Genomic DNA, 115,343 nt, shown 5'->3' with positions numbered 1-115,343 from the left:
TAGGAGCAATCTTATGCCCAGGCTCTTTGGCAGTACTCTTGATCGATGTTCGGTGAACCAAACTCTACATACGGCTGCAAGCTTCGGAATCATCAACTTTGACCTGCTTTGAGCGATTTGTCAGAATGACTTCAGAGTTGGTCAGCCGTGGCGAAGATTATACTTTCCGGGACAGACCCTCCAGGGTACGAGCTCGTACCTCTGCGGGAAGGTGTGGAATTCACCCTTTACCGTGGCCGGCAGGAAGGCAACCAATCTCCCGTACTCGTAATGGCTCTGGCGGCAGAGTATCCGTCGCCTCAGAGTCTCCGGCGGCTGGAACACGAATACTCGTTCGCAGCCGAAGTCGATCCCGCATGGGCAGCCAAGCCTCTGGCGCTCACTCGTCACGAAGGGCGAGCGATCCTCGTACTCAAAGATCCTGGCGGTGATCCTCTGGATCTGATTCTTGAGCGAGGCCAGGGACAACCGCTCGATCTGACCCGCGCCCTGCGAATCGCGATCGGCTTGACGACGGCGCTCTGCCAAGTCCATCGGCACGGACTCATACATAAGGACATCAAGCCTGAAAACGTGCTCGTCGACGACGCCGACTGCGTATGGCTTACTGGCTTCGGAGTTGCATCGCGGTTGCCCCGCGAGCTCCAGCCGCCCGCACCGCCGGAGATTATTTCCGGCACGCTGGCCTACATGGCACCCGAGCAGACCGGCCGCATGAACCGTTCGGTCGATGCCCGCAGCGATTTTTACTCCCTGGGCGTCACCTTGTATCTGATGCTTACCGGCGCACTGCCATTTGACGCAGCCGACCCCTGGAATGGGTCCACTGCCACATTGCACGCCGGCCGACACCGCCTCGGGATCGCGCTGCAGTGCCCGAGCCATTGTCTGCGATCGTTATGAAGCTCCTGGCCAAGAACGCCGAGGACCGTTATCAGACCGCTTTAGGCGTTGAGGCCGATCTTCAAAAGTGCTTCGGGGAATGGGAATCAAGAGGGTGCATTGAACCGTTCCAGCTGGGGACACACGATGTCCCAAACCAGTTGCTGATACCCGAGAAGCTTTACGGGAGGGAGCGCGAGGTCGATGCTCTGCTTGCGGCGTTCGAGCGTGTTGTTGCCGGCGGAAGGCCGGAATTGGTTCTTGTCTCCGGATACTCTGGCATTGGCAAATCCGCTGTTGTCAATGAACTTCGCAAATCCCTTGTTCTGCCGCGTGGCTTATTTGCGTCGGGCAAGTTCGACCAGTACAAGCGCGATATTCCTTACGCAATTGTGGCGCAAGCTTTCCAGAGCCTTTTGCGCCCACTGATGAGTAAGCCTGAAGGCCAGCTGAGCAAATGGCGGGATGACCTTCTATTGGCGTTAAGTCCGAATGGATCGCTCCTTATCGATCTCGTCCCTGAATTGAAGCTAATCATCGGAGAGCAGTCGCCTGTTGCCGCTTTACCGCCTCAAGACGCGAAAACTCGCTCCTATCTTGCATTTCGGCGGTTTATCAGCGTTTTCGCGCGCCCTGAACATCCGCTGGCCCTGTTTCTCGACGATTTGCAATGGCTTGACGTGGCAACACTCGACTTTCTAGAGGATTTGCTGGTCCAGCAGGATCTGGCACACCTTCTCGTGGTCGGCGCTTATCGAGACAACGAGGTCGACTCGGCGCATCCGCTGATGCGGAAGCTGTCGGCAATCCGTCAAGCCGGAGCCGCTGAGCAGGAGATCCGTCTGACGCCGCTGAGCTCCGACGATTTGGCACACTTGATTGCAGATACCCTCCATTGTGAATCGCAGCCTGCGCTGTCGCTGGCGCAACTCTTGCACGAGAAGACTTCCGGCAACCCGTTTTTTGTCCGTCAGTTTATCCATGCCCTGGTTGAAGAGGGGCTCATCACTTTCGACCATAGAGATGCCCGATGGCGCTGGGATCTGGATGCCATTCGGGCTAAGGGTTATACCGACAACGTTGTAGACCTTATGGTTGCAAAACTGAACCGGCTTCCAGTTGCAATTCAAAAGGCCCTGCAGCAATTTGCCTGCATTGGAAACAGCGCCGAAGCCGCCACACTTTCTGCTGTTCTTGAGGCGTCCGAACAAGAGACCGAAGCGGAACTATGGGAGGCTCTCCACCAGGAGCTGATTGTCCGCTCGGAGAACTCTTACCGGTTTGCGCACGACCGCATACAGGAAGCGGCCTATTCCCTCATCACAGCAGAAACGCGCGCCGAGGCTCATCTACGAATAGGGAGACTGCTCAATGCGCACACTCCCCTGAAAAGCATGAGGAGGCCATATTCGAGATCGTCAATCAGCTTAACCGTGGAGCCTCACTCGTCACATTAGAAGATGAGCGCTTCGAGGTGGCCGAACTCAACCTCGCCGCCGGCAAGCGGGCCGAAGCTTCCACAGCCTACTCTTCAGCTTTTCAGTATGCCATCGCTGGCCTTGCACTCTTGACGAATGAGTGTTGGGAACGCCGTCACGATCTTGTCTTCCAACTGGAACTGCTTCGGGCCGACTGCGAGTTCCTGACTGGCGAGCTGGCCATCGCGGCCGAGCGCGTGGAAATGCTTCGATCGTGTGCCTCAAATACCGTCGAACTAGCGATGGCCACGTGCCTGGGTATCGATGTTTATATGGCGATCTCTCAGATGAACCGTGCAATCGCCATCGGCCTCGACTACCTGCACCATCTCGGTATCGACTGGCCGCTCCAGCCAACGGAGGAACAGGTACGAAGCGAATACGAACGGATCTGGTCACGGCTCGGAAGTCGCGAGATCGAGGAAGTTATGGACTTCCCCCTGATGAGCGACCCCACGTCTATCGCGACTCTGGATGTTCTGACCAAGGTATTGAGCTCTGCAGTGTTTACGGATACGAATCTTTTTGCCCTGGTCGTCTGTGGGGCGGTTAGTCTCAGCATCGAGCACGGCAACAACGACGGTTCGTGCGTCCACTATGTTTGGCTTAGCTTCGTAGCGGGTCATAGGTTCGGCGACTACAAGAATGCACTTCGATTCGGTCAGCTCGGCTATGATCTGGTCGAAAAGCGTGGTTTGAAGCGCTTCCAGGCTGCGACCTATGCCGCTTTCGCAAATTGCATCATGCCATGGATGAAGCATCTCTTGGCTTGCTGTAATGTGACGCGTCAAGCCTTCGAGATTGCAAAGACAATCGGCGACCTCACCTACGCAGCGTACAGCCGTATCTGCCTGAACACACTGCTTATCGGGACGGGAGATCCGCTCGCTGAAGTGCAAAGGGAAGTCGAGAATGGCCTTAGCTTTGCACAGAAGGCGAAGATCGGTTTCGCCGCTGACATGGCCAATCTGCAGCTCTGTCTTATCCGAACGCTCAGGGGCCTGACGACAAAATTCGGTTCCTTTGACCATGCAGAGTTCGACGAAATAGGGTTCGAGCGTCGTCTGGAGAGCTACGCGCCGACGGCCCATTGCTGGTACTGGGTCCGAAAGCTACAAGCGCACTTCTTTGCCGGTGACTTTGCTTCTGCCATCGAGGCTTCATTGAAGGCCCGGCCGCTGCTTGCGACATTACCGAATTTTGCGCCGGCAGAATATGAATTTTACAGCGCGCTCGCCCGTGCAGCGTTCTGCGATTCTGCAACGGCGGGCCAAAGCCGGGAGCATTACGATGCTCTCGAAGCTCACTACAAACAGCTCCAAATATGGGCGGAAAACTGCCCGGAGAATTTCGAAAACCGCGCCGCTCTGGTGGGGGCGGAAATTGCGCGCATCGAAGGCCGCACGCTCGACGCCGAAAAACTTTACGAAGATGCCATCCGCTCCGCACAAGCGAATGGTTTTGTTCACAACGAAGCGCTCGCCAACGAATTGGCAGCGGGTTTCTATCGAGCCCGGGGATTGGAGAAGGTCGCAAAGGCGTATTTGAAGGAGGCTCGGTCTCTCTATGCGCGTTGGGGAGCCGACGGAAAAGTAAAGCAACTCGACGAACTCTACCCGCGCCTTCGCGACGAACGGACTCCCACCTCCTCGACCGCGATTGCGCCACCGGTACGGCAGCTCGACGTCGAGACTGTGGTTAAAGCTTCGCAGGCACTTTCGAGTGAGATGGTCCTCCCCAGTCTCATCGAGAAGCTCGTGCGAATCGCGGTGGAGCATGCCGGGGCCGAGCGGGGTTTGTTGATCCTGATTCGGGACCTCGAACCGCGGATAGAAGCCGAAGCCACTACTGGTCCGGGCAGGATCGAGCTGGTCGTTCGCCAGGAGCAGGTTACACCGTCTGATCTCCCTCAATCCGCGCTGCATTACGTGATCCGGACGCAGGAGAGCGTGCTTCTGGATGATGCTTCGGCCGACGACGTGTATTCAAAAGACGAATATGTGCGGCAGAAGCGCTCCAGGTCCATCCTCTGCCTGCCCATCGTCGAGCGGGCGCAGCTTGTCGGCGCACTCTATCTGGAGAACAATCTGACTGCGTGCGCCTTCACGCCGGACCGGGTTGCCGTGCTGCAGTTCCTGGCTTCGCAAGCCGCAATTTCGCTGGAGAACGCCAGCCTCTATTCAGATCTGCAACGCAGCGAAGCTTTCCTCACTGAAGGGCAGAGCATAAGCCACACTGGCAGCTTCGGCTGGAGTGTGGCCAGCGGAGAAATCTACTGGTCGGCGGAAACCTACAATATCTTTGAACTCGATCGAGCGGTAAAGCCTACGCTGGAGATGATACTGCCGCGACTTCATCCCGACGACAGAGATCTCGTGCAGCAAACCCTCGATCGGGTAATTGAGACAAAAGCCGATTTTGATCTTGAGCACCGTTTGCTGATGCCGGACGGTTCAGTCAAACATCTTCACGTTTTAGCTCGCGCGTTAACGACGTCTTCTGGGAACCTTGAATTCGTAGGGGCCGTGACGGACGTCACAGTAGCAAAGCAGGCGGAAGAGAAAATTCGGGAACAGGAATTGGAACTCCGTCAGATTATGGACGCCGCACCCCAATTCTTGTTTGTGCTAGGGAGCGACGGAAGCCGTCTGTATGCCAACCAATCCGTCCTCGAGTTCCGCGGTCAAACGGTTGAAGAGTGGCAGAAGCTCGATTTTCGTGAGCGCTTTCATCCAGACGATGCGGAGCGTATGGCTCGCGAAAGGGAGCAAGCACTTTCAAGCCGATCTCCGTTTGAGACCGAAGCACGAATGCTTAGACATGACGGCAAGTATCGTTGGTTCCTCTTCCGTTACAAGCCGCTGAAAGATCAGTTGGGACGCGTTACGCGTTGGGTTGTCCCGGCGATTGACATTGATGATCGCAAACGATCGGAAGAGAGACTGCAGCAGGAGAACATTGCGCTGCGCGAGGAAATTGATAAAGCGTCGATGTTCGAGGAAATTGTTGGAACTTCTCCGGCTCTCCAAACGGTGCTTTCCCGCGTGTCCAAAGTCGCTGCCACGGATTCCACCGTTCTGATCACCGGCGAGACAGGAACAGGCAAGGAACTGGTTGCCCGTGCAATACACCGACGCTCCCGGCGCGCCTCTAACGCGTTTGTGAGTGCGAATTGTGCAGCCATCCCACGCGACTTGATCGCCTCGGAATTGTTCGGCCATGAGAAAGGCTCCTTCACTGGGGCAACTCAACGGCGTCTGGGACGCTTTGAACTGGCAGAAAGGGGCACAATCTTCCTTGACGAAGTTGGAGAGCTTCCGGCCGAAACCCAGATCGCTCTGTTGCGCGTTCTGCAGGAACACGAATTTGAGCGTGTCGGCGGAACTGGCCACATCCGAACTGATGTTCGGGTTATTGCGGCAACTAACCGCGACTTGGAGGCCGCCATCGCGGCAGGCATGTTCCGGAGCGACTTATTTTACCGCCTTAACGTTTTTCCAATTGAGGTACCCCCTCTTCGAATACGAAGAGAAGACATTCCCCTGCTGGTGGAGTACTTCATTGATCGCTACGCAAGGAAGGCAGGAAAGAGTTTTCAGTCGGTAAGCAAAAAGAGCCTCGATCTGCTCCAGTCGTACCCTTGGCCGGGTAACATTCGTGAATTGCAGAACGTAATTGAGCGATCCGTCATCGTATGCGAGACGGAGACTTTCTCAGTTGACGAGAGTTGGCTTTCTCGACAGCCTCCTGTAATTGAGCCGGATGGCCGATCAGACCTATTCAAGAGGCTTCCCTCCCAAGAGAAAGCGATCATCGAGACTGCGTTGAGCGAATGCGGAGGCCGAGTGTACGGGCCCTCCGGTGCCGCAGCCAGACTCGGCATACCACGTTCCACTTTGGAGTCAAAGATCAGGTCGCTGAAGATCAACAAGACTCGCTTCAAAATTACAGATTCCTCGAAGACCGTCTAGCCCTCCTTCGTGCGTCATTCCCGGTTGCTTGGCGAGTGGACTTTTGTGCCGCATTCGCCAATTGGCGAAACTCGCCAATTTTATGGTTCGTCAATTGCCGTATTTTCAGCGTGTTACAGTTGGCAACTGGTTTGCATTCCTAACCGCGAGCGAAGACGCCCCGATGATCAAGAGAGGAAAGATGCTGAGAATTCGAAGGTCGGCGAACGCGCAAGTGGTCTTTAGGCTGAGCGGCCGAATGGGCCTGGAAGAGACAGTCGAATTGGAAACACTAATTAAGTCGGAAGAAAACGGCCGCCCAATTGTCTTGGACCTAAAGGATGTAACTCTGGTAGGTCAAGACGCCATTGCCTTTCTCGAGCGATGTGAAGCAGACAATATCACACTGAAAAATTGCGCGGCATACGTCCGCGAGTGGATCACGAGAAAGAGAGAAAGTAGTTAGCAATTGACTGGTGGGGTAATGACAATGTTCTCTTCTGTTTCTGCAATTAAGCCGGACAAGGAATATGCGCCCGTCAGGTCGTTTGAGGATAGTCCGGATATCAATCAGGGCGAGCTGATTGGATCTAGCGCTAGCTTTCAAGCGTTGCTGAGGAGAGTGAGGATTGTGGCGCCCACGGATTCTGTCGTCCTGATCCAGGGGGAAACCGGGACGGGAAAAGAATTGATTGCTAAGGCAATTCACAATCAGAGTTCTCGACGGGACGCCCTGCTTTTAAAAATGAATTGCGCTGCGATCCCTGCAGATCTGTTGGAGAGCGAACTCTTCGGGCATGAAAAAGGAGCATTCACTGGTGCGGTTGCACAGACCATGGGCCGATTTCAGCTGGCTCACAGGGGCACGCTGTTCTTGGACGAGATCGGCGATCTTCCCGTTCAACTCCAGCCCAAACTGCTGCGTGTTCTCCAAGAGCAGGAATTTGAGAGATTGGGTAGCGGACGCCCCATTAAGGTGGATGTCCGCGTAGTGACCGCGACGAACCAGGAGCTTTTAACATTGGTTCAAGGTGGTCAATTTCGGGCGGATCTTTACTATCGGCTGAATGTCTTTCCGATCTGCCTGCCTCCGTTGAGGGACCGGTCAGGCGATATCCCTCCCTGGTTCGGCACTTCGTCCGCAAGTATTCGCAGCGATTGCAGCGAAACATCGAGTACATTCCCGATGAGGTGATGGATGCGCTAGAGCGCTACGACTGGCCGGGCAATATCCGTGAATTGCAGAACATCGTGGAACGGGCGGTCATTTTAAGTGAAACGGACACCTTCTTCGTTGATGAGAGTTGGCTAAAACGTGAATCGGCAGAGTCTCGGCAGCCGCGCGAGGGGCTTTCGACGCTGGCCGATCGTGAAGTAGAGATGATCGAAGCTGCACTGGCTGACTGTCATGGACGCATTTCCGGACCTTCAGGCGCGGCTGCCAAACTGGGGATTCCGCGACAAACGCTTGAATCGAAAATCAGACGCTTGGGAATCAGCAAGTACGGTCTGAAACTTCAATCCTCCTAATTGGGGCGGCCGTCGCTTCGGATACATTTGCGCAGACTTATCTTCTCGCTTCTAGCTTTTTCCTTGCAGCCGGACGGCGGACCATACATATACGTCCACATGGATCACGTCCGAATATCCAATCATCCGCACAGACCTCTAAGCCCAAAACCTCTCCGCAGGCGGCGCGTTGAGAGTGTTGCGACTTGGTACCAAGTGAAAATGCGGCGTGTTTTCCTCTTTATGTATTGCGATCTACTTCGGAAGGCAGTTGGCCTGTCTACTCTGCAACCATTACCTCATTCTCATGCCAGAACAAAATCAGGCATATGCTGCATATTGTCTCAAGCAGTTTGGCGAACAAGAACCATGAACACACTATCCGATTTTGAGTGAGCTTCGGATGAATTTCTTTTTGCTGCGCATGAAATCAAGAAAAGATTTGTGCGTTTCTCCTTCGCGATTCGGAGACCACGCCATGACCAAATCGATGCCGCCCCCGGATCGATGAGCGGGCAGAAGGAGAGATCGTGGAACCGGCTATGTTGAAGACCGGAAGGCAGCAGCGTTATGCCTTCGCCTGCCTCCACCAAGGTAAGCACGCTGGAAACGAGATTCGACGTTTGAACAATGTTCGGCGAAAAACCCGCCTGTGCACAGAGTGAAGTGATCTTATCGAAGAAGGTGGACGCGATGTTTCTGTCGCATACCACGAAGCGTTCGTTGGCCAGATCATGAAGCCGGAGCGGTCCGCCCGCCAACCGGTGATCTGCGGGAAGTACGGCCACCACCGGGTCCGTATACAACAGTTCGGAGCGGAGCTGGGAATCGTAAGGAGGCTCAAGCGGCCGCGTGAAGCCGATGTCAATCGAACCGTTGAGCAAAGCCTCCGGCTGCGCTCGCGAGAGCATTTCCATCAGCGAGAGCTGCACACCCGGGTGGAGTTGACGAAAGCCGCGGATGATTCCCGGAAAGAATGCGCCGGTTCCCCAAATCAGAAAGCCAATCGTGAGCGATCCGATCTCGCCTCGTGCCGTCCGTTGCGCGATGTCGACCGCGCGATCCGCAGCTGCGACCACCTTGCGCGATTCCTCCAGAAACCTCTCACCCGCGCTCGTCAGAGATACTTGCGACTGCGTGCGATTGAGCAGCTTCACGCCGATCTCTTGCTCCAGATCACGAATCTGCGCACTGATAGAGGATTGTGAAGTATGGAGCGGGCGGGCGGCGCGATTAAATCCATTCCAGTCTGCTACGGCACAGAAGTAGCGGAGATGCCGCAGTTCCATATCCTGACTCCTATCGAGAAAAGCGAACGCTGCGTTCGAAACAAAGCGTGCTTCGAATGGACAAAATCCTACTCTATCTATTTGTAAGCTCCGCTTGAGGCTGCCGCAACGGATTCGGGTCGCAAGCGAAAATCCCAAAACCAAGGAGAAACTTAGGTGGCAATTACACAGATGGCAATTACACACGAAAGCGTTCGCGAACTCTTCAAAGGACTGGAGAACGGCGATGGCTCTGCTTTCTTCCAACATGTCGCCGACAACGTCGACTGGACGGTCATGGGAACGCACCCCTGGCCGGTCACTACCTCAGCAAGAAGGCTTTCATCGAAGGCACCTTCGCAAAGCTGGGACAGGTTCTTCCCAATGGCGCTCAGCTGCATACCGAGAATGTGATCGTCGAAGGCGATCAGGCTGTGGTCGAGCTTCATTCGCTGGCGACAGCCAGGAATGGCATGCGATTCGATAACCGCTACTGCTGGGTGGTCTATTTTCAGGATGGATTGATCGTTCGCGTGCGCGCCTACCTCGATTCGACCATGGTTGCCCGGCTGTTCGAGGAGAATCCGATTGCATAAGCGGCGAGAGTTTTCGCTCTACGGCGTTCCGGTACCACTGTGTACGACGTTGTGTTGACCGGATCGTCACCTGTTTTCAAGCGCAGCTTGCGATCAAACAATCTGAAAGGAACAGAGATGGCAACAGCATTTATTGGTCGAGATTTCATCAATGACATCGTTCATCCGGAGGGCAAGATCTCGCACACTGCTGACCTTGCCGCAGAGCGTGGCGTCATCGAGAAGGTGAATCACGCTCTGGCAACTGCGCGTGAAAAGGGATGGTTAACAATTCTGGTGAAAGTTGGCTTTGCCAAAGGCTATACAGATCAGCCAAAGCAATCGCCGTTCTTTGGACGTCTCCACGAGATTGGAGCGCTCGAGGCGGAATCTTCAGGTATGGACTTTCACCCGGAGCTCAAGGCAGAGCTTGCGGATCTGGTGATTGTCAAACCGCGCATCAGCGCCTTTTACGGCACACAACTGGATGCAGCTCTACGGGCGCGCAAGGTTAACCGGCTGATTATCGCGGGAGTGAGCACGGCATGGGCGGTGCAGAGCACGGTGCGCGACGCGCACGACCGCGATTACGAGGTATATGTGTTGGAAGACGCCTGCGCCGCTGCGACGGAACCGGTGCATCAATCCTCCATGGAGTTGCTGGGCTCGATCGCCAGGGTGATCCGGGTGGAGGATCTGGTGGGGATTTCGTGATCTCTGCCTGGGATGACGCGATCGATCTCGATCACGTCGCAGCGACACGTGCCGTGATTGTACTCATGCCACTCGTTCTGCTGGCCATGATCTCGGGGGATGGCATCTGGTTGCGCGCGGCTCTGGTCACCATCTCGACCTTTATCGCCATGGAGCGCTCCGGGCTGGCGCCGCTCGGAACGCTGCTGCATGGAGCAGCGATCATCGTCTCCTATCTGGCGCTGCTGGCAACGCAGACCGCCGAGCCCTTGTTCGTCGCGGGCTGCGCTATGCTTGCGGCGGCCTCCATCCTCTTTAGCGGATGGGATGCGAGGTTGCGATCGCTTGGCAATTTCACCTTTATTCCGGCTCTCTACCTTGCGTGCGAGACTGAAGAGTGGCGAGGGCCGGGCAATCAACTGCATCGCGGCATTCACTTTCTTCCCGTCATGGTGTTGGCCATCCTTCCGGTTCTGGTGATGTCAGCATTGGAGCACCGGAACACTCGTCCGTTGCATGTCAGCCGGCTTCGACATTTCAGAGCGGTGTTGTGCTGGGCTGAGCGGAATGAGTCCATACCGTATATCGAGGCGCTGGTGGCGACGGCGCTGGCGGTTGGCCTGGTCGCGCACACGGTGATGGTGTGGCGGCTGGATCAAGGGCAATGGATGATCTGGTCAACCGCGAGTGTGATTACCGGCGACCTCACCAGCGGACGCCAAAAGCTGCGGGACCGGACGGTCGGTGCGCTCGTGGGTGTTCCGGCCGGAATTGGGACAGGGATTTTCCTTCCGCACAGCACCTTTGCATACGACCTCGCCTTGTTGGTCGCCGTGCTGACATTGGTCGCGGTGCGCCCGTATGTGCTCGCCTTCGGTCTGCGTTGTACGTGCGTCGCGCTTGCCCTGATGTTTGCAGGCCACTCCTCCGGGATGGCCGCAGAGCGGGCTTCGCACGTCATCCTCGGGGGACTGGTCGGATTTACTGTCATGTACGCAGTGCGGGTTGTGGCAGTGCAAATAAGGCGAGCGGCACGGGGTTTTGAGGTGTAAGCGCGTGCGTCGCGGCAACCCTTGAAGAAAGCAAATCAGGTCATTACCTAGAGGCGATCGCTGCGCTGGAGAATATTAGGAACCTTGGCGAAAATCGCGGCTACTTTTTCGAATGGCGCGAAATCGTCGAGTCATTTTCCGACCAATGGCTGCGAATTCACCTGTCAGTATAGTCGCCACTCGGGACAGGTGGCGCAGACGAACAATTTACTCTGGGTACCGCCGCGGACGCGCATCGGCGCTTACAGTCTGGGCAGGCCCGAGGGAAAGTAGTGGTTGACATAATATGACGGAGCCATCGGCTCTGGTGCAAATATTTTCGGTGGGCAGAAAGAGTCTTGGAGAAGGATTGATCTATGCAGCGAGGACAGCGTTCCAGATAGCGGGCGCAGCTTGGTCTTTGAGGCGTAAGGATCCGAGGGCGAATTGGCCTTTGTGAATACGACGTAGTAGTTCGATTCCGGCAATGGTGATGGCGCATAATCGAAACGCTTGAATCCGAGCATAGGTCCGGTTCTGGACTTGATCCCGCGATGATCCTGCTCAATTAGATTGTTCAGGTATTTCGATGATCGCAGCTTGGTGTGCTTCCATACCTCGTTTTCGCTCGGCATCTCACGCACTGCGCGATGCGATGCGGCATAGCCATCCAGGGTGATGCGGAGGGGAGCACGCCCTTGGGTGCGGAGCGCTTTGCGGAAGAATGCCTTGGCCGCTGCAACGTCTCTCTTTGGACACAGCCGGAAGTCGACTGTATTGCCCTCCTTGTCCACGGCAGGGTAGAGATAGACCCATCGGCCGCGCACCTTCAGGTACGTTTCGTCTACGCGCCAGGAACGGCCAACTTTGCGTGCATAGCGAGCCCAGCTCTTTTCGAACTCCGGAACATATCGCTGCACCCAACGCATGATCGTGGTATGCGCAAGCTCCAGTCCGCGTTCTGCCATCATCTCGACCAGATCCCGCAAACTGAGCTTGTAGCGAAGGTACCAACGTACGCACAACAGGATCACCTCACGATCAAAGTGTCGACCCGCAAACAATGCCTTCGTTCCATTCCGTCTACTCATCCCCTACTCAGCTCCCCCAAATAACACTGTACCCGATGGGGAAACTCGTTATTTGCACCAGAGCCCGCAAGGTCATGTCGGCTATTATCTTCCGTTCCGTAGTCCGAAGTGCGTGAAGGTTCCCGACATCGGACCTGTCAATTTTGGACCTCCCACGGGATGTACCGCAGTCGCTCAAACGGCAACGTCCACACAAGGGGTTGGAATTCATAAAATTTATGCCGTAAGTAAGGGCCAACCAACTGAGGCAGACGCAATCGCTAGTGCGAAGGCGAAGCTTAGCGGTGGGATTAATATGATTGACGTGCTCGTGAGTGGTTGCGAATATGCGCACGGTGCAGTCGCTGGTTCCCTAAAAAACCTATATAACAACAACACTCGTCAGCAGTACGTTGTCGCGCAGGGAGTCTACGAAGCCTTTGGTGCTGCGATCGCTGCATCTAAGGAAAGCGCAGAACAATCTGCTTTGGGACAATGCCATGCAACACCAAAGTATCGGGAAAACCCAGAGTCGGATTTCTGTCGAGTCGTTGAATCATGGTAATAGTTAGCTGCTAAGGAACCTCTGCGTAGGCGTCTGACTTTCTGGGGTCAGGGAGTGGGCATGGAAGATGCGCGGGTTTTGGTTGGTTTGATGCTGTTGGAGGGCTAATTGGAACGCGCATCCGCCCGTTTTCCGGGGCTTCCAGGCGCACTACTGCCCAAGGACTGCCAGACGTTTGCGGTGCAGGTACAGGTTCACCAGCGCGAAGTTCGCGCACAGGCGGTGATGGTTCTTCGCGATGCCTCTGTATCTCACTTTGTCGAAGCCGAAGATGCGCTTCAGGATCCGGAACGGATGTTCTACCTTGGCCCGCACCCTCGACTTACTCCGGTTCTTCTTTTTCTGTAACTCGTCGACATAGTTTTTGAACTTCGTCCGCTTGCAGGTCATGTCCTGTGCCTTCGGAGCGGCCTCTTGGATGGCGTCGGTCTGGCCCTGATAGCCGCCGTCGCCCCACACCTTACGCTCTTGGCCGTGCAGCAGTTCCGGTAACATGTGGCAGTCCGCCACGCTGGCTGCGCTCGTCGCCACAGAGTGGACGATGCCCTCCCTCGCGTCCACGCCGATATGCGCCTTCAGGCCGAAGTACCACTGGTTGCCCTTCCTGGTCTGGTGCATCGCCGGGTCGCGCTCGCCACTCGCGTTCTGGGTCGACGAAGGCGCATGCAGGATGGTCGCATCGACAATCGTGCCCGTCGCGATCCGGATGCCCCTGGCATCCAGATGCACGTTCACCGCATCCAGCATCAACCCGCCCAGCTCGTGCCTCTCCAGCAGATGACGGAACCGCAGGATGGTCGTCTCATCCGGCGCAGGCGCAATCCCAAGGTCCACGCCAACGAACCGCCGCAGCGCCGCAGACTCGTACAACGCCTCTTCCACCCCAGGGTCCGACAGATTGAACCACTGCTGCACAAAGTAAGTCCGCAGCATGATCGCCAACCCTACCGGCTGCCGTCCCTTGCCCGCCTTCGCATAGTGCGGTCGTACCAGGGCTTCCAGCGCAGACCATGGAACCACCTGCTCCATCTCGTCCAGAAACAACTCCCGCCGACTCTTCCGCCCGTACTTCTCAAACACACCCTGACTCGACAGACTCTGCTGCTTCATCGCAATCTCCTCGCAGCTATCAGATTAATCAATCAGGCAAGCGATGCAGAACTTGTGCAGACTCTCCCTAACAGGAGAATATCGCCTTCAGTAGTAATCGCTCATCATGTCATTCCACGTTTCAATTAAATGCCCGTAATACAAATCGATACCTTCTAGGTAGTTGCATAGGCGCTCCATGTATTCAGCAAACTGTCCAAGGTTAATTCGTTCGATGTCACCAACCGACACTTCACCGTCTTTAGTTAGCGGATAGCGAAAGCTGAACGAGCCTTTATCAACTGCATGTAGTTGTTCAATATATGCTTCGATTCCTTCCACTTCATCGGGTGGCAGGGTGCCGCCACTTATTTGAGACACCTCATCTTGAACGACCTTAAATGCCGTCCATAGAGCACGGAGGCTATGCGAATTGTTTTGAAGGCTGAACTCTGCGGCTGTCATCTCCCGATGGACCGCGTTACATCCTTCACGAATCAATCGCTTGAGTGTCAGCTCAACGAAGTGACGATATGCATGGCAAATTGGAAAGACTAGAAAGTCGGCATCGCCGCGTTCGGCGACCGATTGCGTAAGAAGTCTCCCTGCCCTTCGATAGCCTTGGCGGTAGGTGTAGTCATTACCAGGTCGATAGTCGAGCATCGCATCCATTTGCCAGCGTGCTCTGTCACTCCCGAATAAGATGTCTGATTTATGCGGTACTACAGGTGGGACGGAGTTGTCATCATCCATGCATTACTCCTCTACCTATTATGTGTGCGGCTGTCATTCCGCCGCTCACCGCGACACAGCTAACAGCCTGCACTTCACGAGCAAGTCTTTCTACCTTTGCGTATCTGATACGTAAACCCGACACACTGTTTAGACTCTGCTGCTGTCCTCACTCCTACCTTCTAACTCCTCAATGCCAACGCCGATCATTAGCGCACGATAGCGTTCTTCGTAAAACTCCCGTGGCTCAAACGCCACGATCAACGCCCTCCACACTTCGCGCAACCTCTCATCAACTTTTGCAGTCTTCTCCTGATCGTATCGGAAGCGAACCTGTATTTCCGTGAGGATGCAGACCAAGATGGCAGCGGCTCTGCATAGGTGCATGGTAATGTACGGTAAGAATTGAACACGGAGTTTTGGCCTCGACTCATGCGGCAGCGCGTCCGTCACGAAGTGCGCCATGTTTGGCAGAAGCCCCTCGAACGAAGCGTGCATGAGAGCCGAGTAGTCAGACCATGATCCTAACGTCAGCGAACGGAAGAACGATTGGAGAGGCGTGTCGTTTCCGTAGCAATCGCTCAAGTATCTCCCAAAGGTGGGCCAGTTCTTGGCAGTCCGAGCGTCTGCTTCAACAACCCCAGTCTGTGCAAGCATGGCGGCCAGTAGTCTACGCCGATCTTGAAAGTGCTGTTGCCATTCGGGACGGCTACCATATCGCGCCTCCTCTTCTTCGAGATTGAGGAGAAACTTCTTCATCCCACCCAGTCTGCGAGACGCAGTGCACGCGTTGTATTGGCAGACCATCTCTCGTTTTGAGGAGCGTCGCATGTGGGCCACGACACGTTCGCGAACGCCGCGTGAGTACGTGGCGCTGCTTGAGCCGGGGTCAGAGCGCCGCAGGTTGCTACGGGAGCAAACGGCTTTGCTAGAGACGATCTGGTATGGCCATCTAGAGGCCAACGAAGAGCACTATCGACGCGCGGAAGACCTAACGAAGGAGCTTGGACAGGCGTGAAGGGCGAAAAACAAATAGTGCTCTGGGCAATTGCGGCGGCCGTCGTGATCACGGTTGCAACCGCGGTGTTTGCGCCAGAGAATAATCGCGACGACCCGCGCCCCTCCATTGACAATGCGGGGCCAAACGGCGCGAAGGCGGCCTATGTTTTGTTGCAGCGGCTGGGTTACACGGTCGTAAGATCTGAAAAGCCGTTGACTGATTTGTATTCACTCGACGCAGCACATACGACGCTGGTGCTGGCGAATTCGTTTGGCTCTTCGTCGAAGGAAGAACAAAAGACGGTGGCCGAATACCTGACGCGGGGCGGCCGCGTGGTCGCTGATGGCGAACTCGGCGTCGATGTACTGCCGGGCTTTTATTGGAAGGAAGACAGGCAGGTTCCGGCGGTTTGTTACACGAAGCCGCAGGGAGTGTCCGCGCTGGCGCAGGCGGGTGAATTAGTATTTCACCCTTCAATTCTTGCGAAGGATGACTTGGTCGAGACAGTGGTTGCGCAGAGCTGCGAACATGGCGGCGCGGTCATCACGTATCCGTATGGGGCGGGGACGGCGGTCTGGTGGGCGAGCCCGGAACCGCTGACGAATCGTGGATTGCATGAAGACGCGAACCTCCGGCTACTGCTGGCCAGCCTTGGTGGGACGGAGAGGACTGTGATCTTCAACGAAGCGGAGATCGATGTGCAGCCGGTTTCTCCGTGGGACAAGACGAAGGGAATTCCGTTGACTGCGATGCTGTTGCAACTACTGTTGGTCCTGGGGTTGCTTGTGTTTGCGTATGGCCGCCGCCATGGGCCGCTGCGCACGCTGGCGACGACGCCGCGAACGTCGCCGCTCGAATTTGCGTATTCGATGGGCAACCTATATCACAAGGCAGCTGCTGGGGAAGCCGCGACGCGTGATGCGCGCGAACGATTGATACATGTTCTGGAGCAGCAGTGCGGCGTCTCGCACGATACAGTGCTAGAGGGGCCGGAGGCAGTTGCCTCGACGCTGCTCGCGCGATTCGATTATAGGAATTCCGGGCTCGTACCGCTGTTGGGAGAGACGCAGAGGCCGACGCGCATTGCGCCGGGCGAAGCGCTTGAACGTGTGAAAGAGTTGAACATTGTGGCGGATGAGCTTCGCCGGCGAGTTTCGATGAAACCTATACCTTCTGAGGAGAGACTTCTTGTCTGAATACGATGAACCGCCAGCTCGCGGGGCCAATTCCGTGCAGGAGCTGTTTCAACATGGCACACAGGAGCTGAGCAAGATTTTGGCTGGCCAGCGCGAACTCATCGAGCAGGCGCTGGTTGCTCTACTGGCAGGCGGCCATGCCCTGATCGAAGGCGTGCCAGGGGTGGCGAAGACCCTCGCAGTAAAGTCTCTGGCGAAGTGGCTTGCGCTGGACTACAGGCGCATCCAGGGAACTGCGGACATGATGCCCGCGGACATTACTGGCACGAACGTGTTTTTGCCAGCGAGGAATGAGTTTTCGTTTCATAAGGGTCCGGCGTTCACACAGTTTCTGCTGGCGGATGAGGTGAACCGCATGCCACCGCGCACGCAGGCAGCACTGCTGGAGTGCATGGAAGAGCGACAGATAACAGCGGACGGCGTGCGGCATACGCTTGATCCGTATTTCACGGTCTTTGCGACGCAGAACCCGGTCGAGTTCGAGGGCACTTATCCGCTGCCTGAGGCACAGCTCGATCGTTTTCTTCTGAAGATACGCATTGGTTATCCGAGCGAGAGGGAGGAGCTGACGGTGCTGGAGCGTCATCATACGGCAGCGGGCCCGCTGGATCAGATTGCGATCTCGTCGATAGACCCAGCGTGGGTAGCTGCTGGGAGGGCCGAGGTGCGTGCGGTGAAGGCGGAGGAGCAGGTGCTGCAGTATCTGCTGTCGGTCGTGCGGCGGACGCGCTCGTGGCCTGCAATCTCGCTAGGCGCCTCGCCACGCGCTGCGGTGGCGCTGTTGATTACAGCGAAGGCGTATGCCGCGAAGGATGGACGGGACTACCTGCTCCCGGACGATGTGAAGAGCGCGGCGATGCCTTGCCTGCGGCACAGACTGCAATTGAAGCCCGAGGCGGAGCTTGAGGGACTGGATGCGGACCGCGTGCTCGCCGATGTGCTAACGGCTTCGCCGGTGCCAAAGTAGAAGATGCAGACTCTGATTCCATCGCGGATTTCAGCCACCGCAATACCGCGAGGCCGTCGCAGCATCTTTGGGCTTGCATTGACGCCACGTGCGCTGTGGCTCCTGACGGCTGGAGTTCTGTTCGCAATTCCTTCATTCTTCGTCCCGCGTACTCTGTGGATGATGCCCGCGTGGGACGCGGCGGTGCTGATGCTGGCGGTGTGGGATGCGTTGCGTCTTCCCGCGCCTGCGGTGATCACAATCGAGCGGCGCTTTATGAGTGCTCCTTCTCTTGGGAACCGCACGGATGTAGTGCTGACGATAACGCAGAGTGGAGAGACGGCAATGCGGGTGGCGGTGATGGATGGGCTGCACCCGGCGCTCTCTGTTCTGCCGAGGCTCGATGCGGTGACGGTGTATCCGAATCAAGCTGCGGAGATTCGCATCAAGACATTTCCGGCGAAGCGCGGTGAGCTGCACCTCGACAAGATATATCTTCGCTATCGGTCTGCGGTGGGACTGTCGGAGCGGTGGGCGGCTGCTCCGGTGGAGCAAACCATTGTTGTAATTCCACATGCGGTTGGCGCAACGGATGATGCCATGTACCTGATTCGCGCTCGTCAGATCGAGATGGAGAGACGGCGGCTTGCTCGTATCGGACTAGGGCGCGAGTTTGAATCTCTACGTGACTACAGGAATGGAGACGGGCTGCGCAACATCTCTTGGACGGCGACGGCGCGGCATGGAAGGCCGATTACACGCACATTCCGCTCTGAGCGATCTCAGCAGGTTTGGACGGTGTTGGATGTAGGGCGGCTGTCGCGCACGTCGTTCGAGCGACAAGTTCATTCGAGTAGGGAGACTACACCCAACGCGATCGGCTATCAGGACATGACATTGGACCATCGGCTCCACCTGCAGCAGCTTGACCAGGCCGCTTCCGCAGCGATGCGTCTCGCGCAGGTGGTCGATCGTGCAGGTGATTACAGCGGGCTGCTGGCGTACGGCCGGGGGATTCAGCGGCAGATTCGCCCCGCCAAAGGCGCTTTGCACCTGCGGCGTGTAATGGATGCGCTGGCGGTGATCAAGACGGAGGTCGCAGAGGCCGACCATAGACTGGCTGCGGCTCGGTTGCGGCAGTCGCAAAACAGGCGCTCACTGATCTTCTGGATTACGGAGATCGCTGAGAGTGCGTCGGCCCCGGATATTTCGCTTGCGGTGGCGGACCTGGCGAGAAATCATCTGGTGGTGCTGGTGCTGCTGGAGCACCCTGAGCTGGGTGTGTTTGCCCGCATTCAGCCGCGCAGTGTCGCGGAGATGTTTGCCATTACAGCGGCAAACGAGATGCTGGCGCGCCGGCGCATGGTAGTCGCTCAGCTCCGGAGGCGAGGGGTCCTGGTAGTAGAGACTTCGCCGGAAAATGCCGGCATCGCTGCGATCAATCGTTATCTGGAGATCAAGTCGCGCGGAACTCTCTAGGCGGTTGTCTGTTGCACTGAAGCATCGAGATAGTCTTCGGTGACCGTACTACGCTTCCAGCCGAGCCATGCCCAGAGCAGAGCGAGGAGAGTGGCGCACACTCCGAACTTGATCCCAACAGGAGTTTTAGTGGGAGAAAGAAAGCCTTCGAGCGCGCCAGCGGCGATAAGCATGGGAATTGTGCCTGCAAGAAGACGAACGGCGTCGCTTCCGGCGACTACGAGCGATTCGCGACGTGAGAGCAGTCCTGGGAAAAGCAGCCCCCAGCCGACGCGCAGGCCTGCGCCGCCGGCAATGAAGATGGCGGGCAGTTCGAGTGCGCCGTGTGAGGCGACGAAGCTCCAGAGGCTGAGAGACATGTGGTGCTGCGCGCAAGCGGTGCTGATGACTCCCATCAATAATCCGTTGTTGAAGAGAAGGAGCACGGTGCCGATGCCGCCGACGATACCGCCAGCGAAGGTCATGAAAGTGACGCTCAGGTTGTTAGTGGTGATCTGGGCCGACGCCTGCGGTTTCATGGCGACGACCGAGTCAGTCCACATCTGGTGCCGCTCGATAGTGCGCACCATGGTGGGACCGAGAAACTGGCGCATGAAATCAGGACGCGCGAGTGTGAGAAGACTGCCGAGGAGCATGCCCGCGAGAAATATGAGCAGGGCAGCAGATGTGAAGCGAATCATCGCCCGAAATATAGCGGGATAATCACGCGTAAAGAAGTGCAAAGCGCTGTGAAGGCTGCTCTTTTTCCGGCATAAACGAGGCGATGGGCGCGTGCTACGAGGCGGTTGAGGTAGTCTGCAGCGATTTTGGCAGAGCGATCGCTGCGGACTGCGGAGAGGTCGGCTGCAGCTTGCCGATAGAGCAGGCCCAAATCACTTAGCTCAGCCGCTGTGAGGCTGTGCAGCCGAAACTTTTCGGCCTGATGGATTAGGGATTCCAATTTGGCCCAAGACGGCCTACGCTGATCTAACCAGGCATTTGAGATCATGGATACCTATCAATATAAAGACCAGCTTAGCATCGACACTCCGGAGCAAGTTTCCCTTAGTTTCCCTATCGCTGGGCTCGGCTCTCGCATTCTTGCTCATCTTGCCGACCTTGCTTTGCAAGGCGTGGCGTATGTCATCTTGGTCCTCCTGGCCATTCTCGCGTTCTCCAGGCAGATTGGATCGCTTAACCAGTTATCCGATCGGCAAGGTAAGTGGCTCGTCGCGGGTTTGTTGTTTGCCAACTTCCTTTTTTCTGGGGGTACTACACGTTCTTTGAGGCCTTGTGGAACGGCCAGACTCCCGGTAAGCGTTGGACCAATCTCCGCGTGATCAAGGATTCCGGTAGGCAAATTACGTTCTTCGAGTCGATGTCGCGCAATCTGATTCGCATCGTGGATTACCTGCCGAGTATGTATATCGTCGGAATCATCACAATCCTAATCAGCAAGGAGAACAAGCGTCTAGGTGATCTTTTGGCAGGTACCATCGTCGTCCGGCAGGAACTGACTAACGTTGCAGACGCGGGGTATTCAAGCCGGACTTTCACGGCCCCTCTCATTTCGACGCCCGCGTCAGCGGCCGTCGTAGATCCTGGGATCGAATTCGATCCGCTCGCGATCGCACGACTCTCCACCGAAGACCTCATGATGATCGAGGCCTTCACGGCGCGGATTCCAGAGCTCGATTCTGATACGACGGACCGCATTGCAAAGCAGATGCTCGTGTCACTGTGCCAGAAGATGCAGATAGAGGTTCCCGTCTCACCTAGTAACCGCCGTTGTCTAGACGCGATCTCGCACTCTTTGCGAGATACAGGCATCTATCGCGACTAGGTGGAGATTAGGATCTCACCAGTAATTGGTGGGGCGTACCAATCCGCCTGACCTCTCATCTCTTCAACTCTCGCGGATCCGGTCGTAGGTGGCTGTGATATATTGCGACAGCTATATATATATTGTCGCTGCAAAATGGTCGCTGTGGAGGATTGGCATAGCGGCTGCCGCGTGCGGGTATATATGCGGGTATTTCTAATGGGATATTCTTTTTGAGCCTGATTCCAAAGGGTTTATTCCTGAAGGCGAATCCTCCTCTCCCATTTTGTCTGTCAGGTCTTGGAGTTGTGATTAGCTTCGGCAGAAACTAGGGAAATCGCCCTAAAATTGAGTTTTTCTTCGCCGAGTTCGATCTCCAGAGAGCGCTGTGGGTGAAACCTCTGGCCTGCGTGGCCGAATATCTCCGAGTCAAGTCGGGTGGAGAGAATCCCCCATTCCCGCCACCTATCTATTCTAGGAAGTTCCAAGACATCCAAATACTCTTATTGCTTCTGTCGGGGGTTCATGGGGGTAAAGAAGCCGGCGGAACTTGCAGACCGCTTAGACCATGTCAGAGCTGAAGGAAGACTTCCTCCCGCATGAGAAGGGCCGCTAGGGAAGCTCAAGGACGAAATCTAGGTCGAATTGGCCATTCTCCAACCTCTTGTGAGTTCCCTCGGGATTGTCATCGTGACGGTGATCAGGTGTCCGAGTCGATGCCAGTAAAAGACCAGGTTGGCAGAAACCTTCGATAGAGGTGGCGAGGGTTACGGTAGGTATACTAAACTCAAAGTCCTTCACGGCTGTCTTTGCTCGAGATTCACCTTGTGCTCATTGTTGGGCCCGGTCGGCACGCTGGCCTCTTCCGAATGTGTCGAGCCGTCTGCCACAGTGATAGGTCTGAACTGAAATTTTTGCAACTCTGTTTAGGAGCCCGATGCTCAAAGTAGCTGCATCTCTTAACTCGCTTTTCGCTTCGTCACTTTTTACTCCGCGCCGCGGCACTTTGATCGGCGCGCGACGATCAAGCCGCTTGGTGATGTTCCGGTCGGGATGCATCCAGCTTCTCACCGCCACCCTGGTGCTGCTGGTGATGACAGCCTGCAGCGGAGGAGGAGGGAGTAGCAACTCTGCTCAAAGCCCCACCATCACGAAGCAGCCCGTGAATCAGGCTGTGACTGTGGGACAAACTGCTACGTTCAGCGTTGCCGCCACAGGAACAGCGCCGCTCACTTATCAGTGGTTCGACAACGGAACAGCGATTGCGGGAGCCACTTCGAGCACCTACACCACTGCTGCGACGGTGATCGGAGACAATAATTCGCAGTTCACGGTGACGGTATCCAATGCTGCTGGATCAATCAACAGCAATCCTGCCACGCTTACGGCGATGATTGGCTTGCCAGTGATTACGACGCAGCCGAAAAGCGTGAATGTTTGCAACAGCGCCTCGATAACGCTATCCGTAGCAGCACTCAACGCAAGTACCTACCAGTGGTCTTTCAACGGATCGCCGATTGCCGGCGCCACCAGCTCGAGCTACTTCATCGCTAGCGCCACCGCAACCAATGCCGGAAGCTACACCGTCACGGTTACAAATGCTGCGGGCAGCGTCACCTCCCAAGCGGCCACGGTCCTGGTGGGAACGTCTATTACGTCGAATCCTGTAAGCCTTTCGATCGCACAAGGCCAGACCGCCACATTCTCCATTGCGGCTGCTGGAGACGCTCCCTTTAGCTACCAGTGGTACGTCATCGCTCCCGGCGGTTCGACTGGAGTTGCGATCGCTGGTGCCACCTCGAGCACCTATACGACCCCGGTAGAGGTACTTAGTTCCAGCGGCTTGCAATACTACGTCACGGTGACGGACACCTGCGCGACCGTTCTGACCAGCACCTCCGCTACCCTCACAGTCACTCCGGGTAATGTGCCCCCCACAATCACCACGCCACCTGTCAGCCAAACCGTAGCCATTAGCAGCACCCCAACATTGACCGTGACCGCTGTCGGCCCCCCCACTTACCTACCAGTGGTATCGCATCCCAGCGGGGAGCACCGGGGGCACCGCGATCTCGGGCGCAACCGCTGCCACCTACACTGTTCCGGCGGCAAATACTATCGCCAGTAACGACCAGGATGGCTACTATGTCATCGTATCGAACAGTTACGGGCAGGCCACATCTCAAACCGCCATTCTTGCGGTTGGTACTGGAATCCAGATCACGAAGCAGCCGGTAACCGTATACGCCAGCGCGGGAGGATCGGCTACGTTCTCGGTAACGGCTACTTCTTCCCTCCCACTGACGTATCAGTGGTTTGAGGCTGCGCCCGGAACCTCCAAGTTCTCCGCAATTTCAGGGGCAACAGGTGCGACCTATACGCAGGCTTCGACGGCGACCACCGATTCCGGCTCGGTCTTTCATGTGGTCGTCAGTAACGGATCTTCTGCTTCTGTAACCAGCAGTTCAGCTTCACTTTTCGTTGGAGCTCTAACAAGTATCGGCAATCTCTGCTCTGGTTGGCTCCCGCGTGGCAGTGCGCTAGCCCCTTCAGCTTCCTGCACCGTTCAACTTACCCCAGCTACGGCCTTTCAAAGCGGCGAGATCGTCTGGCCCAACCTCATCTCTACCGGCAACCTTCAACTCAGTTTCACTTTCACGACCAGTGATTCGAGCACTCCTCCAGCAGACGGCTACGCCATGACCTTGGGCGACCCTCTCTCGGAGCAACGACCAACAGCATCGGATTGAACGGAGGCGGGCTGGGAGCTCAGGGAATTCCCGGAGTTGTGGTCGCCTTCGATGATTACCATGATCTCAACGATCCACCTGTTCCTTACGTCGCTGTGGGTAGAGGAGAGACCAATCTATGGGAAAACCCGTACTTCATCGTCAATACAAATGTCCCTGCACTCGCCACCGCAGGAGCCACGGTATCGCATGATTATGTCGTCTCAATCGTGCAGGGAATGATGACGGTCACGATGGATGGCCTGCAGCTTTTTTCTGGCAGCGTCACCGTTCCTCCTGTCGCCTACCTCTACTTCAACGCATCTACCGGCGATTCCGCTGAACAGGCAGTCATCAGCAACTTCTCAGCCGCAGTTACCGCACCGTCAAACTAGCGGACGAGGAGAATCTGAAGATGGCTGGTGGGCGATCCATTAGCGAAACCAATATCTCGTGTGCCTCATTTTGTGCCACACCTTGCGTGTTTACAACGATTCAGAAGGCGGGAGTCGGCGACTCCGAAGGTGTAAGCGCGAAGATTGCCAAGGCGTTCGTCGATCATCCGAACTGGCGCAGAACGAAGCCGCGCTTCGAGAAGTGCGCAAGGCGGTGACGTTTGCCGTGTATGCGCAAAGCATGACCTGGACGAAGTGGCAGCGATTGTTGAAAAGCTGCTGGATAAGTTGCTGAGGAGTACTGTGTGAACAGGACGAAACGTGACGGTGCGCGAGAGACGCTCGCTCAGCGCGTTCGCGACTGGGCAGCACGGCTGGATGTACGCGTCCAGGCAGTCACCGTCCGAAAGATGCGGAGGAAGTGGGCGAGTTGTTCGACCGCCGGAAGACTCACGTTTGATGAGTCGCTGCTATCCAAGTCTCGGGAGTTGCAACATTACGTGATTGTCCCCTAATTGCTCCACGTCAGCGTCCCAAATCACGGCAAGCTCTGGAAGAGCTTAATGCGAGCGCACTTAAGCGACTACGAGAGATACGAAGAGGAATTGAGATCGAAGTCGTAAACCAAGGTGCCCGGCGACATTACCGACGCCGACCTACTGAGGTAGATCTTACCGACGCCAACCTTACTGGCGCCGACCTCGCTGGAGCAGACCTTACCCGTGCAATCCTAACCGGCGCAGTCCTAACCGGCGCAGTCCCAACGGACACACACTTTGCTGAGGTAGACCCTCCCGCGAACTTGCATTCGCGATGCTGACAGGTGCGCGCAGCTGCGTGCGAAGCGCTTTGCGGAAAAAGGCCTCGGCCGCTGCTACATCTCGCTTCGGGCTCAGTCGGAAGTCGACGGTGTTGCCATCCCGGTCGACGGCGCGATACAGGTAGACCCAACGGCCACGGACCTAGGTCTCGTCAACACGCCACGAGCGACCGCCCTTGCGTGCATAGCCATTCCAGGGCTTCTCGAACTCCGGAAGATGTCTTTGTACCCAGCGCATGATCGTAGTATGCGCAATATCCAAACCGAGTTCGGCCATCATCTCGACTAAATCGCGGAGGCTGAGTTTGTAGCGCAGATACCAGCGCGCGCACAGGACGAGGATCTTGCGATCAAAATGTCGCCCCGCAAACAGCTCCTTCATCCCCCTTCAGCTCGCCCATCTACCGGGTCTCATTGCTTCAATCCACTACTCCAATCGGTTCCAGAATGCTGTCTGCATCAGAGCCCAAAATCCGATGTGCAGTCCGACGAAAAGGCAACCCTGCCGGTCGGAAGACTTCCTCTACGTGCAATTTCTGAAGCGGCATGACCATCCCGAGTTGAGGGCACGACCTGACGGGGAAGTGACCGGTACGCCTCGAAAGAGGCCTTTGACCATTCCGGTCCAACTCACTCAGCCACAAGTGTTAGCAGCCACATGGACGTGTAGTCGGCTGTCGGACAGTTGACCTAGAGAGCTTTACTTCCGGATCACGGGCTACACGGAAGTTGGCAGGAGCAGACTACTCGCGAAGTAGGTCGATATCGGACCTAAGCTGTCCTGTGTGTATTTGAAATGTTTCAAGTGCTCGTCGTCCGCACATCGTAAGTGGAGTTCAGTGCAGCTTTACCGGAATTGTTCATCCAAGCTTGTATGAGAATCCTTGTGATCGGCGGGAACGGTTTCATCGGCTCACCATTGGTGAGTGAACTGGTCGGTTCCGGACATGAGGTCGCAGTTTTTCACCGTCGCTCCGATGTTGGTCTTGCCGACTCTGGGGTTGTACAAATCCAGGGGGACAGGAATCGGCTTTCCGACTACGAAGGTACTGCCGAGAGGCCAGACGCCAAAGCACCTATTGCAACCCGGCAATGCGGCTCAGCATGTGGTTGTCAGTTCCGAGCGCATCCGGACGGAGTTGGGCTACGAGGACCTGGTTGAAATTGAGGAAGCGATACGACGAACGATTGCATGGGAGCAACGAAACCTGCCCAGCATTGTCGATCCCCAACAGTTTGATTACAGTGCTGAAGACGCGGCTATCGCCAACCTGCCGTGAGTTCAATTGGCGAGTGGATCCGGTCAACATAGAAGGTGGCTATAGCAAAGCCAACACACAATACACCGCAGCGCATCGGTGCTGAAATGAATCGGTTGCCTTGATTAGCTGTGCGGGTGGATAATCGCCATCTATTTTGCATCCAGGAGGATGCTTTGGCTCAGCGCCTTGATGCCCTCGACTGCGTTCGCAGACGCATGGATTCAGGTCGATCGAACCGAAAACCCACGCTTCTTTGTGAACCTTCTGGATGCTATCCTTGCGTACCTAAGTAGCATTATTGTGTGTGTGCTGAGATCTCCGGAAAACAGAACATTCAATCATAATGTTGCGTTTTCAGAGTGAGTAAGGGAATTGATTGCACTAGCAGCCGGCCGCGCCGCATAATCTTGCCATCTAATTCGAAGTCTCGGTCGCTAAATCCAGCGGTCCGCTGTGACATGGCAACTCCGGCCGGAGCAACAGGCAGTAAGGTGCGGTTTGTCCGTCACCCGGGAAGATCTGTTCCATTTTCCCATATGCCGACTAATGAGATGGTCCGCCGCGTGATTCCTGAGCGCAAGCAGGGGATTTTAGAGGCAGCTTCTTAGAAGGAGGATCATCGACATGCAGATACGCGCATCAAGCGAGAAGAGATATTCGCGCACGATGGAGCCGAGAGCGGGAGAATGTCGGAAGAGCTTGCTTGCGGCCGCTTGGCTGAGGATGCAGGTGCCGGCGTCCGCATCACGATTCACAAAATCTCGACCGGCGAGCATGGCAATGCTAAGGGTCGAAAAGAAGCTTGAACCAATCTCGTTGAACTGCAGCACCTGTTTGGCCGATTCCGACGACGTTTGCTCGCCCGACTGGTCGTCCGCAGCCGTCCCCCACGGGACGAACGCCGAGAACGTCGAAGGTGTTGCCGTTGGCGATGGCTCCGGGATAAGTGTGGCGGGAGCCACCCTCCTCGAGATCGGTTCCATATTCGCACCAGCCGAAAATTCCGGAGAACGAATGCGAATGATGCTCGAAACAATTCGATGATGGATAAATTCAGCGACTCGTTCTGTGCATTGACGGGAGAGCCGTTGAGTGAGACGCCAATGATCACCAAGCGATCGGGATCGGCCACAGGAAGACTTTGAAGCCACAGGGAGTTCATCAGCGTGAAGATAGCCGTGTTTGCACCGATCCCGAGCGCGAGCGTGAGGACCGAGATGAGCAGAAACCCTTGGGGACTGCCAAAGCAGGCGCGCGGCGTAATGGGTGTCCTGTAAGGATTCTCGACCATGTCCACGACCAATCTTCGGTGATCTGCCCGCGCAGCACGGTGGAATTTCCGAAGGCGCGCATGGCTGCACGCGTGGCCTCTTCGCGGTTCATGCAGGGGCAAAATTCTCGGCGATCTGCTGCTCAAGGTGAAACTCGAGCTCAGCGTTCAGTTGCGAATCCGCTGGTTCGCGCAACTCAAAATATCTGGCGGCCGAAATCGCCTATTCTCTGGTGCTGGATCAGTCTGGGGCACATACGACGACTGCTCGGTTGAAAGACGCTGCCGAGCAGGCGGTCAAGAAGCTGGATCGTGGGGCGTGTTCAGGCTGTTCGATCAGCGGCCTAGCTCTCCATTGACCAGCGAAGAAGGCCGCTGTGAAATCGGTTCCTAGTAAGAAGGCAAGCACCCACCAATCTATACTGGCGAAGACATCCGAAACTAAAGCGTAATTAACAAACGCCCCCATCCAATGTGTAGTGTGCAATGGATGAGCAATCCCACATGGAGCAGTCAGGCTACCCTCCATGATATGCAGGCGCAGGCATTAGCCAATGGGTTCATTGTAGATTCCGAATTCGGTGACGCTCGGCGGTCTACCCGAGACACCTTTGGTTACAAGGCGGACTCTAGATGCTTCGATCATCGGAAACTGAAGGGCTTGAGCGATCTTGGCGGTCTCAGTTTTTGCCAACTCTCTCCACTTCCCCCGACCCAGTATTCTGCTCGGTAGCTGCTAATAGACAGAATTTCCTTGCCGTCCTGCTGGCCCGACGCGATGATTGTCATCGTGTTGAGGCGGATCGGCTGTTTGAAATTGATCTCGACCCATCCGTCGGTTTGTCCCTCGTCGGCCGTCCACGCGGGCGAAAGCTATTGTCATTCGCAAGATCCGGCCCGGACGTATCAGCAATACTGCTCGCATAACTAGGCGCCGCGAATGCGAGATTCGGCGTCGTGATTTGGATGGATTGTTCAACCTGCCGAGTTGAGCCGGGGTTCTTCCAAAGTCTGCCGACTTCTGCGAGACGAGCTACGGCATTCTCGTCGAACCGACCATCTGTGTTCGGCGCAACATTTAGAATCAAATTGCAATGCCGTTCATTAAGTGGGAGGAGCCATTCCTCCACGATCTGCTTCGCTGGACGTAGAGCTTGGTTGGGATAATCCTTCTTCCAAAACCAATCGCTTTGCAGCGTTGTTCCTGACTGAGAAGGGATCACGCTGTCTTGCGGGATCAGTTGCCCTGCATGCTGTTCATATTCCTTAATGTCTGTGTAGTACATCAAAGCTACAGGATAGGTGCCAAAGTTATGGTCTGCGACGAGGCAGTTCGGTTGCAGGCTCTTAATGTGGTCATAAATTGTTCGGAATGGGAGTTGATCGTAATAGATGCGGGACCATGCCGCACTCCACCCATCGATGATCAGAGCCGTAATCTCGCCATAGTGTGTCAGCAGCTCGGTGAGTTGCGCCTTCATAAGATCAATCTTTTCCGCATCAATGTGGTACGGCCGGATATTAGCTCGCAAATCGAGAATCGAATAATAGAGACAGACTTTCAGTCCCTTTTGACGGAAAGAGTCTACGTAGGATCGGACGACGTCGTGCGGATAAGACGAGTCCTTCACGCTAGGGCTTTTTGTGGCGGTTGGCCAGAGACAAAAACCGTCGTGATGTTTTGTGGACAGACATCCGTAGCCCATATTGGCTGATAGTGCAGCTTCGGCCCACTGGTTCGTATGGAGATGGGCGGGATTGAAGATTTTTGGTGAAATCTTCGGATCACCCCATTCGCGCTGCTCGAAGGTCGCCATGTTCAGGTGAATGAACATGCCAAACCGAAGATCAAGAAATTCTTGTTGCAATTGGAGGAGAAGTTTTTGTCCGCTTCCGCAAGCTTCGCTCGCCAATAGAGATTTTCCACTCAAAGCAGTGGCGGCCAGTCCATAGTTAAATCCGCGTCGACTTATCTTCATTCATTTCTCCTTGGGAGTTGAAGCCACCGTTGATCGTGACAAGCTAGCCAGCTGCTGTTGTCGCAAAAACGGAGCAACGACAGTTAATAACTGCAAATCGACTGATCCCTCTATTTGGACTGTTTTCATTGGCAGGATAGGTGCCGCAGGAACGATAAGAGACGATTTTGAGACCGTTGCCTAGGGCCGAATAGCCTACCTGTAATTTGGCTAAGTGACTGTTTTGAAGCTGTGTTAACGCGATGAGCGCCTTAAGAGGCAGTTGAGGTTCCATATCGGTATTTCTACTTCAAAATATCTTTAGCTCCTTTACTTGGAGACAGCGGCAATCGATATAGGTCGGCGTCATTCACCAAGCTGGAGAACCTCTCCTCTTTGCGCGCTGGAGCGGTAGAGCGCTTCCACGAGCGCCATGGTTTGGAAGGCGTCTTCGTAGTGGGTCGGCAGGTTGGAGGTTGAGCCTTCCACGAAGGCCTGGAGAGCTCCCATCGTCCCGATAAAGCCGTCGGGAATGTTAGCTCCTGCAACTGGAAGTGACTGCCAGCAGTCCTCGGTGCATCCCCGCTCGGCAAATTCGGCTGTGTCGGGAATCCCTATGGGGTAGTCCAGATTCAAGCCCATGCTGATGCGAGCCGCACCACGAGTACCTTCCCACTGCACGAAGCTGTGCTGATACTTCTGGCCAAAGTTGTGGTGATGATTACTTGCAACGAAGACCCGCATGTTGCCGCCGTAGTCCAGGATTGCGATGGTCTTGGTCGCGGCCAAGGTAGCCGTGTGAGGGTTTTTACGGTCTTAGCGTAGACACTGTTTGGATTTCCGAGCCAGGAGCGAATCAAGTCGAAGTAGTGAATGCTGTGATACATAATCTCAACTCTCGGGGCGGTGGCGAGGAAGGTCCAGAGGTCCCAGGGCGTATAGGTAGTGGTTTGAACCTGGAGATCATGGAGATCTCCTAGCAAACCTGCCCTTGCCAAGGCTGAGATAGCCAGATTGTTAGGGGAATAACGTAGGGAGAAGTTGACTGAGGCCGTGAGGTTTTTGGTCCGGCAGAGATCGCGAATAATACGCGCCTCTTCAATTGTCTCTCCCATAGGCTTCTGCATCAAGACGGCGGACCCATCAGGAATGTGAGGAAGGATATGCGAGAGTTGCGAGGCAGGTACGGCGATATCGTAGACGACATCGTTGGGAGCGAACTGGACGACGCTGTCGATATTGTCAAAGGTGCGAGCGATGGCGTGACTCTTAGCCAATAAGTCTGCTCGTTCAAGACTCTGATCCATCAAACCGATGACCGAAAACTTGCCCTTTTCGTACGCAGGCAGATGTGCGGACCGAACGATGCCTCCCGCTCCGATGATAACGATAGGGCGCCTTTGTTTGGGCATTGGCGGCAAAGCGTGTGCCTTAATCGCGGAGAGGACTGAGTCCCGGATCATGCGGTAGTCTCCGCGGTGGGGGCCTGTGCTGAGAACGCCGCAATTACGAGGTAGCAGGCGGCGGGGACAAGATATGCAGCAGCCATGCTGTGAGAATATTCGGAGATGAGTCCCATCAGGGGGTCAAGATCGCGCCGCCGAGGATGGCCATGACGATCAGCGATCCGGCGAGATTTGTCTCTTCTCCCATATCGCGAATGCCAATGGCAAAGATGGTGGGATACATGATCGACATAAAGAAGCTTGTCATAAGGATCGCGAATAGGCCATACCAGCCGGAGGCGAAGATTCCAATAGCGAGTAGCAAAACGTTCAGGATGGCATAGGCCCTCATAAGCTTTGCTGGAGCTAGCCATTGCATGATATAGGCCGAGCCGAACCTGCCGATGCCGAAGGCTACAAGAGTTCCAGTCAACAGAAGTCCGGCGGTGCGCTCTGAGACGTGGGTGTACTCCTGGGCGTATGGAATGAAGTAGCTCCATGTACCAACTTGCGCGCCCACGTAGAAAAACTGCGCGGCGATGGCGTAGAGCAGCAGGCGATGACGAAACAATCGTTTCCACGAACCCGATGACGGAGCGGCGGCTTGAATTACTCGCGGGATGCCCGGAAAATGGGTGACAGCAATCAGAGTTGCCCAAGCCAGAGCGGTGACACCAAGCACTAAGTATGGAGTGACGACTCGCTGGGTTTCGTGACGGAGATATGTAACGTACGTGCCGCTACTGAGCATGGATGCTTTTTGCGCTGGTGTCAGCTCGATCCCGGAAAAGATGAAACGTGTCCCGATAAGGACGCCGCTGATTGCACCAATGGGATTGAAAGCCTGTGAGAAATTCAGTCGGCGCTCTGCGCTGGCAGCTGGACCTAGCTGCGCGATGAAGGGATTCGCTGCTGTCTCGAGAAAAGCTAAGCCACTTGCCACGATGAAGAGTGCGCTGAGAAAAAGACATAGCTGCTGGTCATGGCCGCGGGCCAGAAGAGTATACAACCCAGACCGAAACATAGGAGGCCGGTGACAAAGCCTGATTTGTAGCCGTGCCGTTTGATGAGCAATCCAGCAGGCAGGGCTAGAAGAAAGTAGCCGAGATAGAAGGCGGATTGCACCAACCCAGCCTGAAATCGGCTTATGGCGAACGACTTCATGAACTGGCGGATGAGTACGTCGTTCAGATTGTTGGGGACACCCCAGAGAAAGAAGAGGCCCGTCACCAAAATAAAGGGGCGCATGAGACCTTTTGGAAGAAGGGACGTGGTCTCTGCGGCGTGTACGGGGAGAGAAAGAGGCATCAGGTGCTTGCTCCGGAAAGTCCATAGACGCGAGTTGCTGTTCCGCCGAGAATGGCGGCCTGCTCGGAAGGGGAGAGCGACGCTGTCCAGCCTTCGACGATATGCCACCATTGTGAGTAGCTGCTGCCGATGGTGCAGACAGGCCAGTCTGTTCCAATCATCAGACGCTCTGGGCCGAAGCTTTCAAGCACCACATCAAAATACGGCCGTAGCAGCTCCGGTGTCCATGTCGCGGGGTTCGCCTCGGTGACGAGGCCGGATACCTTGCAGGTAACGTTTGGCCTTTGGGCCAGTTCGCGGACATTGCGACTCCAGAGATCGATTTCATGCTGCGCAATGGCCGGTTTGCCCATGTGGTCGAGAACAAAGCTCTGAGCTGGAAACTGATCGACGAACGCAATGCCCTCCGGGAGCTGATCAGCATAGACAAGAAGATCGTAGACAAGGCCGGTCCCTGCGAGATGATGAATTCCTCTCTGGAAGTCAACACCAGTTAGAAACTGAGAAGGCTCGGCCTGAACGATGTGGCGCAAGCCCTTCAGCAGAGGATTTCGCTTCAGATGGTCAAGAATCGCAGGGAAGTCCTTTGCCGCTATCGGCGCCCAACCGATAACACCGAGGATAGGTGCCTCTTGCGCCATTTCGAGGAGCCATTGCGTTTCTTCGAGGCTCTGGCGTGCTTGGACCGCGACGCTTCCATCCACTTTTGCCTCGTTAAGCTGCGACCGAAGCTCCGAAGTCAGGAAGTCGCGGCGGAGGTCTGACATGTCATCCGAGATCCAGTCGTACTCAACCGGGTCGTATCTCCAAAGATGGTGATGACTATCGATACGCAAGGTGATGACTCCGGTTAAGGTGCCAAGTTTCAGCGCCTCGATCTCTGGACTAACTAAGACGCAGGTCAGCATATCATTTACTAGTAAAAATAATTTTCCGCATATAATATTGCGTATTCTGGTCTCTGCTGTATATAACGAGAACGCTGTAGTTTGAAAGCCCTTATCCTGCGAACGGTACTGATGATCTGACGTCAGCGGTCGAATCGAACCAGAGGAGCTCATGAAAGTAGTAACGTTTGCGCAAGAAAACAAGCTGCCTCGGCCCGGTGTGCTTGAGTCCGAAAAAGTGTACGACATCACGGAATATGGCTTCCGCAGCACGCTGGAGTTGATTGAGGGCGGCGCAGATGCACTCAAGGCTATCCGGGGCCTCGCGAGTAGCAAAACGTCATACGCACTTGAGGAGATCCATCTGTTAGCTCCTATCCAACGGCCGCCTCGCATCTTTGCTGTTGGCCTAAACTACCAGGAGCACGCCGCCGAATCGAAGATGACGGTACAGGTGGTCCCGACGGTCTTTATGAAGCTCTCGTCGTCGGTGACAGGACCGGATACCGAGGTAATTCTGCCAAAGAACTCTGCGCAGCCTGATTATGAAGCAGAGCTTGCTCTAGTAATCGGCAAGCCCGGATATCGTATTGCCGCGCGTGACTGGGAACAACATGTATTTGGCTACACGATTGTGAATGACGTCAGCGCGCGCGACGTGCAGCTTGCGACCTCTCAGTGGACGCTGGGAAAGAGCTTTCCTACCTTCACCCCGTTAGGACCTGCAGTGGTTACGCGGGACGAGATTGCCGATCCCCATGCTCTCGATATCCGGCTTGCGATTGACGGGGAGGTGCTCCAGAACTCCAACACCAAGGACCTGATCTTCCGAATTCCTCAGTTAATTGAGCATATCTCTTCGCTCACTCCACTCGAAGCTGGCGACATTATTAGCACAGGAACTCCGCAGGGAGTGGGTCTTGGACGCACTCCGCAGCGCTGGCTGCGCGATAACGAAGAGATAGTAATTGCGATCGCAGGGCTGGGCGAGCTTCGTAATAGGACGCGAGCCGAGGTTTAATCTATCCCCACACGCGGAGGAGGCAACGTGGCAGAAGTATTTGGGCTGAATAAAAAATCAGCGTTGGTGACTGGCGGAGCAAGCGGCATTGGAGCCGCGACCTGCCGTGAACTGGACCGTGCAGGGGCAGAAGTGATTGTTGCAGATCTCAACTTCGAGGCGGCTAAGTCGCTTGCCGGCCAGCTGAAGCAGGGAACAGCACTGCACATCGATGTGACTGATGAGGCCAGCGTGAAAGCCGCTGCTGCCAGCTTGTCGAAGCTCGACATTCTGGTAAACAACGCCGGTATCGGTAACGTGGGAACTGTTGCAGATGTGAGCTACGAGGATTTTGACCGGCTGATGAAAGTGAACGTCTACTCAATCTTTCTGGTAACGCAGGCGATGTTGCCTCTAATTCTGCAAGCTCATGGGAGCATTGTGAATATCGGTTCGGTCGCTGGAATGGTTGGAGTGAAGCAGCGTTTTGCGTACTGCGCCAGCAAGGGAGCGGTGCTGGCAATGACGCGGCAGCTTGCAGTGGATTACCCGAAGGAACTGCGGGTGAATGCTGTCGCTCCGGGAACTGTGCAGACACCATTCGTCGAAGGTTATCTGGAGAAGTATCACGCACACGAAAAAGAGAAGGTTCGCGAGCAGCTCGTGTCTCGCCAACCGATTGGCCGCCTAGGCACTCCTGAGGATGTGGCGTCTCTGGTGCGCTATCTTTGTTCGGAAGAAGCAGGGTTTATCAACGGTGCCGTTGTTGCAATCGATGGAGGGTGGACAGCAGCATGAACGTTAGCGATCCTCGTATCACTCAGGTACACACTATTGATCTTCGGTTTCCCACATCGAAGTACAGCATCGGCTCCGATGCTGTAAACAAAGATCCAGACTACTCTGCTGCGTATTGCATTCTGGAGACGGACAGCGATCTTCGTGGACATGGCCTCACGTTCACGCTTGGCCGAGGAACAGAACTGTGCGTCATGGCTATCGAATATCTTTCGCGCTTCGTCGTTGGCCGTCGTCTGAGCGAGATTACGGAGAACTTCGCGGCCTTTTCGCGTCAACTGCTCGAAGATAGCCAGTTCCGTTGGCTCGGACCAGAGAAGGGCGTCATTCATCTGGCTGCTGCTGCCGTGATCAATGCGGTTTGGGATCTTTATTCCAAGGTGGAAGGGAAGCCCCTTTGGCTACTGTTAGCCGATATGACGCCGGCGCAGATCGTGTCTGCGATTGACTTCCGTTATATCGACGATGCTCTTTCGCGAGATGAGGCACTCGAGATTCTTTGCGCTGCGAAGCAGACAATGCCGGATCGTTTGAAGGTGCTCCGCTCAGACGGCTATCAGGCATATACAACCTCCGTGGGATGGTTCGGGTTTAGTGATGAGAAGATTCGTCGGCTTGCACAGGAAGCACTGGCTGACGGATGGACATACTTCAAACTGAAAGTCGGAGGAGATCCAGAAGACGATCTTCGGCGTGGCCGCATTGTGCGAGAGACGATCGGTTGGGAGACCCGGCTAATGATCGATGCGAATCAGAAGTGGGGAGTGGAAGAGTCCATCGTACGCATTCGTGCGTTGCAGGAGCTTCAACCGTGGTGGATGGAGGAACCGACCAGTCCGGACGATATTCTTGGGCACGCGCGGATTCGCCGTGAGACAAAACCCACACGCATTGCGACTGGGGAGCATTGTCACAACAAGGTGATGTTCAAACAGTTGATGCAAGCGCAGGCGATTGACGTATGTCAGATCGATAGCTGCCGCGTGGCGGGCGTGAATGAGAACCTAGCGATCATTCTGATGGCCAAGAAATTTGGCATTCCCGTGTGTCCACATGCGGGAGGTGTTGGGCTCTGCGAATATGTGCAGCACCTCTCAGCGTTCGACTTTCTGTATGTTTCAGGAACGATGCAGGAGCGGGTCATTGAATTTGTCGACCACTTGCACGAGCATTTTGTGACCCCCGTCGATGTAAGGCGGGGACGATACTATATGCCGGAGACACCAGGCTATAGCATCGAGATCAAACCTGACTCGCTGCAGACCTATGCGTTTCCGCATGGAACCTATTGGTCAGAAGAGCTGGCTGGCCACTTGGCATAGATTGCAAAAAGAGTCTGCTATTCTGAGTGCGTTCTCGAACCTTCCCATATGGCATCTGGAAAAATCGCGAAGACTGCGTCTAAACCATCCAAGAATACTTATGCTACGCCAGCTCTGGAAAAGGGCCTGGATGTCATTGAACTGCTCGCTCACCAGCCGAGTGGCCTAAGCAAAAGCGACATTTCACGCCATCTCAATCGCACCGTGTCTGAAATATTCCGCATGTTGGTGTGCCTCGAAAAGCGAGGATACATCGCACAGAGCGATGGCGATCGCTATGCGCTCACGTTAAAACTTTTCTCGCTGGTGCAAGAACATCCACCGACGGAGCGATTAATCACCGAGGCTCTGCCGGTGATCCATCGTGTCACGCAACAAATGAATCAATCGTGTCACATGGGCATTATTGAAGGTGCCCAGGTTACGATTCTTGCGCAGGCTAATGCACCGACGCCAGTGGGGTTTTACGTCAAGCTCGGCTCGACGGTGGACTTGATGGAGGCTGCGTCTGGTTACGTCATTCTTTCCCACCTTAGAGAAGATGATCTTGAACGCACTCTGACCGAATGGAAGAGCATCACTGGTAAGAAGGTTCCCGAAGATCTCAAGAAACATCTTTCCCGCATTCGCCGGCAAGGGCATGAGACCCAACCCAGTTACTTGGTTCGCGGTGTTGTTAATATCAGCTGCCCGATCTTCGATGAGCGTGCCTCGGCAATCGGAGCTCTGACAGTTCCTTACATTCAATACAACGAGTCGAAGGTAGGGCTTCCGGAGGCAAGTAAGATTCTGAAGCAGGCTTGCCTGGAGATTACTTATGCTATCGGCGGGAAACCTCCGGCGACTTGAAGACTGCGAAACGATGCGCTTGGCGAGGGCGCTCACCGCAGGCACGTCTTTAGCGGAGAAGCCAGTTGAGTCCGAGCAAAAGGACCATAAGGATGGTCGCGAGTACCCACGTGGACCGATACACCCGGTGATCTGACTGCAACTTTGACCACCGCGTAGAACCATCTCCAGATCCGCAATCCGACGGTACAAAGACGCTGACGCACACTGCGACGAGGCAGGTCGTCAGGAAGGCGTATATGGCGGAATGAAAGCTGGCGCTCATCATCGTTCCATAGCGCAGAACGCCTGAGACAGAAAGGATCAGGTGCAATATCGAGGCGCTCATTCCAGCAAAGAAGCCGGCGAAAGCGCCGCGGGTTGTAATGCGGGGAGAGACTATGCCAATAAAAAAATCGCCCAGAGCGGCGTGCCGAAGATGGTAAAGATCAGCTGCACCTGCTCCATGATGGAACTGAAGTAGAACGTGATGGAGGAATCGAATACTGCGAGAGTTGCAGCAAAAACAATTGCGCACCGGCTGACGAACAGGTAGTGCTCTTCGCGACGGCCCGGACGTAGTCGCGTGCGATAGATGTCCTCTGTCCATATGGAAGCGAATGCCGCCACATTAGCTGCGACCCCTGACAGGAGGCTGGCGGCAAGAGCGGTACATCCGATGCTCAGCATAACGGGACCGTATGCGCTTTGCATGAGCAGCGGGATAGCCTGCTCGTATCGTGCCGTGGTGCCCAGTTGAGTAAAGAGACGGGCTGCAACTAGTCCCGGACAAACGACGAGCAGGGCAAAGAAGAGCTTCGCAAACCCGCTCCACAGAGGAACCTGTTGTGCGGCCAACTCCGTCCGGGTAGTGAAAGCCCGTTGCATCAACACGAAATCGGTACACCAGTATCCGAACCCTAGGACAAACCCCAATCCCACTATCAGCCCAAGAACATCAAATGGACTCGTCACAGACGCCGTCGGCAGACCCATCCATAGGTGGCCAAGTACGAGGTGATTCGTTCTGGTATTGGCCAGCAGGTACCGAACACTTAGAGAGCCGATGGGGACAAGCCCGAGAAGCACAACGGTCAGCTGCAGTATTTCGTTGTAGATAGTCGCGCGGAGTCCGCCTAAAAGGATATAAGCCAGCACGACAGTAGCAGTGGTGGAGGCTCCGGTTACGAAGCTCCAGCCGGCGGCCACCTCGAGAAATTGGGCGACAGCGAAAAGCGACACGCCAGCGAGCAGGAGCAGGGAACTGGCGACAACGCAAGCATTCAGGAGGCGCATCTGCGGCCCGTAGCGCATCTCCAGGAGCTGCGGCATGCTCCGGATTAATAGGGTACGGTAAAGTGGCAAAAATCGGAGTGCCGAAAACAGGATTGCTGGGATAGCCCCAATCAGATAGAAGTGAAACGCTACTACCCCGTACTGCGCTGCTACGGCGCTTAGCGCTATGACCTCGAATGCTCCACAGTTAGCTGCGACATAAGAGAGCACAACAATACCCGAAGGCAGGGATCGAGTCGCGTTGAGATAAGAGTTCGCCGCTCGAAATCTGCGCCTCGCGGCCCATCCGATTAGAAGCGATGCTATGAGATATCCGGGCAGTAGTACTTCCAGGATGGTTCGAGCTCTCCGTATGTTTGGAGCATCTATTAACTGGAGCATGGACGCAATATCGATCAACCCCCGGCACGCTGACCTCAACATTGCTTCACACCTCGAGCGCCAATCTGCTTCCGGCGAAGGATAGCAGAAGCCTTAGGGGCGAAGTTGAAGATGTGGAGCTGCAAGAGGTTAGTGTAATTTCACCTGTGCGTTTAAGTTTTCATTGACAAACAAGATGGAAATTCTGTATTTTTCTCGTCGAAATGTAACCGGATTCATTTTGTAATCTAAAGATGTCTATTCATGCAATTCAAACGTCTCGAGAGGCTATCAACGCCTCAGTGACAGGGGTCTCAAACTACTGAAGTCAGGAGCAAAGCGCCGAGGTAGCAAATCGACGGCGCATGCTGGAGGCAAATATTTATGCGAGGCGAAAACGTGGCTCTACAATTTGAAAAGCGTCTTCTGGTAGGGAGGTCGTGGCCTGTGGTCTGGCTGCTCCTTCTTCTGTCCCTATGCGGTTTAGCACATGCCCAGGTGGATCAGGGAGCGATCACAGGTGTCGTGCAGGACTCTTCGGGTGCGGCGATCCCAAACGCGAGGGTTACGCTTACAAGCCCGGAGACAGGATTGGCGCTGCAACGCCAGGCTAACGAGAGCGGCGTCTACGTCTTTTCTCCGATCAAGATAGGCGACTACACACTGAGTGCCTCCGCTCCCGGGTTTTCAACCACGAAGCAGGAGAACCTGCATGTCGACATACAGCAGCGCCTAAACGTCGACCTGAAGCTAAAAGCGGGCGCCGCAAGCGAGACGGTCACGGTGACCACTGGCGCCCCTCTCCTGGAGACACAGGAAGCGGCGGTAGGCCAGGTCATCAGCACCGAGACGATCAACAATACGCCGCTAAATGGTCGCAACTGGGTCTACATCGCGCAATTGACTGCTGGCGTTGCCCCACCGTTCGGAGGCACCCGCGGTAGCGGTACGGGCGACTTCGTCGCGAACGGCCAGCGCGCCGAGCAAAACAACTTTGTCCTGGATGGCGTCGACAATAACACCAATCTGATCGACTTCCTCAATGGTTCGAGCTTTGTGATGCGCCCGCCGCCGGATGCGCTCGCTGAGTTCAGCATCCAGACAAGCAACTTCAGCGCCGAGTTTGGTCACTCCGCCGGCGCCGTCATGAACGCCAGCATAAAGTCTGGAACTAACGCCATTCACGGTGATCTTTGGGAGTACCTCCGCAATACCAATCTCGATTCCAAGGACTGGGACGCAAGCACTATTTCGCCTTATCATCAGAACCAGTTTGGCGGAACCATCGGTCTGCCCTTCTGGAAGAATCACCTGTTCTACTTCGGAGACGTTGAGGCCAACCGAATCTCGGTAGCCTTACCCACCACGACCACGGTTCCAACAGCGTTGATGCGCACCGGTAACTTCTCTGAACTGCTGAACACCAGCCTCAACAACCAGGGTGTGCCTGTTCAGCTCTATGCGCCGAATTCGGGCGGCACGACGACGCTTTCCTGTAACGGTGTTAACAATGCGCTTTGCCCGAACCAGATCGATCCCGTTGCGCAGAAGATCATCAACCTGTACCCACAGTCGAACCTCGGCGTGTCGGGACTGACCTACAACAACTATCGCGTGAACCTCGCTCGGACGGATAACACGGTACAGTGGGATCAGCGACTGGACTGGAATATAAGCGCGAAGGACCAGGCCTACGTGCGTTTCAGCTACGCGCACGAGATCAAGACGAACGGCTTGCCGCTTGGCCCGGTACTGGATGGCGGTGGTTTTGGCGGTGCGAACGATACGAATCTGGCTGAGAACTTCATGCTTAGCGAGTCGCATGCCTTCACATCGAACCTCGTCAACGAGTTCCGCTTTGGCTACAACTGGATTGTCTCGCAATACCACCAACCCAACGCCAATGACTACTCCCTGGCGGCATCGCTTGGGCTAGGTGGCATTCCCAACAACGGTCCCGGGTTGGGTGGCATTCCTCTGGGCTATTTCGGCTATGGCCCCATCCAGATCAACCAGTGGGGTTCGGTCGGCACACAGGACGAGGCCCAGAACGTCTATCAAATTCTGGACAACGTCACGCGCACTATTGGAAAGCATTCTCTCAAGGCGGGCGTGTCGTTTCAATCCATTCGTGTCTTCGATCGCTATGCTCCGAACCCGATTGGCCAGTACTATTTCAACGGCCAATACACAGGCAAGGTGGGAAGTTCCATCACAACAGGCGCAGGTCCGGCGGACTTTCTGCTTGGGCAGATGAACTCCGCCAGCATTGCGAACAGCCCTCCCATCAATGATTCGCAGTGGTATAACGCGGCTTATTTGCAGGATGACTGGAAGGTCTCGCCGCGGCTGACGCTCAACGTTGGCATTCGTTATGACCACTATGAGCCATACAAGGAGAACGCTGGCAACCAGGCGAACTTCATCTCGACAGGCAATCTGGGCATCGGTACTGGAACAGGCATCTATGAGCTTCCCAGCCGGTCACGCAATCAGGACCTCGGCGCGCCGTTCCTCGCCGTGCTGGCCAAGGACCACGTTTCGCTGCAGTACGTCGACAATGATCGGCTGGCGACGGGACAGAGCTTCAACTTCGCGCCGCGTCTGGGTGCTTCGTTTCGGACTGATGAGAAGACCGTCGTCCGCGCTGGCTTCGGACTCTTCTACGGTGGTTTGCAGAGCCAGGGCAATACCAATCTTGGAACGAACTTCCCCTGGGCGAACGGAGCCAATCTCCCAACGCCGGACTGCTCTTTAGGTAGCTGTCCATCGCTGTTGTCACAGGGCATCTCGCTGTCGGATGGTCTGGTAGCAGCCACCGGAGTTGGACTGCAGAACTTTGTGTCCTTTCCCGGTTTGCACGGTATCGATCCGAACATCAAGACGCCATACACCATCAACTACAGCCTCACGGTGGAGCGGTCCATCACCCCGAACCTTGCGGCGACTGTCAGTTATGTCGCCAATTCGTCCAGGCACCTCTCGACCTACTACGATCCCAACACGATACGCGGTCTTTTCGCTCCCGGCGTATCGACGCAGCAGTTCCAGCCGTTCCCCGACCTCAGTGGCATCGGAACGATCCACTTCGGCGGCGACAGCAACTACAACTCACTTCAGACCAAACTGGAGAAGCGTACGTCGCATGGCCTGACATTCCTTGCCACGTATACCTATGCGCACTCGCTCGATGACACAAGCGACGCGGGCGGACTTTCGACCGCAGTCGGCGACCGCAACATGGCGCTGATTCCGTATGGCCAGGAATGGACAAACTCGCCGTACGACATTCGTCACCGCTTCACATTGAACGGAAACTACCAACTGCCGTTTGGGAGGGGACGCGCTTTCCTGAACAACTCCCGCCTGGCGGAATATACCGTTGGTGGCTGGTCCACAAGCGTGGTCTTCGCAGTGCAAACCGGCACTCCTTTCACTGTGTCGCCGAGCATCTCTACTGCGAACGGTGGCAGCGCGCGTGCATTGCTTGTCGGTGATCCGTTCAAGGGGGTGGAACTCCAGACACGGCCAATAATCCCAGCTTGACTTCTTGTCCGACAAAGGTCAAAACACGGACGAACTGGTATAACCCCTGCGCCTTCGTAAACCCGCTGCCCGGAAACCTCATTACGGGTTCAACAGTAGTCACTGACTACACGTCCGCTGTTGCATTTCTTGGCGGTCGCTCGAACCAGATTTATGGCCCCGGCTATTCGCGGGTGGACATGTCGTTGTTCAAGACCTTCCCCACTTTCCACGAACAATCACTGCAATTCCGCGCCGACGCCTTCAATCTGCTCAACCATCCAACGAATGGAAATCCTGCGAACACCGGGATCGGACCGCAAGCCGGTCAGATCACGGGAACGAAGTTTTTCCAGAACAACACACCTGATGCTCGCTTCCTTCAGCTCTCGTTGAAGTACGCGTTCTAGCTCGCTAGGAGGGCCGGTCCTCTGTACGGCCTTCCTGGTTTCTTACGTCTCTACGGAGTCTATTTTTATCTAACCGGGCAGGGTGCCCTCCGGGTTGGCGGTATCCGCGTCTCTTGGGATGAAGCGGAGTCGAACAGATGAGGAGAGGTGTTTGAGTATCGACAGACGCAGCTTCATGCAAGGCGGTCTCGCGCTGGTTGCCCTGCAGCACACGTCCGCCGCTCTTTCGGAGAAGGGTTCAACGGCAGCCGCCGAAGAACTCTGGTACAAGCAGCCAGCAAAACGCTGGCTCGAGGCGCTGCCTGTTGGCAACGGCCGCCTTGGAGGCATGGTCTTCGGCGGCGTCCAAGAAGAGAGGATCGCGTTATCTGATTCGACAGCGTGGTCCGGCGGCCCCGCAACAGGTGAGGTCAATCCAGGGGCGCTCCCCCACATCCGCGAGATACGTGAGCTCTTCTTCGCAGGCAAGTACGACGAAGCGCAGGTGCTATGCAGTAAGTACCTCCCCGGACACATGAAGAATTTCGGTACGAACCTGCCGTTACCGGATCTCCAACTCGCATTCGAGCACGTTAACCAGCCGGTGGAGTACAAGCGATCGCTTAGCCTGGATGACGCCATTGCTGCAGTTCGTTTTAAATGTGACGGCATTCAATATGTGCGTGAAATTTTCGCAACCCATGCTGACGGTGTGATCGCAATACAGCTGACCGCCAGCCAACGAGGTGCGATCTCCTTTCGTATGAGCTTCAGTCAGGGCGAGATTCCAAATACGACAAGCACAGAGGGTCAAGACACATTAGTACTCAAAGGAAGCTGCTTCGAGCATAAGCACAGCAGCGGTCAAGACGGGGTAGCAATCCAGATTCGAGCACAGGTGCTTGCCCGTGGAGGCACGATGTCCGCAATGAGCCAGGCTATCGCTGTCTCGGGCGCGGATGCTGTAACGATTCTGCTGGCTACCGGCACGAGCTTTCGCGGAGACAACCCGGAAAAGACATCTAGAGAGGCTCTGCGAAGAGCCTCAGCCATGTCGTTCGCGCAACTTCGCCACGCGCACCTTGAGGACTATCGGCCACTGTACCGCCGCACGTCGCTGGATCTCGGCCCCAGCTCCGAGAGCACGCGGCTTCAGCCAATAGACGTACGACGTAAAGCACTTGAGGATGGTGGTGACGATCCAGAGCTTGTTACCCTCTTCTTCCAATACGGCCGCTATCTCACGATTGCGGGTTCCCGCGCGGACTCAGTCCTCCCGCTTGCACTGCAGGGTATCTGGAATGATGGGCTAGCCAGCAGCATGGGGTGGACCGACGACTTCCATCTAGACATCAACACCCAACAAAACTACTGGCCCACAGAGGTCTGCAATCTTTCGGAGTGTCATGCTCCGCTGTTCGGGCTCATTGAAGGTCTTGCCTCTGCGGGCAAGGCGACTGCAAGGGAGATGTACGGTTCACCCGGCTGGGTCGCGCATACGGTCACCAATCCGTGGGGCTACACCGCCCCGGGCGGCACAGGATGGGGCATCGTAGTGACAGCCGGCCTTTGGATCGCCACGCAGATGTGGCAACACTACGAGTTCACACGCGACACAGAATTTCTCCGTGCCCGGGCGTATCCAGTACTCCGTGAAGCCGCTGAGTTCTTTCTCGCTTACATGGTGGAGGAGCCGAAGCATGGCTGGCTTGTAACTGGACCTTCTGACTCACCAGAAAATTGGTACATCACTCCGTCCGGGCAACAAGCCTCGGAATCGATGGGAAATACGATCGACAGAGTATTCGTCCACGCCTTATTCAGCATGGTCGTGGAGGCCTGCGCTACGTTATCGATCGACGCCGATCTGCGCTCGCGGGTGGAGGCAGCCCGTGCGAAGCTGCCGCCGCTGCAGATCGGCCGGCACGGCCAGTTGCAGGAGTGGATGGAAGACTTTGAGGACGCCGAACCGAACCATCGGCATACCTCACCTCTCACGGCACTCTATCCCGAGCCTCAAATCTCGCCGCGCACTACTCCTGCCCTGGCCCGTGCAGCCGAAGTCACTATCCAGCGTCGAATGAGCGCGCCGCACTGGGAACAGAGCGAGTGGGGCCGAGCGAACCTGGTGGTCTACCACGCGCGATTGCTCAAAGGTGAAGAGGCTCATCGGTATCTCTTAGGTCTCATCGCGAAGGCAGCAGACGACAATTTAATGACCTACTCCAGTGCGGGCGTAGCCGGAGCCGATTCGAATATCTTCGCGATTGACGGCAATACAGCTGGAAGCGCTGGGATTGCCGAGATGCTGCTGCAGTCCCATGGAGGCGAGATCGAGTTACTACCTGCGTTGCCAGCAATGTGGCGAACTGGGTCCTTCCGTGGTCTCTGTGCACGAGGTAGTTACGTGGTAGCCGTGAAATGGCGCAACGGCGAACTTAGCTCAGCTACCATCAGCGCGAGAGGAAGCGGGTCAATCCCGATCCGCTATCGCGACCGAGTCACTCACGTTCATCTGCAAGCCGGTCAACAGGTCCGATTGCGACCGCAGAGCTTTCTCGACAAAGCGCCTGACGTCGCCGGCTCTCGCACCCAAACGTAGGAGTTTGTATTCATGCAGTGTTGCACGGTTATTTCGGCTCTCCATCTACGTATTGCAGCTCTGGTGCTGGCTTTGTCTAGTTGCTTTACCGTCAACGTGAGCGCCCAAACCACGCCGGCGACCATCCAGTTCGATTCCACCTCCGGTGTGTTTCGCATCGATGCCGCTGACAGCACCTATGTGTTCGGCATTAATGAAGTACAGGGGCTTCAGAACCTGTACTGGGGCGGACATCTCGCTGCAAGTGATCATTTCGCCGCTGCACACAGTATGCCAGAGGCTTCATCGTTCGACCCGCCATTGACTGTGACGCCACAGGAATATGTAGGGTGGGGAGGCGGACTCTATGTCGACCCAGATCTGAAGATCACCTTCCCGGACGGCAACCGGGACCTTACATTGAAGTATGTCTCGCATCGCATTGATGGAGATAGCCTTTCAATCGTAATGAAAGACATCTCACGCGATGTATACGTCATGCTTACCTATCAGGCGGATGGGGAGACGGGAATCCTTCGCCGCTCCGCGACGGTAGAGAATCGTACCGGCGTTCCGTTCACGGTGGAGCAGATTGCAGCGGGTACCTGGAGTCTCCCACGTGGCACAGACTATCGGCTTCGCTATCTCACCGGCCGCTGGGCAGGGGAGTGGAACGTGCAGGAGAGGCATATCGAGCCGGGTAAAACCGTGCTGGAGAGCCGCCGCGGCACTACCGGCGCACAAAACAACCCATGGTTTGCTATCGACCGCGAAGGCGAAGGCGCAGGCGATCAAGATCAAGGTGAGGTATGGTTCGGGGCACTCGGTTGGAGCGGGTCGTGGCAGATATCTGTGGAGCAGGATCAACTCCAACAAGTGCGCATTACCGGCGGCCCGAATGCCTTCGACTTCGCCTATCTGCTGAAGCCTCACGAAAAACTCACCACGCCCGACTTCTATGGAGGCTACTCTAGCCACGGCATCGGTGGCGCGTCGCGGCTGATGCATCGTTACGAAATCGACTCGATCTTGCCCGGCCATCCCAAGCCAAAGCTGCGCCCCGTCGTCTATAACTCGTGGGAGGCGACTGGATTCGACGTAAATGAGGCTGGCCAGATGACGCTCGCCGAAAAAGCGGCAAGCATCGGCGTCGAGCGCTTTGTGATGGATGACGGATGGTTCGGCGAACGCAAGAACGATCATTCCGGCCTCGGCGACTGGTACGTGAACCAGCAAAAATTCCCCCATGGTCTCAAGCCGCTCATCGATAAGGTGCACTCGTTAGGCATGGATTTCGGTCTGTGGGTTGAGCCTGAAATGGTGAACCCAAACAGCGATCTTTATCGCAAACATCCAGACTGGGTATTGAATTTTCCGGGACGTCCGCGTACGGAGGGGCGCAACCAGTTAGTGCTCAACCTCGCCCGGCCCGACGTGCGGGCGTATGTCTATAGTTTTCTCGACAAGTTGCTAACAGAGAATGACATCGCCTTTCTCAAGTGGGACTACAACCGTAACTGGTCCGAACCCGGCTGGCCTGCGGCTGCGTCCGACTTAGAGAAGAACGTTTACGTCGACTTCACCAATAACTTCTACTCCATCCTCGTCGAGCTGCGGCAGAAGCACCCGAATGTGGAGATCGAGTCCTGCTCGGGAGGTGGCAGCCGCGTTGATCTTGGGGTCATGCGCTACACCGATGAAGTCTGGCCTTCAGACAACACCGATGCTTACGATCGACTGTTCATCCAGAACGGTTTCACCTATGCGTACTCGCCCGGAGTCATGGCCGCATGGGTAACGGATTCACCCACCTGGGTGAACAATCGGTCCCTCTCACTCGAGTACCGCTTCTTGTCGTCCATGCAGGGGGCACTTGGCATAGGAGCCAATCTGAACAAATGGACGCACGAAGATCTGGACGAGGCTCGGACGATGGTAGCTGCGTACAAATCCATTCGTGAAACGGTCCAGCGCGGTTCTCTCTATCGGCTGGTTACTCCGGAGAACAACAGCGAGCAATCCGTCACGGAGACCGTCTCCCGTGATGGCAAACAAGCTGTCACGTTTGCCTTCCTTCATTCCAGCCATGAGCTCTATCCATTTCCACTCGTGCAGTTGCGCGGACTCGAAGAGAACGCAACCTACACCCTATCCATGATCGCCGGAAACGTTGGCGATGGAACGCCCATCACTGCTTCTGGCTCATACTGGATGCATCATGGGCTTGATCTCAAACTGCGCGGCGATTTTCAGGCGTTGGCCTTCAGCTTGACCCGGACGAAGTAATCATGAGCACTTATGCGCTAGGTCAGAACAGGTAATCATCAGGAGGATAATTTGCACGCGTCCACGCGTTTACGCAACCTGACTCACTATGGCAACCACAAAGCTCTTTACTGGCCCATTGCGATAGCCGCATTGCTCGCCTGCGCGACGCTGCTCGGCGAGGCTCAGAAACAGACTTCCATTCCGGAGGAGATTGAGTGGACGTGGGAAGTGCGGCCATCGCACGCAGACCCAGCTCTTCCCAACGTGCTGCTGCTCGGAGATTCCATCACGCGTAACTACTTTCCCGAAGTTACGAAGGACTTGAAAGGAGCCGCGAATGTCTATCTCATGGCCGTGTCCACCTCAGTGGGGGATCCGCGGCTTCCGCGACAAATTGAGGAGTTCGCAGCCATGGAGAATGTCGCCTTCCGGGTGGTTCACTTCAACAACGGTATGCATGGCTGGAACTACACAGAGGCACAGTACAAAACTGCGTTGCCTGATCTGCTCCACAGTGTTGAGCAGATCGCTCCGACTCACCATGCAATGGTCTGGGCGACGATCACGCCCGTGCAGATCAAGGCCTTCAACGGCGCCACGAATGAGCGAATCAACGAGCGGAACCAGATTGCTCAAGCGTTGCTCTCTCCGCTTGGAATCACGATTGATGACCAGCACTCACTCATGATGAAGCACCTGGACACCTACGAGGACACAGTGCATTTTGGACCCTCAGGCGCGGCCCTCATGGGCGATCAGGCCGCCGACACGATTCGCGCGGTCCTGCGGAAGTAAGGCGGCGTTTGGAAAAGATTGTTCGGTGGTTTTATCCCAACGACCAACGAAGAAGTTGCTCAACATCGCAGGTCTGCGTCGAAACGGTCCCTTTCGCAAGAGCCGGAGACACCGCGATCGCGGTTGTGCCTGACTCATGCCATGCAATGAAACGGCAGTTTTCCTCACCGTGCAGTCGGTTCAGGTTGATCCAGGTGTAGTAGGCCCCCATCTCAGCGTCAACCAGGGATCCGCGCGGGTCGAGCTCCTGTCCACCATCTTCGACGGAAATCAGCTCATTCATCGGTCGGTCTGCCTGCCGAGGTGCATAGCGTAGGACCAACGTGTCCGGACGTGCCCGTCGCAGCAACTCACGAGCCGTCCACTGCACGAAGGTGGTGCTGAAGATCTGTGTGCCGGCCCCTTCCGTCAGTACACTCAATTCGAAGTGACGAAGGACTTCGTCTGAACCGCCCTGCGAGTTGCCGAGTTGTGTTGGCCCCATCTGCATCATCCTGCTGCGCAGCTCTTCCGGACCAACCGAGCCTAACGAGCGCGCAGTAACCATGTATTGAAGCAAGTTGCGCCGCGTTGGCGCGAGGCCTCCGTACGAAATGGAGCTGACACCTGCCAGAGCGCTTCTATCGTGTGTTTCTCCGCCGTCTACATACCAGTGGGCATAAGGGACTGGGTCAACCTGTGCACGCTTCTCCAGAAGCGACATGATTGCCTTCAGGCCGCCTCCAGCACTGACAGTCTCGAAGCAGGTTCCATGCGGACGCAGATGACGAAACAGATCGTGTTCGACGGGAGCATCCCGGCCGACAATAACGATGCAAAGTCGATCCCGGACCTTCTCCTCCACACGGATCTGCGCGAGTTGATCGCCGTAAGTTGCTCCGGCAACGTGAAAGGCATCCATGGCTCCCGCGCTCCATAGAAATGCTGTCATCTCTTCCACCGCTCGCGAAGGCTGCGCGGCCCATCCAGTGCGTTGAAAACATGGGGCGATCGGAAGTGAATCGAAGCGAGCCAGAGTCTGCTGAAGATTGGGAAGGTCGCTCCTGTTTCGGAACGTATGCAGCTGCGCCTCCGTCTCAGCGCGCTCCACAGGGAACTGCCAGTCATAGCCCATCAGCTCTCGAAGAAACACGGCGAGAAAGGCAACCGGCAAGCCAGTCAACGTCGGCAAGTATCGTTGAGCAAGATCACGCGCCTGCGGCGGGTATTGCGCGAAGTCGAACGACTGGAGCGAAGCTGGCGAGGCGATCATAGAACCTCTGTGAGGAGACTCCCGCGGCTGAATCGAGCGTTGCAGCCAAGTAAATGTGCGAGCGTAGGCACCAGGTCCACAGACTGCACGGGACGGTCGACTGTGACACCCTGACGGATGTTCGGGCCCATTGCCATAAGCCAAGTCGTGCGCGAGAGTGCGTCGCCGGTTCGGTGATGCTGAAACCCATTGCCGCCGGGGCTCATATCCGAGTCGCGGCCGAAATCCGGCAGTATGAACAGATTTGTCTTGCCCACATATTCGGGGTTGCTCTGAACACTCTTCCACAAATTCGCGCAGATGCTATCAGTGCGTGTGATCGCTTCGGTGTACAGCGAGAAGGCTCCGGAATGGGCAATGTCTATGTCATGCAAAGTGATCCAAAGCAGGCTAGGCGCTACTGTCTGCATTACGTGCTGCGCGATATACAGCGACAACTCATCAGGGCTTTGTGACTTGCGCGCATGTGCGAGGAAATCATCCATCGAAAGCTTCATCAACTCCGCCATTCCATGCAGCGAATCTTGACGTTTGGCTGTAAGCGGTGAAGCGATAGGCGACTCGTAGTTGTCTCGAAGCAGCTGGTCATAGTCGGCGACGGCGTGGTGGTTGGCGAGGGTGAGCAGTTGCTTGGGCAGCACAACTGTTGCGCCGAGCCCGTGGCCATAAAGCGTGTGATTGCTCTCGCCGATGTGATCAAAGCCGTTGCTGGGAGCAATTACCCAAACGTCCGATGCTGATCGCTGCCGATCCCTTCTGTAGTATTCGAAGATCGTTGGGTTGCTCGGTGCAATCGGCATGAAGTTGTCGAAGGTTTCGTAACAGCCGGTTGCAAGGCCGGCGTTGGCGACATAATGACCTAGAATTCCACGATTAACCACCTGCGTGTAGAACGTAGCCTGCGGTATAAGTTCTGCGAGCAAACGAGGAATGTAACGTTGACCTTCAGGAGCGAACGTCTCCTCATCCCGAGCTCCGCCACCAAAGGTCACAACGATTGTCTTAGGCGTAGGAGGAAGGGCTGCCGCTCGCAACGGAGATGCAAAGAACATCGCTGCAGCAGTGCCAGTGCCGACGGCTGAGCGCAAGAACTCGCGACGGCTGATCGCTCGCTCACAAGATATACGGAACATCTCTCTGCTCCACTCGCGCTTCATGCTTATCTCACTTCGTTGTTCGCGCTCTGCTCTCATTTCGCATCCCCTCGCTCGAGCCGGATACCTCGATCAGGCGCGACTCGGAGGGTGCTAGATCGACTGCAATGTTGCTTCCTGACATTGGTGCGGAGGCACCGGAAGCAACATCGCGTGCAACGGAGCCCTTGAATTGGGGATCGATACGATCGAGGTTCACCTGGATGGTGTGTTTCTCCTTGTCGTCGTAATTGAAGACGGCAACGTAGTAGCCGTGAGCGGATTGTCGCGCAAAGATCTTTGCGGCAGCATCCCCTGTGTCGCCTTCCACGGGGCGAAAAACCTTCCCCTCATCGGCCACCTTCATAAGAGCGTGATTGTTGTATACCTGCAGCGCCATTGCTTGCCCGTCGGGATCGTCCGCCAGCCGTGTACTATCCAGAATCATGCCCCCGCTGATGATCGTTGATAGAAGGCGGCTTTGAGCTTCCACGAGATTGCGTGCGCCCTCATCGGCCTTCGTCCCTAGTGGGATGTGGTCGGGATCGATGATGTACAGGCTTTCGTCCGTCCACCAGGCATAGGTCAACGCATTTAACATATATTCCGTCGATTGATCTTTACCGCTGATGTGACCTTTGGTATCGCATGAGAGTCGCCTTGCGTGGCCATAGCCGGAGGGGAACAGTGGGGCAATGGAGAGGCTCAGGAACATGCGCCCGGCGTTCGCCTTCACGACGTCCTGCATGCCCAGGTTATAAGCCTCGGTTCCGGTCTGAATCGCAGGATCAGCGTGTACGCCTTCCAATGCGCCGTGGCTGAGAAAGTCGAGCTTGAGATATTTAAAGCCCATCTTCGCAAGCGTGTCGATATAGAACTGCGTCCGCAGACGTGTGCCCGGCGCGGTTGGATCAATAGGCTTGCCGCCGTCGACTGCCGGCAAAAATGCGCCATCAGGCCCTTTAAGCAGAATGTCGCGATACCGGTACTTCCCATCCGTGCCCTCGACAAGCGCGTCTAGATCGCCGGTCCAGGCAGCAAATGGCGTCCAATAGATACCGGGTTCAAAAACGGTGCCGTCGCTCGATTTCATCGATTTCACAGTGGCCATCGCGTCTTCGAGCGCTACCCCGTCGAGACTGGACCAAAACGCATCGAAGTTGATGTAGACCACCTTCCGCGAGAATCCTTCAGGGCTCAGCTTGTCATGTACGAACTTTGCGGAGGCGATGTAGCGTTGGCGGTTGATCTTGTCGGCGTATGCGGCCCAACTATTCCAGCCCAATGGACGCGGACCGGCCCACGCGAGCGGTGGATGTAGTTCGGCGTTCCGTTTGCCATAAGCTTCCATGCCACTTCGCCAGTCACTGAACTCTCCCACCATCACGCGGGGAGACAGCACCTTCTTGCCGCTCACCACGCCATGAGCCACAAAGTCGTGCGTATCGCTCCGTTCGCCGAGCTGCCCCTGCAAACCGCCGAAGACCTCGAGGTCTTTCAACGACCCATTCTCCGCCTGCACAGTCAACGAGGTCTTCCAGACATCATGCGTCAACGATCCGAACACAAAGCCGCGACGGCTTGCGTTGTCGTAGATCGTCGTCACTTCGTTGCTTGTGATGTGTTGGTCGGGTTGCTGTAGAGCTACAGCATTGAAGCGAAACCACATATCATTGTCATACGGTACGTGGAGCACACGCAGTGCATCCTCATGCACCAGTTGGAATGCTCCTTCTCCCTGTACCCGCACAGCGACGAAGCGATTGGTCGCAACCGAGGTGGTCGAGGAATCCAGTTCAGCTTGGATCTCAACCCACGGCTTTCCGGCTGGGATATAGACACGCTGAACCAGCGTAGGCAGCCCGAGCTTAGTATGTTCGATCGTGATCTCATGTGTGCCGCTGATGACTCGATGCCCCGTGTAGGCGTCACTGGTAAGCAGACGTCCGTCGGTCAGAGTTACATTTGACGTGAGCCCATGTAACTCGCTTCCGTCCCGCCATCGCAGACTGATCTCTCCCGTTGTAGAATCGACGTTCACCACGACAGTTTTCGCATAGGACACGTTAGAGCTCTGTGCGCGGATGCAATTGGTCGCCGCACACGCGAGAGCAAGAGAGAAGACTAATGTTGCCGCGGAAGTTCGATTCAGCTTCAGAATCATGAAGGCTCTCAAAAAGAGGTCTGCGACCACCCAGTTGCAGTCAAAGCATCAGGTCAGTCACCTTGACGACTGTTTTACACTTCAAAATGTATCCGGTTACATGCAAACTCACAATATAGCGGCGCTTTGAAGTGTGTCAACTTCGCAAAGCGTCCCTCACGGATTGTTTCGTCCGGTTGCTCTCGACAATCGCGTAGACTGAGCGGGAGATTGATCGTGGCGAATTTGAAGGTACAGCAACAGATTTCGCATTCGCGGAGACGGGATCCATGCGCCAGAAGGCCGAGAAATCAGGTCCTAAAAAGCCTGCGACGATGCGTGATGTGGCAGGCCACGCAGGAGTGTCAGTAGCCACGGTCTCGCGCGCCTTGGACGGCTCTTCTCTGGTGACAGAGGAGACCGCGCTCGCGGTGCGACGCGCGGTAGCGAAACTTAATTTTGTCCCAAACATCTCAGCGCGCACATTAAAGTATGGGCAGAGTCATGCTATCGGCGTCATCGTTCCGGACCTGACAAACCCGTTCTTTTCAGAATTCCTTCGGGAATTTGAAGCGCTGGCCTCAGCCAACGGGCAGGTTGTTCTGCTGGCGAACGCAGAGGCCAGTGTTGGTGGGGCTCTTACGTCGGTCCGTCAGTTGCTCATGAGACTTGTCGACGGCGTTGTGGTTCTACCATCGCTCGACGAACTGGAGCCGTATCAGTTGCTGACGCTTCGCAAGGTGCCAACGGTGGCCATTGATAGCCGCCGAACTGGCCCCAGCTTCAGTGACGTGAGTTTGATGCATGAGGAGGGAATGAGGCAAGCGATCGGTTATTTGAAGGACCTTGGGCACCGAAAGATCGCTTTCATCGGCGGTTCACCGGGCCTCATGATCTCGAAGTTGAGGTTGGATGCCTTTCAAGCCTCCCTAAAGATGCACGGAATTACAGTCCGTCAGGAGTATGTCCGCTATGGAAACTATCGTGCAGACGGAGGAGACCGTGAGTTGCGCAACCTCATGCTACTGGCGGACAGGCCAACTGCAGTCATTGGAGTCAATGATTTGACTGCACTGGGAGCTCTTCGGGCGGCACGTACATTGAACATCTCTGTCCCAAATGAGGTCTCTGTAATCGGGTTCGATGGCATCGAACTCGATGACCTGGTATCGCCGAGTCTGACAACCATGAGCGTTTCTCGCAAGCTTATCGCCCAAAGCTGTCACGGAGCTTTAGAGGAGATGCGCGTCGGGCGAAGCGGTTCCGGCAGGCAGATCTACATTCCTGTTGAACTTATTGTTCGTCAATCGACAGGCCGTCCACTTCGTAAAATGACGAAGTCTCGCTAGCTAAGCTGCTCTCGATCGTAAACGAAAAAAGGGCCTCTCCTATTTTCGAAGAGGCCCGAAGCGTTGAGTAACGACTAGAAGACTAGTGGCGAGATGGTTATTGAGTCCAAATCGGGAGCGTAGTTCGAGGGGTTATCGAACACGATCTGATTCTTGCCAGCCGTAAGCTGTACCTGGATAACATTGCTCGTCGGCGTGCCAAAGCTGTATCCATTGAGGTCGAGCTCTTTGGCCGGCTGATCGTTTACCGTGACGAAGAACGATCGTAGCCCTTGCGTGAAGTAATCGACTTCAAGGTTGTAGGTACCAGCGGATGGCACCTCGACATCCGCGAAGGTCGCGCTGTTTCCGGTCCCTCCACCGATGTTTCCGGCCTTGGCCAGACCCGAGGCATTGCCGTTGAACCCAGCGCTTGCAGAGCCGCTGAGCGTTGCCAGCTCCGCTTCGTAGGTCTGCGTCTCAGGATAGGGCGCGGTTCCGTTTCCACTGATCACGATACGGTCGAGATCGGGAGGATAACTGATCGGATTTCCGAACTCGATGCTGTTGTCGCCTTTTTTCAACTTCACGGGAATGGTCAGCTTCGAGGGAACGTTGCCGCTTCCACCGCTGGAGTTGAGAGTGATTGCGGGACCTCCATTGACATTGATGATGTAAGAGCGGGTACCGTTCGTAGCCGAATCGACTTCCATGTTGTAGACGCCGTCGCGATCGACTTTTACGTCGTCGAAGAAAACGTTATTGTTCGGGCCGATGCCGATGAACCCAACCTTCTTGCCCTCCGAGCACAGCGGACAATCGGCAACCTGGGCCGAACCGGTGAGCGTGGCCTGATACGCCTCATAGCTGGTGGACTTAGCCGGAGGGACCTTGAGTACACCGCGCACCTTCAGCAGACGAACGCCATGACCCGGGACAACGGTCGAGTATTCAAGCAGCGACGGTCCAAGCTCCGTATGGCTCCAAAGGTCCCGCGTGGTAAGCGTCGCGGCGAAGCCGAGATCGCTCCACGGCAGGCTCACGCGCGTGGGAACCGAGTTCAGGTTGAAGAGAGCAACGTAATACTCGCCATTGCCCAGATTCGACGCCCAGATCGGCGTAAAACCTGCGCGAATCTGCTTCGCGGGATGGCCGGACTGATCGACGGCGATCACCTCGTCGTTGCCGAGAATCTTCTTGCCTGTCGCTGACATCTTCGTTAGATCGCCGCCAATCGAGAGCGGAGCGTTGGCCATCGCCCAGAAGCTCATCGCCGTCTGCTGCTCCTGCGGGGTGATGCCATCGGTCGCGTCGTTACCGATCTCAAGCGAGTCCAGATCGTTCCATCCGAGGGTGGGTCCCGCGGCCGACTCCCAACTCGGAAGATCGAGGAACCGGACCTGGATACGATTCCACTCCGTCAGAAAGGGGCAATCTCCCTCGCACTCTACGTCGCCTTCAATGCGCCGCGCGTTGCTGGTAGCCTGCCAGTCTGCGATGTAATCCTGATCGAGCGCCCAGGAAATTGTCAGCCAGATTGGACGTCCGCTCTGCGCAATTGCCTTCGACAATGCAGCTACGTCGGGGCGATTGTCGATGTTAGTGTCGTCGTTATAAGAGCCCGGCGTGACAGCGTCGAGTTTGATGAAGTCCGCCCCCACGAGGCGTAGAGGTCGACAACCGAGTTGATGTACTCCTGCGCTCCCGGCTTGGTGTAGTCGATCTTGTCCCCTCCGCCGAACGCGTTCGCGATGGTTGCCGGCTTCACAATGATGTCCTGCAGGTGATAGGGGGTACCGAGGATTGGCTTATTGGCTGCGACCTGATCGGTGCCGACGCCAGGGTTCAGGTACATGCCGAACTTCTGCCCGTTGGCGTGAATATGCTGAATCATCGCGACGACGTCGGGGAAGCGGGTGGTGTCGAACAGCGTACGGCCATAGGCGTCGGAGGCCCCGGTCCAACCGGCATCGACGTTGATGTAGATGTATCCGTGCGGCTGCAGGCCGGACTTCCGCAGAGCGTCGGACTGCGCGATGATGCTGTCCTGTGTAAGGAAGGTCTGGGTGGGAGTGATTGTCTGCTGGCTGAAGGTGCTCCAGCCAAGATAGGGTCGTTGGCTCACTCCATTCACCTGCGCGTGACTTCCGGTAACGCAGGCTATGAGCGCTATAGCAGGTAAGAGGCGAGATTTCACGATAGTTTGCATCCAGGAAAGCGGTTTTCTCAGCATTCGGGTCTCCCATTGCGAGTATTTGCACGCACCAGCCCTCATTTTGAACTTTCAATAGTGAGAGTTAACTTGCGCCAATGAAAAATACTCCTACGCCGAAAGATTTGGCAAGTAACTTTTCCATAAAGATGGATCGTTGACGACAAGCCGACCTTCCAGCACTGATGTTCTTGACCCGATGAAGTGGAAACGCCGATCGCCCGGAGATTCGAAAGTCGCAAGCATACGTTCGCATCGCAAGTTGTTGAACCCAACGAAGCGGAACTTTCACTTTCGACGTTACCGCACAAACTTTCTATCGAGGTGAAAACCGCCTATAGTGGAATCTCCGCAAGCTGAGAGGTTCGCAAATGATTGAATCAATTGAAATACATAACACTGCTAGTTACCGTCGCGATGATCCACAAAAACTGGAAGCATTGGCATTCCTCAATTTTGTATACGGAGGCAACGGGTCCGGCAAAACGACTTTATCAAGATTGATAGATAAACCCGAGGAATTCCCGGACTGCACAATTAACTGGAAGCAAAATAATCGATTAGAAACATTAGTTTATAACCGAGATTTTGTCGGTAAAAATTTCTTTCAGTCATCGAGCATCCAAGGGATATTCACATTGGGAGCGCATAAGGTCGACGTTTTACAGTCGATCTCAGCCCTTACTGTCGAATCGGAAGCACTTGCTACTCGGATTTCTGGCCTGCAGCGAACTCGCAGTGGAGAAGATGGCACGCAAGGCAAGGAAGGCGAATTAAGAGCGCTCGTTTCCAGATTCACAGATCGATGTTGGAAATTGAAAACAAAGTATGACAATCAGTTCCAGCAAGCATTTGCTGGCGTAAGAGCCGACCGAATAAAATTTAGAGAGCGGGTACTACAAGAAAAAGTAAATAATAAAGCCGAAAATCATCCACTTACGGTCTTAGAAACCAAAGCTGCATCAGTATTTGATTCCAATGCACGGCTAGAAGGCCTGATTCCTCTTCCGGACACAAAGAAGTTGCTCGAAATCGAAAAGGCCCCGATACTTCAGAGGGCTGTTGTGGGTAAGACGGATGTCGACATCGCACAGCTTATTGCGAAACTTTCCAATAGCGATTGGGTACGACAAGGCGCAACTTTCCTGCAGATCAGCGATCAGTTGTGTCCGTTTTGTCAGCAAAAGACGCCCGAATCGCTCACAAAGAGCCTCGAGGACTATTTTGACGATTCTTTCGATCGGGAAAGAGCCACTATTGGACGAATAGCTTCAGAATACCGACTTGTTGCCGATCAGGCCGAACTGCACTTTCGAGATCTTTTGAACTCCACATACCGAGGGCTCGAGGGAGAACAGCTCCAACCAATGGTCGACAGTTTTAGCGCTATTGCGGCTCTCAATAATGCTTTTCTCGAAGGCAAAAGAACTGAGCCAAGCAAGCGTGTGGAACTGACATCTTTAGCCGGAGTAATAGAAAAAATCGAAGACCTGGTTGGGCTACTCAACTCGTCAATTCAATCCCATAACAACCTAGTGGCCAATTTGCGCCGCGCAAAAGCTGAGCTCACAAGTGAAATATGGCGTTTTCTCTTAGGGAGAGTCTGCACAAGTTCTGCATCGCTTGCCTGATTGATTAATCTGATAGCTGCGAGGAGATTGCGATGAAGCAGCAGAGTCTGTCGAGTCAGGGTGTGTTTGAGAAGTACGGGCGGAAGAGTCGGCGGGAGTTGTTTCTGGACGAGATGGAGCAGGTGGTTCCATGGTCTGCGCTGGAAGCCCTGGTACGACCGCACTATGCGAAGGCGGGCAAGGGACGGCAGCCGGTAGGGTTGGCGATCATGCTGCGGACTTACTTTGTGCAGCAGTGGTTCAATCTGTCGGACCCTGGGGTGGAAGAGGCGTTGTACGAGTCTGCGGCGCTGCGGCGGTTCGTTGGCGTGGACCTTGGGATTGCGCCTGCGCCGGATGAGACGACCATCCTGCGGTTCCGTCATCTGCTGGAGAGGCACGAGCTGGGCGGGTTGATGCTGGATGCGGTGAACGTGCATCTGGATGCCAGGGGCATCCGGATCGCGACGGGCACGATTGTCGATGCGACCATCCTGCATGCGCCTTCGTCGACCCAGAACGCGAGTGGCGAGCGCGACCCGGCGATGCACCAGACCAGGAAGGGCAACCAGTGGTACTTCGGCCTGAAGGCGCATATCGGCGTGGACGCGAGGGAGGGCATCGTCCACTCTGTGGCGACGAGCGCAGCCAGCGTGGCGGACTGCCACATGTTACCGGAACTGCTGCACGGCCAAGAGCGTAAGGTGTGGGGCGACGGCGGCTATCAGGGCCAGACCGACGCCATCCAAGAGGCCGCTCCGAAGGCACAGGACATGACCTGCAAGCGGACGAAGTTCAAAAACTATGTCGACGAGTTACAGAAAAAGAAGAACCGGAGTAAGTCGAGGGTGCGGGCCAAGGTAGAACATCCGTTCCGGATCCTGAAGCGCATCTTCGGCTTCGACAAAGTGAGATACAGAGGCATCGCGAAGAACCATCACCGCCTGTGCGCGAACTTCGCGCTGGTGAACCTGTACCTGCACCGCAAACGTCTGGCAGTCCTTGGGCAGTAGTGCGCCTGGAAGCCCCGGAAAACGGGCGGATGCGCGTTCAATTAGCCCTCCAACAGCATCAAACCAACCAAAACCCGCGCATCTTCCATGCCCACTCCCTGACCCCAGAAAGTCAGACGCCTACGCAGAGGTTCCTTAGAAGAAATTAGTGCGGATTTGAGAACGTTCGACAAAGAAGCTACCAGTCTTAGATTAGCTATCGTCTCATTGGACGAGCAAATCAACGAAAAGTCTGTCAAAAAATCGCTAATGGACGCTCAGATTCGCCATTTAGAAAAAGAGACTACTAGTACCGAACCTACGATCAGTGAGATCAATAACGATCTAGCTAGGTGGGGTTTCTCAGGGTTTTCTCTTGCCAAATCGGACAAAAACGGCTTCTACAAGTTGGTTAGAGCCGATGGCACAACAGTAGAGGACACTTTGAGCGAGGGGAAAAAAGCTTCGTCTCGTTTTTGTATTTCTATAGGTTGCTGAAAGGCAGCAAGAGTGAGAGTGGTATCGCCAGCAATCGAATTGCAGTCATTGACGATCCCGTCTCCAGCCTAGACAGTAACATTTTATTTGTCGTAAGTTCCCTAATTCGAAGCCTGTTTCAAGAGATTCAGAGCAACACCGGGAATGTCAAACAACTCCTCGTCCTTACACACAACGTCTACTTTCACAAAGAGGTGACACACGGAGTGAAAGGTTTTTGTAAATATTGGATAATCCGAAAGTCAAATTCCGCAAGCAAAATCGAATTCCATAATTCAAATCCAGTAAAAAGCAGTTACGAACTTCTGTGGGAGGAACTCAGGCGACCACATCTCTCCCAAACCACTGTTCAGAACACTATGAGAAGAATATTGGAGACTTATTTCAAACACTTCGGCGATATGAATCTCAACTATCTGGAGGATTTGTTTGACGGGCATGACAAACAAGTTGTGAAAACCCTCTTATCGTGGTTGCACGATGGATCACATTCGATTCAAGATGATTTGCATGTCAGTTCGGCAGACTCCGATGTTGAAGAATATTTCAGGATCTTTGAGAGGATATTCACCGAGAGCGAGCACCAAGCACACTTCGAAATGATGATGCGTTCTAACCCAATCTCGATTTCGCACGCTCGCTAGGGGTTGTAGGGGTGGCCCATACGTAACTAAAGCTCATTACCTGGGTGCGCCATTCATGCAGTCCCATCGCATGAGTGGGCATTCGAGCAAAGCTCGAACCGCTTTCCTCGCCCTCAGAACCAACATCTACCTCCGCCTGCACCAGCACAACTGTGCTAAATTTCTAGACCTCCCCACAAAGGGCTCCGGGCCACGACCTGAAGTTTGTCAGGAGGTCCCATGAAACGACGCACCTTTCTGTTTGCGGCTCTGTTCCTTTTCATTCTCCCAGCAACATGGAGCCAACAACTCGGCAAAAGAATTACCAACAAAGACGTCATCGACATGGCCTCACTCGGCCTATCTGACGACATCATCATCGCTAAAATCCGCTCCGCCGCTGCCGGAGGAACCCTGCAGTTCGACACCAGCGTCGATGGCCTCAAGGAGCTCAAGGCCGCCAAGGTCTCTGACGAAGTCATCAAGGTGATGATTAATCCCGCTCCCCCGCCGCCCAGGTCGTAGTCGCCGCCACCCCCATCTCGAACGACCCAACCCTCCCACCCCGGAGGTCGGCGTCTACTGGAAGAACAGCAACGCCTTCGTCCTCATCGAGGGACAGGCGATCAGCCAGGCAAAGGTCGGCGGCAAGGCCGGCAGCATGTTCACCTACGGCATGCGAAACGAACATTGGGACGCCTACCTCAACGGCCCCCAATCGAAGAACATCATCAACGACCGTCAGCCCGTCTTCTATCTCTACGTCCCTGACGGTGCCAGCGCATCCGACTTCGTCCTCATCACCCTCGAAAAGAAAGGCAACCGCCGAGAATTCCAGATAGGAGCTTCGGCGGAATCACTGGCGGCAAATCAGGCGTCAAGCGCGACAAGGAGGTAGCCTTCACCGCCGAGCACGCAGGAATCAGAACCTACAAGATCAAGCTGGACGCAGCCATGAAGCCAGGAGAATACGCCTTCTTCATGGGCACAGGCCAGCAGGCAACCATGGCCGGAGGTTCCACAGGAGGAGCCAGGTCAGGAGGCGCCGCCGCCGGAAGGATCTACGACTTCAGGATTCCGGAGTGACCCGGGGACCCTTGCCGGGTGCCCCGTCCTTCGCGCTCTTGCGAAGGGTGGGTTGTGAGACCTCCATCGAAGAGTGGTTCAGTACCGCTGAGCCATTCCGTGTCTTCAAGACCGCTCTGCCTCTTCAACCGAAGAAACCTTCGGAAAGAACTTGTCTACCCTGGTCATCTCAAACAGTTGAAGCACGCGAGGACTCACCCCAGCCAAAACCAGCCGAACTCCTCTGCCCTGGCACCGAACATAGTGGCTGACGATCAACCCAAGCCCCGCAGAATCCATGTACGGGACCTCCGTCAGATCCAGAATATGGCGAGCAGAAACGGGGAGAGCCCGCGGATCGCTCTCCTCCTCCGCCTCAAACGTACTGCGAAGCGCATCCGGCGAAAGCGAAGCATACATGTCCCGCGCCGTAAACGGCCCTGACAATCGAAAGATGACTGTTCCGGCCGTCTTCCCTCGACTCCGTTCAATCGTGAACCTCGAACTCTTCCAGACCTGAGCTACCGCCATCGAGCGAGTCACTCCTTTCAACCCAGACCGCCGTTCCAATAAAGATATAGGACGGCCACATCAACTACCCGCTAATTCGCGCACCCATATCTCGATTCAAAGATTTGGGCCTTCGAACCTAGCTCGAACCCTCACGCTTCCAACCCCTTCGCCGAATCATCAAATCAAGTGGAGGGCCCATCCGTGCGCCACGCATTCCATACTCTGTTCACTGCGCTCCTCACCTTAGCCTTCGCCATCTGCACCCAGAGCGTCTCCGCCCAGAACACCCAGACCACACCCGACCACACTCAAACTCAGTCACAGCCACAACCCCGCAGCCCCGGCGGTGATGTCGGCAGCGGAGCCGGCGACATCGGCAAGGGCACCGCCAAGGGAACTGGAGCCGCAGCCGAAGGCGTCGGCAAAAGGGCCGGCGATCTCGTCACCCTCCACCCCATCGACGCCGCAGGCAACGTCGGCAAGGGTGCAGGCGTGGCCGGAAAGGACGTCGGCGTCGGTGCCGCCAAGGGCACCGGCAAAGTCGCCAAGGGCACAGGCCGCGGCATCGGCAAGATCTTCCATCACGGCCATCACGACGAGGACACCACCCCGCCCCCATCCAGCCCGCAAAACTAAATCTGCAACAGACTCCCCGGGTGCCCCATCCTTCGCGACTCTGCGAAGGATGGGATGCAGAAAGCTCGAACTATCTCACTCCAGCGGAACCTGGGAAACATCATGCTCCCTCGGCAATCCGGAAGTCTCTCTTCACGCCCGAACCCAGCACAGCCAGAGCCTTCTTGTAATCCGCGCTCGCATGCGCCGCCAAAGCATCCGCGTAGCTGTCAAACTCCACCACCACCGTCATCTGCTTCAGCCCGGCCTCCAAAGCCGTGACCTCGCTCTTCGGCGACACCAGAAGACGCGCATGGAACGGCGCAAGCGCGGCTCCAGCCAACTCCACATAGCTCTTCATCGTCGCCTCGTCACCAACCGTATGGTACGAGACCACCCAATAACCCTTTTTCATGTCGTCCTCTCTCGAATCCGTTCGCAGTTTGGATGTGACAAACGACAACACGACTCATCCTCTGCCGCCGCCGTCCAAACCTGATCATCCCATCTGCCTTCAACCAGCAGCGTCATCACTCTTCGCCCCGGGCAGCCGCTTGATCAGGAAGTCAATCTGGCCGGAGTGGTGCGAGATATGCTCGCACACGTGAAACCACAGACAATAGTTGTTCACCGGCCCACCGCCCCATCCCGGCTCCTTTAAAGCCGTCGTGAACCACGCGTCGTCGCGCTTGGCAAACTCCGCCAAAGTCTTCTCGCGAGCCTCACGAATCGCGTCCTGATAGTAGGCGACGTCGTGACCCTTGATCGTCGCCCGTCCAGCCGCACCAAGATTCATCGCCGGACCCCATTTCGCCTCGTAGTCTGCCGGAAGCTTATCGAAGTTCTCGTTCCCGAACGTAATCCTCTGGTACAGAACCTCAGTAGCCGCCAGGTGAAGCATCAGCGCACCGATTGTGTTCGCATTCTTGTCGAACAGGTAATCGAGCTGCTCCTGCGTGAGGTCGCGAGTCGGCCCCAGCACAGCGCCCTCCATCCAGGTCAGCATCGAAACCATCGTCCCGATCTGCGGCGTATACCCGGGCCTCGGCCCGATCATGTTAATCGTCGCCTTGTCATACGGCGGCGCGGTGCGTGGCATCGGTGTGCGTTTCGCTGGCGGGGGAGCGGGCGCAGACGACTGCCCCGAGCTAGCAGGCTGAGCCGTTTGAGCAGCCTGTCCAAACAACGGCACACCAGCCGCAAGAACACCTAAAGCCGAGTGAGCAAGAAACCTCCGTCGCGTAGAAGCGTAGTGCATCGAGACCTCCTGTTTTTACGAGACAACAAGCTTACACTCAGTTTCAAACGGCCTATCAGCTGACAATCGAACCTGGTCGCGCGACACCCCGAACAGCCCTCGTTCCCAAAACGGGAAGCCAAAGAAAATAAACTCAGAATTCGTGTCACATTCCCCATCACCACAAATGACGACTGCTTAATCACCACACTCACCACACAAAACACCACAACTTCACCACCAAAACACCACGTCTTGGCATCCGTTTTTCTCAAAAACCCCAACAAAACACCACAAGACCACCACAAAAAATAACTTGTTGTAAGTCCAACACGAAACCATCCCTTTCGTGACGATGGAAATACTCCGACCCCATCACTAGCATTTCTGCTAATTGTTCTTGCATGCGCCGCAACTGCACAATACCTAGTACGTGATCGATCTGAGCCGGTCATGATGGCGTCTGAACACGAGCAACAGAAGGAGCGGAACTATGAAAAAGAGCGCGCAGACGATGATTCTGGCTGGTCCGCTGGTCTCGCTTCTCTTATCTTGTGGGAACGTATTGGCTCAGGCCACCAAAGTCAGTGGGTTGATAACCGGGCGAAATGGAGCCAGCATGACGCTACAGACTCCAGACGAGCCGAAACTGGTGGTCCTGCTGACAGACACGACGCAGGTTGCCCAAGTGCAGGGAGTGTTCAAGGCACGCCGCAAGCAGATGTCGATGACCGCGCTGATACCGGGTCTTCAGGTTCAAGTTGAGGGGACATACGATTCCAAAAACGAACTTGTAGCAAGCTCGGTAAAGTTCAAGGGCAATGATCTGGAGGATGCGCAAACTATACAGGCTGGCTTGCAACCGGCGAAGGAGCAGATCCAACAGAGTCAAAAGGAGCTAGACGAGCAGAAATCAGCTCTTGAGCGGCAGCAACAAGCCATGCAAGAACAGCAGCAGCAATTGTCCCAGGCGCAAGCGAAGATCGACAGCAACAAGGCCGCTATCGAGGCTGCCAACAAACGCTTTGGACAGTTGGATGACTACAACATTATGGACGAAGTGACGGTTTACTTCGGGAATGGCAAGGTGACCGTCGATCCAAAGTACAAGCCACAGCTACTGCAATTAGCTGAGAAGGCTAAGACTATTACCGCGTACACGATCCAGGTAAAGGGTTACGCCTCATCATCTGGGAGCAGCTCGCTCAACCAGAAACTAAGCGAAGACCGAGCCAACAAGGTCACTCAATTTCTTCAACAGCAGGGACACGTTCCCTTGACCAATATGTTGGCACCCGGAGCTATGGGTGAAAGCAGGCAGGTCGGCAATGATAAGACGGCGGAAGGCCAGACGCAAAACCGACGGGTCGTAGTCAGAGTACTGCAGAACAAGGGAATCGCCGGCACATAAAAATAACAAGTGCTAATTAGATCCCTGTAACCTGACGTACCGATTACTGAAAGCCAATAGGCCGTCTGATCGCGTCCAGTTTTTTCCGGATTGTCACGGCTTGAATCGACGCCGTTCGACGATCCGCATCCCCGTAGAATCTTTTTTGCAATTTTTTGCAACTAGAGTTCTCAAAAAATGTCTTCATCGAGAGGACGGTCTGTAGGATATCTACCCGAACGAAGAAGGTGTGGAGCTCGTGATAACGCTCTTGTTAGCAGACGATAACCCTCGTATGTTGGCTGCACTCGTCCAGTTATTGCAACGAGAGTTCGTGATTGTAGATGCGTTGGCCAGTGGGGAAGAAGTTCTTGCTAAATCAGACACGGTGTGTCCTGACATTATTCTGCTCGATATCTCACTTGGAGATATAACGGGTTTTCAAGTGTCGGACCAGTTGAAGCGGAAGGGATGTCCGTCCAGGATCGTTTTCTTGTCGGTTCACGAGAACCCTGAGTTTGTCCGTGCCGCTATAGAAATTGGCGCGTTCGGTTATGTTTTTAAATCTCAGATAAGCCGTGACCTTGTGAACGCGCTTCATGCAGTCGCTGAAGGGAATCAATTCTTTTCTAATTCGGAAACGTGATTGCTGAAGCCCTCCATTGAGCTGCTCTTCTCGGTTGCGATAGGTAACCGCGAGGAAGAACGGAGTCTGGAATTCGGTAGTGACCAGAACGGAGTCGGTTGTCGAGCGGGCAAATGGTCGCGTTTAGAACCTGCCGTTTTCTAGACGCAAGAAACCTGATGCCGCATGGCGTACCTGAGCAATTCGGCGTTGGTCTTGACTCCAAGTGTCTCCATCATCCGATATTTTTGGAACGCGACCGTGCCCGGTTTAATTTTCAAAATGTTTGCCACTTCCTTCATCGACATGCCTTCCGCCAGTAACTGCAGCACTTCAGTCTGCCGGCATGTGATTTTCCTACGGTGTGGCTCTCCTTGAGAGAGTAGGCAACTGACAGTGTCACGCGCTATCAATGGCGACAAATACGATTCACCGTGTATGACCTTGTTGACGGCTACGATCAATTCTTGAGCTGCGGACTGTTTCAGAACATAGCCAGAGGCTCCGCGGCGGAAGGCCTCAGCCGCCATTTCGGCCGTTGGAGTCATGGTCAGGAAAATCAATTTCACAAGAGGCATTTTGCGTTTGATTTGCTCACCAGCATCCAGGCCATTGAGACCGGGCATGGCAATGTCGAGAACCACGACATCCGGCTTCAATGTGAAAGCGGCCTGCAGCACGGACCGGCCGTCGGTAAAGATGCCGATCACCTGATACCGAGGCTCGAGAATCGATTTGCACGCTTCGGCGAGGAGCTTGTGGTCGTCTGCTATTAAGAGTCGTGCATAAGGTTTATGCTCCATGTTCAACACTCCCTATCGAGAAAATCGCAGATAAGTAAGGGGCCCTGGCGTCACAGGAAACACGGTTATTGATTCATCAAGAAGGATTGTTTGCAGCAAAGCTAAATAAGGTAGGCAAACATCTTGTAGCGTCAGTGTCCAGTTTGATGTTGCCCGCGAGGTACTTTCGCCTCGATCCGCGTGCCGCCTCCCGGAGACGAAGTAATAGTGAGTTCACCCCTAATTAAAAATATTCTTTCACGCATGCTGGTTAGTCCCAGCCCTCGCGTCCCAGCAGCTTTGTCCGCGGCAAAGCCGATGCCGTCGTCAGATACGTTGAGATAGACGGAGTCAGGAACTCCGCGTATTTCTACTGCCACCTTTTTTGCCCGACTATGTTTTGCGACGTTATGTAGCGCCTCTTGTACGACACGGAAGAGACCGAGCGAAACGTCAGCATCTAGGTTGTCCGGAAGGTCGGAGCACACGCAGTCGACCCGAATATTGTAACGCTCTGTAAATTCTCGACACAAACCCTTCATGGCCGCGACGAGACCCAGCAACTCAAGCTCTGATGAGTGAAGTTGATGCGAAAGGGTCCCCACGGCGTGGCCAAGGTTCTTGACCTTCGCGCAGAAGTGTTTCATCCTCTCATCCCCATCGGCTGTAAGCTTTAAAGTTAGTCGGGCTGCCTCCAGTTCCATGCCGAATAGCGCCAGTGACTGACCGATACTGTCGTGCAGTTCTCTGGCAACGCGGGTGCGTTCTACTTCTTGAGTGTTAACAAGACGCTGAATTAGTGCCATCCTGGCTTCTTCCTCCTGCCGGTGCTTGGTAATGTCTTCTGCAACTACCAATGCACAAAGTTCATTGTCAAACTCTATGATTTGAGCCGACAGGAGTGTTATGAAGGGCTCGCCGGCCTTGGTCCGAAAGTTATATTGATGCCCATGGAGGCTGCCCTCTTGCATGAGCTTTTCGAATGCTTGGTCGCGATCATCTGGATTGCTCCACAAGCCAGCGCCGATACTTGGCCTGCCCAGGACCTCACCGCGGCTATATCCAGTGCGTCGTTCGTATGCGTCATTAATTTCACGATAGAGGAGACTATCAAGTTGAATGATGCAAAGAACAGAAGGGTTCGCGCTAAATACTGCCGCAAAGTTGTCTTGGGCCTGATGAAGAGTACTCGCTTCATTAATTGCTGCCGCTGGACCTCTGCGGGAAGTTACGGCGATTCGACCTGCGCCGACGATATGAATTCGATGAGGCGGCGTTCCCGCTCTCTGCGATAAAGTGCAGTTGATCCGATGCATCGCCGGAGATGTGGAGAACTCCTCATTCATAGTCCTAGGACCTCCAACCATTTCGATGGGCAGGCAGGACTCGAGCTTCGACGCACATTCAGGAACATCGTTCGAGGCCCGTAAGTCGAAACGAATGAACTGTGCTCCATCTTGGCTCAAGACCAGTCCCCTTATAAAGCGGAACGTGTGCGGTTCACCCTTGTATGCCGACTCAAGACTCTTTTTGTGCCATAGAGTCAAGAAGTTTCAAGAAATGCGGGAGTGAAGCGAGACTTTAACCCTAATACACCGAAGCGAGAGAGAACAACTCGCCTCGTTCTGGACAAGAGGCGCTTGCAGAAAAATCATACGCTTCTTGGCGGAGACCGTTGTTGGGTGATATCCAGCCGATCTGCAACTGGTATGGTTGTACCGTCGACAGATTTTGAGCAGACTAGGACCTGATGCTGGTCCTTATTGTCCTCCAAAAACAACGGGTGCGAAGTTAAAACTATACCTTCGCAATATATTTTCGACCCCTGTAACTATCTTTAACCGGCCTACCTGCCCCAGATAAACAGCTTCCGGATTGTTTACTTCTCCCGCCTGCTCCGGATGGGGGAGTCTACACGGGCCAAAAGAGCTGTAAAAGATCTCGTGGCTTATGAGGCAAGATATACCGCGCGCGAAAGCGCCAAGACTCCGATTGCGGCTTTTCGAAAATGAGTACAGGCAGATCACATAGATATCTGCGGATTGGATATCAGGAGATCTACTCTTCAAGTATTGAACTTGCCGGCCAACTGGGAGTTGCATCAGCCGCGCGTTGTCCTTCGCGATGGAATTTAATCGGATATGGCTTCGTAACCATAGCAGGCCCTGGCAGACAGAATAAGCTTGTACAACCTATTCAGGGTCGACGTTGAAGTTCCCGCAGAGCGCTCCCTGTGACGTTGCGGGAAGACTTCCGTCCACGTTTTGACGTCAAATGTTCCGATATCACCAATTGTCAGATGTGGGTCGCCAGGTCTTATCCGGATTGTAGAGCACCATGCTTTTGACGATGTTGAGGGAATCGCTTCCCAAGTCTTTCTGATAGACAACGCCATCGTAATCAACCAGGAATGTCTTTACGCCGGTGACGCGATATTCGGCAGGTACGGCTACGAGGGCAAATCCGCCTATCATCGCTCCCTCGATCATGTAGTCGAGCTTCCCCAAGGGAGCATCGGGCCCCTGTCCTTTCAATACCTTGAAATAGTAGCCGTGGAAGGGTTTGGCCTTATCGCTGTAACCTTCAGCAAGTGCCTTCGCCACCGCCTCTCCAACGGGACCTCCCCAACTGCCATCCGGGTTTTGCCAGGCGAGCCCATCCTGCTTCCCAGGCGTGCCGATAATTCGCTGCGCATATTCATTCACGCCAGTGTCGTCGTGGATCTCCTCCGCGTAGTCCTTCTGAGCTTCTACATACCCTCGACAAATAGTGATGGCATCCAGTTCGTTAGTGCCAATGCGACGGAACAAAATCTCCTTGAGACCCGCCCTGGTATCGAAATACCATTTCGCCTCTTTCCTAACGATCGGGATTGGGAGTGGCCACTTTTCGTCGCCAACGGAAAGGACCGCGCGATTCGGGTTCCCTGGGTCTACGACCACGTCGGTTTTCTTGTGAGCTTCCGCGGCAAAAGACGCGGCATTGTTCTTATCCCGAACGGCGTCCGCTGTCGTAATGATGTCCTTGCCATCCGGTCCGAACAGTCCCGTGAGAGCGGACACGTCATAGTTTGCAGCCGCCTGGATGAGGGCTTCGGCAGCCTCCTTCGGTGTGGCAAACGACGTCTGTGGTGGTTGTGATGTCGTAGTTGCGGTTTCGCTCGATCGCGGTGCTGCATCGGCGAGGACTCCGAGGGCGCACAACAATGCGACCACCTGGGCGGCGACGAGGATCTCGATGATAAGAAATGGAACGTGTTTGATCTCATGTGATTTTCCTTGATCATGATCTGTCTATCTCCGCCGTCCGCCGCCCCTTGAGCCGCCACCACCGCCTCCCCCTCGGGAGCCCATACTGGAGGATCCCCGCGAACTGCTGGCTCGCGCGCTGCTTCCGCTGTAGCCGCCGCCACCGCCACCGCCGAAAGCTCCACCTCCGTGTGAGGAACCACCGCTGGGAACGCTTCGATTACCTACGCGATCCGCGCCGCCGCCGCCGCGATTCATTGTGCCTGCTTGTTGCCGGTTGCCGCCGCCGCGATCCATCGAACCCGCCTGTGCGCGATTGCCGCCGCGATCCATTGTGCCTGCCTGTTGCCGACCGCCGAATTGCCCTTGGTTCTGGCGCGCGTTTGCCTGTCGCGAGGCCATGGAATCACCCCGGGCAGAGCCGCCATATTTGCTAGCAGTGGCCCTGTTTGAGTAGGGAGCACCTCCACGGTGTTGAGCATTGTGCTGCCAATTGTTCCCGCCGCCAGCGGGCCGCTGGGACGGACGGTTGACATTCGTTCTGTTGGAATTGTTTACGAAGTTGTTGTTGTTGTTGATGGTGATGTTATTGTTGCTGTGGCCCCATCCACAGTTGTATCCCCAGCCTCCATGCCACGCCGCGCCTATTGCCATTCCAACGCCAAACGAAATGGCCATTCCCGCGACGACGGCTCCGGCAGGAGGGGGCGGAGGGTAGACGATTGGTGGATACGGATATACCGGTGGGCCGTAGACCACCGTTGGGTTATAGCTGGGAACGTAAATGACCTGAGGTTGAGCCTGCTCAATCACAACGACAGTCTTGCTCTCGACGGTCTTCGTCTCCACTTTCTGCTGCTCGGTAGATTTAAGGTTTCCCGCACCCTTGGCCTTCATGCGCATGCGCTGCACTGCGTCCATCACGTCACTTTGCTGTGCCAGAAAGGCATTACCCAGGTCGGTGGTCCACTTGATGTTTTCTGCAAGTTGCTTGACCACATCGGGCAGCGGTGCCATAGCCTGGACGCTGGGGTCCCAGTTTTCCTTCTCAACAGCCGCTACGAGAGCCTTGTCTTTCAGGTCCTTGTGTTGCGGCAACCACTGCTGAAGTTGAATTAGTTCCAGAGGATAGGTCGACGCAGCGAGAACCTGAGCCAGCAGTGGATCCGGATAGAGAGCGATTGGCGCCACCAGAGAATCCAATTGGTCATCCGGAATCTTCGGCGCGGGTTGCTCTGGCGGCGCATCTTGCTGGGGGGACGTTTGGGCATATGTCACCAAATCGCCAGGCAACAAAAGCAATACGCAAAGAACTGCAACTACGCCCCGGGTGCCCCCAAATGACCGACTTCCTTCCTGCACTCTCACTTTCATGATCTAGCAGCCTTTCTCGAAAGCCCTGTCTGAGATCATTGTCTTCTCAATCGTTCCAATTCGATCGATCGACAATCCACCACATCGCAAAAGAGCTGCTGAAGCTCCTCTGTAGCAGCGCTGATTAACTACTTCTTCTTGCGCATTTCCGGATGCAGCAAAAGCACGTGCGACAGAATGTCTAAATTGCAATTGCCAATGAACCATTCGACTGCTGAGCATTAGCTCCGTAAACATCAATACCTCGTTGCTCCACTCTATCCAGAGCGAAGAAAATGACTATTGCCAAAAATACTAGTGCGATCAGTACAAGCCGTAGGCTCTCAAATGCATCATTTCGGATATGGAATGTCGTTAGGGCTGCCAGCCTCCACCTAGCGCCTGGTACAACTGGACGTAGTTTTGCATCTCGGCATTCCAGGCCTGTGCCAACGCCAGCTCCGAAGTGAAATATTGCTGTTGGGTAACAAGCACTTCGAGAAAGCTCGTAACTCCACCCGAAAAACGGACGTTCGCGAGGCGGGCGGTCTCCTCGTATGTGTTGGTCTGCTCTTCGAGCTTCATCCGGAAGAGTCGGGCCTGGTTATAACCGACCAGGCTGTTGGCTACGTCGCCAAATGCGTTCAGAACTGTTTGCTTGTAGATCAACTCTGACTCGGTACGCTGTGCCCATGCGAGGTTGTACGCACTCGTGATTGCACCACCGGCATACAAGGGCTGCAGCACCTCTCCACCCAGCGACCAGACAGTTGCCGGCCCCTGGAGGAAGCTGGTTAATGCAGTGCTTTGCGCCCCGAACTGGCCCGTCAAAGATATCTGTGGGAAGAAGGCCGCCTTGGCCACCCCCACGTTGGCATTTGCCGCAACCAATGCTTCTTCACTCTGCCGGACATCGGGGCGGCGCTCGAGCAGGGCCGAAGGAAGCCCGGTGGGCACTGTGGCCAGATGCGGTTGATCGACCAGGGTGAGACCGCGGGTGATCGGCCCCGGGTTGCGTCCGAGCAAAATACTGATCTGGTTCTCGGACTGAGCGATGGATTGTTGGCTACTGATCACCTGAGCTTGAGATTGCTGCAATAGAAGGTTGGCTTGGTACACATCTGTAATTGCGCTGTCGCCGCCCTGATACTTGATAGTGTTAAGCCGCAAGATGTCATTGTCGGCGGCCACGTTCTTCTGCGCATAATCCAGCTGATCGTCGAACTGGCGCAACTGGAAATAGGCAACTGCCACGTCGGAGATCAGAGTTGTCTGAATGAAGTACCGGGCATAGGTGGTCGCCAGCAACTGCGCACGCGCGGCCTCGGTGGCACGGCGGTATTTTCCCCAGAAGTCCACGATGTAATTCAGTTGAATACTGAGCGAATCCAAAGTCGGTCCGTTCGGAATGATCGCATTACGCTCATAGTTCACACCGCCTGAGCCAGAGACGTTGGGCAACTGGTTAGCACGAGTGATCCCTACCACCGCCTGAGCCTGTAGGATGCGGGAGGCGGCGATCTGCATGTCATAATTGTTGGCCAAGGCTTCCTTAATGAGTGCTCTCAGCGTCTCGTCCTGAAAGACCGTCTCCCACCGCATCTCGGCAAATGGCTGCGTTCCCGTTTGATTGGACAGGTCTGGCGCAACCCCGCGATACTGATCCGGTGTAGCCACCACAGGGCGCTTGTAGTTCGGTCCGACCTTGCAGCCGGCCATCAGTGGCACCAACATAATCGCGGCGAATGGTCTCATGCCGATCATTGTGGAGTGCCTTTCGAAATAGGTTCGTGAATTCCTCCGGCTCCTTCTTTTTGCCGAAGAGATTGCCGAAGCGCTCAACGACATCGAAGGAGACAGGAATAAAGAAGACTGCAAGCAGCGAAGCCGCCAGCATGCCGCCAATCACCACCGTTCCCAACACCTGCCTGGAGATGGCACCTGCACCTGAAGCCGTCCATAGGGGAACGCAGCCAAGGATAAAAGCGAACGCTGTCATCAGGATTGGTCGCAGCCTTAGCTTCGCGCCAGAGAGCGCTGCATCGATCAAGGATTTGCCTCCCTCGTACTCTGCCTTTGCAAACTCAACGATGAGGATGGCATTTTTGGCGGACAACCCGATCAGCATCACCAGGCCAATCTGCGCGTACACGTTGTTGTCGAGCCGTCGCAGATAAAGCGCAGCGAACGCTCCAAAGACAGCGATTGGAACGCCCAATAGCACACTAAGCGGCAGCGTCCAACTCTCATACTGCGCGGCCATGATCAGAAACACGATAAAGAAGGAAAGGCCGAAGACAACGGTCGGGCTGACTCCTTGAGCGGCTTTCACCTCCTGAAAAGACATGCCCAAATAGTCGAATCCCATCTGGTTTGGCATCGTCTTCTTGAAGACATCTTCCAGCGCCGCAATTGCCTGCGTCGAACTATAGCCGGGGGCGGCCGAACCGTTGATCTGGACACATTGGAACTGGTTGTACTTCATGATGAATTCCGGCCCGCTACGTGGTACGTTTCCCGTCAGCGTACTCAGAGGCACCATCTCTCCGCTGCTGTTGGTCACATAAAATTTGCCCAGATTGTCTGCGGAGGTTCGATAATTTCCCTCCGCCTGGATGTAGACCTGCCACTGGCGGCCGAAACGGTTGAAATAGTTCACCAGTGATCCACCCATAAACGTCTGCAGGGTCTGGTAGACGTTCGCCAGGTTGACTTGTTGAGTGAGCACCTTTTCCTGGTCCAACGTGATCCCGACCTGCGGCACTCCAAACAGTGCGGTGGTCATCACCCCATTCAACTCCGGGCGTTTGCGAGCCTCAGCCATGAATACCTCCGCGTTCTTCGCGAGGAACTCAATGGGACTGCCGGAGCGGTCTTCAAGAACAAAGGTGAATCCTCCCGATGTTCCGACGCCGGGAATTGCGGGCGGCGGGAAAGCAAAAGCTATCCCCGAGGTAACTCTGGATAGCGCGCCCATCAGGTGCCGCTTGATTCCGATGTAACTTTCTTCAGGAGTCTTACGTTCTTCCCAATTCTTGAAGGAAACGAAGAAGAAGGAGCTGTATGTGGTGTTGACGCCACTCAACATGCTGTAGCCAATCACGGTGCTGACGTTCTCCACACCCGGCGTATCTAACATGATCTTCTCGACCACCTTCGACGCTTCCGAAGTACGCTCCAGGGACGAAGCGTTCGGCAGCTGTAGTCCGCCATACATATAGCCTTGGTCTTCATCCGGAAGAAAGCCTCCCGGTGTCTTATGCCCGAAGTAGCCCGCGCCAACTACGAACACCAGCAAGAGCAGGAATGCGAAACCCGCTTTATGAATCAGGTGTTTGCAAGCGTTGACATATCCGCCTGTGACTCTGCCGAAGACGCGATTGAACCAGCGAAAGAACGCCCCCAGCGGGCCACGAGACTCCTTCCTGGGCCGCAATAACATGGCGGACAAGGCCGGGCTTAGCGTCAACGCGTTGAAGGCCGAAAAAGCGACGGACACTGCGATTGTGACTGCGAACTGCTGATAGAGCCGACCTGTAATACCGGGAATGAATGCGGTCGGCACAAACACCGCAGCCAGGATAAGCGCGATCGCAACCACCGGTCCGCCGACCTCTTCCATCGCCTTGATCGTCGCGTCATGTGGCGTCATGCCATGTTCGATGTGGTGCTCAACCGCCTCAACGACGACGATAGCGTCATCGACCACCAACCCAATCGCCAGCACCAGCCCAAACAGCGAAAGCGTGTTAATGGAAAAGCCCAGCAGCGGAAAGATCATGAAGGTTCCGATAAGCGAAACCGGGACCGCCAGCAACGGGATCAGTGTCGCCCTCCACCCCTGAAGAAAAATGTAGACCACAAGGATGACCAGTCCTAATGCTTCCAGGAGAGTATGCTCGATCTCCTTGATTCCGGCAGTCACTGCGAGCGTCGTGTCGAGTGCAACAATATAGTCGAGGTCCTCGGGGAAGCGGGTCTTCGACTCCAGCATCAGCGCGCGAACTCCGGCAGCGGTCGCGACCGCGTTTGCGCCGGGGGCCTGGTAGATCGCCACTAGCGCTGCGGGCTTGCCGTTCAGACGGCCGATCATGTTGTAGTTCTGCGCTCCCAACTCCACACGTGCGACGTCCTTCAAACGCAAAATGCCTTCACCGGCTCTTGCCCGGACGATGATCTCACCAAAATCCTCCGCGGAAGGAAGGCGACCAGGAGCGCGCACTGTATACGTGAACTGCTGTCCCGGCGGAGCAGGATTGCCGCCGATCTGACCCGCAGGATTTACATTGTTCTGGGCCTGGATCGCGCTGATGATCTCCGGAACGGTGATCTTAAGGTTCGCCAGTTTGTCCGGATTGACCCAGCACCTCATCGCATACTGGCCAGCGCCGAAGACAGATACCGAAGCGACTCCAGGCACCCGAGTCAGTGCGTCGTTCAAGTTGATCGTGGCGTAGTTCGCCAAAAAGATGTTGTCGTAGGTGCCCTTCGGGGAGCTGAGGTCGATCAGCATCAACGGTGCCGCCGTAGACTTCTGCACCGTGATCCCCTGGTTCAGCACTGCGCTCGGCAGTTGTGCATTGGCTTGCGAAGCACGCATCTGGGTCAGAATTTGGTCCGTGCTCGCCACCGTGTCGATGTTGAAGTCCACCGTCAGAGTCATCTGCCCGTTGCTGGCGTTCAGCGAGTACATATAATTCATCTTGTCGACGCCCGACATCTGCTGCTCAATAGGGGTCGCTACCGATTGCGCGACGGTCTGCGCGTCCGCACCAGTGAAGTTGCCTATGACCTGAATCTGAGGGTCGGCAATATTGGGAAACTGGGAAGTTGGAAGTCCCAACATCGAGACAATGCCGGCGATGACCATCAAGATCGAAATAACAATCGCGACGATTGGTCGATTAATGAAAAATTTGGACATGGTCAGTTGCCCTCAGCCTCAGACGCAACGATGTATGGCTTGGGGGTAACCGGTGTACCTTGGCGGACCTTCATGAAGCCCTGGACAATGATCTTCTCTCCCGGTTTCAACCCCTCGGTGACGATCCAATTCGGTCCCACTCGCTCTCCGACCTTGACCGGCCGAAACATTGCTTTGTTCTCCGGACTGACGACGACAACTTGATACATCGACTGGACTTCAATAACAGCCGGCTGTGGGACCAGCAATGCATGCTCGGTTGTTCCGGTTTCAATACGAATGTTGCCAAAGCCGCCCGGGCGCAGGATGCCGTCCTTATTAGGAAACTCTGCCGCAATCTGGATCGTGCCGGTCTGCGAGGCTATCTCTCGATTTACCAGAACGATCTTGCCCTTTGCCGGAAAAGTGGTCCCGTTCGTCTGTATGAACTCGATTGGAAGAGGTTTTCCTTGCGCCCTACCCCCCGGACCATCCGCGCGATCGCCTGTGCTTTGCCGAGGTAGTCGCTCTCGCTGATGTTGAAATATGCCCGGATCGGATTCACCTGGGAGACAGTCGTCATCTTGGTTGCAGTGCCCACCAGGTCGCCAACGTTCGAATTCGAGACGCCGGCCAGGCCATCGATGGGAGACAAGACCTTGGTCCAGGACAGATTTAACTCGGCCTGGACCATGCTTGCCTTCGCGGCATTGACCTGCGCCGTCGCCGCCGCCAGGTTAGATATGTCAGTGTCCAGTTGCTTTTGCGGAATGGCGTGCTGTTCAGCGAGCGGGCGGTCTCGCGTGACATTGTTTTCCGCTTCGCTTTCCTGCGCCACGGTGACCGCTACCTGTGCCTTCGCCTGGTCGAGACTGGCGACAAAAGGACGAGGGTCGATCTCATAGAGTAGTTGCCCTCTGTGGACAAAAACCTTCCGAATAGTCACGCTTCAGCAGGTATCCTTGCACTTTCGGCGTAATATCCGCATTGACCTGGCCGTTCAGCTGCGCCACCCACTCCTGGTAGATAGGAACGTCCCGCTCCACAACGTCACTCACTTCAACCTCGGGGGCTTCGGCGCGGGGGAGCTTCCTTCTCCGCGCAACCCACGGCGGCCAGCAGTAGGCACATACCCATCACAATCGAGAAGGCGTCAAAGCAGCGGCTTCGACCAACTGGGCAAAAGAACCTATCCAGCTTGTCCGTGTGTAAGGGAAAGCTCCGAACCATAGGTCGCGCTCCCATCGTTTTCTCCCCGCGGGACTTGCCCGCGCTCTCGCCGATATGTTGTTCCCCGCTTTATACCTCATCTCAATCAACGGTACGACTAGCAGTATTGCTAGATCCGAATCCACATTGCTTTGTTATGAGATCCAAAAATACAAGGTGAATCGGTCTGAGATCCGCAGAGGAATATCGCTGAGCGGAGGAAATATGAGAGATGTATCATTGCCGATCGTGAACAGTCGTCGATGGAGTCTCCTAAGTTGCGCAAAATGCTGACTGACGACCTTTGCAATGAAGTCAGGAAGGTGCATGATGCAAATCGGATCTTCGAAGCCTTTGTCTCCAACGGGACACAGTGCCCCGTTAGGCGCTACTGTGGTGCAAGGTGGCGTCAACTTCAGCCTGTACTCCCGGAAATCGACGCAACTTGATCTACTGCTTTTCGACAGCGAAGATGGGCCTCCTCCCGAATCCTCTGCCTCGATCCCTCGGCCAACCGCACGTACCACTACTGGCACGTATTCGTACCCGGATTGCGACCAGGACAACTGTACGGATATCGTGCTCATGGCCCTTTCGACCCATCGCAAGGGCTGCGTTTCGACGCGTCCAAAGTGCTCTTAGACCCGTATGGGCGCGAAGTGGTCATTCCTGCCGGTTATAGCCGCCAGTCCGGCCGCCATAAAGGAGACAATGCCGCGACGTCGATGAAAAGCGTTGTCGTAGGCGGTTATGCCTACGACTGGGAAGGCGACGAGCCATTGCACCGGCCGTCCTCGCAAACTGTGATTTACGAGATGCATTTAGGTGGGTTCACCCGCCACCCCAACTCCGGATTACCAGCTAACACCCGTGGCACGTTCGCGGGCCTCATCGAGAAAATACCCTATCTGCGAGACTTGGGGATCACAGCAGTCGAACTACTACCGATCTTTCAGTTCGACACCCAAGACTGCCCACCAGGTCACGTGAACTATTGGGGATATCAACCGGTATCTTTTTTTGCGCCACATCGCGCGTACAGTTCACGGCAAGATCGTCTCGGGCCAGTGGATGAATTTCGGGATATGGTCAAGGCTCTCCATCGTTCCGGGATCGAAGTAATTCTCGATGTCGTGTACAACCACACCTCTGAAGGTGACGAGAGCGGACCGACTCTGAGCTTTCGTGGGTTGGATAACAACGCCTATTACATTCTGGAAGACCGCTCTCGCTATGCGAATTACACCGGAACTGGCAACACGTTGAATGGGAATCACCCAATCGTGCGGCGCATGATCGTTGATAGCCTGCGCTACTGGGTTGAAGAGATGCACGTCGATGGCTTTCGTTTCGACCTGGCCTCCATCCTTACTCGCGACTCGTCCGGTCAACCTATGGCAAATCCCCCTGTGTTGTGGGATATAGAAACTGATCCGGCGCTGGCAGGAACCAAGTTTATAGCCGAGGCGTGGGACGCGGCTGGGCTATATCAGGTCGGCAGTTTTATCGGCGACAGTTGGAAGGAATGGAATGGAAGGTTTCGAGATGACATTCGAAGTTTCTTCCGATCTGAGGACGGCACAGTTACTCGCCTGGCGGATCGCTTTCTTGGCAGCCCGGAAGTCTACGGTCATAAGAAGCGGGAGGCAGAGCAGAGCGTGAACTTTGTCACGTGCCACGATGGATTCACTCTGAACGATTTAGTCTCGTATGAACGCAAATACAACGAGGCGAACGGTGAAGCTAACCGCGACGGAGGCGACGACAATCGAAGTTGGAATTGCGGCGCCGAGGGCCCGACGGGCGATCCCGCTATCGAAAGGCTGCGCAACAAACAGGTGAAGAACTTTTGACGGTGACCCTGCTCGCGCTAGGTGTACCCATGGTTCTAATGGGGGATGAAGTGCGACGCACACAAAGAGGCAACAACAACGCCTACAGCCAGGACAACGAAATCAGCTGGTTTGATTGGGGATTAGTCGAAAAACACGCGGAGATCCATCGATTTCTGAAATTGCTCATATCCCGGCGGCTTCTCAGGGATATCGAAGCGGAACTTGATCGCAAAAACCTGGAACAATTTCTGTTTGAGGCTAATAAGACCTGGCACGGAGTCAAGGTTGGACAGCCTGACTGGAGCCCGTCGTCGCATAGCCTGGCATTCAGCGCCGAGATCCCCAAAGAGAAATTGATGTTTTATCTCGCTTTCAATAGCTACTGGGAGGCTCTGGAGTTTGAGTTGCCGTTTATGGATCTATGGCCCCAGAATCCTTGGCGGCGCTGGATCGATACGAGTCTTGATTCACCAGCGGACATCGTTGAATGGAATGCGGCTGAAACTGTACCGGGTCTCAAGTATTCCCTTGCATCTCATTCTGTCGTGGTCCTTTTTACGAGACTACCCAACTAAGGATCTCGCTCGCATGGCGCGGAGTTGCTAAAGGGATATTTAACTTCGCCGCGCCCAACAAGTTTAGTTGCCCCAATAAAAGGAAGTGGCATCATCGCTCGTCTGAGTCACTCTGCTCCTGTCCCATTAGGATGGCAAGGCGCTCGACACCCTTCTCGCCGAGCATGTCTTCGGTGAAGCGGCCGTTTGACTGGATAATCCTTGCAATGCAGCCCGTCCACCCGGTTTGATGGCTGGCGCCGATACCAGCGCCGCTATCGCCGTGGAAGTACTCGTAGAAAAGAATGTTGTCTCCCCAGAGTGGGTCGGTCTGGAACTTCTCCGTCCCGCCAAACACCGGACGGCGCCTCGACTCGTCCCGAACAAAGGTTCCGATGAGCCGCTCTGCCAACTCGTGCGCGACCTGAAACAAGGTCAGCAGTTTACCGGAGCCCGTCGGGCACTCCACCTTGAACGTGTCGCCGTAGTAAGCACCCAGCCGGAGGAGTGAGAGGTAGAGCAGGAAGTTAACGGGCATCCAGACCGGCCCTCTCCAGTTAGAGTTTCCTCCGAACATGCCGCTGTCAGAGTCACCCGGCAGATAGGACACGCGATACTCCTGGCCGCCGACTTCGAAAACGAAAGGATGATCGAGATGGCAGCGCGAGAGAGCGCGGATGCCATGCGGGCCGAAGAACTCGTTCTCGTCGAGCATTCTCGCCAGGATACGGCGCAACTTCTCCTCGTTCACGGTGGCGAGCATCCGTCTGCCCGCCAAACCTGGTGTGGCCGGCATGTGGAGGTTTGCCGCAAGCTCGGGATGGCGTTGCATGAACTCCCGAATGCGTTTCCGGGACGCCGGCAATTTTTCAAGTACGTCTTCCTCAAAGATCACGACCGCCGCCAGAGGCAGAAGGCCGACCATAGACCGCACCTTCAAACGGAAAGCCTGGCCGTCCTGCAAACGGAGCACGTCGTAGAAGAATCCATCCTCTTCGTCCCACATCTTGTCATGATGTTCGCCCATTCGGTCCATCGCCCCGGAGATCCACATGGTGTGTTCGAAGAACTTGATCACAAATTCCTCATAAAGGGGTTAAACAGCGCGAGTTCAACGGCAATGCGCAGCATCTGCTGGCTGAAGAACACCATCCACGCGGTCCCGTCAGCCTGTTCCAGATACCCTCCCGTAGGGAGTGGCGAGCTGCGATCGAACACGCCTATGTTGTCTAGCCCCAGGAAACCGCCTTCAAACACATTGTTTCCTGTACGGTCCTTGCGGTTGAGCCACCAGGTGAAGTTGATCAGGAGTTTGGAGAATGCATAAATGAGAAACTCGTGATCTCCCTTACCGTTGTTTCGCTCCTTGTCTGTCAGGTAAATCTGCATGGTGGCGTACGCGTGCACCGGAGGATTCACATCGCCGAAGTTCCACTCGTAGGCCGGTAATTGCCCATTGGGGTGAAGATAATCATTGCGCAGCATCAGATCCAGTTGCGACTTCGAAAAATCAGAGTCCACTGACTGGAAAGCCAACATGTGAAATGCAAGATCCCACGCTGCGTACCACGGGTACTCCCACTTATCCGGCATCGAAATGATGTCGTCATTTTCCATGTGGAACCACTCGCTGTTGCGCACCTTCTTGCGCGCCTCGGGACTAGACCATGCGCCGACATGATGTTCCTTCAGCCACTTGTTGAGATCGTAGTAAAAGTACTGCTTGCTCCAGAGCATGCCAGACAGCGCCTGTCGCATCACAAGGGCACGATCCGGATCGGCTTTGACTGAGGGCGGGATTATCGAGTCATAGAATTCATCGGCCTCTTGCCTGCGGTCGGTGAAGACCTCATCGAACGCCTTGAAAGGACTTTCGGCCTTGCTCGGAAGGGGCCGCGACAAACGCAAGCGCACAATTCGAGTTTCGCCGGAACTGATATTAAGGATGTAATGTGGAGACGCTTTGGTCCCTTGCGCCGCTGGGTTTACTGCCCGAGTATCGCCGCTTACGACGAAATCGTTGATGCCGTCCTTGACATAAGGCGACGCATTTTCACCACTGAAGAGTCTTGCGTTGTTGGTCTCGTTCTCGGTGAACAATAGGGGTGGCTCTCCCTCGCAATAGAGGCTGTAATCGTCCAACGACTCCTGGAACAGCGGATCGGTATGGTGAGCCGCAATTACGCTCACACCCTCCATCTGCCCCGCTGACAGAATCGGCTTGGCAGCGCCCCTTCCCAAGACCACGTATTCCGAAACCAAAGCGTCGGCAAAAGATGCAGCGTGGCCTCTTCAGGTCCGCGGTTGGCGATGCTGATTCGTATGCCCAGGTCGTCCGGTCCGGCCTTGGCGTATTCAACAAACACATCGAAGTATCGGTCTTCGTTGAAAATGCCTGTGTCCAACAACTCATACTCCAGCGCTTGGCGACCGCGCTGACGGTTTGTCTCGATGAGGTCCGTATACGGATACGCCGCCTGCGGGTACTTGTAGAGGTACTTCATATACGAGTGCGTAGGCGTGCTGTCCAGGTAGAAGTAGTATTCCTTCACGTCCTCGCCGTGATTGCCTTCGCTGTTGGTCAGCCCGAACAGCCGTTCCTTAAGGATAGGATCCTTGCCGTTCCAGAGACCCAACGCGAAACAGAGAACCTGGTGATCGTCGGAGATGCCTGCGATCCCGTCCTCACCCCACCGATAAGCCCGCGATCGCGCCTGATCGTGTGTAAAGTAATCCCACGCGTTTCCGTCTTCGCTATAATCCTCGCGTACCGTCCCCCACTGCCGTTCACTCAGATAGGGACCCCACTTCTTCCAAGCGTGTTCCTTCCTGCGGGTTTCATTCAGTCTGCGCTGTTCCTTTGTCATCGACCCTCCTTCGGCGCTGCCGAAACAAGATGATCCTCTAGGTTCTAGTTTGTCCGTAGTCTTCTGTTAACAATTTCTGCCCGCGAATGAACTGCGGGCCTTCGCCCAGACGGCGCTTTAGTAACTCGTACCTGTTCCATGTTCATCGCTTACTCTCTTCTTTGCGGTCGTTAGGAACCTGGAGAGCTGCACTTCGACGAAGCGGTCGTTTGCCCTAGATAAATTACCCACACTGAGGTGGCCTTCGTTTCCGGGAACGGACTACTCCCCTGGTCACCGACTCCTTGGGCCCATAACTACGCATAACCAGTCTGAAATCGCCGGCATCTGCGGCCAACCCGCTCGGCTGCTGGTATTTACTAGGTGGGTCACGCCGAACATAGGTGCGCAGTATGACGTCCTAGAGAAACTTCAGCTTGCCCGGTCTCCTATCGAAATTCGATCGATTGGATTAGTCGCAGACAATTGCCTCGAATTGTACATCGTGAGCCGCCGTAGTGCGTTCGCCGGAGCCGTCTGTCCCTTCTCGAAGGGAACACAGATACTTGTTCGCTCGTTTCAGTCGTCGCAATCCACGCTTGCACATGTCAGTGGGTTAGACCGCGTCGTTCATCCCAGTTCCCGTCGCGCCTACCCGCGCAGTTCCAGCCCGTTTATCGAAGTCCGTGCCATGCTCAGCTTCGACAGTTACAATTGGCCATTTCCCGGAGCAGGTGGAAATTATGGGTCTCCTATCGAATTTCAAAATCCGGACCAAGATATTCGTAGCTCTGCTCCCGTTGGCGATCATGGTAATTGTGGCAGCGTTGTACGCGTCGATCGAGATGAAGATTATCGACACCCGCTATAGCGATCTGATCGCGTCTGATTTCAAGACACTTCACAACGTGACAGTCGCGCGAGGATTGAGCAACCGATTCGCCCAGCTAATCTATCAAGAGATTGCTGAACCTGACGTTGATAGAAAGCGGGCCGTCGACGCGGATCTTGAAAGGACAGCTGCGGAATTTCACTCGCTGGTCACGTCGGCCGTTGCAGAAGACCCGAACGCCACGCAGAAGATCGATGCCGCTACGACCTTCTTCGACCAAGGTGTGTCGGAATCCGGTCCTATTCGGGCTGCAGCCCTGAACGGCGACAATGACAAAGCGATCAAACTGACACGGGAGGTATTCGATCCGGAGTTTCGCAAGGGTCGACAAGCGTTAGCTGATTTGGCCGATGAAGTTCACGCAACGGTTGACCAACGGTCGAATGAACTCACCGATAAAACTCACCTCACAATTCTGATTACGTGGGTCGTGATCATTCTCGGTCTTGCTGCATCTTTCACGATCGCCCTCTCCATCGTGCAGATTGAAGTTGTAAAAGTCGTATTGTCGTTCCGAACCCGAATCCTGGACGTAGCAGAAGGACGATTGGACCTGCCCGTGGCGAATCTCGATCGGCCCAATGAAATTGGAGAGATGAGCCGTGCGCTAAATACCTTGCAGATCGCTGCCCGTGAACAGAAAATCCTGGGCTGGATCAAAGCGGAGGTCGCGACTACGACAGAGCGGCTTCAGTCGACAGAGAATTTTGAGGCATTCGGCACCGTCCTGCTGTCGCGAATCTCAGTGACGCTAAATCTGCTGTACGGTGCGTTCTACCTGGCCAACGAAAATCACACGCTCTTCTCTCGTGTCGGGGCCTTCGCGACAGAAGCCTCGACAGAACCGCGAGAATTTGCTCTCGGTGAAGCCCTCGTTGGACAGGCGGCAGCTGAGAAGCGCAGTCTTCGGATCGCCTCTGGGGCCGACGAACCTCTCCAAGTCAATACAGGTGCAGGTGCTGTAACGCCCGCATGCGTTCTTTTTGTCCCCGTTATGAATCAGGGTGACGTGCTAGCTGTCATCGAGCTGGCGCCTTCGGCCCCTGTATCGGAAAATCAGCAGGCGCTCCTGGACGCGCTCTTACCAACGGTTGCCCTCAATACAAAGATCCTGGCCAGTAAGCTCGTTACCAAAAAGCTGCTTGAGCAAACCCAGTTGCAGGCTGCTGACCTTGCGGTCGCCAAGGAAGCAGCCGAAGCCGCCACCACAGCCAAATCGGCTTTCCTGGCCAACATGAGCCACGAGATCCGTACCCCGATGAATGCCATCATCGGGATGACGCACCTCGCTCTAAGGACCGAGCTCTCCCCGAAACAGACAGATTACCTGACTAAGGTGAAGTTCGCAGCACACTCGTTGCTTGGAATCATTAACGACATCCTGGACTTCTCCAAGATCGAAGCGGGCAAGCTTGATATTGAAAAAATAAACTTCCGGCTTGAAGACGTTCTTGACAATCTATCGACAATCGTCAGTCAAAAAGCGCAAGACAAAAACCTTGAGTTCCTGATCTCTTCGCAGCATGACATCCCGCATAACTTGATTGGTGACCCACTGCGCCTCGGACAAATCCTGATCAACTTAGTGAACAACGCGGTCAAATTTACCGAGCGTGGCGAGGTGCTGGTAACAGTTACGCTCGAAGAACAGCTATCAGAGCGGGTCAAGGTGAGGTTCTCAGTCCGCGACAGCGGTATCGGGATGACACCAGAGCAGAGTTCCAGGCTGTTCCAGGCATTCGCGCAGGCCGACAGTTCGACGACGAGAAAGTATGGTGGCACCGGGCTTGGCCTTTCGATCTCCAAGCGACTGGTTGAAATGATGGATGGGTCTATCTGGGCCGAGAGTGAACCGGGCTTGGGCAGCACCTTCCATTTCACAATCTGGTTTGGAATTGGCTCGGAAGACAAACGCAAACGCTTGATTGCCGATCTTGCCGGCATCCGAGCGCTGGTAGTGGACGATAATGCACAGGCACGCGAGATCCTCACGGAGGCACTCCGTGTATTCGCACTTCGGGCAGATTCCGTTTCGTCAGGTGAAGACGCAGTGCGCGAAATAGCCGCAGCGGACTCGACGGATCCTTATCGTCTAGTTCTGATGGATTGGCACATGCCGGGATTGGACGGTCTTCAGGCCAGCCGCATCATCAAACGTAACGACCGCCTGCAAAATATTCCGAAGATTGTTATGGTTACTGCCTTCGGACGAGATGAAATCAGAACCCAGGCGGGGGAGATTGGTATCGAAAGTTACTTGTTGAAGCCGATCAATCAATCCTTGCTCTATGACACTCTGATGGATCTGTTCGGCATTGCGGGAATAGATGACCACCGTTCCAGCGAGAGGGAAGAGAAGACGACCGTGCATGATGCCACCGGAATCCGTGTGCTGCTGGTCGAAGACAACGAGATGAACCAGCAGGTTGCGACTGAACTTCTTGAGAGCGCCGGAGCAATCGTAACCGTGGCCAACCACGGTGGGGAAGCCGTGAAGATCCTCACCGCTGGAGACCACGCTCCGGAGTTCGATGTCGTGTTCATGGACCTGCAGATGCCCGAGATGGATGGGTTTACGGCAACAAAGCTACTACGAAGCGATCCGCGTTTGCGGAACTTCCCAATCATTGCGATGACGGCGCACGCCTTGGTCGAAGAGCGCCAACGTTGTCTTGATGCGGGCATGAATGATCACGTGTCGAAACCGATTGATCCCGATAATCTGTTTACGACTTTGCTCCGATGGGCCAAGCCCAGACCCAAACAGGTCCTCGATTTCCAAACACCGATCGTCACTTTGAAAGCTTCTAACGAAGTAGTTTTGCCAGAAATCCCAGGGATCAAAGTCGCGGATGGCCTTAACCGCGTCGCCGGGAACAGGCGGCTATACCGCGACCTGCTGGGGCAATTTGCCGCTAAACAAGGCGACGCGGCCGCCCAAATTTCAACTGCGCTCGAAAGTCGCGATCTTAACCTCGCTGAACGCATTGCCCATACAGTCAAGGGTGTTGCCGGAAACCTCGGAATCACCGACGTGCAGTCCGTGGCCCAGAAATTGGAGAAGGCACTCCATGGCAGTGAGGAAACTGTCTCTGCATTGCTCGACGAGTTTGCGAGAGTGATGGGCACTCAGGTTCAAGCTATTGAGACGGCACTACGCGATTCAACAACTGCACGGCAGAAGACCCAGCAGACCTCGCCCTTTGATGAAGAGACGGCATCGGCAGCGATTGCCCAGCTTCGGAGATTGCTCGAAGCAAGCGACGGCGACACCGAAGCGTCGTTTCTCAGTTTGCAAGACGCAGTGGCAGGGGTTGTCGAGGAGCCCTATCTGGACGCTCTGAGTGAATCAATCAACGGCTTCGATTTTGATTCAGCACTAGCGAAACTGGAAGAGATAGCTGAACGCTGCACACGAAATGGGGACAATAAATGAACCAGACCGATCAAAAGAAGACAGTGCTGTTGGTGGACGACGCTCCGGCCAATATCCAAATCGTGAATGCAATCCTGAAGGACATCTACAAAATTCGCGTCGCAACCAACGGCGCAAAAGCCCTGGAACTCGCAAAAGCTACGCCTCCGCCAGACCTGATTCTGCTGGACGTCGTGATGCCAGAGATGGACGGGTACGAAGTATGCAGACGACTGAAACTGGCTTCGGAAACGCGTGACATTCCCGTCATATTTCTTACTGGACAGACAGAAGTTGAGGAGGAGACTAAGGGCTTTGATGTCGGCGCAGTGGACTACATCCATAAACCGTTTTCGCCCGCGATTGTAAAGGCGCGCGTGCAAACTCACCTCGTGCTTCGTGGAATTCGTGAACAGCTCGCCCAGCAGTTGCTCACGATCCAAAAAGAGCTGGATACAGCGCGGAAGATTCAATTGTCGATTCTCCCATCCACGATCCCAAAAATTGAAGGTCTCGATATTGCTGCGCGCTACATCCCCATGACCTCCGTCGCCGGCGATTTTTACGACTTCATCGCGGTAGATGAGAAACACATCGGCATTCTTGTAGCCGATGTATCGGGACATGGGATGCCCGCCGCGCTTATCGCTTCGATGCTTAAGATCGCACTGTCATCCGAGGTCGGCCACGCTTCCGATCCGGCGCGGGTACTATTGGGTCTGAATCAGGCTCTATGCGGGAAGTTCGAACACCATTTCGTCACGGCGGCATACCTATTTGTTGATATGCAGAAACGAACGCTGACTTACTCCGGCGCCGGTCACCCGCCTCTACTTTTGTGGGGTGGACCCGAAGGCTTGCGCAGTGTTGAAGAAAATGGGTTGTTTCTTGGAAAATTCTCGTTCGCAACTTACTCTTCGAGAGAATTACCTTTAAGGGCTGGCGATCGAATTTTGCTCTACACCGACGGGATTCCGGAAACGGCGAACCCTGAGGGAGTCGAGTTTGCCACTGACCGCTTCAAGCAATTTCTGGAGATTGATGACAGCACCTCGGCAGATCAATTCGCCGATCGCCTGCTCGAGGAACTGTCACGCTGGTCCGCTCGAGGGTCGCCCGATGACTTGGATGACGATATGACGATCGTGGCCATCCAGGTGAAAATCGTTTGAAGCTACGCCACCCGTATTGAAGGTCCTTTTGCTAATTCTGGTACGTCCAGTCGAGGATATTAGCGTTCATGGTGGAACCACCAGTCCCGCCGGTAAAGCCCACATAGGCGGTCGGGCTACCAACGACGCTGCTCAGGTCTACGTTATACGTGGTGGTAAAGCTGGCCGACGTGCTCTGGTCGGTAAGCAGCAGTGTAAGTGTCGTTCCGTCGTAAGTAACGTGAGCATGGAGAGTATGTCCGCTCTTCAAGACAATCGAAGGAGCAAGATTGATCGCCGGTATCGTCGGCGATGACCCATTTGTGTAGAATCCCGTTGAATCTGTGCCTTCGCCATTGTTGCTGTAAATATCAAACTTGACGGCGAGACTCTTGCCGATTCCAACCGGCCCGCCTGGCTTAGTAGCACCGTAGCCGAGGCCGCTTCCTGACGGTCCCATAGCCGAAAGACCCTGGTTCTGGACGGCGAAAGTGAAACCATCGGCAACGCCGTTTAGGATTTGGAAATCAAAGTCAGTCGTAAATGTCGCAATACTGACAGGTGTCGCAAACCATATCGCACTCTGCGAATAGGTCACGCCTGCCTTCGCGATCTGTAACATCGAGCCATTGAGGACTCCCACTCCATTCAAAGCGAAACTGCTTCCTGCCCCAGCGAAACCGCTCGGGAAATTGATTGCTAGAGGGGTTGTCTGGATCGTATATCCGCCAACCGAAACACCACTCGCTGACAAGCCCGGCGCGACTGCCATCGCATGAAGGACCTCTGTCGACTTAACCTGGATGGGCGAGTTGTAGACCGAAGAACTGGTCGTCGGTGGGGTGCCGTCCGTCGTGTAGTAGATGGTGCTGCCCGCGCTGGAGTCTGAAAGTGTAACGCTTTGCGCTGTCGCATAACTGCCTGGCGCAGGTGAGAATACTGGCGCTGCCGTAGCAGGTGCTGAAACGGAATAGGTAGCTGAACTGACTGAACTCTGCGACGCACCTGCAGCGACCGCCAAAGCCTTGAGCGTGGTGGTGCCTGTGCCGACTACGATCGGGCGGCCGTACACGGTAGAAGCTGTAGTTGGAGTGGTGCCATCTGTCGTGTAATAAATAACGGCTCCGCTTGTGGTGTCACTTATGCTTACGCTAGTTGGGGAAGAATAACTACCGGCAGCAGGACTAAAGACAGGTGCCGCTGCGAGAGAACTTATTACATAGGTGGCTTGACCTACTGCACTCTGTGGAGTGCTGGAAGCTACAGCGATTGCCTTGATGGTTGTTGTTCCGTTACTTACTGTGATAGCTCCGCTGTATACGGCAGAAGAAGTCGTCGGTGAAGATCCGTCGGTCGTGTAATAAATCACGGCACCCGTAGAGGAATCGCTGAGCACAACGCTCTGCGCTGTCGTATAGTTGCCGCCTGCAGGACTGAAAACTGGGGTCGCGGTAGGAGACGTCCCCGGCTGAGGAGCGTAGGTCCAGGTCAATATTTTTTGGGTCGAGGTCGATCCGCCCGTGCCGCCCGTGAACCCTACATATGCGGTGTTCCCTCCAACAATCAGTGGGATATTGATAGCCTGGCTGTAGGTAAATGTCTTGCCCACCAGCGGGTCGGCCAATGTCATAGTGAGAGTAGTGCCGTCGTAGGTCAGGTGCGCCCGCATGGGGTCGCCGCTTCTTAGAATGACGCCACTCGATGTCATATCGACCGCAGGCATCTCGGGAAGCGCGCCATTCGTATAGAAGCCGGTGGAGTCATTGCCTTCCCCCTGGTTGTTGTAAATATCAAACTTGACGGCGACGCTCGTCGGGATGCCTGTACCCTTAGGATTGCCATAGCCCAATGCGCCGGAGCTACTTCCGAGCGCAGTTGCGCCTGCATTCTGGATGGTGAAAGTGAAGCCGTCTGCAATCGCGTTGAGCTGCTGGAATGCGAAATCTGTGGTGAAAGCCTGAATGTTGATCGGTTGGCCAAAGGCACTTCCAGCCTCGTAAGTACCTCCATTCGTAAGCTCCAGGCTGCCGTCGCTCGCAGTGATCGCAGAGCCGTTGAATGTGAGCCCGTTAGCACTGGCAAAGCCACTGCCAAAGTTTATGCTCGAGCCGCCGGCTTGGAGGACATAGGCCGCCGTGGCTAGGCCATTGTTCTTTCGCGTCGAATCGAAAGACATAGCATTTATTGTCGTATTCGTTGCCACCGTGATAGGAGAGGTGTAGACGGAGGAGGAAGTTGTCGGCGTAGAACCATCCAGCGTGTAGTAAATGGTGGCCGACCTGTCTGCATCGGATAACACCACTTGCTGAGACGAGGTATAGGTTCCGGCAGCAGGTGTAAAGTTTGGCGCCGGCGTTTGCGTCGGGAGGGTGAAAGTCGCAGAAGCTATCGAGCTCTGAAGATAGTTGGTTGCGCTTGCGATGGCTTTAATAGTTGTCGCCGCTGTCAGTGCTATCGGCGAGGTGTAGATATTGGAGCCAGTCGTAGGAACAGATTGGTCTAGGGTGTAGTAGATATTCGCGGGAAGTGTTTTCGTGTTGAGAGAGACGGGCTGCGGAGGTTCGAAGGTGCCAGCCTTCAGCGAGAAGGTCGGCGCCACGGCAACAGATTCCCCATTGAGTAATCCAAAGACATCGACCTGGTATGCGGCACCTACGTAAACACGCCCATTCGTGACAACCGGTACTACAAATTTGTTGGTAGGTCCCGCATTATCGCGCGCCTGCTTATCGCTCTCATACAGGATCGTCGACAGGTTGGTTGCATCGAAGGCATACAGTATCTCGGAAGCGCCACCTGTCTTTACAGCCCAGGCTATTCCGTTAGCAGTGCCATTCGAAGATACGACAAAGCTGGCTCCTGGGAAGCCGGTCGTGACAGTACTCGTGCTGGTGTAGGCAGGTGTAAGTACGCCACTATTGAGACTGAATGCTTTGGCGGAGTCACCGTTACCCCAGATGTAAACATTTCCATTCCAATAGGCAGGTGTGCTCCACAGGCCTTTAATCTCGCCGGTGATGTCCTGTAAAGCGTTCGTGTTCGAAGTGCCTCCAGGGAGATAGCCGCCAAGATTATCTCGGTTCAGGACCAGAAGGCGTCCTTCTTTTCCTGCCTGGATCAGGATGTGCGCGTTCGCCCCCGCCTGATCCGGAAGCATCAGGATCCCGCCGGAACCCTGGTCGAGATCTAAACCCGACAAGCGCGCCTGATTGAAAGAGGTGAATGCATCGGTAACCGCTAAGTTTCCATTCGCAAGGCTCAGCGCCACGATACTATCCCCGAGATTCATCCGGGACTGAACGGTGGGTAGGCCGAATTCGTGCCATTCGCTGTAACTAAAAACATCCGTCCGGCTGTGCCTCCATTGTCAATTGGCAGGCCGGCACCAGCCCCCAAACGCCGGCACCGAATCCATTGGAACTCATACAGATCACCCCGGTCTGCGCCAGGGTCGCGCCATCGAATGCGAATACCCACCCGTGAAAGGTACCGATGTCTCCGTGAGATCCGAACGCGGCATAGACGATCCCGTTGTAATAGGTCAGCGCCGGCCGGTTCAGCTGCCGTAACGGATTGAACGCAAGTAGTCCCCCGGAACTGCCGCTCCCTGTGCCAGGTACTGTCGCTTGAATAACTGTCGGGCTGTTTGGCTGCTCTGCTCCAGTAAGAATGTTGATGGCATGCAGCCGCTGGACATACGTGCCACTCTCCTTCGTCTTCGCGACGACGTACATTGTGTGGCCTGCGATGTTGATGGCCGGAGTACTGGTGATGCCTATCTCCGGAGAAATATCGGTGGAACCAACATCCGCGCTTGGAACCGTAGTTGCACCTGATGCAGCGCCATAAGTGGGGCTGAGCAAGCTAATCTGCCACAGTGGCTGCGCATCTGCGCCAGCGTTGGAATCGGCATCGAAGGCGTAAACAGAATCATGTTCTGTCGCAACAAACAGAACGTTGTGCACCAATCCATCGCTCATCGTCAGACCGCTAATGTAGAGGGGCTGTGCAAAGACGTACCCATCGACCGACCTCGAAAAAGTAGACCAAAGGAAGACCCGCTTACGTTACTCGGCGTAAGCAGTGTCTCCTGCGTATTCGCGCCAGCGTGAGTATTGTCGTATCGCCACGTAGGCACATTCACCGGAGTCGCACTTTGGCCGGACCCGGATTGAGCCACCGCCGCGAGCATACAGAGCAGAAATAAAGCACCGCGCAGGCGCGTAGCCGATTTACTTCGATAGCTCCAAAGGTGACACGCAACGACGGCGTACAGGGCAGTTATGGTCAGACAGAGAAATAGAAACATGAATTCACCTCTAGCGTCGTTGAAATTGTTGGTTCGCTGAGGCGGAAAGAAATTCGTACATCTTCCAACAGGCTTCAACGAAACGATCAAGGAAACAGAACTCTACCGAGATCTTTGAAGCCTGGGCAGAGAAAAAACATTTCGTCAGTAATTCAGTGCACCGATGTATCGTGCGTCTGGGATGCGAAATATAACTGATTTCAACGAGTTACTCAGGTACAAAGAAGTAATCAGAGGCAGTTACTGCTGTGAACAAATAAAATCGGGCATTTCCCCTATCTGATTTAGTAGTCAATAGATGTTCGTCGAGCAGCAGGTGCGGAGCCGGGCAGCCGTGCACCCAACCTATTTGCGGGTTTTAGCGCTATCAACGGGAATGTTCGTCGCAGTGCACGAAGCGCATCGTCTGGCCCGCTTGATCAAGCGAACGCAAAACGAAAAAATTGACACAGTGATTGGGGATTTGAGAGGTCTGCGTTACGAGATTCTGCCTAGGAACTGATCGCAATCAACGCCTTGAGTCGGCCCCGATCACTTAGTAGTCCCTGGCACCAATGTAGTTGACGGCGAAGTTGTGGAATCTTGTTTTTCCGGTTAAAGCCAACACAAAAGGTTAAAGTCTAATCCCAAGCAGCGGGAAGATGGACAAGCACGATTGCAGAATCAATGCTTATCGCTCCTTGAAGCAGTTTGAAGGTTGACGAGCACTCATCACTCTGCGAATCTTTGCTTCAATCGATGTCCCGATTTCGAGAGTCTTTCTCTCATACAGCTTTCCGTCAGGCGTAGTCTGGACCTTCCCTGCAGCGCTACTCAACTCCTTCAAGTTTGGTTATAGCCGCGTCTTCTCCGATGCGCCCACCACCTTGCGGCTAGCAACCCCGCTGCGGGTGATACCGCTCTCGGCTTCGCCCCCGGGCTTCCGGTCGGGTTAGTCGATATTGGGGGAATCTCCAACTTTCAAGGCGGACTCAACCTGCATAGCGCCGACCCGTTCGCCTTCCCAACCTTCGACCCGACGTATGGGCTCACGCATCTCGGAAACGCGGGTCCAACTCCATCATCGGCCCACGCCTCAATGATCTCGATACCTCTCTTGTGAAGAACACTTACCTTCCACGCATCTCCGACACGTTCAATCTCCAGTTCCGCGCGGAACTCTTCAACGTTCTCAACCAAGTGAACTACGCCACACCACCCAAGACAGGCATTCAGCTGTTCAATGCGAGTGGCGCAGGCCTTAGCTCCGCCGGCGGAGCGCTCGTAGGCCCCGCTGCCGGAAGCAGTCGTCAATCCCAGTTCGCTCAAGGTGATCTTCTAGCCCGCTATCTAGCCACTCTCTTTGAATGAAAGCAATTTCATATCTGGTTAAGTCGCGACTCATCTCGGCGAGGCATAGTTGTTACGGTTGAAGATCCATTAGCCTGCTTCAACAGCGTTACGCAGAGGACCGGGGGAATCGCCGGATCAAGTCTAGGAGACATGAAAACAGATCCGACACCGGGGGCGACGTGGGAGGCTCCACCATCACGAACACCACACCCAGCTTCACGGCATCGGCCAAAAAATCTGGGGGCCGTCGACCCTTCCACGGTGATTGAAGTCAGCATCTAGCTCAATCCGTAGAACAAGGCCTGTCTCGACGCGCTGGCCCGAGGCCTGAAACCCGGTTTCGCGCAGCAGAGGAATCTCTCTCCCTCACGCCCTCCATCAGCGATACACTAAAAGCTGTATCTGTGGAGACGAGTCTTGCCCGAAACCATCACAACCGAAGCCACCACCCTCGACGTTGCCCAGCAAGAGCAGGCCGAAACTCCCCTCGAGTCCCTCGCCTCCATCTGCACCGTCCTCGCCATCGGTCTCTTTGTGATGACCTTTATCTTCCAGAACTTCGAGATTCCCTCCGCCTCCATGGTGCAGACCCTGCTCATCGGCGACCACGTCCTCGTCGACCGCATCTCCCTCGCTCCCCCGCAAAATGGGCCCCCTTCACCTTCTATCGCGACGTCCGCCGCGGCGACATCATCGTCTTCTTCAAGCCCGGCGAGCCTGATCTCTTCCTCGTCAAGCGAACCATCGGCATCCCCGGCGACCGCATCCACCTCCGCAACGGCATCGTCTACCTCAACGGCGTCGCGCAAAACGAGCCCTACGCCGGTATGCCCTCCTCCGACGGCGATCCCCAGCACGCCTTCGATCCCTACCGCGACGACTTTCCCGCCGTCCCCCCGACAATTACGGCAACGTCACCGCCAGCTGGGCCTACGAGCTGCCCAGCCACATTCAAGACGGCGACCTCGTCGTCCCTCCCGGCAAGGTCTTCGCCATGGGCGACAACCGCACCGAAAGCCTCGACGGCCGCTACTGGGGCTTCGTCCCGCGCGAGAACATCGTAGGCCGCCCACTCTTCGTCTACTGGTCCTTCCAAACCCCCGCCGACCAGATCAACAAGCAGAGCATAGGCGAGCGCCTGGGCTTCATGGGCCACATCATCCTTCACATCTTCGACGAGACACGCTGGAAGCGCACGCTCCATCTCATCAAATAAGAGGTCATTCCGGTGCGGCCTGACTCACCGTGCCGGACCATCGTTCATGCAGGAAGCAGATCCCACCTACGAGCCCTCCCTCTACACCAGCGAAGCGGCGGAAGCAGACACTCCTCCGTCCCTCAGCACGCACACGCTGCGTCGTCTCCTCTACCTCGCCATCGCTGTACTTGTGGTTCTCCTGCTCATCCTGCTGCCTCCCTACATCAGCGTCAACCGCTATCAGCGCCGCATCGCCACCAGCATCGGCGACAGCCTGGGCCGCCCCGTCCACCTCGACAGAGTCTCCCTCAACCTTCTCCCCCTCCCCGGCTTCACGCTCGAAAACTTTGTCGTAGACGAAGACCCAGCCTTCGGCTCCGAGCCCGTCATCCGGGCCAACTCCGTCCGCGCCACCCTTCGACTCAGCTCCCTCTGGAGCCGCCGCGTCGAGTTCTCCACCATCAGCTTCACCGAACCCAGCGTCAACCTCGTCCACACCGCGGCAGGGAAGTGGAACCTCGAGAGCATCCTCCTCCACGCCGCCCACATCTCCGCCGCTCCCACCGCCCAGAGAAAGGCTGGTCCCGCGCCGCGGTTCCCCTACATCGAAGCCACCGGGGCGCGTCTCAACCTTAAACTCGACCGCGAAAAGTCTCCCATCTCCCTTACCGACGCCGACTTCGCCCTCTGGCTGCCCGACCCGCAGCAGTGGCATCTCCGCCTCTCCGCCCGTCCCGCCCGCACCGACACCGACGTCTCCGACACCGGCACCCTCGAGCTCGAAGGCACTCTCGGCCGAGCCGCCTCGCTCGATCAGGTCCCCATCAGCCTGCGCGGCGAATGGCGCAACGCTCCGCTCGGAGGAGCCAGCCGTCTCCTCCTTGGCCGCGACGCTGGCCTTCGCGGCGAAATGGTTTTTACCGCCAACGCCCAGGGAACCGTCAGCGACAGCAAGGTACAAGCCCGCCTCCGCCTCACCGACGCCCGCCGTGCAGACTTCGTGCCCGCTCAGCCCATGGACATCGATCTTCAGTGCCTCGGCGTTGCCACCGCCGACTTCCACTCCTTCGAGGACCTTCGCTGCAGCTGGCCGCCTGCCGGCTCCTCCGACGCCCCCATCGTCGCCCTCACCGGCACCCTCCCGGATCTTCGCAACCCCAGGTCCGCAGACCTGCAGATCGGAACCCCGGTCTTCCTGCCGCAACCCTCCTCGATTGGCTGCGTGTAGCCAGCGCCCGTGTCCCTGCCGACATCTCCGCCGCCGGCGCCCTCACCGGCAATCTCTCCTACGAGCCGGCCCTCGGGTCACTGCCTTGGAAGGGCGACCTCCTCGTCACCAACGCCAGCCTCATTAACCCTCACGCGGGCGCTGCCTCCCTGGTCACCGGCGATGTCGCCCTCCACTCCGTCGCGCAGGCCTCCTCCAAAGCCCCACCGGGCAAAAATCGCAAACCCACCCCTCCCGTAGCCAACGGCTTTCAACTGCAACCTGTCTCCCTCGCCCTCGGCGGCAAGGATCCCGCAACCCTCGAAGGCCACCTCAGCGCCGCAGGCTGCACCTTCCATCTCACCGGCATGGCCTCTACAGCCCGCCTGCTCGCTCTGGCGACCGCGCTCCCGCAGCTAGGCGACGGCCTCGCCGAAGTCCTGCCCACCAACCGAGCCTCCGGTCCCTACCGCATCGACCTCACCGCCACCCGCCCCTGGGGCCAGCCCCAAACCTGGACCGACACCTCACCCCACGCTCCACCCGTCCACCCCCACCACTAGCGCTTCCAACGGCGCAACCGTATAACTCCATCGCCTAATTCATCGTTTCAACCCCATCGCCTAATCTCATCGTCCAATCGCTGGTTTGAATTCCACCGTCCTAATCGCATCGTCAGTCTGAGCGAAGTTGCTCACGCATTTGTGAGCAACGCAGTCGAGGAATCCCTGTATTTCGTATTTGCTGTTGTCTGTGTCTTTTTGCTTTGTCTTTGCTTGTCCTTTTTGCTGTCATCCCGCAGGGATCTGCTTTGCTTTATCTTTTGCAGTTGCTTGTCCTTTTGTGGTCATCTCCGAAGGGGTCTGCGTTTGCCTTTGCTTTTGCCTTCTGATAGAGCGGGGGCTTCAGCCCTGCGTTCAACGCTGTCAAGCCCCAAAACCACCTAACCCAAACCCAAACAACAAGATGCACGTGGCGTATTAGTTACACACCAGAATCTATAATGAAGACAGCAGAAAAAACCCCGGCAAACCGCCGGGGTTTTCCCCTTAAACACCGTAACTCCTTTATTTACAGGAATCTGCAAGCAACCCTTTTGCAATGAATATTTTACGACACCTCAGTCCGCGCAAGATCAAGAAAATAATATACTTACACGCCGGTAATAGGGGGCACCTCCCGGAAAGGAGAACTCAACGCGCCACGATCTGCTTGGTATGAATCGAAGCCGTCACCTCTGGCACACTGCCGTCGTTGACGATCACCTCATCCGGCGTGCCTTCGAACACCACCCGGGTCGAAGCGCTCGACCGCCCCGGGATCCGCAGCCTCTGCGTCGAGGTCAACGTCCCCGAGCGCACGGTCACCGGCACCTCAGCCGCCGCCTCCCCGTCGTTCGCCACCTCCACCGACACCAGGAATCCCTTGCCCTTGTCTCCGATCTTATCCAGCGCACGTGGCGTCACGTTGGCGATGCTCAGGTCCGGCAGACCGCGATCTCGATACACCCAATCATCAAAAAACCACGCCAGATCCCGCTTGGCGCTTCGTTCCAGAACCCACTGAAACTCCTTCGGATCGCTGTCCGTCTTGTCGGTCCGGTAGGTCTGGAGCGCCCGCTTCAACGCATCATCGCCCACCACCGACCGCAGCATCCAAAGCACAGCCGCAGCCTTGGTCCGGTAGTACACCTCATCACTGGCAAGAATCAGGCTCTGCCCGGCATCGGAGTCGGAGGCGCCAGCCGACGAACTGGACGATGTTCCACTCGACGAGCCGGAAGCAGGACCAGGCTCCACCAGGGCCAGCGTATTCGCCGCCTGCTGCAATTGCTTTATCGCAACTTCACGTCCCTGCGCCTGCTCAACCCAAAGCAACGAGGCGAACTGCGCCACGCCCTCATCCAGCCACACATGCGACGAGCCGAACCAGGCATGGCTCAGCGAATGCACCAGCGAAGGAGCCAGTACCTCAGGTGCTGCCGCACGCATCGGCACAACCAACAGGGCATCGTCCTCAAACGGCTGCCCCTCGTGGTCGAGGATGTTGAGCAGACGCAACGGACCAGTTCCCAGCCACTCGGCCAGCAGAGGCTGCACCTTCGTCGAGGCTGCACCATAGCTCGGCAACGCGTCATAGTGGTCGGTCACAGCCGAGATCAAGCTGTTGTCCGTCAAAGTACCCGCCCGGTCGGTGAGAAAGAGACTCAAGGTACGAAATCCCAATGGCCGTGCCGAGAACTCAGCCGTCGCCACCCCAGGAGACTCGGCTACCGGCAGATTCTGATTCTCACTCACCTTCACCAACTGCTCGCGGCGGCCACAGAAGAACGCAGCATCCGGCGCATCGCCGACGTACTCCACCGTCAACCGCATATGCACCGTCGCCTCAGCCTGCCGCAGTTTGTTCAGCCCGACACTCTGGAACAGCTTCGCTCCATCGCCCAGAAACACCGGTGCCGCCGCCGTCGGATACCACAGAACATTGCCGAACCCGCGCAGCGCCGTGTGCTCCGAGGTGACCACATCCCAGTCCGCATGAGACGCCTGGTCGAGTGGTGCACCGATTCGCTCCAACCGCTCCGCCGACTGCACCACCTCACCCGAGTAGAACCCTGTAAGCGCAAGACTCGCTCCAGGCTCAAGCGGCTTAGGCAGAGAAATCACTGCCTCCGTCGCCTTCCCCGTGTGATCGGCATCCGTATCGATCTCATGTTGTGTAAAAGACAGGGGCACCACGCGTCCCTCGCTCTGCATCCCAAAACTCTCCCAGCTCAGAGCCGAAGAGATTTGAAACACGAGCCTCGTAAGCGGAGCCTTCCCCGAGTTCTTCACAGAGAATCGCGAATGAACTGCCAGCAGCGACTGCGCTGGGGTCACGTGAACATCCAGATCGTACGAAGTGAAGATAAGCGACGTACGCTCCGCATCGTTGACCTCGACCGCTACCTGATTTACCGGCGGCTTCTCCTTCTCCTTGGCCTCCGGCGAATCCAGATTCCGATCGAACAGAACCTTACCCTGCGGTGGAGGAGGCGAGTCTGCAGGAGTAGCCTCCTGTGCCCGCACTAAATTAACTCCAAACACAGCCGCCAGAACCAGCCAGCGACCTCCAGCCGAAACCACATCAAACATCTTCAAGATCCCAATCCCTTACGTTCCTTCAAAGGCTTTCGAGCAACTGGCGGAGCCGCAGCTTGACGGCGCTGCCGCATCGCCTCATACATCACAACCGCGCCCGCCACCGATACATTGAGCGAGGACACTTGTCCCGCCATCGGAATCCGCAGCAGATGATCGCAGGTCTTCTTCACCAGGTCGTGCAAACCGGCGCCTTCGCGACCCAGCACCAGAACACAGTCACTCTTGAAGTCGTACTCGGTGTAATCCGGCGTTCCGCGCTCATCCAGTCCAAGAACCCAAACGTGCTTCTGCTTCATCTGCTCCAGCGCACGAACCAGGTTCGTAACGCGAGCGATTCGCACATGCTCCGAAGCTCCCGCCGAAGTCTTCGCCACCGTCGCGGTCACCGGAGCCGAACGCCGCTCCGGCAGAATCACGCCATCGACGCCAGCTCCATCCGCAGTCCGCAACAGTGCCCCAAGGTTGTGCGGATCCTCGACGCCATCAAGAGCCAGGAAGAACCTGTGCTGTCCCTCCGCTTTCGGAGCCAGCAAGTCCTCAATCCCCAGGAACTTACGCTCCCGAACCACCGCCAGCACGCCCTGATGCGCATCCGTCCGCGCCAGCCTAGTCAGCTGGTCGCGGGACTCCAGCGACACCCGAACCCCAGCCGTCCGGCACAGCTCGATCAACCGCTCCAGCCGCTCATCCCGCCGCTCCCGCGCCACACTGACATGGTCAAGCTCCCGCCCCCCGACCGAATAGCCTCCTCGACAGGGTGCAGGCCATAAAGAACTTCCATGCTTCAAGTCTACCGCCCATGCCAGCAGAAAAGCAGCGAGGCCTTAGAATGTCTAGAGTAGGGTGGCCCTGCGGATAGACTTAGGATCTCTCAAAGGAAATCTCTCTTTTTATGAATCGTGTGGACAAAGAGCGAGTCTTGTTAGGCCGAAAGAACGTCTCTAGCGGTGTGCAAAGTAGTTCCATCTCGCTAACGTCGACGCTCGGGGCTCAAGTCTCAAGCGAAAACGCGGCCATTGCCCAAGGGCTAAAGAAGCAAAGTCCCGAGTTACTGGATTCACTCATCGAGCTTTATCAGCACCGTCTTCTCCGCTATCTTCTTTTCCTCACGGGGAAGCGCGAAGTTGCCGAGGATCTATTTCAGGAGACCTGGATGAGGGTTCTACTGCGAGGGGCTCAGTACAACGGCAAAGCACGGTTCGACACGTGGCTATTTACCATTGCGAGAAATCTGGTGATTGACTTGTCGCGAAAGCGTGTGATGGCCAGCCTCGACGAGATGGGTGAGGGGAAAGAGGACGATCGCCCATTTGAGGTCGCGATGTCAGGACCTTCGCCGCTCGAGCAGTTTCAATCCCGCGAAAACTGCGCTGAGGTAGGAGAGGTCTTGCTGAAGCTGGAATCTAGCTATCGAGAGGTTCTTGTTCTTCGTTTTTATGAAGAACTTTCCTTGGAGGAGATCGCCACTGTAACTCGGGCGCCCTTATCGACGGTGAAATCGAGACTGTATCGCGGTCTGGCGGCTTTGAGGCCGGAGATGGAGCAGCTTCGATCCTCTCGTTCCTTTGCGGAGGTTGGGATATGAGCGACGCCCTCGAGACTTCTTCGCTGCAGGACGCTTCTAAATTGAGTCCTCGAGCAGAGTTGATAGATCTGCACATGGGCGCTCGTGCGTCGGTGGTCAATCGGACTCATCGTGTCGTGCGGGAACGGGCGAAGACGCTCGCGGCGCGACGCAACCGCATTCGCAGCATGTGGATTCCGCTTGCAGTTTGTTCGGCCCTTTTCGTCATCATCTGCACTGCGGTCTGGAGTGCGCTTGATGCCTACGATATAACGTCGAATGGTGTTCCCGATGCGAGCAATCAGTTTTTGGTCCTCTGTTTGTGGTTTTTTCCTGTGTCGATGGCTTTGCTCGCTCTGGTGTTGTTTCGCCGTGCCCGTAAGCGCGAGGTGGCTGGATGATGAGATTTTGGAATCGGGGATCAGATCGATCGCAGGTCACCCAGGCGGGGGTGAGGATGAGTTGAGCATGATACCGACGTGGTCGGTGGTGCTGGCCATCCTGGTATTTGGGGCGGTGCAGTATCTGTTCCATGGCGTGTTGCCGCATCACAAGCACGAGCTGCTGCCGATGCGGCTGCTGATGGGGTACTCGTGGGGGACGGCGTTCGCCAGCTATGTGCTGCTGGTGGGGTATGTGAGTCGCGACGTCCGGCGGCGGCGGATGCCGGCTGGATTGTGGATGCTGATCGTGGTGGTACTGCCGGGCGGAATCGGGGCTGTGGTGTACTTCCTTCTGCGACAGCCTATGCTGATGCCTTGTCCGCACTGCAGCACGGAGATTATCTCGAGCGTGCACTTCTGTCCGCAGTGCCAGTTCCAGCTGGCTCCTGTGTGTGGGCGCTGCTACCGCGGAGTGCAGATTACGGATGTGTACTGCACGCAGTGTGGGCACGATCTTGCCAAGGATCAAGCGCCGGCGCGGCTGCGCGTATATAGTGACTAGTTGCGAGCATGTCACTGACTGCACTCATCATCGACGATGAACCACTGGCGAGGCAGGAGCTGCAGTACTTGCTGGAGCGCGCGGGCGGGGTTGAGGTTCTGGCGCAGGGAACCAACGGCATCGAAGCGGTGGAGCTGATTCGGACGCATAAGCCGGACCTGGTGTTTCTCGATGTTCAGATGCCTGGCCTTGACGGTTTTGGCGTGTTGAAGAAGCTGCTGGACCGTAAGGTACCGATGCCTCAGGTGGTGTTCGCGACTGCGTTCAACCAGTATGCGGTGCGGGCGTTCGAGGTGAATGCTATCGATTATCTGCTGAAGCCCTTCGATCGAAAGCGGGTGATGCAGACGATCGAGAAGGCCCAGGCTCGGCGGGTTGCTCCACCGGAGCCGGCTGGCCTTGCGCTCGAGACAGGGGCCAAGCTGGATGCGCTGCTGCGACTGGTCGAGGAGCAGACGCAGGCACCGAAGGCCAACTCCGGCAAGGTAATTGTTCGGGCGCAGAGCCGTTTGCTGCTGGTGGACCAGCGTGAGATCTGTTTTGCCTCGATCGAAGAGGGCACGATCAGTGTGGTGACGCGGGCGGTGGAGGGACACTCGAACTGCAGGACGCTGGAGGAGCTGATGGACCAGCTCGATCCGGAGACGTTCTGGAGGGCGCACCGGTCGTATGTGGTGAATATCCAGCACATACGGGAGGTAGTGCCGTGGTTCAAGTCCAGCTACCAGCTACGGATGGACGATGCCCAGAAGACGGAGATTCCGGTGAGCCGGTCCCAGACGAAACGGCTTCGGGAGCTGTTCAATCTGTGAAGGGTGGGGTACCCCCTGGGGGTGGGCATCGCCAAGTTTCGTATTATCATAGATATACGATTTAAACAGGCTGCAAGTATGTCCATCTAAACGGGTTAGAGGCAAATATGTCTTTCTAAAGGGGTTAGTATCGATTTTGTCGTCTGGCGGCATAATTGGGTCAAATTGTCCTACTTTTGAAAGCTGCAGCTTCGTAACTCGCCTTCGCGATTGGTCCCACCAGCTTGCCAGGCTTGCAACAGGCTAGCTGCGATTCTCCTTTCCAAGTAGAAAAAGCCTCGGCTTGGCCGGGGCTTCTTATTCACTGTATCCAGTATAGCGGTTGGAGCATAACTCATACGCCACGCGAATCCTCTGGATTGGCGCGGTGATTTGCAATTAAGGGGCTTGACAGGTTTTTCGCGTTTTACCGATCAGCAGGTTCTTCAGGCGTTCCAGAAGGGGACAGTGCGGACCATGTTCCACATCATTTGATCCATAGCTGCATCGATTTCGTTGGAGGGCTGGGTGCGTGTGTTGGCGAGGGCAGCCCAGCAGAAACCGGTTGGGGTGCGAACCATGATGGTGGTGGTTCCGGGGAGGCTGCCCCTATGCCACCAGGGGCCTGCTCCGTTGTTGCGAACCATCCAGCCACGGGCGTAGCGGGCGTCTCCGGGGGATAGGCGGGAGCGGGGGTGGTCATGAGCTTGATGGTCGCGGGCTGGAGGAGAGCGGGAATTTTGGGCGCGCCGGCGACGTGGTTGAGAAATTGAACTAGTTGGGTTGAGGAGGCGATCCATCCCCCATGGGAGTCCATGCGGGTGACATTGAGCTTGTAGGGGTCTTCTGAGTACTGGCCGAAGTAGACGACCTCGTTGGGTGCGCGCTGGCTCTCCTTATTTTTGGCGATCTTCATGGTGGTGATGCCACAAGGTGCGAGGATGTTCGTTTGAACGTAGGACTCGTAGGGCTGGCCCGTGACCTGTTCGATGACGCGACCGAGGATGCAGTAACCGAAGTTGGAGTATGCCCAGTGGGTGCCTGGTGGGTAGGTGAGAGGAAGGTTGGCGATGGTCTCGGTGATGAGTTTGGTTTGGTCCCAGCCATCGTTGTGCATCATGGGGTCGGTATTGTCGTTGGGCCAACCACCGGAGGTATGGGTGAGAAGATGGTCGACGGTGATGTCGGCGACGTACTGCTTGTAGGGGGCTTGCCGTATTTGATGCCGAGGATGGCGGAGGGGCCGAAGACCTTATCGGTGAGGCTGAGCTTGCCTTGTTCGATGAGCGAGAAGATGGTGACGGAGGTGATGGGTTTGGAGAGGGAGGCGATGCGAAAGAGGGAGTCCTGCGAAGCCTGAGTGAGGTGCTGACGGTCGGCCATGCCGACGGACTGGTCGAAGACGAATTGGGCCTTGCGGGAGATGGCGATGGAGGTGGCTGGGACGGAGAACTGGCGGCGGAAGGCTCCGGCTATGCGCCCCATCTCGCCACGTTGCTGGCCTGTGGAGCCGCCGTACTGGGGTTGAGCGAGGCTCTTTGGGATGGGGGCGGTGACGGCTGCGGCGGTGAGGGCGAGATTGTGGAGAAGGGTCCGGCGGGTTAGGGAGCGGCTGATAGAAGTGTGATTTGTTGGGTTCGACATAGCCGCTGGGCTTCCTTTGGGGCTGCGATGGTGGAATTCAATCCTGGAATTCGACCTTGAGATTCGACGAGGATTTTATCCTCCCGCTTGGCTTCGCTGTTGTAAAAGATGTAAGAGTCAGGGGACTGCTGTAGATTTTGCTATGCCGTTGTGCTGCCAGGAGGACGTGTTGAAGAGATATGGCTTGAGGGTTTTGGTGTTTTGTTTTGCTTTGATGATTGGCGGCGGTGTATTCGCGCAGCAACCGCCGTCGGAGCAACAGCCGGCCAGCGTCGCGGGTAAGTGGACTTTGTATTGCAAAGATCCGAACGGAAGCACCTCTTCGAAGTTTCTTGAACTGCAGCAGAAGGGGAATGTGATCAGCGGCCACTTCAAGGGGCCGAACCAGTCTGGCGGTGTGGAAGGCACGATCGACAACCAGCATCTGGTGGTTCGAACGAAGACGCGCGATGTTTTGACGTTTCGCGGAAGGGTGGATGGGCCGCGTGTCGAAGGCGTGGTTCAGGGCAACACCTTCAATGGCACCTTCCACGATCGTGGGGGGACGGGTTCGTTCCAGGGAGTTCGATCGAATTAGGGCTGTTGGATTGGGCTCGATTAGCCGACAGGAGTGCCAGGAGTGGGTGGCTTCTAAAAAGACTTCTGTTCTTATGCGCGCAGGGAACTCAGCTCCGCTGCGCGCATAAGGGTACGAAGTCTACTTTGGCCCTTTTGGTTTGGAGGCGGAACTCTGGACGATGAGGTCGTTGTCGACGCTGAAGGCGCCGGGGGCGGAGTTGGCCTGCATTCCTGCGATGGAGGAGTCCATCTGATTGAGGACGACTCCATAGAGTGTGACGTTGCCGTTCTTCACGATGATGTGAATGGCGTGAAAGCCCATGGGCGGAGAGTTGGTGATGCCGCCGGCGGCCGGTGCGACGCCTGCTCCGGGTCCGATGGCGCGGCCAAGGTTGCCTTGATTTGCGTTGTACTTCCTGAGGGAGGGCTGGGTGTAGATGCGGTTATAGACCTCGGCGCGGATGCGGTCGTCCATGGGAGAGTAAGGCAGAACCTCGATCTGGTTGTCGACCGCGTCTATGCCCTGGATGCCTTTGACGGCTCTTTCGGCGTCACTTTTGAGTGTGGGACGGGAGGCGAAGCCTCTGAGGACGAGTGTTTTTCCGTGGATGCCGAAGGTGAGCCAGTCGAAGACTCCGAGGTTGGAGAGGCCGGCAAGCTTTTTCTGCACCTCCTGAACGATGCGGAGGGTGTCTTCCTGAGACCATGTAGGTCCCGGAGTGGCCTCCTGAGCGATGACAGTTGGAGCAGAGAGGGCGAAGACGAGGGATGCAGCAAGGGCCGGGAACACGCGACGGGTTAAGCGGATCATCTGTTCTCTCCGGATGCTAATGAATTTGGACTTCCGGCAGAAAGATACGCTATGCCGGGAGTTCAGTCCAGAGGCCGGCGCTGAGTTTGAGAGTTGGGTTATGCCTGCGGAAGGCTATTGGATGTGGCGATGGCGCGGGTTGAAGTCGAAGACGTAGACGGCGCCAAGCGTGGTGGCTTTTGGGCGGATGCTGCCAGAGTGGACCGCGGGGGTGTCCCAGTGCTGGTACTGGAAGTCGACTTTGACGGCGAGGTGATGGGTGAGGTTGTAGTCCAGGCCGACGCCGGGGAGAGGACCAGGGTGTTGGTGTTGAGGTACCGGACATTGCCGAAGATGTAGCCGCCCCTGAGGTAGTCGATTGCTCCGCGGCCTACGAGAAAGTTGGCGTAGGGGTGGAGACGGCCTAAGGGGTACTCGACCTTCGGGCCGACCAGAAAGTTTCTCTGGCTGCTGATGGTGCCTTCGTCGACGGGATACGAGCCGCGAAACTCAACAGCGGGCCGAAGGAGACGGAAAGAGAGAAGAGTGAGGTCGGCGCCGGCGGTGATATCGAGGTTTTTCCCCCGCGAGGTTGGTGAAGGTGCCAGTGCCTCCGGCGAAGGCTGATAGCTGTAGCTGCTGGGTGGCTGCGGGGGAGCTCTGTGCGAATGCTTTGGGGGCCAGGGAGAGTGTCAGGGGAAGGGAGGTCAACAAGACGATCCGAGTTAACGTCATTCTGAACTTCATTCTGTCCTCTGACTTCTTTGCTTTCGGTATCGCAGTGCCGAGTGCCCGGTTGCTTGCTGAGTTAGGCGGGAGAGACAGTCAAGTTGCCTCCCCTGAAGAGACTTATCGGCCTTTTTGCCGCAATGCTTATTTTGTCGATGTGCCATACTTTGGCTGATGGGACTATGGACGGGGCGGCTTGTTCGAATGCTGGTGGCGCTGGCTGTTGGGGCTGGGGTGCTGTGGGCGGGGGATTGGGCGGTGTTGCGGGTGCGCGTCTCGCATGGGACGGCTTACGGGGTGGTGCAGGTGAAGCAGTTTCTCGCTACTCCGCTGAAGGGCAACAAAGTGGAGTATGACTATATGGGCACGGCGCAGGTGACGTGCAGCCGGTCGATCTTTCCGCAGCAGGGGAACTCTGCGTGCTGGTGGTTGGAGCGGCATAGCTCGCAGTGGGAGTGATGTCGCTGCGGCGTCGCGCGGCTAGACTTCGAAGAGTATCTGGATGACTTGTCTGGCCAGGTCTTCGGGCTGGTGGAAGCGTTTTGGATTGTCGGCGAAGGAGTCCTGGAGGTAGAGGGTGTCGTCGTCGGTGACCTGGAAGGCGAAGTGGCGGGTCTTGCGATCGAGAGCAGGGTCTCCGGCGACGCCGAGGCCTTTTGCGTAGTCGAGGATGATGGTGGCGTCGTTGTGGGTGATGCGCGCGTCGAACCAGGGGAAGCGGCTGCGGGTGAGTTTGACCCCGGCGGGGCCGCTGGTCTGCATGATGGTGTCGGAGGCGGTGACGTCGCCCTGAAGCTGGTGCTTGATCTCGCTGATGTCCTGCTCGAGGCAGAGGACGAAGGTGGTGAAGAACGGCTTGCCCTGCGTGGTGACGATGCCGGCCTGGTGCTGAGAGCGACCGTACTCTTCGGCTGCTTCGTGGGACTTTTGCTTGATGTCTTGCGCGAGATTGGCGATCCAGTCCTTGGCCATGCTGGTGACTGCTCCTTCATCCGTCGCTTAAGCTGAGAGGCTTGCGAAGAGGATGTTGTTGATTGGATGGCAGGGGCGGGGCAAAAGGCAGTCTGGTGATTGCTGCGATGATTTTGGTTGCGGTTGGTGGAGTGGCGAGAGTATGGTGTCGCCATGCTTGGCGGACGCAGTTGGGAGAGCTGGATCGCGGAGTATTCGGAGAGCCATCAGCATCCGCTGAACAGGCTGACGCATACATTTGGGATTCCGATTATTATTTTGTCGCTGCCGGTGCTGGTGGCGACAATTGTGTGGCACCGATTGCTGTGGGTGGGAGTCGGGCTGTTTTGCTTTGGGTGGCTGCTGCAGTTTGTGGGTCACGCTATTGAAGGAAAGCCGCCGGAGTTTTTGAAGGATTGGCGATTTCTGCTGGTGGGGTCGCGGTGGTGGGCGGCTAAGATGCGTGGGAAGGCCTAGGCTCGTCGCGGAGTTGTCTTCGGGGGTGGTGGGGCGCGGAAAGGTAGTACTGGCTCTGCGACAAACGCGGGCACCAGCGTAGGCGTGACCAACAGCGTCAAGGTTGGGCTTACGGTGAGTGGCACGAATGATTCGGGCGTCAATTGGACGATTAACGGGATGGCGGCAGGGAATACGCAGATAGGCACGATCGTTGCGAATGCAGATGGCAGCGTGAACTACCATGCAGAGTGCAATTGGTGCGACTGCTACTGCGGGCCCTGACGTGTTCTCGAGTTACTCGAGGGAGATTGGCGATTCCAACACTGCTCCTTAGTACGTCTTCATCTGTACTCAAATTGTGAAGGATGGGACAGCGGGCTCGGTGACGTCGAGCCTGCATCCTTCGACGTCGCAAGCCAGCGTTGACTTCTGCTGCGCTTGTCGTGGGTACCTCAGGAATTCCTACCTGTAGCGTCACTTTTCTCGATGGGGGAGTTCGCCTGGGGACGGTCACTCTGTGTCGCTTGATGCCAATGGCCACCAGACGATCAGCCTGACGATTGATACTGGGTCTCCGCTGACTGCGGGGAGTGTTGCAAAAGCTAATAGGTCTTCGGCTCGCGGAATCGCGCTGTGTTTTCTGCCAGGCGGGCTTATCGTCGGGTTGTCGCTTCTACGTCACGACGTGCCAATAAGATGCTTAGTGGACTTCTGCTCGCGTTGCTCTTTACGGGAGCGATTGCGATCTCGGGCTACTGTGGACTCGATGTGCATGGTCCCTGCAGCGACCTACACCTTCAATGTGACTGCCATCGGCGCCAAGACGACGGTGACACAGTCTGCTCCGATGACTTTGATGGTGACCCAGTGATCGATTGGTCTGGCGGCCCACAGTGTTTTTGGAGAATGTTGCGGGAGTCCGAATAGTGGCGTCGTGGCGTCTCTCTTCGGTTCGAACGAAGTGTTACTTCGCCGGTTGCTTTTCCAGGAAGTAGGGAATGGCGAAGCGGCCGATCTGAAGGATTGAGTTGTTGGATGGGGGCCAGATGCGAAAGGACTCCACGCGCGATCCCGTTACCAGACGATGAGCCGTGACGGCGCCACGCTCCTCTCCGGTTGCTGCATCGTAGAACTTCACGATGAGGTCATCTTCACCACGTTGCCATCCGATGACGTAGTTGCCGGCAGCGAGCGAAATTTCTCCGAAGGTGATGGGAGATTGGACCAAAAGGTAATGAGAATATTTTCCGTCGGCCGAGTAACCGGCAGTGATGAGGACAACGCCGGCGATGATTTTCCCACTTGAGTTAACGATGCCGGATGCAGTGCGCATCTCTGTTTCGATTCGCTCTTTTTCTACTGGAGCGCGGGTGGGTAGGACTGCCTGCAACTCTGATGGAGTCGCTGTTCGCCAGGAAGACTTTGGCTGAGCGAGGACTAAAGATGACAGGGCGAGAATCAAAAACAGAGCTAAGAAAGATTGCTTTATCGGGTGGGATGTCATTTGAGATGTACGATACCTCGTTGAAGAGCGACGGTTGCGGCATGAGTACGATCGCTGACGCCAAGTTTGCCGAGCAGACTATTGATGTGGGACTTGACGGTAGCTTCACTGATCTTTAGATCGGAGGCGATCTCTTTATTCGCGCGGCCGGCCACGATGCGCTCCAAGACTTTCAGTTCTCGGTGTGTAAGCGGCTGGGTGCTCATTCTTTCGGCAAGCTTCTCCGCAATTGCCGGAGAGATGAGCGTTCTTCCACTGTGTACGGCCTGAATGGTTGAGAGTAGCTCGTCGACGGTCATTCCTTTGAGGAGATAAGCTTTTGCGCCGGCCTGCAGGGAGCGGAAGATGTCTTCGTCTCCATCGAAGGTGGTGAGGACGATGAATCTTGCGGCGGGACTGTCGGCGCGAATCTGCAGAATGGCATCGACTCCGGCGAGGTTTGGAAGCTGCAGATCCATCAGAGTGATATCGGGTTTTAGAATGCGGTGGAGCTCGATTGCCTGGAGTCCGTCGCTGGCTTCGCCTACGACTTCAATGTCAGGCATGATGTTGAGCAGGGCTACGAGGCCCTGCCGAACGACGTGATGGTCATCTACTACGAGGACACGAATACGTTCAGCCATTGGTTGTTGTCTCTTTTCCTTCTGCGATGGGCGCTTCCAGGATGACGGTGGAACCATTTTCTGGGGAGCTTTTTATTGTCAGCTGAGCGTGAATTTGAGCTGCACGTTCGTGCATGCCTTTTATGCCAAAGTGGCCGTTTGATGGAAGTGGAAGTTCGGGCGGCTCGAATCCTCTGCCGTTGTCGGAGACGCTTAATATTAGTCGGGTTGAATCGTAGATAAGGCTGGCGAATACCTGCGTCGCGTTTGCGTGGCGCGCTGCGTTTACCAACGACTCCTGGGCGATGCGGAAGACCTCATCTTCAAAGGACTGCGCGAGAGGGCGGTAGGTCCCGGTGATGTTGAGGCGTGTGTTGAGTTTCTTTTGGTTCCACTGTTCCGCAAGGTGGGCGAGCCGGGTGGGGAGGCTGTTCTGCGTCGTAATGGCGCGAAGATTCCAGATACTGCGACGAGCTTCGGCAAGCCCCTCTCTGACGTAAGTTCTGGTTCGGTCTATCTGCTGACCCGCTTCGGAGATGTGGGACTGAGCGAGAAGCTGGGATGTGAGTTCGAGTTGTACGGAGACGCCGACGAAGCTCTGTGCGAGCGTGTCGTGAATTTCGCGGGCTACGCGGTTTCTCTCAGCGAGAACTGCCTGAAACTGTGATTCAAGCCGCCGAACTCTCAGACGGTAGAGGAGGAGTGCAACGGCCGCGATAAGAAGAAGCACTAAGAGGAGAAACCAGAGCCTGCGGTAGAAGGGGGCCGTATATAGAAGGCGGTCTGCGCCCCGATTTCATTCCATACGCCGTCGTTGTTCGCTGCTTGTACGCGAAAGCGATAGTGGCGCGGAGGGAGGTTGGTGTAGTAGGCGACGCGGCGTGAACCGGCTTCGGTCCATCGCTTATCGAAGCCATCGAGAATGTAACGATAGCGGACCTTTGCGGGGGCTACGTAACTGAGAGCGGCGTATTCAAATGTAAAGCTGGTGTGGCCGGACGCAATGTTTTGTTCGTTGCCTGTTAGAGGGATGTCGATAGCATCTGCACTGAAGCGTTCGACGACGATCGGAGGAGGAATCAGGTTTTCTGTGAGGCGATTGGGATCGATAACGGCAACACCTCTACGGGTCGCGAACCAAAGCAGCCCTTCCGTGGTTCTCCATGCGGCGGGATGACCGATATCTACAACCTCTTCGGTGGGCATTCCATCGGCGCGGCCATAAGAGACTGGATGAGGGTCGCAAGTGGAAGATGATCCGCATTTGATAAGCGCTGAAGCAGAGATGCGGGTGATACCTCTACCTGAGCGTAACCAAAGGTTTCCACGGTCGTCCTCGAGTATGGAGTCGATTGTCTGGGGTAGGTCGTCTCGACGCAGCGATGTGAAGCCGGCGGCGGATAATGCGGTGAGGCCAGCCCCTTTCGTCCCGATCCATAGTGTGCCATGCGGATCTTCGGCGAGAGAGGTGATGGTGTTGCCAGAGAGCCCATCTCTTTTTTGAAGGTTGTGATGGTGTCGCCCCGAAGGCGCGAAAGTCCATCGAGGGTACCGATCCAAAGATCATGATTGGAGGCGTGAGATCTGAGAAGAGCGCCGACAAGATCGCTTCCGAGACCATCCGATTGGGTCAGAGTGATGAACTGGTTGTGATGCCAGTGCGCAAGGCCGCGACGCGTGCCGATCCAGAGTGAACCATCATCATCCCGCAGAAGAGACCGAATGAGATCGTCAGGTAGCCCATCAGCAGAGGTGTAGGTTCGGGTTTTTCTGCCCTCGACATAATTCAGACCATCGGGGGTTCCGACCCATATGCTCCCGCTTTCTCCCGAGGCCAAGGCCAGGATGGTTTCACTGAGAAGGCCGGTGCGGGTGTCAAGATGTTGAATGTCACCGGCCTGCCAGCGGTCGAGACCGTCGCTGTTGGAACCGACCCATATTGCGCCGTCGGTCGCCTGAGCTATGGCTGTGACCGGGTGGTCGGAGAGGGCGGGGATGGTGCGGAAGTTTTGGTGCCTTAGAATCTCGAGGCCGCTGGTTTCTGTTCCTACCCAGAGATTACTCTCCTTATCCTGCATGAGAGAGACGATACTGTCGGAGCCGAGGGCCGGGACAACTTGCGGGTGGCTGTCGATTTTGTCGAGCAAGAAGAGCCCCTTGCTGGTGCCTATCCAAAGTTGCCCTTGCGAGTCGGCGAGCAGAGATTGTATGCGTGAAGCTGGAAGATCGTGGCTTATCGACAGGGTTCGGCTTTGGCCATTACGCAGAACCGTGATGCTGGTTCCGGTGCGCAACCATAGGCTGCCGTCGGGGAAGAATCCAATGCCTGCAATGTCTTTCGGCGTAGGAATTGAACTTAGCTGCTGAGAGAGAACCTGGCCATGGGAATATTGAGCGATTCCAGCGTTCGATGCGATCCAGATACTACCGTCGTGTGCTGTGGCTGTCGCAGATCGGTCGGCGGGAGAGGGAGTGAGATGGTGGAGAAGCGCTTCCCGTCAAAACTGCTGATGCCATCGGTGGCGACGACCAGGAGTGTGCCATCTTCTGCTGCAGCGAGGCTGGTGATACGACCGGTAGGTATTCCGTTCGCCGTGGAATAGCGGCGAACTGTTCCTGCTGAGTATTTGAGGAGTCCGTCAGAGGTTGCAATCCAGAGTGGCCCGGTGTGGCTCTGGGCGAAGCAGCAGATGTCATCGCTGGTGATCGCAGGGGTGGTCTCGTGGCTGAAGATTTTGAAGTCGATCCCGTTGAAACGAGCTGCGCCGCCTTCAGTTGCAATCCAAATATAGCCGTCGGTGGATTGAAAGACCTGATGAACACTGTTTTGCGGGAGGCCGTTCTCCGTGGACCAGGCTTGATGGCCCAGGTTGTTTGGGACCTGGGAGCGGGCGGTCAAAGAGAGTGCTGCGATTCCGCATGACATCCAGAAGAGGGAAGAGCTCACGACGAGATGGAGGCGCGAGAGCAAAGTCATGCGGAGGGTCGATGCGTGCGAAAGCATGATGGCCGGAGTCGCTTCAGCTTGGATCATACGTCTTTCTGATCCGGGAGTGATTATTGTTCTTTTGGCCGTTTGTCGCGGCAAGAGTGCAAAAAAGCGACCAGGTCATCGACTTCGGATGTCTTCAGAATGTTGGCGAACGAGGGCATCTGATGGCCACCCTCTGAGATTTGCTTGTGGATCTGGGTCTTGTTCAGCGTGAGTCCGACTCCGGAGAGGTCGGGCCCTTTTGTACCGCCCACCTTGCGGATCGTGTGGCAGTGTTGGCAGCCGTTCTCCACGAACAGTGCTGCTCCACGATTCTTCGCAGACTCGGCGAACGCAGAGAGTCCGGACGCGGCTCCGAGGGCAAGGATTAGCGTCGGGGATACCAGTTTCATTGAGCAGAGTTTGCGTTGTGGACGGGTTCGGGGGCGAGAGAGGTGTGGGTGTGCCAGGGTACGGTCTCCGATGCAACTTCGTTGTGTTTGCGCAGAAACTCGAGCGCGTAGGTGCTGGCGGTGGGATCATCCTTCTGATCGGCGAACATTGCAGCTTCGTGTGAAGCTTTTTCTTTCATGCCGAGGCGGCGATAGACGATGGAGAGAATATAGTGGGCGGCGAGGTCGTCCGGATCGATAGATTGGAGAGTCTCGTATTCAGCACGGGCCTCATCGTATTTACGTTGCTGATAGAGAGAAAAACCCAGCTCTCTATGAGCGTCGCGCGAGTTCGGAAATTTTGTGATGACCTCGCGAAGATCAGCGATGGCGTTGTCAACCTGGCCCTGGTTTCGTTCGACTAATGCGAGGTAATAGAGCGCGCGCGAGTTGTGAGGGCTGAGTGCCAGTGCTTTGTTGAGACTGAGGCGGGAGGCCTCGTAGCGTTCCCACTGGAAGTTGGCGATGGCGATGTTGGTGAAGGCGTCGGCGTAATCGGGGCGGAGTTGGGCGACCTGCTCGAATGCGCGGACGCTCTCGGCATATTGCTGGGCGTCCAGCATGGCAATGCCGTAGTTGTTCCATCGCATCCAGAGTTTGTTGTCCTGTGGGTCAACCGCGGGCGGATTGTCGCCTAGAGTGAAGAAGCGCGTGCGCTCGGACATGGCAACGACGGGCATCTCGTAGTGTTTGCCCATTCCGAAGTCCATGAAGTGTTGATCGAAGCGGCGATAGTTGACCCGCGCTGTAACGGTTATGGGGCCGGTTGCGTCGGTCGGTACCTTGAATTGATAGCGGACGACCTGCGATCGACCGGAGGCGATGGTGTTGTTGTAGGCCACGACACGATTGTTCCAGACCTGATGAAGATCGTTAATCGATCCGCTCGTGTTTACGAGGCGATTGGTGAAGCTGTGCGCGCGAGGATCGAGGTCGCCGTTGGGCTGAATGGTGCCGGAGTGCATCAGGGTGTGGCCGGCAGCGTCTTTGGCTTCAAATTCGACCCAGCTTTCGTACATGTCTCGCTGCTCGGGGACGTGGCTGTGCGCGATGCCTTTGTTCTGAATGATGATGGTGGTGGTGAGGAGATCGCCGGGCGAGACGGTGAAGTTGTCGTTGCCGAGGGGCGCGATGATCTTGTCTCCATTCTTCTCAAGGCCAAAGATATCGACGTTGAAGACGCCTGCTTTCAGGAAGGCTACCGTCTTCGCCATCTGGGCATCGTAGTTGTAGAACTTTGACAGAACGGTGTTAGCGCCTAGCCATCGGTGAGAAGCCAGCTTACCATTCTTGGCTCCCGAGTCGGATGTGGTGAGATCTTCGCGGGTCATGTGGCAGGTCTGACAGGTGGAGACCTGATCCTTGACATAGAAGGGAAGCGGCGACTGTTTGGCAAAAGAGGAGAGTTGCCACTCATCGGAGAGGAAGATGGCGCGTTGCCATTTGTAGTCGTTCAGTTGCTTGGGGAGGGCCGCTTTATGGCACGCGGCGCAGAAGTTGCTGGTGCGGTAGAAATCTTTCATCACTGCTTTGGAATGCCGATCAAGGTGGGCGAGGATCTCCTTGTCAGAGACGTCGCCGTAGATGGGTTGATCGTTCTCATCGAGAAGGACAGCCGGCTGTGCCAGTACGTAGCTGCCGGTGCCGCGGGCGTCGACCTTCTGGATGGAATGGCAGACGGAGCAGGTAATGCCATCTTCGTCGAACTTGCGATTGATGGGTGATCCCCTGGTGAGCGCTCCTGATACAAGTGCGATGGGGTTGTGGCAGCCTTCGCAGTGTCGAGTGTATTCGATGCCCTTTTCGGCCGTGAGCAGGCCCGTGTTTCGGATGTACCAGGGGGCGCGAAAGGAGTTGGCGTGAGCGGACTGACGCCATTCGGTGTGCGCCTCTTGATGACAATGACTACAGTACCTGGCAGTGGGGAAGGCTTTGGAATTGATGAACTGGCCGGTGTCCGTAGTTGCGTTCGACGGCAAGAAGGGCTGATCGGCGCCGAATCGAAAGTTGTAATTTTGTTTGACTGTTTCGGTGTAAACCTCACGTTGGGTAGGGGTGGTGACGGGATCAGAGGCGAGGGCCCCGCCGCACTTCAAGGCGATAAAAAATGAGGTGATGGCTGCGCAAAGTGCCGTACAGAGGATGATGCGACCGATCCGGCTGTAAGGTATTTTCATAGCAATCGTAAATTCTAGTGAAGCCGTAGGACGGTTAGCCATCGTCCTACGGGTGGGCGGAAACCTCCATCAAAAGATGGAGAGCTGAAGTGA

101 protein-coding genes and 9 pseudogenes are annotated in these 115,343 nt (G+C 55.8%); 57 read left to right on the top strand and 53 right to left on the bottom strand.

Going from position 1 to position 115,343, the window contains the following annotated elements:
• Positions 1-147 precede the first annotated feature (147 nt).
• The 5 genes from RBB80_RS00550 (at position 148) to RBB80_RS00530 (ending at position 7,840) form a co-directional block, all read left to right on the top strand.
• The gene (locus RBB80_RS00550) at positions 148-903 is read left to right on the top strand and encodes a serine/threonine protein kinase (protein ID WP_433966440.1); all 756 of its coding nucleotides are present in this window, start codon (positions 148-150) and stop codon (positions 901-903) included.
• The gene (locus RBB80_RS00545; protein WP_433966439.1) at positions 900-2,339 is read left to right on the top strand and encodes an ATP-binding protein; all 1,440 of its coding nucleotides are present in this window, start codon (positions 900-902) and stop codon (positions 2,337-2,339) included. Before RBB80_RS00550 ends, RBB80_RS00545 begins: the two co-directional genes overlap by 4 nt.
• 17 nt (positions 2,340-2,356) lie before the next feature.
• Complete coding sequence (locus RBB80_RS00540) at positions 2,357-6,331, top strand: sigma 54-interacting transcriptional regulator (RefSeq protein ID WP_433966438.1); 3,975 nt, start codon at positions 2,357-2,359, stop codon at positions 6,329-6,331.
• Positions 6,332-6,794: 463 nt separating this feature from the next.
• Positions 6,795-7,505: a sigma 54-interacting transcriptional regulator gene (locus RBB80_RS00535; protein ID WP_433966437.1), complete on the top strand. Its 711-nt coding sequence runs from the start codon at positions 6,795-6,797 to the stop codon at positions 7,503-7,505.
• Positions 7,469-7,840, top strand: coding sequence for a helix-turn-helix domain-containing protein (locus tag RBB80_RS00530; protein WP_433966436.1), 372 nt, complete (start codon positions 7,469-7,471; stop codon positions 7,838-7,840). The genes RBB80_RS00535 and RBB80_RS00530 overlap by 37 nt, the downstream gene beginning before the upstream one ends.
• A 323-nt stretch (positions 7,841-8,163) precedes the next feature.
• On the opposite strand, the gene RBB80_RS00525 is transcribed toward RBB80_RS00530, so the two are convergent.
• Positions 8,164-9,108, bottom strand: a complete 945-nt coding sequence (locus RBB80_RS00525; protein WP_433966435.1) for a LysR substrate-binding domain-containing protein — start codon at positions 9,106-9,108, stop codon at positions 8,164-8,166.
• Between the two features lie 156 nt (positions 9,109-9,264).
• Between RBB80_RS00525 and RBB80_RS00520 the strand changes: the two genes are divergently transcribed.
• The 5 genes from RBB80_RS00520 (at position 9,265) to RBB80_RS00500 (ending at position 11,697) form a co-directional block, all read left to right on the top strand.
• A complete protein-coding gene (locus RBB80_RS00520; protein WP_433966434.1) occupies positions 9,265-9,501 on the top strand; it encodes a hypothetical protein in 237 nt (78 codons plus the stop codon).
• Positions 9,399-9,683 (top strand): nuclear transport factor 2 family protein, encoded by a 285-nt coding sequence (locus RBB80_RS00515; protein ID WP_433970029.1) that lies wholly within the window; start codon positions 9,399-9,401, stop codon positions 9,681-9,683. Before RBB80_RS00520 ends, RBB80_RS00515 begins: the two co-directional genes overlap by 103 nt.
• A 117-nt stretch (positions 9,684-9,800) precedes the next feature.
• The gene (locus tag RBB80_RS00510; protein WP_433966433.1) at positions 9,801-10,376 is read left to right on the top strand and encodes a cysteine hydrolase family protein; all 576 of its coding nucleotides are present in this window, start codon (positions 9,801-9,803) and stop codon (positions 10,374-10,376) included.
• On the top strand, positions 10,373-11,407 hold the full coding sequence (locus tag RBB80_RS00505) for an FUSC family protein (RefSeq protein ID WP_433966432.1): 1,035 nt from the start codon (positions 10,373-10,375) through the stop codon (positions 11,405-11,407). Before RBB80_RS00510 ends, RBB80_RS00505 begins: the two co-directional genes overlap by 4 nt.
• A 212-nt stretch (positions 11,408-11,619) precedes the next feature.
• Positions 11,620-11,697 carry a hypothetical protein gene (locus RBB80_RS00500; RefSeq protein WP_433970027.1) on the top strand — a complete coding sequence of 26 codons (78 nt, stop codon included), beginning with the start codon at positions 11,620-11,622 and terminating at the stop codon, positions 11,695-11,697.
• Positions 11,698-11,761: 64 nt separating this feature from the next.
• Here the strand turns inward: RBB80_RS00500 and RBB80_RS00495 are convergent.
• The 4 genes from RBB80_RS00495 to RBB80_RS00480 all read right to left on the bottom strand — a co-directional run bounded on the left by RBB80_RS00495 (position 11,762) and on the right by RBB80_RS00480 (position 15,601).
• A protein-coding gene (locus RBB80_RS00495) for an IS6 family transposase (protein ID WP_433966431.1) occupies positions 11,762-12,477 on the bottom strand; the annotation gives its coding sequence in 2 pieces (ribosomal slippage) (positions 11,762-11,898 and positions 11,898-12,477; 717 coding nt in all).
• A 694-nt stretch (positions 12,478-13,171) separates the two neighbouring features.
• Complete coding sequence (locus RBB80_RS00490; RefSeq protein ID WP_433964127.1) at positions 13,172-14,131, bottom strand: IS5 family transposase; 960 nt, start codon at positions 14,129-14,131, stop codon at positions 13,172-13,174.
• Positions 14,132-14,218: 87 nt separating this feature from the next.
• The gene (locus RBB80_RS00485) at positions 14,219-14,863 is read right to left on the bottom strand and encodes a hypothetical protein (RefSeq protein WP_433966430.1); all 645 of its coding nucleotides are present in this window, start codon (positions 14,861-14,863) and stop codon (positions 14,219-14,221) included.
• A gap of 129 nt (positions 14,864-14,992) precedes the next feature.
• Positions 14,993-15,601: a hypothetical protein gene (locus RBB80_RS00480; protein ID WP_433966429.1), complete on the bottom strand. Its 609-nt coding sequence runs from the start codon at positions 15,599-15,601 to the stop codon at positions 14,993-14,995.
• Between the two features lie 22 nt (positions 15,602-15,623).
• Here RBB80_RS00480 and RBB80_RS00475 point away from each other — a divergent pair, with 22 nt between their 5' ends.
• The 4 genes from RBB80_RS00475 to RBB80_RS00460 are packed head-to-tail and all read left to right on the top strand — an operon-like array spanning position 15,624 to position 19,463.
• On the top strand, positions 15,624-15,860 hold the full coding sequence (locus tag RBB80_RS00475; protein ID WP_433966428.1) for a DUF4129 domain-containing protein: 237 nt from the start codon (positions 15,624-15,626) through the stop codon (positions 15,858-15,860).
• On the top strand, positions 15,857-17,038 hold the full coding sequence (locus tag RBB80_RS00470; RefSeq protein WP_433966427.1) for a DUF4350 domain-containing protein: 1,182 nt from the start codon (positions 15,857-15,859) through the stop codon (positions 17,036-17,038). The genes RBB80_RS00475 and RBB80_RS00470 overlap by 4 nt, the downstream gene beginning before the upstream one ends.
• Entirely contained in the window at positions 17,031-18,005 is a 975-nt protein-coding gene (locus tag RBB80_RS00465) for an AAA family ATPase (protein ID WP_433966426.1), read from the top strand. Before RBB80_RS00470 ends, RBB80_RS00465 begins: the two co-directional genes overlap by 8 nt.
• Before the next feature lie 3 nt (positions 18,006-18,008).
• A complete protein-coding gene (locus RBB80_RS00460; RefSeq protein WP_433966425.1) occupies positions 18,009-19,463 on the top strand; it encodes a DUF58 domain-containing protein in 1,455 nt (484 codons plus the stop codon).
• Here the strand turns inward: RBB80_RS00460 and RBB80_RS00455 are convergent.
• Entirely contained in the window at positions 19,460-20,143 is a 684-nt protein-coding gene (locus tag RBB80_RS00455; RefSeq protein ID WP_433966424.1) for a stage II sporulation protein M, read from the bottom strand. The two genes, RBB80_RS00460 and RBB80_RS00455, sit on opposite strands and share 4 nt — an antisense overlap.
• A gap of 521 nt (positions 20,144-20,664) precedes the next feature.
• Between RBB80_RS00455 and RBB80_RS00450 the strand changes: the two genes are divergently transcribed.
• The 5 genes from RBB80_RS00450 to RBB80_RS00430 all read left to right on the top strand — a co-directional run bounded on the left by RBB80_RS00450 (position 20,665) and on the right by RBB80_RS00430 (position 25,208).
• Positions 20,665-21,285: an RDD family protein gene (locus RBB80_RS00450; protein WP_433966423.1), complete on the top strand. Its 621-nt coding sequence runs from the start codon at positions 20,665-20,667 to the stop codon at positions 21,283-21,285.
• Positions 21,286-22,201: 916 nt separating this feature from the next.
• On the top strand, positions 22,202-23,392 hold the full coding sequence (locus RBB80_RS00445; protein ID WP_433966422.1) for an immunoglobulin domain-containing protein: 1,191 nt from the start codon (positions 22,202-22,204) through the stop codon (positions 23,390-23,392).
• Between the two features lie 618 nt (positions 23,393-24,010).
• Complete coding sequence (locus tag RBB80_RS00440; RefSeq protein ID WP_433966421.1) at positions 24,011-24,388, top strand: hypothetical protein; 378 nt, start codon at positions 24,011-24,013, stop codon at positions 24,386-24,388.
• A gap of 305 nt (positions 24,389-24,693) precedes the next feature.
• Positions 24,694-24,903: a M48 metallopeptidase family protein gene (locus RBB80_RS00435; protein ID WP_433966420.1), complete on the top strand. Its 210-nt coding sequence runs from the start codon at positions 24,694-24,696 to the stop codon at positions 24,901-24,903.
• Entirely contained in the window at positions 24,861-25,208 is a 348-nt protein-coding gene (locus tag RBB80_RS00430; protein ID WP_433970026.1) for a pentapeptide repeat-containing protein, read from the top strand. The genes RBB80_RS00435 and RBB80_RS00430 overlap by 43 nt, the downstream gene beginning before the upstream one ends.
• Here the strand turns inward: RBB80_RS00430 and RBB80_RS00425 are convergent.
• Both RBB80_RS00425 and RBB80_RS00420 read right to left on the bottom strand, forming a co-directional pair.
• Positions 25,105-25,338, bottom strand: a pseudogene (locus tag RBB80_RS00425) (DDE-type integrase/transposase/recombinase); the annotation flags it as partial. The gene RBB80_RS00430 and the pseudogene RBB80_RS00425 sit on opposite strands and share 104 nt — an antisense overlap.
• A gap of 12 nt (positions 25,339-25,350) precedes the next feature.
• Positions 25,351-25,590, bottom strand: coding sequence for a hypothetical protein (locus RBB80_RS00420; RefSeq protein WP_433966419.1), 240 nt, complete (start codon positions 25,588-25,590; stop codon positions 25,351-25,353).
• A gap of 492 nt (positions 25,591-26,082) precedes the next feature.
• Here RBB80_RS00420 and RBB80_RS00415 point away from each other — a divergent pair, with 492 nt between their 5' ends.
• Positions 26,083-26,370, top strand: coding sequence for an NAD-dependent epimerase/dehydratase family protein (locus RBB80_RS00415; protein WP_433966418.1), 288 nt, complete (start codon positions 26,083-26,085; stop codon positions 26,368-26,370).
• Positions 26,371-27,060: 690 nt separating this feature from the next.
• Here RBB80_RS00415 and RBB80_RS00410 read toward each other — a convergent pair.
• The 6 genes and pseudogenes from RBB80_RS00410 to RBB80_RS00385 form a co-directional block, all read right to left on the bottom strand.
• Positions 27,061-27,453, bottom strand: a complete 393-nt coding sequence (locus tag RBB80_RS00410; RefSeq protein ID WP_433966417.1) for a hypothetical protein — start codon at positions 27,451-27,453, stop codon at positions 27,061-27,063.
• Positions 27,454-28,525: 1,072 nt separating this feature from the next.
• The gene (locus RBB80_RS00405) at positions 28,526-29,719 is read right to left on the bottom strand and encodes an alpha-L-fucosidase (protein WP_433966416.1); all 1,194 of its coding nucleotides are present in this window, start codon (positions 29,717-29,719) and stop codon (positions 28,526-28,528) included.
• Between the two features lie 345 nt (positions 29,720-30,064).
• Positions 30,065-30,340, bottom strand: coding sequence for a hypothetical protein (locus tag RBB80_RS00400; RefSeq protein WP_433966415.1), 276 nt, complete (start codon positions 30,338-30,340; stop codon positions 30,065-30,067).
• Positions 30,331-31,161, bottom strand: coding sequence for a Gfo/Idh/MocA family protein (locus RBB80_RS00395; protein WP_433966414.1), 831 nt, complete (start codon positions 31,159-31,161; stop codon positions 30,331-30,333). The genes RBB80_RS00400 and RBB80_RS00395 overlap by 10 nt, the downstream gene beginning before the upstream one ends.
• 115 nt (positions 31,162-31,276) lie before the next feature.
• Positions 31,277-32,307: pseudogene (fucP, locus tag RBB80_RS00390) on the bottom strand (L-fucose:H+ symporter permease).
• A 143-nt stretch (positions 32,308-32,450) separates the two neighbouring features.
• Complete coding sequence (locus RBB80_RS00385) at positions 32,451-33,512, bottom strand: amidohydrolase family protein (protein WP_433966413.1); 1,062 nt, start codon at positions 33,510-33,512, stop codon at positions 32,451-32,453.
• On the opposite strand from RBB80_RS00385, the gene RBB80_RS00380 reads away from it, so the two are divergent.
• From RBB80_RS00380 to RBB80_RS00365, 4 genes are read left to right on the top strand one after another with little or no spacing between them, the layout of a single operon-like run.
• The gene (locus RBB80_RS00380) at positions 33,511-34,359 is read left to right on the top strand and encodes a fumarylacetoacetate hydrolase family protein (protein ID WP_433966412.1); all 849 of its coding nucleotides are present in this window, start codon (positions 33,511-33,513) and stop codon (positions 34,357-34,359) included. The two genes, RBB80_RS00385 and RBB80_RS00380, sit on opposite strands and share 2 nt — an antisense overlap.
• Before the next feature lie 27 nt (positions 34,360-34,386).
• Positions 34,387-35,136, top strand: a complete 750-nt coding sequence (locus RBB80_RS00375; RefSeq protein WP_433966411.1) for an SDR family NAD(P)-dependent oxidoreductase — start codon at positions 34,387-34,389, stop codon at positions 35,134-35,136.
• Positions 35,133-36,458 carry an enolase C-terminal domain-like protein gene (locus RBB80_RS00370; RefSeq protein WP_433966410.1) on the top strand — a complete coding sequence of 442 codons (1,326 nt, stop codon included), beginning with the start codon at positions 35,133-35,135 and terminating at the stop codon, positions 36,456-36,458. Before RBB80_RS00375 ends, RBB80_RS00370 begins: the two co-directional genes overlap by 4 nt.
• 48 nt (positions 36,459-36,506) lie before the next feature.
• On the top strand, positions 36,507-37,307 hold the full coding sequence (locus RBB80_RS00365) for an IclR family transcriptional regulator (protein WP_433966409.1): 801 nt from the start codon (positions 36,507-36,509) through the stop codon (positions 37,305-37,307).
• A gap of 378 nt (positions 37,308-37,685) precedes the next feature.
• On the opposite strand, the gene RBB80_RS00360 is transcribed toward RBB80_RS00365, so the two are convergent.
• Positions 37,686-38,963, bottom strand: coding sequence for a sodium:solute symporter family transporter (locus RBB80_RS00360; protein ID WP_433966408.1), 1,278 nt, complete (start codon positions 38,961-38,963; stop codon positions 37,686-37,688).
• Between the two features lie 378 nt (positions 38,964-39,341).
• On the opposite strand from RBB80_RS00360, the gene RBB80_RS00355 reads away from it, so the two are divergent.
• From RBB80_RS00355 to RBB80_RS00335, 5 genes are all read left to right on the top strand, one after another.
• Positions 39,342-42,488: a carboxypeptidase regulatory-like domain-containing protein gene (locus RBB80_RS00355; RefSeq protein ID WP_433966407.1), complete on the top strand. Its 3,147-nt coding sequence runs from the start codon at positions 39,342-39,344 to the stop codon at positions 42,486-42,488.
• Positions 42,485-42,877, top strand: a complete 393-nt coding sequence (locus RBB80_RS00350; RefSeq protein ID WP_433966406.1) for a hypothetical protein — start codon at positions 42,485-42,487, stop codon at positions 42,875-42,877. Before RBB80_RS00355 ends, RBB80_RS00350 begins: the two co-directional genes overlap by 4 nt.
• 151 nt (positions 42,878-43,028) lie before the next feature.
• Positions 43,029-45,458 (top strand): glycoside hydrolase family 95 protein, encoded by a 2,430-nt coding sequence (locus RBB80_RS00345; RefSeq protein ID WP_433966405.1) that lies wholly within the window; start codon positions 43,029-43,031, stop codon positions 45,456-45,458.
• 12 nt (positions 45,459-45,470) lie between these two features.
• A complete protein-coding gene (locus RBB80_RS00340) occupies positions 45,471-47,723 on the top strand; it encodes an alpha-galactosidase (protein ID WP_433966404.1) in 2,253 nt (750 codons plus the stop codon).
• Positions 47,724-47,774: 51 nt separating this feature from the next.
• A complete protein-coding gene (locus RBB80_RS00335) occupies positions 47,775-48,500 on the top strand; it encodes an SGNH/GDSL hydrolase family protein (RefSeq protein WP_433966403.1) in 726 nt (241 codons plus the stop codon).
• Between the two features lie 31 nt (positions 48,501-48,531).
• On the opposite strand, the gene RBB80_RS00330 is transcribed toward RBB80_RS00335, so the two are convergent.
• Genes RBB80_RS00330 through RBB80_RS00320 form a run of 3 tightly spaced genes read right to left on the bottom strand, consistent with a single transcriptional unit; the run spans position 48,532 to position 52,950 of the window.
• Positions 48,532-49,752, bottom strand: coding sequence for a hypothetical protein (locus tag RBB80_RS00330; RefSeq protein WP_433966402.1), 1,221 nt, complete (start codon positions 49,750-49,752; stop codon positions 48,532-48,534).
• The gene (locus RBB80_RS00325; protein WP_433966401.1) at positions 49,749-50,885 is read right to left on the bottom strand and encodes a hypothetical protein; all 1,137 of its coding nucleotides are present in this window, start codon (positions 50,883-50,885) and stop codon (positions 49,749-49,751) included. Before RBB80_RS00325 ends, RBB80_RS00330 begins: the two co-directional genes overlap by 4 nt.
• Positions 50,886-50,916: 31 nt before the next feature.
• Positions 50,917-52,950 (bottom strand): hypothetical protein, encoded by a 2,034-nt coding sequence (locus RBB80_RS00320; protein ID WP_433966400.1) that lies wholly within the window; start codon positions 52,948-52,950, stop codon positions 50,917-50,919.
• Between the two features lie 368 nt (positions 52,951-53,318).
• Here RBB80_RS00320 and RBB80_RS00315 point away from each other — a divergent pair, with 368 nt between their 5' ends.
• Complete coding sequence (locus tag RBB80_RS00315) at positions 53,319-54,377, top strand: LacI family DNA-binding transcriptional regulator (protein ID WP_433966399.1); 1,059 nt, start codon at positions 53,319-53,321, stop codon at positions 54,375-54,377.
• Between the two features lie 74 nt (positions 54,378-54,451).
• Here the strand turns inward: RBB80_RS00315 and RBB80_RS00310 are convergent, their stop codons facing one another.
• Positions 54,452-56,017, bottom strand: coding sequence for an alpha-galactosidase (locus tag RBB80_RS00310; RefSeq protein WP_433966398.1), 1,566 nt, complete (start codon positions 56,015-56,017; stop codon positions 54,452-54,454).
• Entirely contained in the window at positions 55,933-56,481 is a 549-nt protein-coding gene (locus RBB80_RS00305) for a TIM-barrel domain-containing protein (protein ID WP_433966397.1), read from the bottom strand. The genes RBB80_RS00310 and RBB80_RS00305 overlap by 85 nt, the downstream gene beginning before the upstream one ends.
• Before the next feature lie 458 nt (positions 56,482-56,939).
• Between RBB80_RS00305 and RBB80_RS00300 the strand changes: the two genes are divergently transcribed.
• The 7 genes and pseudogenes from RBB80_RS00300 (at position 56,940) to RBB80_RS00270 (ending at position 61,377) form a co-directional block, all read left to right on the top strand.
• Positions 56,940-58,199, top strand: coding sequence for an AAA family ATPase (locus tag RBB80_RS00300; RefSeq protein ID WP_433966396.1), 1,260 nt, complete (start codon positions 56,940-56,942; stop codon positions 58,197-58,199).
• A 32-nt stretch (positions 58,200-58,231) separates the two neighbouring features.
• The gene (locus tag RBB80_RS00295; RefSeq protein ID WP_433964127.1) at positions 58,232-59,191 is read left to right on the top strand and encodes an IS5 family transposase; all 960 of its coding nucleotides are present in this window, start codon (positions 58,232-58,234) and stop codon (positions 59,189-59,191) included.
• A gap of 129 nt (positions 59,192-59,320) precedes the next feature.
• Positions 59,321-59,668: pseudogene (locus RBB80_RS00290) on the top strand (AAA family ATPase); the annotation flags it as partial.
• Positions 59,645-60,312: pseudogene (locus RBB80_RS00285) on the top strand (AAA family ATPase); the annotation flags it as partial. The pseudogenes RBB80_RS00290 and RBB80_RS00285, both read left to right, overlap by 24 nt.
• Before the next feature lie 219 nt (positions 60,313-60,531).
• Positions 60,532-60,816, top strand: coding sequence for a hypothetical protein (locus RBB80_RS00280; RefSeq protein ID WP_433966395.1), 285 nt, complete (start codon positions 60,532-60,534; stop codon positions 60,814-60,816).
• 136 nt (positions 60,817-60,952) lie between these two features.
• Positions 60,953-61,189: a hypothetical protein gene (locus RBB80_RS00275; protein WP_433966394.1), complete on the top strand. Its 237-nt coding sequence runs from the start codon at positions 60,953-60,955 to the stop codon at positions 61,187-61,189.
• Between the two features lie 56 nt (positions 61,190-61,245).
• Positions 61,246-61,377 carry a hypothetical protein gene (locus RBB80_RS00270; protein ID WP_433966393.1) on the top strand — a complete coding sequence of 44 codons (132 nt, stop codon included), beginning with the start codon at positions 61,246-61,248 and terminating at the stop codon, positions 61,375-61,377.
• Positions 61,378-61,482: 105 nt separating this feature from the next.
• Here the strand turns inward: RBB80_RS00270 and RBB80_RS00265 are convergent, their stop codons facing one another.
• A complete protein-coding gene (locus RBB80_RS00265; protein ID WP_433966392.1) occupies positions 61,483-61,887 on the bottom strand; it encodes an STAS domain-containing protein in 405 nt (134 codons plus the stop codon).
• Between the two features lie 183 nt (positions 61,888-62,070).
• Between RBB80_RS00265 and RBB80_RS00260 the strand changes: the two genes are divergently transcribed.
• Complete coding sequence (locus RBB80_RS00260; RefSeq protein ID WP_433966391.1) at positions 62,071-62,505, top strand: hypothetical protein; 435 nt, start codon at positions 62,071-62,073, stop codon at positions 62,503-62,505.
• 100 nt (positions 62,506-62,605) lie between these two features.
• Here the strand turns inward: RBB80_RS00260 and RBB80_RS00255 are convergent, their stop codons facing one another.
• On the bottom strand, positions 62,606-62,899 hold the full coding sequence (locus RBB80_RS00255) for a DUF1330 domain-containing protein (protein WP_433966390.1): 294 nt from the start codon (positions 62,897-62,899) through the stop codon (positions 62,606-62,608).
• Positions 62,900-62,998: 99 nt separating this feature from the next.
• Positions 62,999-63,742: a DinB family protein gene (locus tag RBB80_RS00250; protein ID WP_433966389.1), complete on the bottom strand. Its 744-nt coding sequence runs from the start codon at positions 63,740-63,742 to the stop codon at positions 62,999-63,001.
• Between the two features lie 598 nt (positions 63,743-64,340).
• On the opposite strand from RBB80_RS00250, the gene RBB80_RS00245 reads away from it, so the two are divergent.
• Both RBB80_RS00245 and RBB80_RS00240 read left to right on the top strand, forming a co-directional pair.
• Positions 64,341-65,132: an OmpA family protein gene (locus RBB80_RS00245; protein WP_433966388.1), complete on the top strand. Its 792-nt coding sequence runs from the start codon at positions 64,341-64,343 to the stop codon at positions 65,130-65,132.
• A gap of 238 nt (positions 65,133-65,370) precedes the next feature.
• On the top strand, positions 65,371-65,757 hold the full coding sequence (locus RBB80_RS00240) for a response regulator (protein ID WP_433966387.1): 387 nt from the start codon (positions 65,371-65,373) through the stop codon (positions 65,755-65,757).
• A gap of 140 nt (positions 65,758-65,897) precedes the next feature.
• Here the strand turns inward: RBB80_RS00240 and RBB80_RS00235 are convergent, their stop codons facing one another.
• The 8 genes and pseudogenes from RBB80_RS00235 to RBB80_RS00200 form a co-directional block, all read right to left on the bottom strand.
• Positions 65,898-66,539 (bottom strand): response regulator, encoded by a 642-nt coding sequence (locus RBB80_RS00235; protein WP_433966386.1) that lies wholly within the window; start codon positions 66,537-66,539, stop codon positions 65,898-65,900.
• 131 nt (positions 66,540-66,670) lie between these two features.
• Positions 66,671-67,864 (bottom strand): ATP-binding protein, encoded by a 1,194-nt coding sequence (locus RBB80_RS00230; RefSeq protein WP_433966385.1) that lies wholly within the window; start codon positions 67,862-67,864, stop codon positions 66,671-66,673.
• A gap of 939 nt (positions 67,865-68,803) precedes the next feature.
• Complete coding sequence (locus RBB80_RS00225) at positions 68,804-69,733, bottom strand: DUF2950 domain-containing protein (RefSeq protein WP_433966384.1); 930 nt, start codon at positions 69,731-69,733, stop codon at positions 68,804-68,806.
• A gap of 78 nt (positions 69,734-69,811) precedes the next feature.
• Positions 69,812-71,140: a DUF3300 domain-containing protein gene (locus RBB80_RS00220; protein ID WP_433966383.1), complete on the bottom strand. Its 1,329-nt coding sequence runs from the start codon at positions 71,138-71,140 to the stop codon at positions 69,812-69,814.
• A gap of 354 nt (positions 71,141-71,494) precedes the next feature.
• Positions 71,495-72,781: pseudogene (locus tag RBB80_RS00215) on the bottom strand (efflux transporter outer membrane subunit); the annotation flags it as partial.
• Positions 72,672-76,043 (bottom strand): efflux RND transporter permease subunit, encoded by a 3,372-nt coding sequence (locus RBB80_RS00210; protein WP_433966382.1) that lies wholly within the window; start codon positions 76,041-76,043, stop codon positions 72,672-72,674. The gene RBB80_RS00210 and the pseudogene RBB80_RS00215, both read right to left, overlap by 110 nt.
• Before the next feature lie 2 nt (positions 76,044-76,045).
• On the bottom strand, positions 76,046-76,429 hold the full coding sequence (locus RBB80_RS00205; protein WP_433970024.1) for an efflux RND transporter periplasmic adaptor subunit: 384 nt from the start codon (positions 76,427-76,429) through the stop codon (positions 76,046-76,048).
• Entirely contained in the window at positions 76,417-76,968 is a 552-nt protein-coding gene (locus tag RBB80_RS00200) for an efflux RND transporter periplasmic adaptor subunit (RefSeq protein ID WP_433966381.1), read from the bottom strand. Before RBB80_RS00200 ends, RBB80_RS00205 begins: the two co-directional genes overlap by 13 nt.
• Positions 76,969-77,782: 814 nt before the next feature.
• On the opposite strand from RBB80_RS00200, the pseudogene RBB80_RS00195 reads away from it, so the two are divergent.
• From RBB80_RS00195 to RBB80_RS00185, 3 genes and pseudogenes are all read left to right on the top strand, one after another.
• Positions 77,783-77,827, top strand: a pseudogene (locus RBB80_RS00195) (hypothetical protein); the annotation flags it as partial.
• Between the two features lie 36 nt (positions 77,828-77,863).
• Complete coding sequence (locus tag RBB80_RS00190; protein ID WP_433970023.1) at positions 77,864-79,084, top strand: glycogen debranching protein; 1,221 nt, start codon at positions 77,864-77,866, stop codon at positions 79,082-79,084.
• Between the two features lie 2 nt (positions 79,085-79,086).
• Entirely contained in the window at positions 79,087-79,641 is a 555-nt protein-coding gene (locus tag RBB80_RS00185) for a hypothetical protein (RefSeq protein ID WP_433970021.1), read from the top strand.
• Between the two features lie 91 nt (positions 79,642-79,732).
• On the opposite strand, the gene RBB80_RS00180 is transcribed toward RBB80_RS00185, so the two are convergent.
• From RBB80_RS00180 to RBB80_RS00170, 3 genes are read right to left on the bottom strand one after another with little or no spacing between them, the layout of a single operon-like run.
• Complete coding sequence (locus RBB80_RS00180) at positions 79,733-80,698, bottom strand: MGH1-like glycoside hydrolase domain-containing protein (protein WP_433966380.1); 966 nt, start codon at positions 80,696-80,698, stop codon at positions 79,733-79,735.
• A complete protein-coding gene (locus RBB80_RS00175; protein WP_433966379.1) occupies positions 80,695-81,810 on the bottom strand; it encodes an MGH1-like glycoside hydrolase domain-containing protein in 1,116 nt (371 codons plus the stop codon). Before RBB80_RS00175 ends, RBB80_RS00180 begins: the two co-directional genes overlap by 4 nt.
• Positions 81,807-82,487: a hypothetical protein gene (locus tag RBB80_RS00170; protein ID WP_433966378.1), complete on the bottom strand. Its 681-nt coding sequence runs from the start codon at positions 82,485-82,487 to the stop codon at positions 81,807-81,809. The genes RBB80_RS00175 and RBB80_RS00170 overlap by 4 nt, the downstream gene beginning before the upstream one ends.
• Positions 82,488-83,209: 722 nt before the next feature.
• On the opposite strand from RBB80_RS00170, the gene RBB80_RS00165 reads away from it, so the two are divergent.
• Both RBB80_RS00165 and RBB80_RS00160 read left to right on the top strand, forming a co-directional pair.
• Positions 83,210-86,794, top strand: coding sequence for a response regulator (locus RBB80_RS00165; RefSeq protein ID WP_433966377.1), 3,585 nt, complete (start codon positions 83,210-83,212; stop codon positions 86,792-86,794).
• The gene (locus RBB80_RS00160; protein ID WP_433966376.1) at positions 86,791-87,945 is read left to right on the top strand and encodes a PP2C family protein-serine/threonine phosphatase; all 1,155 of its coding nucleotides are present in this window, start codon (positions 86,791-86,793) and stop codon (positions 87,943-87,945) included. Before RBB80_RS00165 ends, RBB80_RS00160 begins: the two co-directional genes overlap by 4 nt.
• A 31-nt stretch (positions 87,946-87,976) precedes the next feature.
• Here the strand turns inward: RBB80_RS00160 and RBB80_RS00155 are convergent, their stop codons facing one another.
• Together RBB80_RS00155 and RBB80_RS00150 are read right to left on the bottom strand one after the other, a co-directional pair.
• Positions 87,977-91,192 carry a chitobiase/beta-hexosaminidase C-terminal domain-containing protein gene (locus RBB80_RS00155; protein WP_433966375.1) on the bottom strand — a complete coding sequence of 1,072 codons (3,216 nt, stop codon included), beginning with the start codon at positions 91,190-91,192 and terminating at the stop codon, positions 87,977-87,979.
• A gap of 67 nt (positions 91,193-91,259) precedes the next feature.
• Entirely contained in the window at positions 91,260-91,904 is a 645-nt protein-coding gene (locus RBB80_RS00150; protein WP_433966374.1) for a hypothetical protein, read from the bottom strand.
• Positions 91,905-93,331: 1,427 nt separating this feature from the next.
• Here RBB80_RS00150 and RBB80_RS00145 point away from each other — a divergent pair.
• The 3 genes and pseudogenes from RBB80_RS00145 (at position 93,332) to RBB80_RS00135 (ending at position 95,991) form a co-directional block, all read left to right on the top strand.
• A complete protein-coding gene (locus RBB80_RS00145; protein ID WP_433966373.1) occupies positions 93,332-93,583 on the top strand; it encodes a hypothetical protein in 252 nt (83 codons plus the stop codon).
• Between the two features lie 399 nt (positions 93,584-93,982).
• Positions 93,983-94,781: pseudogene (gene lepB, locus RBB80_RS00140) on the top strand (signal peptidase I).
• A gap of 46 nt (positions 94,782-94,827) precedes the next feature.
• Entirely contained in the window at positions 94,828-95,991 is a 1,164-nt protein-coding gene (locus tag RBB80_RS00135) for an AsmA family protein (RefSeq protein ID WP_433966372.1), read from the top strand.
• 77 nt (positions 95,992-96,068) lie between these two features.
• Here the strand turns inward: RBB80_RS00135 and RBB80_RS00130 are convergent, their stop codons facing one another.
• On the bottom strand, positions 96,069-96,329 hold the full coding sequence (locus tag RBB80_RS00130; RefSeq protein ID WP_433966371.1) for a hypothetical protein: 261 nt from the start codon (positions 96,327-96,329) through the stop codon (positions 96,069-96,071).
• Positions 96,330-96,338: 9 nt separating this feature from the next.
• Here RBB80_RS00130 and RBB80_RS00125 point away from each other — a divergent pair, with 9 nt between their 5' ends.
• Entirely contained in the window at positions 96,339-96,533 is a 195-nt protein-coding gene (locus RBB80_RS00125; protein WP_433966370.1) for a hypothetical protein, read from the top strand.
• 630 nt (positions 96,534-97,163) lie between these two features.
• Here the strand turns inward: RBB80_RS00125 and RBB80_RS00120 are convergent.
• Positions 97,164-99,104, bottom strand: a complete 1,941-nt coding sequence (locus RBB80_RS00120) for a M1 family aminopeptidase (protein ID WP_433970020.1) — start codon at positions 99,102-99,104, stop codon at positions 97,164-97,166.
• A gap of 2 nt (positions 99,105-99,106) precedes the next feature.
• Positions 99,107-99,901, bottom strand: coding sequence for a 23S rRNA (guanosine(2251)-2'-O)-methyltransferase RlmB (gene rlmB, locus RBB80_RS00115; RefSeq protein ID WP_433966369.1), 795 nt, complete (start codon positions 99,899-99,901; stop codon positions 99,107-99,109).
• Positions 99,902-100,005: 104 nt separating this feature from the next.
• Here rlmB and RBB80_RS00110 point away from each other — a divergent pair, with 104 nt between their 5' ends.
• The 4 genes from RBB80_RS00110 (at position 100,006) to RBB80_RS00095 (ending at position 102,434) form a co-directional block, all read left to right on the top strand.
• A complete protein-coding gene (locus RBB80_RS00110; protein ID WP_433966368.1) occupies positions 100,006-100,698 on the top strand; it encodes an RNA polymerase sigma factor in 693 nt (230 codons plus the stop codon).
• A complete protein-coding gene (locus RBB80_RS00105; protein ID WP_433966367.1) occupies positions 100,695-101,078 on the top strand; it encodes a hypothetical protein in 384 nt (127 codons plus the stop codon). Before RBB80_RS00110 ends, RBB80_RS00105 begins: the two co-directional genes overlap by 4 nt.
• A gap of 67 nt (positions 101,079-101,145) precedes the next feature.
• Positions 101,146-101,622, top strand: coding sequence for a zinc ribbon domain-containing protein (locus tag RBB80_RS00100; RefSeq protein ID WP_433966366.1), 477 nt, complete (start codon positions 101,146-101,148; stop codon positions 101,620-101,622).
• An 8-nt stretch (positions 101,623-101,630) separates the two neighbouring features.
• Positions 101,631-102,434: a LytR/AlgR family response regulator transcription factor gene (locus RBB80_RS00095; protein ID WP_433966365.1), complete on the top strand. Its 804-nt coding sequence runs from the start codon at positions 101,631-101,633 to the stop codon at positions 102,432-102,434.
• Positions 102,435-102,900: 466 nt separating this feature from the next.
• On the opposite strand, the gene RBB80_RS00090 is transcribed toward RBB80_RS00095, so the two are convergent.
• Both RBB80_RS00090 and RBB80_RS00085 read right to left on the bottom strand, forming a co-directional pair.
• Positions 102,901-103,596, bottom strand: a complete 696-nt coding sequence (locus RBB80_RS00090) for a serine hydrolase domain-containing protein (protein WP_433970018.1) — start codon at positions 103,594-103,596, stop codon at positions 102,901-102,903.
• Entirely contained in the window at positions 103,530-104,057 is a 528-nt protein-coding gene (locus tag RBB80_RS00085; protein ID WP_433966364.1) for a serine hydrolase, read from the bottom strand. Before RBB80_RS00085 ends, RBB80_RS00090 begins: the two co-directional genes overlap by 67 nt.
• 169 nt (positions 104,058-104,226) lie before the next feature.
• Here RBB80_RS00085 and RBB80_RS00080 point away from each other — a divergent pair, with 169 nt between their 5' ends.
• A complete protein-coding gene (locus RBB80_RS00080; protein WP_433966363.1) occupies positions 104,227-104,634 on the top strand; it encodes a hypothetical protein in 408 nt (135 codons plus the stop codon).
• A 120-nt stretch (positions 104,635-104,754) separates the two neighbouring features.
• Here RBB80_RS00080 and RBB80_RS00075 read toward each other — a convergent pair whose 3' ends face one another.
• Positions 104,755-105,426, bottom strand: coding sequence for a BON domain-containing protein (locus RBB80_RS00075; RefSeq protein ID WP_433966362.1), 672 nt, complete (start codon positions 105,424-105,426; stop codon positions 104,755-104,757).
• Between the two features lie 93 nt (positions 105,427-105,519).
• Between RBB80_RS00075 and RBB80_RS00070 the strand changes: the two genes are divergently transcribed.
• Positions 105,520-105,765, top strand: a complete 246-nt coding sequence (locus RBB80_RS00070) for a hypothetical protein (RefSeq protein ID WP_433966361.1) — start codon at positions 105,520-105,522, stop codon at positions 105,763-105,765.
• Between the two features lie 150 nt (positions 105,766-105,915).
• Here the strand turns inward: RBB80_RS00070 and RBB80_RS00065 are convergent, their stop codons facing one another.
• Positions 105,916-106,140: a hypothetical protein gene (locus RBB80_RS00065; RefSeq protein WP_433966360.1), complete on the bottom strand. Its 225-nt coding sequence runs from the start codon at positions 106,138-106,140 to the stop codon at positions 105,916-105,918.
• A 168-nt stretch (positions 106,141-106,308) separates the two neighbouring features.
• On the opposite strand from RBB80_RS00065, the gene RBB80_RS00060 reads away from it, so the two are divergent.
• Positions 106,309-106,593 carry a hypothetical protein gene (locus RBB80_RS00060; protein WP_433966359.1) on the top strand — a complete coding sequence of 95 codons (285 nt, stop codon included), beginning with the start codon at positions 106,309-106,311 and terminating at the stop codon, positions 106,591-106,593.
• Positions 106,594-106,614: 21 nt separating this feature from the next.
• Here the strand turns inward: RBB80_RS00060 and RBB80_RS00055 are convergent, their stop codons facing one another.
• A complete protein-coding gene (locus RBB80_RS00055) occupies positions 106,615-107,106 on the bottom strand; it encodes a hypothetical protein (protein WP_433966358.1) in 492 nt (163 codons plus the stop codon).
• A gap of 126 nt (positions 107,107-107,232) precedes the next feature.
• Here RBB80_RS00055 and RBB80_RS00050 point away from each other — a divergent pair, with 126 nt between their 5' ends.
• Positions 107,233-107,562, top strand: coding sequence for an Mpo1-like protein (locus tag RBB80_RS00050; RefSeq protein ID WP_433970016.1), 330 nt, complete (start codon positions 107,233-107,235; stop codon positions 107,560-107,562).
• A gap of 946 nt (positions 107,563-108,508) precedes the next feature.
• Here RBB80_RS00050 and RBB80_RS00045 read toward each other — a convergent pair.
• From RBB80_RS00045 to RBB80_RS00005, 9 genes and pseudogenes are all read right to left on the bottom strand, one after another.
• Positions 108,509-108,877: a hypothetical protein gene (locus RBB80_RS00045; RefSeq protein ID WP_433966357.1), complete on the bottom strand. Its 369-nt coding sequence runs from the start codon at positions 108,875-108,877 to the stop codon at positions 108,509-108,511.
• Between the two features lie 167 nt (positions 108,878-109,044).
• Positions 109,045-109,671 carry a response regulator gene (locus RBB80_RS00040; protein ID WP_433966356.1) on the bottom strand — a complete coding sequence of 209 codons (627 nt, stop codon included), beginning with the start codon at positions 109,669-109,671 and terminating at the stop codon, positions 109,045-109,047.
• Complete coding sequence (locus RBB80_RS00035) at positions 109,664-110,380, bottom strand: sensor histidine kinase (RefSeq protein WP_433966355.1); 717 nt, start codon at positions 110,378-110,380, stop codon at positions 109,664-109,666. The genes RBB80_RS00040 and RBB80_RS00035 overlap by 8 nt, the downstream gene beginning before the upstream one ends.
• Positions 110,380-110,856: a triple tyrosine motif-containing protein gene (locus tag RBB80_RS00030; RefSeq protein ID WP_433970015.1), complete on the bottom strand. Its 477-nt coding sequence runs from the start codon at positions 110,854-110,856 to the stop codon at positions 110,380-110,382. The genes RBB80_RS00035 and RBB80_RS00030 overlap by 1 nt, the downstream gene beginning before the upstream one ends.
• A gap of 246 nt (positions 110,857-111,102) precedes the next feature.
• A pseudogene (locus RBB80_RS00025) lies at positions 111,103-111,210 on the bottom strand (hypothetical protein); the annotation flags it as partial.
• Positions 111,211-111,329: 119 nt separating this feature from the next.
• Positions 111,330-111,944, bottom strand: a pseudogene (locus RBB80_RS00020) (ligand-binding sensor domain-containing protein); the annotation flags it as partial.
• Between the two features lie 62 nt (positions 111,945-112,006).
• The gene (locus RBB80_RS00015; RefSeq protein WP_433966354.1) at positions 112,007-112,684 is read right to left on the bottom strand and encodes a ligand-binding sensor domain-containing protein; all 678 of its coding nucleotides are present in this window, start codon (positions 112,682-112,684) and stop codon (positions 112,007-112,009) included.
• Between the two features lie 23 nt (positions 112,685-112,707).
• Positions 112,708-113,034 carry a c-type cytochrome gene (locus tag RBB80_RS00010; protein WP_433966353.1) on the bottom strand — a complete coding sequence of 109 codons (327 nt, stop codon included), beginning with the start codon at positions 113,032-113,034 and terminating at the stop codon, positions 112,708-112,710.
• Positions 113,031-115,250 carry a tetratricopeptide repeat protein gene (locus tag RBB80_RS00005; protein ID WP_433966352.1) on the bottom strand — a complete coding sequence of 740 codons (2,220 nt, stop codon included), beginning with the start codon at positions 115,248-115,250 and terminating at the stop codon, positions 113,031-113,033. Before RBB80_RS00005 ends, RBB80_RS00010 begins: the two co-directional genes overlap by 4 nt.
• Between the last annotated feature and the right edge of the window lie 93 nt (positions 115,251-115,343).

Origin of the sequence: Tunturiibacter gelidiferens, from assembly GCF_051013345.1 — a bacterium.
GTDB classification, from domain to species: domain Bacteria; phylum Acidobacteriota; class Terriglobia; order Terriglobales; family Acidobacteriaceae; genus Edaphobacter; species Edaphobacter gelidiferens_A.
Note: the sequence above shows the minus strand (reverse complement) of the source record. Positions and strands in the feature narration are given on the sequence as shown.

Coding starts and splice junctions, on each gene's coding strand:
- RBB80_RS00400 (WP_433966415.1), bottom strand. CDS start 30,340: ATGGGCTTGAATCTGGACTACCCCATAGGGATTCCCGACACAGCCGAA.
- RBB80_RS00040 (WP_433966356.1), bottom strand. CDS start 109,671: ATGGCTGAACGTATTCGTGTCCTCGTAGTAGATGACCATCACGTCGTT.
- RBB80_RS00270 (WP_433966393.1), top strand. CDS start 61,246: ATGAAGCCAGGAGAATACGCCTTCTTCATGGGCACAGGCCAGCAGGCA.
- RBB80_RS00045 (WP_433966357.1), bottom strand. CDS start 108,877: ATGCGCACTGCATCCGGCATCGTTAACTCAAGTGGGAAAATCATCGCC.
- RBB80_RS00105 (WP_433966367.1), top strand. CDS start 100,695: ATGAGCGACGCCCTCGAGACTTCTTCGCTGCAGGACGCTTCTAAATTG.
- RBB80_RS00340 (WP_433966404.1), top strand. CDS start 45,471: ATGCAGTGTTGCACGGTTATTTCGGCTCTCCATCTACGTATTGCAGCT.
- RBB80_RS00445 (WP_433966422.1), top strand. CDS start 22,202: ATGCTCAAAGTAGCTGCATCTCTTAACTCGCTTTTCGCTTCGTCACTT.
- RBB80_RS00135 (WP_433966372.1), top strand. CDS start 94,828: ATGCAGGAAGCAGATCCCACCTACGAGCCCTCCCTCTACACCAGCGAA.
- RBB80_RS00230 (WP_433966385.1), bottom strand. CDS start 67,864: ATGAATGAGGAGTTCTCCACATCTCCGGCGATGCATCGGATCAACTGC.
- RBB80_RS00295 (WP_433964127.1), top strand. CDS start 58,232: ATGAAGCAGCAGAGTCTGTCGAGTCAGGGTGTGTTTGAGAAGTACGGG.
- RBB80_RS00100 (WP_433966366.1), top strand. CDS start 101,146: ATGATACCGACGTGGTCGGTGGTGCTGGCCATCCTGGTATTTGGGGCG.
- RBB80_RS00150 (WP_433966374.1), bottom strand. CDS start 91,904: ATGAGCGATGGATTGGTGCACAACGTTCTGTTTGTTGCGACAGAACAT.
- RBB80_RS00245 (WP_433966388.1), top strand. CDS start 64,341: ATGACGCTACAGACTCCAGACGAGCCGAAACTGGTGGTCCTGCTGACA.
- RBB80_RS00370 (WP_433966410.1), top strand. CDS start 35,133: ATGAACGTTAGCGATCCTCGTATCACTCAGGTACACACTATTGATCTT.
- RBB80_RS00385 (WP_433966413.1), bottom strand. CDS start 33,512: ATGAGCTCCTCTGGTTCGATTCGACCGCTGACGTCAGATCATCAGTAC.
- RBB80_RS00455 (WP_433966424.1), bottom strand. CDS start 20,143: ATGATTCGCTTCACATCTGCTGCCCTGCTCATATTTCTCGCGGGCATG.
- RBB80_RS00125 (WP_433966370.1), top strand. CDS start 96,339: ATGGCCTCTACAGCCCGCCTGCTCGCTCTGGCGACCGCGCTCCCGCAG.
- RBB80_RS00055 (WP_433966358.1), bottom strand. CDS start 107,106: ATGGCCAAGGACTGGATCGCCAATCTCGCGCAAGACATCAAGCAAAAG.
- RBB80_RS00170 (WP_433966378.1), bottom strand. CDS start 82,487: ATGACAAAGGAACAGCGCAGACTGAATGAAACCCGCAGGAAGGAACAC.
- RBB80_RS00410 (WP_433966417.1), bottom strand. CDS start 27,453: ATGGAACCGATCTCGAGGAGGGTGGCTCCCGCCACACTTATCCCGGAG.
- RBB80_RS00490 (WP_433964127.1), bottom strand. CDS start 14,131: ATGAAGCAGCAGAGTCTGTCGAGTCAGGGTGTGTTTGAGAAGTACGGG.
- RBB80_RS00510 (WP_433966433.1), top strand. CDS start 9,801: ATGGCAACAGCATTTATTGGTCGAGATTTCATCAATGACATCGTTCAT.
- RBB80_RS00405 (WP_433966416.1), bottom strand. CDS start 29,719: ATGAAGATAAGTCGACGCGGATTTAACTATGGACTGGCCGCCACTGCT.
- RBB80_RS00265 (WP_433966392.1), bottom strand. CDS start 61,887: ATGGCGGTAGCTCAGGTCTGGAAGAGTTCGAGGTTCACGATTGAACGG.
- RBB80_RS00485 (WP_433966430.1), bottom strand. CDS start 14,863: ATGGATGATGACAACTCCGTCCCACCTGTAGTACCGCATAAATCAGAC.
- RBB80_RS00165 (WP_433966377.1), top strand. CDS start 83,210: ATGGGTCTCCTATCGAATTTCAAAATCCGGACCAAGATATTCGTAGCT.
- RBB80_RS00275 (WP_433966394.1), top strand. CDS start 60,953: ATGTTCACCTACGGCATGCGAAACGAACATTGGGACGCCTACCTCAAC.
- RBB80_RS00300 (WP_433966396.1), top strand. CDS start 56,940: ATGATTGAATCAATTGAAATACATAACACTGCTAGTTACCGTCGCGAT.
- RBB80_RS00330 (WP_433966402.1), bottom strand. CDS start 49,752: ATGATCGCCTCGCCAGCTTCGCTCCAGTCGTTCGACTTCGCGCAATAC.
- RBB80_RS00110 (WP_433966368.1), top strand. CDS start 100,006: ATGAATCGTGTGGACAAAGAGCGAGTCTTGTTAGGCCGAAAGAACGTC.
- RBB80_RS00255 (WP_433966390.1), bottom strand. CDS start 62,899: ATGAAAAAGGGTTATTGGGTGGTCTCGTACCATACGGTTGGTGACGAG.
- RBB80_RS00075 (WP_433966362.1), bottom strand. CDS start 105,426: ATGATCCGCTTAACCCGTCGCGTGTTCCCGGCCCTTGCTGCATCCCTC.
- RBB80_RS00065 (WP_433966360.1), bottom strand. CDS start 106,140: ATGACGTTAACTCGGATCGTCTTGTTGACCTCCCTTCCCCTGACACTC.
- RBB80_RS00480 (WP_433966429.1), bottom strand. CDS start 15,601: ATGAAGAAGTTTCTCCTCAATCTCGAAGAAGAGGAGGCGCGATATGGT.
- RBB80_RS00130 (WP_433966371.1), bottom strand. CDS start 96,329: ATGGAAGGTGCAGCCTGCGGCGCTGAGGTGGCCTTCGAGGGTTGCGGG.
- RBB80_RS00360 (WP_433966408.1), bottom strand. CDS start 38,963: ATGCTCCAGTTAATAGATGCTCCAAACATACGGAGAGCTCGAACCATC.
- RBB80_RS00095 (WP_433966365.1), top strand. CDS start 101,631: ATGTCACTGACTGCACTCATCATCGACGATGAACCACTGGCGAGGCAG.
- RBB80_RS00420 (WP_433966419.1), bottom strand. CDS start 25,590: ATGAAGGAGCTGTTTGCGGGGCGACATTTTGATCGCAAGATCCTCGTC.
- RBB80_RS00325 (WP_433966401.1), bottom strand. CDS start 50,885: ATGTTCCGTATATCTTGTGAGCGAGCGATCAGCCGTCGCGAGTTCTTG.
- RBB80_RS00395 (WP_433966414.1), bottom strand. CDS start 31,161: ATGATCCGGGACTCAGTCCTCTCCGCGATTAAGGCACACGCTTTGCCG.
- RBB80_RS00015 (WP_433966354.1), bottom strand. CDS start 112,684: ATGATCCAAGCTGAAGCGACTCCGGCCATCATGCTTTCGCACGCATCG.
- RBB80_RS00160 (WP_433966376.1), top strand. CDS start 86,791: ATGAACCAGACCGATCAAAAGAAGACAGTGCTGTTGGTGGACGACGCT.
- RBB80_RS00415 (WP_433966418.1), top strand. CDS start 26,083: ATGAGAATCCTTGTGATCGGCGGGAACGGTTTCATCGGCTCACCATTG.
- RBB80_RS00545 (WP_433966439.1), top strand. CDS start 900: ATGAAGCTCCTGGCCAAGAACGCCGAGGACCGTTATCAGACCGCTTTA.
- RBB80_RS00235 (WP_433966386.1), bottom strand. CDS start 66,539: ATGGAGCATAAACCTTATGCACGACTCTTAATAGCAGACGACCACAAG.
- RBB80_RS00535 (WP_433966437.1), top strand. CDS start 6,795: ATGACAATGTTCTCTTCTGTTTCTGCAATTAAGCCGGACAAGGAATAT.
- RBB80_RS00220 (WP_433966383.1), bottom strand. CDS start 71,140: ATGAAAGTGAGAGTGCAGGAAGGAAGTCGGTCATTTGGGGGCACCCGG.
- RBB80_RS00280 (WP_433966395.1), top strand. CDS start 60,532: ATGAAACGACGCACCTTTCTGTTTGCGGCTCTGTTCCTTTTCATTCTC.
- RBB80_RS00060 (WP_433966359.1), top strand. CDS start 106,309: ATGGGACTATGGACGGGGCGGCTTGTTCGAATGCTGGTGGCGCTGGCT.
- RBB80_RS00030 (WP_433970015.1), bottom strand. CDS start 110,856: ATGCCCACCGAAGAGGTTGTAGATATCGGTCATCCCGCCGCATGGAGA.
- RBB80_RS00525 (WP_433966435.1), bottom strand. CDS start 9,108: ATGGAACTGCGGCATCTCCGCTACTTCTGTGCCGTAGCAGACTGGAAT.
- RBB80_RS00315 (WP_433966399.1), top strand. CDS start 53,319: ATGCGCCAGAAGGCCGAGAAATCAGGTCCTAAAAAGCCTGCGACGATG.
- RBB80_RS00380 (WP_433966412.1), top strand. CDS start 33,511: ATGAAAGTAGTAACGTTTGCGCAAGAAAACAAGCTGCCTCGGCCCGGT.
- RBB80_RS00460 (WP_433966425.1), top strand. CDS start 18,009: ATGCAGACTCTGATTCCATCGCGGATTTCAGCCACCGCAATACCGCGA.
- RBB80_RS00365 (WP_433966409.1), top strand. CDS start 36,507: ATGGCATCTGGAAAAATCGCGAAGACTGCGTCTAAACCATCCAAGAAT.
- RBB80_RS00005 (WP_433966352.1), bottom strand. CDS start 115,250: ATGAAAATACCTTACAGCCGGATCGGTCGCATCATCCTCTGTACGGCA.
- RBB80_RS00210 (WP_433966382.1), bottom strand. CDS start 76,043: ATGTCCAAATTTTTCATTAATCGACCAATCGTCGCGATTGTTATTTCG.
- RBB80_RS00085 (WP_433966364.1), bottom strand. CDS start 104,057: ATGTCGAACCCAACAAATCACACTTCTATCAGCCGCTCCCTAACCCGC.
- RBB80_RS00010 (WP_433966353.1), bottom strand. CDS start 113,034: ATGAAACTGGTATCCCCGACGCTAATCCTTGCCCTCGGAGCCGCGTCC.
- RBB80_RS00250 (WP_433966389.1), bottom strand. CDS start 63,742: ATGCACTACGCTTCTACGCGACGGAGGTTTCTTGCTCACTCGGCTTTA.
- RBB80_RS00120 (WP_433970020.1), bottom strand. CDS start 99,104: ATGTTTGATGTGGTTTCGGCTGGAGGTCGCTGGCTGGTTCTGGCGGCT.